Here is a 114,593-nt window from a genome sequence, read left to right as displayed (position 1 = left end):
GGTCCCTTTGACCACGAGCTGATCATCAGTTGTGGCGCGGCGCTGTTCAATCTCCGCGTTGCGCTGAGCCGCTTCGGTCTTGCTTACGCGATTACGCTGTTTCCCGCGCCTGCCGACGTGGACGTGCTGGCGCATTTGCGGATCTTGCGCGATGGCCGTTGCGACGCCAGCCTTGCAACGCAATTCGACGCAATGCCGCGGCGCGGCACGACCCGCGAAACCTTCCCTGACGAGCTCATCCCGGTCGAACTCCAGTTGCGGCTCGAGGAAGCAGGCGCCGCCGAGGGTGCGGACATCGTCTGCGCCGGAAACGCGGGCATCCGCGAACGCCTGGCCACGCTGATCGCTGAAGCCGATCAGGCGCAATTCAAGGATCCGCGCTTCAGGCGCGAACTCGCGAGCTGGATCCATCGGAAACGCAGTCAGGATGGCATGCCTGCGTTGTCGCCGGGCATGCGTGTCCTGCTCGATCTAGCGGTGCCCCTGGTAGGTTCGGTGATTCGCACGTTCGACCTGGGTGGCGGCATGGCGGCCGCCCATCACACGCTCGCCGCTACTGCTGTGTATCGCCACCGGAGCGGACGATGCCGCAGCGTGGCCGGCGGCAGGTCAAGCGCTTGAACGGGTGCTGCTTACCGCCGCGGACGAGGGCATCACGGCGTCCTATCTGAATCCGCCGATCGAAGTGGCTTCACTGCGCGACACATTGCGTGCCGCCCTGAATCTGGACGGTGTGCCGCAATTGCTGCTGCGTATCGGCCGCGGTCGGCAGGCCCACATTCGCCGCGGCGTCTGCTTGCTGAAGTCGTGTCGTAGGGACGAAGCGGCCGGCTGACGGCCGCTTCAGTCGCAAAGCGGAAGTAGCCGCGGTGCAGCATGACCGGCTTGGCGCCCACTTCGTCCAGCAAACGCCGCGCCGGCCTGTTCGATCGGATAACGATGAATATCGAACGCGGCGATCAGGTCGTCTTCACGTAACGACGCTGCGCCAAAGTGATCTTCGAGCGTCTCCGCGGTAATCACGCACTGAACCCGCACGCCGCCGATCTCTGCCGGAAAGGCGATGACCAGATCGCGAGCGCAATATTCCGGACGTTCATGGGGAAAATGAATATTCATGACCGCAGCCTGAAGATAGGCGTGGCTCTTAAGGCGCCGTCATGCGAGCGACAGCAATGCCCGCGCGGCAAAGCGAAGATAGTGCCGCCACGCGTGGCACCCGTCTGTGAACAGAATAGGCCTCGTTTGCCGGTCACCCAATTTTCGCCGGCGATCAGGCTTGACTCAGGTCAAGTGACCTCTCGGGCCCGGCGCCGGAAAGCGGACGTCCGCGCGTATGAGAAAGGCGATTGATTTGAGTCAACCGCGAGAGCGGCACCGACCCTACACTGAACTCAGAACCTGTCCTGGAGCGTGTCTCGTGAATGCCCCTCACCCGCACTATCTCACTGCAAGCACACTTGCGCTGTTGCTGGCAGCAAGCGGCGCAGCGCTTGCGCAGTCCGAGCCGACGGCACTCGTCGATCAACAGCATTGCATGTTCTGCCATACCCGGGACGCGCCTTTTCTCGCACCTTCGTTTCAGCAGATTGCGGACCGTTATCGCAACGTGCCAAACGCCAGCGTGATGCTTGAGCACAAGTTGCGACTCGGCGGCAAGCCCCACTGGGGCGACATGGCAATGCCGCTGCCAGCGGATCGCGGCGGCCCGTTGACGCCCGAAGATGCTCACACGTTGATTCAGTGGGTTTTGAGTCAATAGCCATCCAGTTCGTTTGCACCTATTCGTGAATTGTACGGAGAATCTCATGCGCCTCACCATCCACCTCGACACGTTCGACCGTGTCAATCCGATGGCATTCGCCATCCTGTGGCTCGACAATGAAACACGTCAATGGTCACGCGAGGGTCATATGGGGCTCGAACTGCCCGAATGGGGCGCCTTGCACGTCGATTGCGGCAACACGCTCATCTGCGGACCGCACGATTCGACACCCTGCTGCGTACTCGAAGGGCTCGATCTGAATACCACGGCTGGACCATTCGAGGGCGAAACCGGACGCGCACAATGGTGCTCGGATGCGGGCAGATCGCTGATGACGGGCCATTGGCACGTGCAATGTGTCGACAACGAGAACACGGAGCCGGAAGACGGCATCTTCGCCGCCGACGACAACCCGTGAGCGTTGTCGACACTGCCACCAGCAGGAGGTGCTACTGTGGGAATGATCGCCAATCTTGACGGCGCGGGTCATGCGTACGGACTCTGCTTCGTGCGCGCGCCCTGGGCCTATTTCACGCGTTTGACGCTCGACCAGCAATGGGGCGACGGCTGGGAACGCGTGCCTTATGAAAAGCATGCCGGCCCACCTTATACAGACAATCCCAAGCAGATCCTGACCGTCGCCTTCGATGGTCCGCTGTATACGCCCGATCTCGGCTACGACGGCAAGGAGCGCAGCGCCAACGAAATCAATCGCGGCGAGATGCCTTGGCTGCGTACGCAAAGTTTTGTCGGCAATGCACCGATTCATATCATGGCGGGCGTCACGCTCGAGTCATTTGTGGAGCAGGTCGAACTCGCGGGCGGTCACGTGTTTGCGCCGCTCGGCTGGGGCGCATTGCGGCTCGAACCGAGTGAACGCGCGGCGTCATGAGATACGCCGGCTCCGGCATGCGGCGCGGTCAAAGCCTGAAGCGATCAACGTGTACTAACCGCATTACCGCATCACCCCGGCTCATTGCGCGCTATCCCAGCCTCCTCCCAACGCCACATACAGCGCCACCGTATCCTGCAGCCGTTGCGCCACGCCCTGCAACCACGCGATCCGCGCCTGTTGAAGCGGGCTTGCGCTCAAGGCGGCGAAAGCTCGGACACCGACGTAGGCACGCGCTTCACGCGCGAGGGGCTACGTGTGGTCTTCGGTCGTTGGCATCAGCAGGACGACGAAACTGGCGACGCCGGCAACCATTGCCAGCGCGCCACAGTGGATAAAGGCTGGACTGTCGAACAGCAAGCCGCGGATGGTTGCACCCAAACCCGCCAATACCGTAAAAACGGCCACCGCTGCCAGGATGATTCTGGGTTCTGCCTAGACCATGATGTCCCCCTATGCTCAAAGCACGCGATTCCGTACCGGCGTGACATTCGCGAACAGTCAATGACGAACTCATCATCGCCCCGTCGGACGTATTGCGATTGATTTGCATCAAGCACCGGCCGCTCTCTCCTCAGTCCTTCCCTTGATCTGTATCAACCGCACGATCGGCCGTGCCGTCATAGTTGACCTACACTCACGCACCTGCACCACGGCCATCAAGAGCCTTCCTTTAGGCGACTCGCCGTTTCAGGCGTCGCCTTATCTTTGATTTTCATGTGAGACACTGGATGTCTACCATCGAGCTTAATCAACTCAACACTACGGCGCCGCAAATCCCCGCGCTCAAGCACGCAACCATCGACGGCATGGAGGCTTACCATGCTCTCGTGGCAGAGGCCGAACGCGATCACGAAGCGTTCTGGGCACGCCTTGCCAGAGAGCATCTCGAGTGGCGCCGACCATTCACAAAGGATCTGTCAAGTTGACGGGCGTAGCGAACCTGCGTGGCTTACGAGTAGTTATCCTTATTAGATAATTTTGTCGCCGGCGGCAGTGACAGTCCAACCATGCCACGTGGCGAAACGTTTCGGGAGCACGGCACGATGACATGCCGCGTTCATCTGATGTCTGGGCAACGCGAAGTTCTGCCGGATCGGGCCGAAACATGAGAGAAACGCCTGCGCGCGACGCGCATCGCGAAAGCCGCACATCTGGCGTTCGCGCCTGCGGGTCGGCTTGTGGCTGTTCTCTGCACGGCTGTTCACGCGTGCAGTCGCTTTGACGAAGACGTGCTTCACATGAGCGAGCTCCGGAATGTCAGCCTTCGCCGCCGGATAGCTGCGCAACTGGTCGGTAACGATCTTGCGCGGCACCGGGTTTGAACGCAACACCCTCCGGAAGAAGCGGTTTGCCGCGGCCTTGTCGCGCCGCTTCTGTACCAGCACGTCGAGTTCAGCACCATGCTCATCGACCGCTCGCCACAACAGATACGGCTCACCGCGCAGAGTCACGAACATTTCGTCCAGATGCTATGCGCTGCCCGGCTTGCGCCGCGCCGCTTTCGCGCACTGAGCGAATTTGGTGCCGAACTTGTCTACATGAACGGCCCCCTTTGCGCCAGGCTTTCGTGTGTTTTGATCGACAGGATGGGTTGCAGCTCTACATTCGGCCTTTTTGCAGTCTGCTTCACTGCGGGCCCCTTCTATGAAATCCGCTGACTCACGCCTCATTCACACCACGAGATCATTAGTCTCTGACAAGTTCTCAGGCTTGGTGAGTCCCGGTCCGACCTGTTTCGTCATCACACTCGAATGCCAATGCAACCTTGACGTTCCATTCCATGTTACGAAGCTGTCTAACGCAAAACACTAATTTTACTGTGTCACAAGATATTTGATGAAGAGCAGAACGGACATCGTCGAAGGCGTTGGGCGATGTAGGCTGCGAGCCGCCAGCGCAAGCTGGCAATCGAATCAGCCACATGTCGTTGGGCGCGCTGGGGAGCCCCGTGGCACATAATCGTCGGGTAAGGTAAAGAGGCTGCCGATGGCGAAGTTTTTTTTACCAGCGCCCTGAATCAGGCGCTGTGCAACCAGAAAACCGTAGGCCGCGATGCAAAGCGACGCATGATGGTGAAACCCACGCCAACTGCGGCCTTCGAAATGGCCCAGACCGAACTCCTGCTTCAGATCCTGGTAGTCGCGCTCGATACGCCAGCGCATCTTCGCGACACTGACCAGACGTTCGAGGGACGTCACTTCCGGAAGTGTTGCGAGCCAATATTTAGCCGGTTCAGGGTCGCCCTGAGGCCATTCAATCAGGAGCCATTGCTCATCGCGCTGTGTAGCGCGCCAATAGTCACGGTGCGATGTCCGTACACGTACAGCGGCAAATCTGGAACTCAGGATGGTGCGGGTTCCTTCGCGCCAGTTGATCATGCGGTAGGAAGAAGCATCAAGACCACGCGCAAGCGCTTTGACTGATACTGGCTCGTGACCGGGCGCACGGCGCAGCAGTTTGCGCGGCCGTCCAGGCTGCCCGATGGGCGGCTCAACACTCAGAGGTGCCGTGCCGGGAGCCCAGACGCGGGCGCTGGACTGAATGCCCACTGCGTAAGTTAATCCCAGTTCGCTGATGGCGTCACGGAAGACACTGTCGTTCCCGTAACCGGCGTCTGCCAGCACAATACCGTCAGGCGCGCCGCTTTCGCGCGCTTCACGCAGTTGTGTTGCCGCCATTTGCGGCTTGGTCGAAAACGCGATTTCATCAGGCACGCCAGCGCGCTGACATCGTGCCGGATCTTCGCTCCATTCATGGGGCAAATAGAGTTGGTATGCGACGGGCAAACTGGCGTCCTCCGTGGCGACCGACAAGCTCACTGCGACCTGACAGTTGTCCTGCTTTCCTAACTGCCCGCAGTATTGCCGTGCGACGCCTACCGAATGTTTGCCCTGTTTCGGAAAGCCGGTGTCGTCAATGATCCAGAACAGTCCGTTGGCCGGATTCATGTGTGGCAATACCCAACGCCTGACCTGCTCAAGCAAAGCAGCGTCTGACCATTCCGACTTCGAAACAAAGTGATGTAAGGACTGGTGGCGCGCGCTGACACGTTCGGGTTCAAGGTGAGCGGCCAGCGGCTCAACACTCTTACGCCGCAGCGGCAACATCAAGCCTTGGCAGTACCCCACCAGCCCTGCATTGCGATCGCTGTGTCCGAGCGCTTCACAGAGATGTTCCAGGTACTCATCGAACGACGATTTCGCGTCCATTGTTTCCTCATGCCAAATCTGAAGAAGGTTCTATAATGGCATAAATTTATGACACAGTAAAACTAAGAAGCTGTTGCGAAATTAGTTAAACATTGGCTTGAGTCGCGTCCAGCAAATCAAGGCACAAGCCAGAGACAGGAAGGCTTCATGGACATGGGCATAGCGTTCGTAGCGAATCTTCAGGCGTCGGAACGAGTGAAGCCAGGCAATCGAGCGCTCGACTGGCCAACGCGTTTTACCCAGGCCACTGCCATGGGGCGAGCCAATCTTTGCGAGTACCGGCGTGATGCCGCGTTCTCTCAAACGCTGCCGGTGCGGTTCCGAGCTGTAGCCCCGGTCGCCCTGAACGATTTGCGGTTTATGCAGTGGACGTCCCCGCTTGCCGCGAATGTGTGGAATGGCATCGACGAGTGCATCAAGCTGGGTGACGTCGTGACGGTTCGCCCCGGTCAGGATGACCGCGAGCGGGAGGCCTTTCGCGTCGACGATGAGGTGGTGTTTGCTGCCGAGCTTGCGCCGGTCCGTTGGATTCGGGCCGGTTTTTTTCCCGCCAGCATCGCACGAATCGACGAGCTGTCCACAAGCACTCGTGACAGGTCGATTTCGCCACGACGACGCAGTTCGGCCAGCAACGCTTCGTGGATGCGTTGCCAGACTCCTGCTTCTTGCCATGCCACGAGCCGTCGCCAGCAGGCGGTGCCCGAACCGCATCCCATCTCTTGCGGTAGCAGGTTCCACGCAATGCCCGAGCGCAACACGAATACGATGCCGGTTAGAACGGCTCGGTCCGGTGTCGGTTTTCGACCGGCATATTGGCGATTGCGCGGTGCTCGCGCAGGCAGCAGCGGTTCGATGAGTGACCACAATTCGTCGTCTATCAGTTCTTTCGGCATCGCTTCCTGTCAGGCAAAACAAGACAGAAAGTTAACACCAAGTCGGAAAAGTTAACAGCCCCAAAACTTAATTTCGCAACAGCTTCTAATACTACAGCCGTAGATAAAACAAAGCAGGAGGTACGCAGCCGCGGCGCCGGTAGTGACACTGCTGGGCGCGGTACTGGTGCCTGCGCCGCCATGCCGACCAGGCCAGGACGTACTCGATGGAGTGAGCTCCGCGCCATAGGAGGCGGCACAGTAGCCGGCGGATCTCCTGCACACTGAGCGGCACCGAATCTTCAGGTGTTTTTTTTGGCGCGCACCCGCAGGGTGACGAGCGCGGCATGGGCCAGCAGCGCCAGCGTGATGTGACGGTACCAGCCCTGCCATTGGCGTACCTCGTATTGATCGAGCCCGCATTCGCCTTTGGTTGCCTCGAAGCCGGTTTCGATTTCCCACCTGCGGCCCGCGACGTTGACCAGGGTTTGCCGTGTGGCTTTGCTGCGCGGGGCGTATACGACGTAATACGCATGCTCGCGTTGCTCGTCCAGGCTGCGCCGCACCAGCAGGTAATGCCCGAAGCGGCGCTCTTCTGTGGTGATCTGCAGACGCCACAGCGGAGTCAACGCCCAGTCATACAGGCGCTCGCCTTTGGCGCCGGCACCTGCTGACAGGCGTCGCCATGCCCGTGCCGGCAAGGCTTCGGCGATCCGGTCGGACCGTACGTAGTCGGGACCCTGCCACCACAGGGGTTCGTTCTTCGCGACGGCCAGTACGAAAGACTGGCCGCGCGACTCGAGCCACAGCCGCAGGTGACGGTCGCCGCCGTAGACTTCATCACCCGTGACCCAGCCGCACGGCACACCTGCGTCCAGCGCCCGCTCAAGCATGCTGCGCGCGAGCTGCGGCTTCGTTGCAAACTCCACCGCCTTGGGAATGCCCGCTGCCTCGCAGCGCACACGGTCATCGGTCCACGCCTTGGGCACATACAGTTCGCGGTCGATAAACGCGCTGCCGCCGCGACCGGCATAGCAGAGGAACACGCCGATCTGGCTGTTCTCGATACGGCCTGCGGTGCCACTGTACTGGCGTTGCACACCGGCCGAGTGCTGCCCCTTCTTGACGAAGCCGGTCTCGTCCACAATCAGCACCGCGTCGCGCTCGCCCAGTTGTTCAACGACGTACTCCCGGAGCACATCGCGCGCGCCATCCGCATCCCATTGCGCCCGCTCGAGCAGGTGCTGCACGCCATCAGGCGTTGCTTCGCCGATCCATTCGGCGAGTTGCCAGCCGTTCTTGCGCTCGACTGTGCCCAGCAGGCCCTTCAGGTAAGCGAGAGACCGATGTCGGGGCTCGGGTCGCCTGAACAGTTCTCCGAGCCGCTGATGTAGCGCCTCCAGTTCACGCTCCCACGCTATTGCCGTCGAATGCATCGCTTTCTCATGTAGTAGCACTAAATCTTGTTAGTATAGTAAAAAATCTACGGCTGTAGTACTAACATTACAGCCGTAGTTATTTTTTCCTATACTAAGTTAGTACTACTACTTTGTATAGACCCTATGAATGAAATCGCTAAAGCGTGGGAACATGAACTGGATGTATTGCATGAGGGACTCGCCGGCCTGTTCAGACGCGCAGAACCGAGGCAGCGTTCGCTGGCATATCTGAAAGGTCTGCTAGGCACAGCCGAACGCAAGAACGGCTGGCAACTCGCGGAATGGATGGGCGAAGCCACGCCCGATGGTGTTCAGCACCTTCTCGAGCGAGCGCAATGGGATGCCGACGCGGCCCGCGACATTCTGCGCGAATACGTCGTCGAGCAACTCGGCGAGCGTGACGCGGTCCTCATCGTGGATGAAACGGGCTTCCTCAAAAAGGGCGAGCACTCTGCTGGTGTGCAGCGCCAGTACAGCGGCACGGCAGGCCGCATCGAGAACAGCCAGATCGGGGTGTTCCTCTGCTACGCAGGTAACGAGGGCAGCGCATTTATCGACCGGGAACTCTACATGCCGCAGGGCTGGATCGGTGATCGCAGTCGCTGTCAGGCGGCGGGGGTGCCCGACACGGTGGAATTCGCAACCAAGCCTCAACTCGCGCGGCAGATGCTTGAGCGGGCGCTGGCTTCGGGTGTTCCCTGCGGCTGGGTCACCGGCGATGAGGTGTACGGCGGCGACCGTCCCTTGCGGCTGTGGCTCGAGTCGCGCACACAACCATTCGTGCTGGCGGTCAGGAAGAACGAATCGCTGTGGTGGCAAGGCCCTACCTCGGTGCGCGCCGACAGGATTGCGCAAGCCTTGTCACCCCAGGCATGGCGCCGCCTCTCGGCTGGTATCGGTGCCGAAGGGCGAGCGCCTGTATGACTGGGCACTCACCCCGCTATGGCGCTTGCAAGTCAGCGCCGGCGAGCGTCGTTATGGACATTACCTGCTGGTACGGCGCAGCCTCGATGAGAAGCGCGAGCACGCGTATTACGTCGTCTATGCACCCCGCAGGATGGTTACCCGCCAGACTCTGGTCAACGTCGCTGGCAGACGCTGGGAGATCGAGGTCGGATTTGAGGCGGCCAAGGGCGAATGCGGCCTCGATCAGTATGAGGTACGTCGCTGGCAGGGCTGGTATCGTCACATCACGCTGGCGTTGCTGGCGCACGCGGTGCTTGCTGCTCTGAGGGCGCAGGCCAAAAAAAACTGCTGAAGGTTTACTCCCGCTCAGCGTTCAGGAGATCCGCCGGTTACTGTGTCGCCTGATATGGCGAACACTCCACTCCATCGAGCATGTGATGTCGTGGTCAATGTGGCGGCGCCGACACCAGTATCGCGCACAGCAGTGTCATTACCGACGACGCGGCGGGATGCCTTCAACACATCTACGGCTGTAGTACTAAGTGTCTGGATCGGCCTCACGCTCACGTAGCCTTTTTCATACGGCTTTTGATGTGCCAGTATCGCCCAGATCGTTCGGGCCATCTTGTTGGCCAGCGCCACGACCACCACGTTCAGCGGTCGGCGCTTTTGCAACTGCTCGATCCATGCGCCGGATTCTTTCGCGTGAAATATCACGCTACGGGCGCCGTGAATGAGCAGCGTCCTCAAATACGTATCGCCGCGTTTGCTGATTCCCAATAGCTCAATCTTGCCGCCAGAACCGGTTTGCCCGGGTACAAGACCAAGCCAGGCAGAGAACTCGCGGCCGGACCTGAACGACTTCGCATGCCCCATCGTCGCGACCGCTGCTGTTGCGGTTAAAAGGCCCACGCCGGGTATCGCTGCGATCGCCCTGGCTGCCTCGTCTTCTTTCATCCACACCTGCAAACGGTGCTCGATCTGGGCAATCTGCTGGTCCAGTGTATTCAGTCCGTTCCACTGTTCGCGAAGTGTATCGATAAGTATTGTCGGCAGGCGTTCGGAAAGCCTCTCCAGCACACCTGCGATAGCCCTGTCCAGCGCGGGACGACCTGTTCCCATCACCTCGCCGTATTCGGTCAACAGGCCCCGCAGGCTGTTGATCTGCATCGTGCGAAACTTCACCAGTTGTTGCCGCATCCGGTGCAGCGCCAGAATGGCCTGCTGCGCTTCGGTCTTCACGGCAACTTCCTTGCTGGGCATCTGCGTGGCCATCCAGATTGCCCGCGCGTCGGCCGAATCGTTCTTGTTACCGGTGACAAACGCCTTGACGAATCTCGCTGGCATCAGCTTCACTTGATGACCCATTTCGATCAACCGCCGGGCCCAATGTTGGGAGCCGCCACAGGACTCCATGCCGACCAGACAGGGACGGCGATTGGCAAAGTACTCGAGAAATGCCGCTCTTTTAACGGGTTTATTTACGATCTCGCCGCTGTCCGGGTCAACCCAATGAACCTGCATCACGTTCTTCGCGATATCCACACCCACGATCGTACGTTTCATGATCGCTACTCCGGTTTGCCTGGGAAGATCCTTATGATCCTCCTGCTGTGGCACTTCTATACCGTCGGCCTGTGAGTGAGGAGGCACCTCCTGGATATCCTCACCAATTGGTGGGGGCCGTTCATTCCATTCGCACCAGCAACGGATCGTTTCGTACGTGACACGACACCACGCTCAAGCAACAACTCCTCAATGTCGCGTAAGCTCAGGCTGAACCGGAAATACCAGAGAAGCGCGCAGCTGATGACGACGGCGGGGAAGCGGTGGCCGTGATAAAGGGATATTTTCTTCTTCATCACCTCATTCTACCGCCGCCTCCCCATCAACCTGACAGAGCCACCGGATGTCGTACCACGCGCGCATCACCTAGCCATTTCGGACAGTCTCTAGAGAGATGTCGTCCCTTGTGGCACGAATTACACAAGATCTGAGGTTCTCCGGATGGAGTGGCAGCCGGTCCGGCTACGGCGGTCATTCCATCGACGGCGGTTCCATCGGTCCAGCAAACAGTGCGCGGTCAAAGAACGAATCGTCCAGTTCCATGATCTCATCGTCGCCCAGTAGGATCACGACTAACTGCCGTGAACCGTTCCCGGGCACGTCTGCGACCTCCCAGATGGTTTGCTTCGGCGTTCGGTCGTCCGTAAATCGCACCCAATAGTAGCCCGGCACTACGGGTCGCGCGTCCATCCATTCCATAACTTTTACCCCCTTTAGTCTGGCGTAATCGATCGCTACAGCATTGCCAATTTTATCGCCGCGGCCTGGACGGCGGTTGCACGGAAGCATGAGTCTGGACCGCTGCGTCGACCGAACCGCAGAGTCCGGCCGCGCTGCCAGTCCGTACAGACGATCGTGCCACTCGTCGATCAAATCGTGTTATCGCGTCGGCGTCGCCGAACGGTTGACTCACAGAAACTGTCCTTTCCGAATTAGCACGGGTTTGTGCGGTAGCGCTTGCCAATTTTTTCCCCACCGCGACGCGCTGTTGCGTCGTGGCTCAAGTAGCACTATCGGCCCGGAACGCCAAAGGCAGGACAGGTTGATCTACTGGACGTCGGTGCGAGCCGGTCGGATGCTGTCGGCGAGCGATGCGGCCCATGTCGCCTGTCGGCGTGCGACGGCGTAGGAGAGGCCGCCGACGACCGAGGCTGTGTGAAAACACGTGTTGAATGCGGTCTTCTAGAAAATCGACCCATCAGATCGCGCTGTATTGGCTTGGTGGCAACTCGGGAAGGGTAAAGCGACACCCGAAAACCGAGTACTTTTGCGTTTTCACACAACCTCGACCCGTTATAGGCGTACGCTTCCAACCGGCCACCGGCCGATGATTGCCCTGAAGGCGACGTTGGTCAAGCTCACAGCAACGATCGAGCGTGAATAGGACGGCATGGCCCGATTTGGTTGGCGCATGGCTCACCAGCATCTCGCAACCCCCTGTAACGTTTCATGCAATTGCCCTGACCGCCAGATGACACAAGGCAAAACACAACCTTGAATTTAACTAACTCATCAATTAGATTGAATCAATGTACGCGAACCGCTCGCCCGCGAAGCCACTCGGCCGCCGCCCGGCGGTCGACGATTTCGACGTGCGAGAACATCTGCTCGATACCGCAACGCGGCTCTTTGCCGAACGCGGCATTGCCGCCACCACCGTCGCACAGATCGCGGCTGACGCAAATGTCACGTCGGCGCTAGTCCACTACTACTTCACGAATCGAGAAAAGTTGCTCGATGCGGTGGTCGACGAGCGGCTTGCTCTCGCAGCGGAGTTCGTCTGGCGGCCTGCTGCGGAAGACACCGCGAGCGATCCGTTCGCGCTCGCCCACGAATTCGTCGCACGCCTGTTCGACGTCACAGAGCGCATGCCGTGGTTGTCGCCGCTATGGCTGCGGGAGATCGTCAACGAGGGCGGGCTGCTGCGCGAACGGATGCTACGGCGCATCCCGTTCGACAACATCAAGCGCTTTGGCGCTCGCGTCGCGCAGGCGCAGCAGGATGGCACCGTCAATAGCGAACTCGAAGCGCTGATGCTCTTCAATTCGATACTCGCGCTGGTGATGTTGCCGCTTGCCACTGCGAAGATCTGGCAGAGCGCGCGCGGTCTGCCAGCCATCGAGCGCGACGCGTTGCGCCGCCATGTGAGTGCGCTGCTAATCGGCGGCATGCAGCCGCAACCGCGTGCGGTGCAGCCGAAGCGCCGCGTAGCTTCACGGAGCAAGTCATGACCCGGCTTTTGCGCGCCTGTGTTTGTATGCTGTTTGTCGTACTGACGCTCGCCGGCTGCTCGCGTCACGACGACAACACGTATCAGAGGTACGTGGAGGGCGAGTTCGTGTATCTCGGCTCGTCGCAGTCCGACACCGTCACGCGCGGGCAAACCGTCAATGCCAGCGCGCCCGTCTTCGCGCTCGAATCCGTCGACGAAGCCGCCGGGCTGCAGCAGGCGGAACAGCAACTCGCCGCCGCACGCGCGCAACTGGCCGACATCCAGACCGGCAAGCGTCGTCCTGAGATAAACGTGACGCGGGCGCAACTCGCGCAGGCCGTCGCCAACGCGCATAAGGCCGCGCTGCAACTCACGCGCGACGATGCGCAATATCGCGCCGGCGGCATCGCCCACGCACAGCTCGACGATCCACGTGCAGAGGCCGATGCCACTGCCGCGCAGGTCCGCGAACTGACCAACCAGGTCGACGTCGCTCTGCTTCCTGGCAGGACCCAGCAACGCTCGGCGCAGAACGCGCAGGTCGAAGCCGCGCGGGCCGCCGTCGCCCAGGCGCAATGGAAGCTCAGCCAGAAGCGAGTCAGCGCCCCGGTTGAAGGGCTCGTGTACGACACGCTGTATCGCGTCGGCGAGTGGGTCCAGGCCGGCAATCCGGTCGTGCAGATGCTACCGCCGCAGAATGTGAAGGTGCGCTTTTTCGTGCCGGAAACCGTGGTCGGCAAGCTCGCGCTCGGCCGTGCGTTGACGATCCACTGCGATGGCTGCGCGGCGGATGTTGCGGCGAGGATCACCTACCTGTCCAGCGAGGCCGAATACACGCCGCCGGTGATCTATAGCAATCAAAATCGCGCGAAACTGGTGTTTATGGTTGAGGCCCACACGTCCGTCGCCGACGCAGTCAAACTGCATCCTGGCCAACCCGTCGCGGTCACACTGCAATGAACCAGCCCGCGCCGCGATACGCGATCGAGGTACAGAAGCTCAACAAGCGCTTCGGCGACAAGCATGTCGTCATCGATGTGACGTTGCAGGTCGCGCGCGGCGAAATCTTCGGCTTTCTCGGGCCGAACGGCAGCGGCAAGACCACCTCGATCCGCCTGATGTGCGGCCTGCTGACGCCGGACTCGGGCACCGGCACGTGTCTGGGCTACGACATCGTGCGCGAGAGCTCGCAGATCAAGCGCAACGTCGGCTACATGACACAGCGCTTTTCCTATTGGGACGACCTGACGATCCGCGAGAACCTCGACTTCGTTGCGCGCATCTACGAGATGCCGAACCGGCGCGAGGCGGTCGACCGCTCGCTCGAATCGCTTGGACTGCAAAGCCGCGCGAACCAGTTGACGGGCGCGCTATCCGGCGGCTGGAAGCAGCGCCTCGCGCTCGCCGCCTGCATGCTGCATGAGCCGCAACTGCTGTTGCTCGACGAACCGACCGCGGGCGTCGATCCCGCCGCGCGCCGCGACTTTTGGGAAGAACTGCATCGGCTTGCCGCGCGCGGCATTTCGGTTCTCGTCAGCACGCATTACATGGATGAAGCCGAGCGTTGCCACAAGCTGGCGTACATCGCCTACGGCAAACTGCTCGCGCAAGGCACGGCGAAACAGATCATCGAATCGCAAAACCTCGCCACGTGGACCATTTACGGCGAGCACCTGAGCGAACTGACGGAGCAATTGCGTAAGACCCCCGGCGTCGATCAGACCGTCGTGTTCGGTTCAGCGCTGCATGTAGGCGGCAGCGACCGCGCTGCGCTCGAGGCCGCGGTCAAACAGGCCACAGAAGGTACGGCGTTACGCGTCGAGCGCATCGAAACCGGGCTCGAAGACGTCTTCATCTCCCTGATGGCCCACTCGACCGACAACTACGGAGCGCCATCGTGACCACGCGCGCACTGTTCTCGCTGACGCGCTGGTGGGCCGTCGTGCTGAAAGAGTTCCGGCAGTTGCGGCGCGACCGCGTCACGTTTGCGATGATCGTCGGCGTGCCGATCATACAGCTCACGCTATTCGGCTTCGCGATCAACACCAACCCGAAGCATCTGCCGACCGCCGTCATCGTGGGTGACGAGAGCCCCTTCTCGCGCAGCTTCATCGCGGCGATGAAGAACTCCGACTATTTCGACATCGTCGAAACCTTGCCCAACGAGGAAGCCGGCCGCCGCGCGCTGGCCCAGGGCCGTGTGCAGTTCGTGCTGAGCGTGCCGGAGGACTTTTCGCGGCGGCTGCTACGAGGCGAGCACCCCTCGCTGCTGGTCGAAGCCGACGCAACCGATCCCACCGCGACGGGCACCGCCGTCGCGGCCCTCCCCGGCCTCGTGCAAGCCATTGCGGACAAAGACATCACCGGGCCGCTCGCGCACTTGAATGGGAGGCCCGCCGCCTTCAACGTGCAGGTCCACCAGATGTACAACCCTGAAGCCATCACGCAATACGATGTAGTGCCGGGATTGATGGGCGTGATCCTGACGATGACGATGGTGATGATGACCGGCCTCGCCATCACGCGAGAACGTGAGCGCGGCACGATGGAGAACCTGCTCGCGACCCCTGTGCTGCCGATCGAGGTCATGACCGGCAAGATCGTGCCTTACGTGATGATCGGGCTGATTCAGGCGACGATCATTCTCACTGCGGCGCGCTTTGTCTTTTATGTTCCGTTCATCGGCAGCGTGATCGCGATCTATCTGGCCGCGCTGCTGTTTATCGCTGCGAATCTGACGGTGGGTATTACGCTGTCGTCTCTGGCGCAGAATCAGTTGCAGGCAATGCAGTTAACCATCTTCTATTTTCTGCCGAGCCTGCTGCTGTCAGGCTTTATGTTTCCGTTCGCTGGGATGCCGGCGTGGGCGCGCTTCATTGGCAATCTGTTGCCGCTCACGTATTTCAACTGGCTGGTCCGCGGCATCCTGCTAAAGGGGAACGGCTGGGTGGATCTGTGGCCATCGGTATGGCCGGTGGCGCTGTTCACGGTCGTCGTTTTGGGCATAGCGCTGCGCTTCTATCGGCGCACGCTCGACTAGGCGACCGGGTCGATGAAACCGCTCGCTCTTGTTTCCGTCGTCGCGCTATTCGGTTGCGCGGTTGGACCGGATTTTTTTCAAGCACCTGCGGCGCCAGATACGCAGGCCTATACGCCAGAGGCACGGCCCGTCGCGACGGTAGCCGCAAACGGCGCCGCAGGGGCGTCCAGGCGTTCACCGCTGCCCAGCACGCCACCCCGATGTGGTGGAAGCAGTTTCAATCAGAGGCGCTCAATCGTCTGGTCGAGCAGGCCATGCAGCAAAGTCCGTCGCTCGCGGAGGCCCGCGCGAAACTCGTCGAGGCGCGCGAAAACTACAACGCACAGTTTGGCGCCAGCCAAATCCCCAGCATCGACGCAAACGTATCCGGCGTGCGGCAGCAAATCGAAATCGCGCAGTTCGGAATCCCGAATGTGGAGAATCCGGGGCCGTTCGCACTGTACAACGCGTCGGTCAGCGTGTCGTATGCACTCGATATCTTCGGCGGCAATCGGCGGGCGCTGGAAGCGCTGATCGCGCAAAACGACTATCAGTCGTTCGAATTCGAAGCGGCGCGGCTCTCGCTTGCGGGGAATGTCGTCGCGACGGCGGTTCGGCGCGCCTCGCTGCAACAACAGATCGCAGTGACGCAACGTCTTGCGGACACCCAGGCGCGACAGCTAGCGATCACCGAAGGACGCTTTGCGGCAGGCGGAGTCTCGCAACTCGATATGCGCAGCCAGCGCACGCTGCTCGCGCAAACCCGTGCGTCGCTGCCGCCGCTCGCGGCGCAACTTGCACAGGTCGATCATCAACTCGCTATCCTGCTAGGCGTCGCGCCTTCGGTAGCGAATTTTGGCGACATCATGCTCGATTCGCTGCATCTTCCGGATACGCTGCCGTCGACGCTCGCACGTGAGCGGCCCGATATCCGCGCGTCAGAAGCGCAGTTGCATCAGGCCAGCGCGAATGTCGGCGTGGCGACGGCAAATCTGTATCCGCAGTTTGCGCTGTCGGCTGGGATTGGCTCAGAGCGCACCAATATTCAGGACATGGTGAGCGGGTTGAACATCTGGAATTTCGGCCTGAGTCTCACCCAACCGATTTTCCGCGGCGGCGAACTGCGCGCGAAGAAGCATTCGGCACAAGCGGCATACGATGCGGCGCTCGCCGATTATCAGACGACGGTGCTGCAGGCGCTGCAGCAGGTGGCGGATACGTTGACGGCGCTCCAGAACGACGCCCGTGAACTTCAAGCTCGTGATGATGCCGCGCAGCAGGCGCAGGCGAGCCTCGACATCGCGCACGCGCAGTATTCGGCGGGCGGGGTCAGCGAGTTTGGTCTGCTCGATACCCAGCGGCAGGCGTTGCAAACCGCGCTCGACCGCACCCGTGCGCAGGCCAGTCGGTTCGCCGATACGGCGGCGCTGTTTCAAGCGCTGGGTGGGGGCCTGGCAGGTCCCTGCAGCGCAGTAGGGGTGCCATACTCAAGCCATCGGCGGAGCATGAACAATGCCCTACCGTTGATACGCCGCACCGGCGCCGACGATCGTAGTGGCTGAACTGACGCCCGCACCGATCTTGACACTCAGGCTTTGCGTCACGCGAGCCGACAGACCCACCGCTACCGCCTGATAGCGCTTGTAGCCGGCCGTACCCACGCCGATTGCGAGGTTCTTGTTCCCCCCGTGACTACGTGCTCTCGATCCGGCGAACCACTGCAGCGGCGAACTCGCGCGTTGACGCGGTGCCTTTCAGATCGCGCGTACGGATATGGTCGGTGTTGAGTGTTTCAGCGATTGCAGTTCGTAATCGTAGGGCGAGATCACCCTGACCAACATGCTCAAGCATCAAGCCCGATGCAAGTAACAAGGAGATGGGGTTGGCCACGTCTTTACCAGCGATGTCCGGCGCCGATCCATGCACGGCTTCAAAAATTGCCGTGTCATTACCGTAGTTGGCGCCAGGCGCCATGCCCAGTCCGCCAACAAGCCCCGCCAACTGATCCGACAGAATGTCTCCAAACAGATTGGTGCACACAAGCATATCGAACTGCCACGGGTTCAGCACAAGCTGCATCGCGCAGGCGTCGACAATGATGTCATTCATTTCCACCCGACCTTCGAAATCCCGGGCAACGTCTCGAGCGGCTTCCAGGAACAATCCTGTGAGTGCCTTCAGGATGTTGGCCTTATGCACAACGGTGATCTTCTTTCGTCCGTGCTTCAAGGCATATTCGAAGGCAAATCTTGCGATTCGCGCGCACGCATCGCGTGTGTTTACCCCGGTCGCGACTGCAACCGCTTTCGGGTCATCGCCGACGGGAATGTAGTATTCGTGTGCGACATAAAACCCACCGAGGTTTTCGCGTACGAGCACGAGGTCGATCTCGTCGTAGCGACCAGGGATGATGGTATGCACGGGCCGAACGTTGCCAAAAAGCTGAAACTCTTCGCGAAGCCGAACGTTGGAGGAGCGGAACCCCTCGCCGACCGGGGTCGTCAATGGCCCTTTGAGGGCAAGCTTGTTCTTACGAACGCTCTCGAGTGTCACATCTGGTAGCGGGTCTCCACAGTGGGTGACCCCGGCGATTCCCGCATGCTGTACGTCCCAGATGAATGGGGATCCTAAAGCGTCAAGAACCTGAACCGTTGCAGCAACCACTTCTGGCCCGATTCCATCGCCGGGAATCAGCGTTGCGGGGATTTTGTGTCTCGGCGTGCTTTCCATATCAGTCTTCCAGATTAGACAGGGACAACCGTCCGTGGTTGATCGGCTATTGCTGACGCCGCTGGGTGCGATGAGTTGGTCTCAAGCTTGGACCAGAGCAAAACTTCGTTTCCGCCGCACGGCGCTCTCAGGCGGATGTGTCGCCATGTCATGTCTCCCAGCTGCGGCGACAACTGATCTGGCCTCGCATGCGAGGTACGGCGCCAGCAGCGATACAAGGAACAGGCCACATAGCGGATATACCGGCCGACCTGTCGTCACGGGAGGTTCGACGGCAACTCTCCGATCTGACGAAAAATACCTAGCCAGTCTTCCAGGTGCCATGTTTTGGCAATTTGTCCCTCGCGGAATTCGTGAAACGAGTGAATCGCAAAATTGACAGGTTTCGACGTGGCTGTGATCCCCATGAGTGGGGCCGACTGCGTCCCTGTCACGATCGCACGCACGGCCACCTTGTCTCCGCGAACCAGGACATCCAGAATCCGGATGTCCATGTCAGGTAGTGAATACGACAGATCCGCGAACACCGGGATCATTGAGTCGGGACCCGACACCGGTCCGGGAGAAGGCGGGATGTACTGCCAGTCCGGCGTTACAACAGTCCGAAACAGGGATATATCTTTACTCGACATGGCACGGTAAAAAACAGCTAAAGTCGCGCGCGCGACATCGTCCGTCACCTCATCCGCTCTGGTCATAATAACGTCTCCAGTGTCGAGGCCGGCGCATACGAGAGCCTGAGCGACACGAAGTCGTTGGCGTCGGCACCGAGACCGAGACCGAGACCGTGCATCAGGATCACGGCGAACCTACGGCTCGGTGCACTTTCAATTTCAATGATGGACGGTTGCTCGCTCATGTATTGCGACTACTCGGTTTCAGGAAAGGTTCAGAGGATCGGGATGAGTACAAGCAGGATACCGCCAAGCGAGACATGCCACACCAGTCATCTCGATTGTCATCGTGTCCAGTCGTCAAAGTCGGGCGCGAGGATGGCTTGTTGAGTCGTGAATCGTCATGCGGCGTCATCATGACATCAAAGGTGCGTCACGAGTTCAGCATTCCGGCTCCCAAACACAGTCCTTACAGTCCGACCGCGCCTCGCTCTACGTCGCAGCGTCCTCAAGTCTCAGCCAGGCCTTCGGCCTGTGGCCGCTGTCACTGATGAGCAACCCATTCCCAATGTTAGGGCTCGCCCCCTCTTTAGCCGTCTTGCGCTGCGTGAGCCGCAGCTCCAGCTCGCCTGCGGATACAGTGCGCGGAATGGGGACGAAGGTCGGTACGGTGCCGTACCGGGCCCGGCGAGCACTGGCGACCGGTTCGCCACGTTTCGGGCGGCGCGGCTATAGCGGGTTTAGCTATGCCGACGTCGCCGACGCAATCAACATTCGTAAGGCGAGCATTCATCACCACTTCCCGTCTAAAACTGATCTCGTGATCGCAGTGGTGAACGAGTGGCGGGCGGCGTTTGACGCCGACATGGCCTCACTTCAGGCGAGCGGTGCCGACGCTCTTGCGCAATTGCGTGCCTACATCGGCCATTGGGAACGCTGCATTGCGGACGATGCGCTCCGTTCTGTGTAGCCGGCATGCTCGGCGCCGAACTCCCCTCGCTGCCCGAGGAAGCAGCGAAAGAGGTGAAAGCGTTTTTCGATAACCTCACGGCGTGGCTTGAGCAGGTGCTCGAGTCAGGGGCGAAAAACGACCTCGTCAGACTGGATTCGTCGGTTCAAACCGAGGCCGCAACGCTCGTGTCGCTGATCTACGGTGCCATGCTGGCTGCGCGGGCTTATGGCACCGTCGCGCTATTCAAGGACGTCACTGACGGTGCAATTGAAAGACTCGTGAAACCGCGCAAACGAACCCGATCCGCCTGAAGTACACGGGTGCCACGCACATACTGGCGTGTGTTCCACATCGCCTGGTTGGGAGCGCTTGACGACATCAACGAAGGTCGATGAACCGACGTTCGTTCTGGTCAGTCGAACGGCTGTTTAGTGGGTGGGTGGGGCCGACGTCGGAACGTCTGCAAATCGCGACCAGCGAATGTCGCCTCCTGAGCCGCGAGGCGCCGCACGTCCCCGCTCTTACTCCAACCGAACGGCTGGCCACGCAGCGACACGTGTCGCACGGGCGGGAAGATGGTAACGGGGCAGGGCCGTCAGCGTACTCTAAACGGCGTTAAACCTGGCTAACCGAGCCGTGTGAAAAGGGGTATCGTGAAGAAATTATCGAACGCTAGGCTCATCCGCGCCGCGCCTGAGCGTGTAACGTCTCCCTAGTCAGGCGGTCTTGCCATGATCCTGTATCACACCGAGCCCGATTCCCCTGTCATCGAAATTTCCGTCGAAGGCAAAATCACCGACCACGATCTGCGCGAAACCATTGAGCGCATGCGTGGTGATCTCAAACTGAACGGCAAGACCCGCGTGCTCGAACGCATCGAGCATTTCACCGGCATCGAGCCGAAGGCGCTGTGGACCGATATAACGCTCGGCGTTTCCGTGGCACGCAAGGTCACGCGCGCCGCCGTGGTGGCCGATGCGGGCTGGATCCGTGCCTCGATGCATCTGGCGCGGTTCTTTACGAAGGCCGAAGTCAAGACGTTCCACGTCAACGAGCTGGAGCAGGCGCGCGTCTGGATCAACACCTGAGCGCCGCCTGGCGAATTTCGTAGCAGTCCGGCTGCACGTCGGAGCGCGATTGACCTGCGCAATCAAGATGCCATTGGCATTCGCGCTCTTGCTTGCACTGGCGGCAAAGGGGGCGTTAGCGCCTGTTCGATTTTTCCGAGACCGGTCATTCAAAATGGCCAAATACTGAAAGGCTCGACTGACCGGACTGGCCGACAAGCAACGCTCCAACATTGCGAATTGAATGTCTGGTTCCCGAGTGGAGCCGACGCCTGAATGTCTGAGCGAAGTTACCCGCGAATGACGCTTCATGGCCGGCCTCTGCCTGACGGCGATCGGCCGCACGCGGCCGATGCTGTTTGCAAGGACTTCCCCCGAAAGTCAAGATCGGGGTGAGATTGGTTGGCGCCGGCAAATGCGCAGCGCCAATGTTGCTGGTGGTCCAGTTGGTTGGGCGGTCATATCACTTCTCCGTTGTCAGCTAAGGCTCGCGCTTCGAAGCAATACCAGGAACAGACTGCGTCTTTGCAAACGGCCTTGATGCCCGAAACGTATCGGGCGGGCCACGATATGAGCCGCACAGGAGAACCCTATTTGAAAACCGGCGAGCAGGCGCGCGGTGATACGCCGCGTGCGATGATGATTCGCCAACAGCATCGTCGGCTTCTTCTCCCGTTCGGTCCGACCTCGTCTTGCTATCGCGTCGAACAGTAGTTGAGTTTTGGGCTAACCGGGTCATGCTGTAGCGGATGGTAACGGCGGATGCATGGGATGGCGTTGCCACGCGTTGGCGTCGTAATGTTCGTCCTTCGCGAGCATCGCCCACAGCATCCTCAGGGCATGCTTGTTTGCAATCGCAATCAGCGTCTTGTGATAGCCCTTGCGTTCGTGGAGCTGCCTGATCCACCGTTGTAGCCGGCTTGCGTGCGTGGGGTCGGCACGCAGCGCCGACTGCAACGTACTTCGGGCGCCCTGAACGAGCAGCATGCGCAGATAGACGTTGCCGCGCAGACTGATATGTCCAATCCGCGTCCTGCCGCCTGAGCTGTGCTGTCGCGGCGTCAGGCCCAGCCAGGCGCCGAACTGTCTGCCGTTCCTGAAGACCTTCGCATCGGGCACCGTGGCGGCCAGCGCACTCGATGTTACCGGACCGACGCCGAGCAGTTCGCCGGCGCGTTTGGCGACGTCGCTGTTTCTGGCGTGAGTGGCGATCTGCTGGTCGCAGCGAGCAAGCCTCAGGTTCAGCGCGACCAGTTGTTCGCGCACCTCGAGCAACATGGCACGCACCGGGTCAGGCAGTCTGGCGTCTTCGATCAGTATGGGCAACGCGCCAAGCAAGCGGTCTGCCGAACGCGCAATCACCACCCCAAATTCGGCCAGCAGTCCGCGCGTGCGGTTCAGCAGCGCAGTCCGTTCCTCCTCTGCCAGCCCTGACGGACGCTGTGCCAGGCGAGAATGGCCTGCTGGTCGACAGACTTGATCGCTACAAAGCGCATGGTTGGCTGCCGTGCGGCAACAGCGATTGCTTCAGCATCAGCTGCATCGTTCTTGCCGCCGGGCTGAACGGCTTGACGAACTCGGCGGGAATAAGCCGGGCGATGTGACCGCGGGCGGCAAACCAGCGACCCCAGTGGTGAGAGGAACCGCAGGCTTCCATTGCAACGCGACAGGGAGACAACTGTTCGGCCCATCGCATGAACGCCTCGCGTCGCAGCACGCGCCGCTGCAACACGGCACCGGTTGCATCAAGCACGCAGACCGCGAAGATGTCCTTTGCCAGGTCGATGCCGACGGTAGTAAGCTGATCCATGACTTTCCCCTCCTGTTCCGATTGATGGATGGCACCTCAATCATGGCACTTGATGCCTGCGACTTCAGCGTCGCACCGGGACGGGGAAGTCCCTCACATTTGAAAAAGTCGGCGGAGGTCAATGTCGTGAGGTTTTCAAGGGTCGTTCAACCCTTAACCGAGTCCTGCGAGCGGCTTGTAGGCCGATCTGAGAGGTCGATCTTCTTACCGGCGGTGGGAAGACTGCGTGTCGTGACTTTTTCAACAGCATCGGCCCTCAGCCGCCATTCGCCGCTTGAACCAATCTCTGGCCGAAGCAAGGCTTTGAGCGGACGCTCGTCGTTATATAACGCTGACCGTTCGTTACTTCCTAGCACTCGTCGAGTCTTCTACCGACCGCAGCGCTGCGTTGGCCGTGACCAGCAACCCCGCATCGTGATCGCGCAGCGCTGCATCGATTAAGTCGAAAGCCTTCTTCAGTTCCTTCTGACCTGTCTTCGTCGCACTGCCGCTTTCCGAGATCGCTTCGGCTTCCTTTTTCAGTCGCTTGACGAGCTTCGCGGCACACCGGCTATCGAGCGTCCCTTCGTGGACGAACTCTCTGATCTGTATGGTCAGTGCTGCTAGGGTCGCTTCGGATGTTTCATTCGAGTCGCCGGTATCGTCAGAAGTGGATTTCTTGCCCATCAGATTTCTCCCAATTGAGCCCCTGGCACAGGCTAGGCTTGAGGTGGTCGCTGCTATAAGTACGGACAGAATACGAGCCTGACACGGTACGCGGATAGGCGTCACGACATTACCGGCTGCCCGCGAATGCGTGCCTCACGAAAGCGTCCAAGGAATAACTGGTACGCACAGGGTGCAATACTAGGCTCGCACGCGCGATACCGAGGTGTCTGTACGGTAGCGGTCCGGCGCGCAGTGGAGAGCTATGCCGGATCGAGTCTGTACCTGAATGTCCGGTACTTGGGGCGAAGCTGACGTTGGAACGTCCCTGTGAAAGCGTTGGCCAACGTCCGTAGATGGCCGCGTGCTGCCTCATGCATAAGGCATCGTCTCCCGTGGCGCGCATTGCGGCGACCGGCAGCACGCGACCGATGTTGTTGAAAAAGTCGCCGTTGGTCTCTCTTGCGAAGTTTTCAGGGGTCTTCATACCCTTGACCGATGGTCGCGAGCGGCTTGCAGGGCGATCTGAGAGGTCGATTTTTGCGCGAGCGAACGGAAAAAATCACGAAGCGACTTTTTCAACAACATCGACCCAATGCTGCCGATCAGCGCATCGGCGCGAGCGTGCGAGCTTCGGCCATTTACGGCCGCTCGTGGCAGAAGCCAGCGTCGGCGGGCGTTCGCTATCGCGGGTGGTCGGCGTCGGACCGGAGTCGGCGGCGCCGCATGACGGTATAGCGGTAATGTCGCGAATGATGCGGGGAGGAACGCATGTCGTGGCGTTCATGGCTGTCGCCATAGGGTTGCGCCGAAAGGGTCAAGCTCCCTCTTCAGGGATTTCTCCGACCAAACAGGTGGCCAGCTGGTGGGTAGCCTAGTAGTGGTCGCGATCATGTTCGTGCTCCTCATGGTAGCCGCCACTACCATGGTGGTAGTCGTCGCCACCGCCGCCAACGGGAACAAGGATGCACGCGCTCAGGCCGGTAATCAGCGACTGGGCGATCAGCATCCATATCAGTGCTCGCTTCTTCATGTCTACTCCTTCAATTCCTTCTGCCAGGCAGCGCAAGAGCCAATGCGTCGGCTCAGCTCCTTCACGAGGCGCAACCGAAGGTCTGCGATGCCAGTCAATGCATGACTGCAGGCGGGTAGTGCGTCAGTGCTCGCTGCAGAAGATGGCCGTGAGCAGGAGGGGGACGACTTGCCGAACGACAGCGTCGCTGCCAGCCTCGCGTGCGCGGGCTTCTACTGTCTCGGCGGGGCCAAGGACTACGGCGCCATATGCTGACGGCGTAATGGGCTGGCCACTTCCCTGTTTGAATATCGTGTCGTCGCGCTCATACCCGAGAACGGCGTAGACACGGAACCCGAAAGCCGTCAGGTTGCTGTCGTGCGTTGGTCGAAATGCGTTGACCGAGTTCACTTCGACACGCATCGGATTCGGATCGATATATTGAGCGTTCAATAGCGGGGTGATGAACGCGTGCGCGTTCGATTTGCAGTCGAGTTGCGCATCGAGCGCGTAGGCGCAGCACATCACTGGAATGAGCACCGCGCCTATGGCAGTGAACACGGTTAGCGTGTTGAGAGCGACCTTGGTCATGATGGGGGGCATCCGGTTCTATCCTGCGCCAGCGTCTCATGTTCGCCGGGGGATGTCTGTACGGTGGCGGCCGATGACCTGCAGTCCAGCCCCTGCCGCAACCACTGAGGCGCTGCCGCGAGTCAATCATGTGGCCTGTTGCCGGAAACAGGCCGGTGAGCGGGTCGCCGGAAAATAGGTGTCGGAAACGGGGGCAGCTTCGGTGATCCATCGCTGCAGGCAGTCGGGACGCCGATGCGGGCCTGTCCATCCCCGTGATTGGCTCGATGCGGTTGTTTTTACTGATCTGAACGTCACCGTACAGACTTACCATATTGTTCGTGGGACCGTGCTATTTCAACCTGCACGTACCAGTGATCTTCGGGTCGCTCTCGCGTGGCAGGCATTGGCGCACCGCCGGGTATTGGCGCATCGCGACCCGAAGGGCGCGATATGGGGATCAACATGTCAGTTCATCCAGAGTCTTTCCGGTGGTCCGTTGGCACGCCCGACACGGAGCACGCAGATGTGGCAGATGACATGATGGAACGCCCGCCCCGGCAGGCCGCCATCGCTTTTTCCAGCAATTCTTCATCGGCCGGCCATCGTTTCGACGCACTACGACGCAAGGACGAAATTCTTGCCATGGTGGCGCACGAGCTTCGTGGACCGTTGACGCCGATGCAACTCGCCATCCATCTCATTCGCAGGGCGTCGGCGGATCGCCCGGAGGTGTTACGGTCGCTCGACATGCTCGACCGGCAGATCACACAGATTATCCGGCTTGCCGAGGACTTGATGGATGCAACGCGGATCGACCGTGGCGCACTCCGTGTGAGCAAGGTCCCCTTCGACGTCGTCGAGGTTCTGGCCGCCCCCTCACCGCAGCCGCACTGGCAGCAGCCGAACGCGGCCAGACTCTCACCGTGCAGATTGCCGACAGGGCACTACGCATTGAAGGCGATCCAGCCCGTCTCGCACAGGCCGTCGACAACCTCCTGCATAACGCAGTGAAATACACGCCGGAGAAGGGTTGCATCGCCGTGAACGTGCTCGCAGACGGGAAGGACCTTGTGGTGTCCGTCAAGGACAATGGCCTGGGCATATCGGGCGCGCTCCTGCCACATATCTTTGAGCTCTTCGCTCAATCCAGCAGAACGATTGCGGCGAGTGCCGGCGGTTTGGGGGTGGGTCTTGCCGTCGTGAAAGCGGTCGCCGAATCGCATGGCGGAAGGGTGTCGGCGACCAGTGCCGGCCCCGGTACGGGCAGCGAATTCACGCTACGGCTGCCGGTCGTGCTGGAACGGCGCATGGCTGGTGAGCCGGCGTGACGGCAGGCAATTCAGCCACACATTTCACTCCGCTTCTGAGCCAGTCAGCCACCGAACGATACATTCCTGGCAGTTGACAGACCTGTCAGCGCCGCCCCGTTGAACCATGGCCGATGGCCGTCGCAGCGCGCGGCAACGTGCCACCGTGCGCACGCGAACTATAATGTAATCGGGCTTTAATGAAGATCGGTGTCCTCGCCGATTCTTCTTGCGCTTTCATGCAACTGCCGTCGATCCCCGATAGTGTTAAGAACAATTCTGCGAAAACAGTGCAGTTTCTGGACAGGATGGCGCGGCTTTGTCACGTTATTGCGGCGGTCGCGTAGAATTCTTGAGATGAAAAATTCCAGATCGCTCTATCACGGGCATCGCTTTCCTGCGGTGGTCATCAGCTGGGCCGTTCGGTGGTACTTTCGGTTTCAGCTGAGTTTGCGTGATATTGAAGAGTTGCTGTTCGAGCGCGGCATCGAGGTGAGTTATGAAACCGTGCGCCGCTGGTGCGATAAATTCGGTTCCGGGTTTGCACATCGGGTAAAGGCTGTCCGGCGAAAACCGGGCAGTACATGGCATCTCGATGAGTTGTTCGTGACGTTGCGCGGTGAACCTTATGTGCTGTAGCGAGCGGTCGACGAGCACGGCGCCGAACTCGATATCCTGCTGCAGAAGCGGCGCGACACGGCCGCAGCCGAACGATTCTTCAAACGCGTACTTCGTTCGTGCCCGGTGCCGCGCAAAATCGTCACCGATCAGCTGCGCAGCTATCCGGCCGCGAAGTCCAGGATCCCCGCGCTGGCAAATGTCAAACACGTGTTCGTCAAGGCTGCCGCCCGCGTGAACAATCGGGCCGAGAATAGCCATCAACCTACGCGCGAACGCGAGCGGCGCTTGCGCGGGTTTCGCTACCCAAAGCGTACCCAGGCGTTTCTCTCGAGCTTCGGACCGATCCGGCAGCACTTCGCGCTCAAGCGGCATTTGCTGCGCGCTTCTCTTTACCGCAAACAGCTCACTCAGCGCTTCGACTCGTGGCATCGTTTGACCGAGCTCACCCAAAATCCGTCAACCGTCTGAGCAAACACGCATCCCCCATCTGTTTGCGTCATCGCCCAGTCAACGTGACAAAGCCGTGCATAGGACCCGCGTACCGCTGGCATTGCCATGTCATCCTGATCGACCTCTCGATGCCGCAATGCAACGGCTTCCTGGCGGCCCGCGCGCTGCGGCGTCCTTTATCAAATATACACGAGGCGATCCCGGCGGTTGCGCGGTTGGGCCTGCCGGGGACGGACTGGCGAGCGAGCAGGGGCAGGCTGAGCCAGGTCACAGGACCAGCTTCAGCCGGCCGCCCTTCCTGCGATCGCACGTAATATGCAACGCTGTACCTGACCCGGAGCGAAACATGGCAGATGTGGAACAGTTCAAGGACGACCTGGAAAACAGCGCGGATGGCCTCGTGGGGGAAGCCGGGCTGACTTCATGGAAGCCCTGGCGGAGGCCGTGTACGCGCGCGTCGCAGGTGACCAACTGGACAGCATCATTTCAGCGTACCTGACGTTGCAGGAGGTGCTGGATGAGAACGTGGACAACCTACACGACGAGGCCGACGAGGCGATTTAAGACGCGACCAGCGAGTTCCATGAGACGGTCGGCAAGATCCTGGGGTTGTAGTCGATGAGACGTCGTGTCTCACGCAGTCCGATGGCCGGCCGCTTATGACAAAAGTCGGCCGTAACCGCGCCGAGCGGTTTGCGCTCTTGGCGGTCCGATACCTGCCGGCGCTTACCAGCGCCAAGGGTCGCCGCATTCGTCGTCGCCATCGTCGACTGCTTTCGCCTCCCGTAAGCGCTCACCGTCAGGGTGTTCGAAAGTGGCGGCGAGATCCGGCCGGCCGACATGCCGTGTGACGCTCGTCAGCCGTCAACGAACTGTGCCGAGGACGCCGCGCGCCGACTGCCCTGGCCCGATGCGCTCCGGCAGGTAGCGCTCAACGGCTCTGCGAACCGGCATGCCGACGTACCAGGTGCGCAGCAAGCGCGCCATGGCGGCTTCATCCCATCAGTATGAGCTTGCCAAGGCGCTCTATGACCCGGACAGCCCCATTGCAGGCGGTGGTGCCGAAGTTCAAGGCGCAACGCAAGCAGTACTTCGAAGGCATGATGGCGAAGGGGTTGGAAAAAGATGAAATCAAGCGGCGACGTGCCACCGCCCTCGAAACTCAACTTCAGCCAAATGCGCAAACTCCTTGAAATATCGGGCTATCCTAATTGTTTTGCATGAGGATCTGCCAAGAGGATAGTGCCCTCGCGACCGGGTCACCTCGACTGAGCGAGGGCGGCGGCGACCGCGTCGTCGACGCTGTAAAGGACGTGCGACGGCGTGAGACCGGGCATGCCGGCCACGATGAGCAGCGCCAGCACGGGCTCCTTCAGACGGGCGAAGAGCAACCTCTTGCCGCGCGCCACTGCAAAGCGCTGGAATTCCAGCAACGCCTCCACACTGGTGCTGTCCAGATCGGGGGACTCTTCAAGGCTGAGAACAATCGATTGCGTGCTATCGCTCGCGTTGACGACACACGCTCTCACATGCTGCAGCATGACTTCGACGTTGCCAAAAAAGAGCGGCGCTTCCGGGCGCAGGACAATCACGCCCGGAACTGGTCGCGCATCCGGATGCGCCGTGAGGACAAGGAAATCGTGTCCATCGCCGAGGCGTCCGAGCGTGCTCACGTTCGGCACAGAGAGCCCGCGCAACAGCATCAGCAGGCTGAGCCCGATCGCCGCGAGCAACCCGTAGAGCACGCCTAGCACCAGCACCGCAAGCAGGGCGGCGGCGACGATGAACCGGTCGCGATGCAACCGAACATACGGCCTGAACACTGACGGGTTCAACGCATGGCTAAGCGCATGGCAAACGACGGCCGCAAGCACCGCCGTGGGCGTGAGGGCCACCCATGACAGTAAGGTGAGCACGATCACGACCACCACCACGGCGGCGACCCAACCTGCGCAGCGCGAATGTGCACCAGCCGCTTCGTTCGTGGCACTTGCGGAATAGCCGGCGCCTACCGGCAGGCCATGAAATAGCCCTGACAGCAGATTCGCAGCCCCGAGTGCGAGCAACTCGCGGTTGGGCTCGGTCAAGTCTCCGTGCTTGAGCGCAAACGTGCGGACCGAGCTATACGATTCGGCGTACAGGATCAGCGCCAGCGCGAAGGCGAATTCGCCAAGCTGGGTCCATTGGCGGTGATCAAGGCTCGGCAGGGAAGGCGTTTCGCCCGACAGGTCGATTGCGCCGACCACCGACACCCCGTGCGCGTGAAGGCCGAGCCAGCGACTGGCGACGATGCCTAGCGCGATCACGACGAACGCGCCCGGCACTTGGCGTGAGCGACCGAACGCGAATAGAAGGACCAGCGCGACGAGCCCGGTCACTAACTGCCAGACGTTCCAGTGCGGGTAGCTATGGGCAAGCTCGATCAAGAGGCCGGCAAAATCGCTGTGCTTGAGACTCACGCCGAGGACACTGGGTATCTGTCTTACTATGATGATAATTGCGAGTCCGAACGCATAACCGCGCAGCACCGGTTTGGCGATGAACTCCGAAGCGCCGCCCAAGCGCGCGACCGAGGCGCCGACGAAGATCAACCCGGTAATCAATACCAGCCCGGCGGCTAGCAGCATGCGCATGGGCAGGTTGCCGCCGGCCATTCCCACCACCACGGCTGCAAGGACGGCCGCCGACGAGGACGTGGCCGACACGATCGCAAAGCGGCTGTCGCCCAGCAGGCCGTAGGCGACGAGACCCGCGAGTAGCGCGACAACGCCCGTCTGCGGCGGTAGGTTCGCGATGGTTGAATACGCCATCGACTCAGGAATGAGCAGGCCAGCGACAGACAGCCCGGCGCGTAGGTCAGGCAAGTAATGGGCAGGGCGAACGCGCACGGACGCCTTGCGCGGACGCTTTTTCATGCCTTTCTGGTCGCCTTGCGTTGACTATGCCGAATAACGGCATCACGCGGGTTCGAAGGAACACGTGAGGTACCATTGCCTTTCCCTAGCGTACCCTTGATTACTAGGATGAGTCGGAACAGCGTTGCGCTGCAATTGGAAGTTTCCCCGACGCTTTGTGCGCGCGACAGGGTCCCCCGCATGCGGCATGCCGTTGTCCCTCGCGACCCCATATTCAACAAGTTGACAAGCCAAACGTTGTGGATGGCCCCGTCACGTTGTTGGTGTTGCGTAAGATGCTGCGTTGAAGAAAACGAAACGCTCCGGAAAGGAACCTCCGTCGCAGGATGGCTTTCCATTGATCTTGCGGTCTGCGTTTAGCGCAGACGCTCGCCTTTCAACGGGCTCACCATGTCATTACTCGACGGTAAGTACGGCCTGCGCGCCCTATTCCTACTCCCTGTCTGGCTCAGGCATTCATCGTCGCCGGCTGCAGCGCCGTCGAGCGCCAGTAGCGATATGCTCGCCGAATTCGCTCGCGTCTCGCCCGAAGAAGTGCTACAGCGGCTGCGTAGCGTGGCGGCGGGCCTCGCGGCCGACGAAGTGGCGCAACGGCTGCGCACAGCGGGCCGCAATCAGGTCGCGCATGAAGTGCGTCACACAATCGCTGGTGAACTCGCCAGCCGGTCGCTCAATCCCCTGAACCTTCTGCTGTTGTCGCTGGCAGTAGCATCATCTCTGCTCGGCGATCCACGCGCGGCGATCATGATTTCGCTGATGGTGCTCCTTAGCGTCTCGCTTGGTTTTCTTCAGGAGCATCGTTCGAACAAGGCAGCCGACGCGCTGCGCCGAATGGTGCATACAACGGCAACCGTGCGCCGACCTGACACGGGCGATGGACCCGATCACGTGGACGTCCCGATCGATCAGCTCGCGCCGGGCGATGTCGTCCTGCTTTCGGCCGGCGACATCCCCCGGCGTCAGACTAGTTGTCGTGTCTTCTCTTTCTTATAGACTTGGTCCGGGGGCGGTAAAATCAGGGTGAATGAAAGCCTACTCAGCAGAAAGAAAGGAAGCGCTGGTGCGTCGCATGATGCCGCCGGAAAACGCGGCGGTCTCGGCGCTTGCCAGAGAAACGGGGATTACGGAACAGACGTTGTACACGTGGCGCCGAAAGGCCAAAGGACAAGGAATCGCAGTGCCGGGCGATGGGAAGAATCCCGAAGGATGGTCTTCGGAAGACAAGTTTGCAGTAGTGCTGGAAACCGCCCCGCTCAACGCAGCGGAGCTGGCCGAGTATTGCCGGCGCAAAGGTCTTTATCCCGAACAGATCGCGGCGTGGCGGGCTGCTTGCCAGGCGGCCAACGCGAATGCCACCGAGCAGGCACGCGAGCAGCGCCATCAGTCGAAAGACGACAAGCAGCGCATCCGGCAGCTCGAGAAGGAACTGCAGCGCAAGGAGAAGGCGCTGGCAGAAGCGGCTGCACTGCTGATTCTGAGAAAAAAAGTCCAGGCGATCTGGGGAGACAAAGAGGACGATTAATCAACGTCCTGGATCGCCTGCTATGTATATCGTTGATTCGCGAGGCAGCGCAGTCGGGCTGCCGGTTGGAGAAGGCTTGCGAGGAGCTGGGCGTGAGTGTGCGCACATTCCAGCGCTGGGTGCGTGAGGGCGACGCGGTGCGCGCTGATGGCCGCACGACGACCGAGCGAGCGCCGCCGTCCAATCGACTGAGTGAGGCCGAACGGCAGCAGATTCTGCAGGTCGCCAATAGTGCGGAGTTTGCCAGCCTGCCGCCCAGTCAGATCGTGCCGAGCCTCGCCGACCGCGGCGTATATCTCGCGTCGGAGTCGAGCTTTTACCGCGTGCTGCGCAGCGCTTCGCAGCAGCATCACCGCGGCCGTGCGCGCAAGCCCTCGGCCCGCGTGGTGACCAGCCATTGTGCCACTGGTTCGAACCAGGTCTGGTCGTGGGACATCACGTGGATGCCGGCGGCGGTCAAGGGCCAGTATTACTACTGGTACATGATGCTGGACGTGTTCAGCCGCAAGATAGTCGGTCACGAAGTGCATGAGGCGGAATCGGCGGAACTGGCCGCGTTGCTGATGCGGCGTGCCAGTCTGGCGGAGGGCCTGGCAGGGCGCCCCCTGGTGCTGCACTCGGATAACGGCAGCGCAATGAAGGGCGCGACGATGCTCGCCACCCTGGAAAACCTGGGGGTCGTCGCCTCTTTCAGTCGGCCGCGTGTGAGTAACGATAACCCGTTCGCGGAGTCGCTGTTCCGCACCTGCAAGTACCGGCCAGACTATCCGCGCAGACCGTTCGGCAGCATTGATGAAGCGCGGGCCTGGACGCAGCAGTTCGTGCGTTGGTACAACCATGAGCACAAACACAGCGGCCTGAAATTCGTCACGCCGGCGCAGCGCCACAACGGCGTAGCCGCCGCAGTGCTCGCGCAACGTGAAGCCGTTTATGCAGAAGCCAGGGAGCGCAACCCACGGCGTTGGTCCCGATCGACGCGTGATTGGAAATTGAATGATGAAGTCTGGCTCAATCCGGAGCGCACGCAGCAGGTAGAACTAAAGCAGTTTGCATGAAGTGACACGACAACTACGTTGACAACTGCCGACATGATCCCGGCGGATCTACGCCTGCTCTCCGCTAAAGACCTGTTCATCAATCAGTCGACACTGACCGGCGAGGCCATGCCGCTCGAAAAGGTGGCACAAACTCAGACGGATGCAGCTGAAACACCCTTCGATCTCCAGAATATCTGTTTCATGGGCAGCGCCGTCGTCAGCGGTATTGGCTGTGGCGTCGTCGTGCTGACAGGCAGGCGGACGGCCTTCGGCCACGTCGCCGGCATGATCGCCGCGCAACGTGTGCAGACAAGCTTCGACAAAGGCATCACGCGGTTCACCTGGCTGATGATAGGTTTCATTGTGGTGATGGTGCCCCTCGTCTTCGTGATCAATGCTCTGTCGAAGGGAAACTGGTTCGAGGCGCTCCTTTTCGCGGTCGCGGTTGCGGTGGGGCTCACGCCTGAAATGCTGCCGATGATCGTCACGGTGAATCTCGCCAAAGGCGCTATGGCGATGTCGCGCAAAAAGGTCATCGTGAAGCGCCTCAACGCGATCCAGAATTTCGGCGCGATGGACGTTCTGTGCACCGATAAGACGGGCACGCTAACCCAGGATCGCGTCATCCTCAAGCGCCATCTGGATCTGCAAGGGAATGACTCGGACAAGGTCCTCGAATATGCCTACCTGAACAGCGCGCATCAGTCCGGCCTGAAGAACCTGCTCGACGTTGCGGTGCTGAAGCACGTCGAACTGGTTGAGCAGCTCAAGGCACACGAGCATTACGTCAAGATCGACGAGATGCCGTTCGATTTCGAGCGTCGCCGCATGTCCGTCGTTCTCGCACGGGCAGATGGCACTCACGTCCTGATCTGCAAAGGGGCTGTCGAAGAGATGTTCGCGGTGTGCAGCCGCTATGCGAATGAAAACGATACGGGCGCCCTCGACGACAGCCATTTCGCTGCCGCGAAGCAGACCACTGCCGCGCTCAACGCAGATGGATTTCGGGTCGTCGCGGTCGCATATAAGGAAATGCCGCTGCTGCAGGCGACCTACTCGGTCGCCGATGAGGCCGATCTGACGCTGCTTGGCTACATTGCCTTTCTCGACCCACCGAAGGAGACAGCCCCAGCCGCGATCGCGACCCTGAAGGCAAGCGGCGTGGAGGTAAAAATCCTCACGGGCGACAACGACATCGTGACCCGCAAGATCTGTCACGAGGTCGGCCTCGCCGTGGATCGCGTGGTGCTCGGAAAGGAGCTCGAGCAGTTGACGCTCGGACAGCTGGCGGATCTCGCCGAGACGGCGTCCGTTTTTGCCAAGGTGTCACCGGCGCAGAAGGCGTCGATCATCGACGCGTTGCATCGAAAGGGACATGTCGTCGGCTTTCTGGGTGACGGCATCAACGACGGTCCCGCGCTCAAGGCGGCGGATGTCGGTGTGTCCGTAGACAGCGCGGTCGATATCGCGAAGGAGTCGGCCGACATCATCCTGCTCGAAAAAAGCCTTGCGGTGCTGGGCGACGGTGTACTCGAGGGGAGAAAGGTGTTTGGCAACATTACCAAGTACATCAAGATGGGGGCAAGCTCGAATTTTGGAAACATGTTCAGCGTGCTCGGCGCCAGCGTCATCTTGCCATTTCTGCCCATGGCGCCGATTCAGGTGCTCACCAACAATCTGCTGTACGACTTTTCGCAAACCACCATCCCGACCGACAATGTGGATGCAGAATATCTGAGGGTGCCGCGGCGATGGGATATCGGCAACATCGTGAAGTTCATGCTAGTGATCGGGCCGATCAGCTCGATATTTGATTACGTCACTTACTTCATGATGCTTCATTTCTTCAACGCATGGGACCGACCGTCGCTGTTCCAGACGGGCTGGTTTGTTGAATCGCTGCTATCGCAGACGTTGATCATTCACATTATCCGCACCGCCAAGGTCCCCTTCCTCGAAAGTCGAGCGAGCGCTGCGTTGACTGCGACGAGTCTCATCATCGCCGCGACCGCTGTCGCCATACCGTTCACCCGGGTGGGAACCTTCCTCGGATTTACCCCGTTGCCTCCGACCTACTGGATCGGTGTCTTTCTGATTCTTGCGAGCTATGCCGTGCTGACGCATCTTGCAAAGATGTGGTTCGTTCGCAGGTTCGGACTGGATTGAATCATGTACGGCCCCGTACCGACTCCTGGCATGATTGCGCACACCCTCAATATGGCTGCCGCGCGTTTCATTTTTCAGGCACGCGTGCTGCTCGCGACTGCAGAAGCCGGCAGTTGCAGCACATCACCGACTCCGCTCACGGCTGCGGCGCAGAGCAGCCGCGCCCGCGCATCAGGCTGGACAGTATCCTCGAGGTCGACATGTATAAGCGCATTCTGATCGCAATCGACGGCGGCGAGACGTCGAGGCATGCCTTTGAAGGTGCATTGCAACTCGCTCGCGAAAGCGATGCGCAAGTGCAGCCTCTCTACGTCGTCGACAATCCGCTGCTGGCATGCGATGCGACCGGTTACGACCCTTCGATCCTGCGCGAAGCAGGTTTGGCAGAAGGCCACCTGCTTGCGGCCGCAGCACTGATTGCGGTGAAGCGCGACGCCGTCGCGGGCACGCCGCTGACCGTCCTGGTCGAACTCCCGGGTCAGGACATTGCGGAACGTGTGCGGCTCGCCGCAAGCGACTTCAAGGCCGATCTCGGGGTGCCCGGCACGCACAGCCGGCGCGAGTTTCGGCGGTCTGTTCCAGGGAGTGTCGCCGAGCGTTTAGTGCGTAGGACGTGTTCTCCCGTGCTACTGGTGCCGAATCGACAGGATCGGCCAACGTCCACGCCAGCTACCGTCCAGCAATTTGCGGCCGGCTGGTAGATGTGACGTGCAAATCCCCGAGCGTAGTCTTTTCGCCTCAAATCAATGCGCACTCCGCAAATTCGCTCCGTTCCTCCGCGCCTCACGCAATCCGACGACGCGCTTTCCGTGCAGCCTGGGCTCCCGCCGCCGACCGGCACAGGATTCGTGCGCGTTGCACCGGGTCTGCTCGGCAAGGGATCTCGGCTGCGCCCGCTCGGGCTCTGGGCAATGGGCTTGGCCGGCTTTGTTGCGGTCGTTCTTGTCGCGTTGCATTTCGGTTCGCTTCAGAAGATGCTCGAATTGGCGCGATCGGCGCGTCCGGGCTGGCTGCTCGTCGCCTTCGTTGCTCAGGGAGCAACCTATCTCAGCGCGGCCTTCGTATGGCGTCAGGCATTGCAATGCGCCGGCCATCCGTTGCCGCTACGCGCGCTCGTTCCGCTCGGCATAGCCAAGGTCTTCACCGATCAGGTTCTCCCGAGCGGCGGCATCAGCGGCACGATGCTGGTCGTGCGCGGGCTGATCAGGCGGCGCGTGCCCGCCGGGATTGCAATGGCGGCAATGCTCGCCGGCCTCGTGTCTTACGATGGTGCGTATCTCATCGTTGTGCTCGCCAGCGCCAGCGCGCTGTGGATTCGGCATCGGATGAATCTCCCGTTGGTCATCGGCGTCGCGATTTTCGTGGTGGTCACCATCGCCGTCCCGGCTGCCGTCCTGGGACTGAAACGATGGGGCCAGCGCAAGCCGATTGCCTGGGTCAGCAAGTGCCTGGGCGGAACCGACCTGCTCCAGGAACTCACCGATGCGCCCACCGAGTTGCTGCGCAGCCCGTGGCTGCTCATGCAGACCGTGGCTCTGCAGCTGGCCATCTTCCTGCTCGATGCCATGACGCTTTGGCTCGCGTTCAAAGCGCTCGGCGAAGTGCCGGCGCTCTGGGTCGTCTTCGTCAGCTTCGCCATTGCGTCGATGGTGGCGACGATTGGTCCGATCCCGGTTGGACTGGGGACCTTCGAAGCCACGAGCGTCGGCATGCTGAGTCTGCTGGGCGTGTCGATTGAAGCAGCGTTAGCGGGGACGCTCCTGCTACGCGGCCTGACCTTCTGGCTGCCGATGTTGCCTGGCCTCTGGCTGGCACGGCGCGAACTCAGCCGCGCATCGGGTGCACCCGCCGTCGTTTCTGCGCCTCGCTAACGCGAGCTAACCGCCACGGCGGCCAGGCCGCGTGGATAGCCCGCCGTGGGCAACGAGCGCACGTGCATTTGCGGCCAGCCGGGCAAACCGAGCAGCACCAACCCCCGGCACGATCGTGCCTACGACGAACGTCAAGTTTGCAATCCCGACGAAACCCTCACGCCGTTTAGCACGGTCCATGTAGCTATGCAGTAGAAGCCGGACGAAAAAAGCCCCGCGCAGATGCCGTTGACGCAAGTGCCGGCCGACCGATGGTTGAGGTGATCGCGGCCGCGCAGAGCGCTAGCACGACCGATACCACAGTACGCTTTATACCCCCCGAGCCAGATGGCGAGCAATCGCCAGCACGTGCGATCGGAAGACCAGCCCATTGCAGCCGTCTATTTCTTTAACGAGGCCGTCAAGGTTTGTTCCAGGTCGGCGATTCTTGCGTCCGTGAGTTCAGCATGCAACTTGATGGCCCGGATCAAAAACTGAACGTTGACGTCGTCGGCCTTCGACGCGAGATCGTCGAAACTCGCGAGTAACTTATTGACACTGTCGGTGGTCATGACTGCTCCTTTCATCAGGTTAAAAGATGGCAAGACTGCGCGTGTTCATAACAGCGCCGTCTTGCCGGATAATTCGTCATTTCTTCCGGCGCGTGCCGGGAAGTGCGCAGCGAGCAAAGCTGTGACCTGCTCGAGGCCGCGGATCGCCCCGGCCGGCTTTGTCACGTTGACTGGGCGATGACGCAAACAGATGGGGGATGCGTGTTTGCTCAGACGGTTGACGGATTTTGGGTGAGCTCGGTCAAACGATGCCACGAGTCGAAGCGCTGAGTGAGCTGTTTGCGGTAAAGAGAAGCGCGCAGCAAATGCCGCTTGAGCGCGAAGTGCTGCCGGATCGGTCCGAAGCTCGAGAGAAACGCCTGGGTACGCTTTGGGTAGCGAAACCCGCGCAAGCGCCGCTCGCGTTCGCGCGTAGGTTGATGGCTATTCTCGGCCCGATTGTTCACGCGGGCGGCAGCCTTGACGAACACGTGTTTGACATTTGCCAGCGCGGGGATCCTGGACTTCGCGGCCGGATAGCTGCGCAGCTGATCGGTGACGATTTTGCGCGGCACCGGGCACGAACGAAGTACGCGTTTGAAGAATCGTTCGGCTGCGGCCGTGTCGCGCCGCTTCTGCAGCAGGATATCGAGTTCGGCGCCGTGCTCGTCGACCGCTCGCTACAGCACATAAGGTTCACCGCGCAACGTCACGAACAACTCATCGAGATGCCATGTACTGCCCGGTTTTCGCCGGACAGCCTTTACCCGATGTGCAAACCCGGAACCGAATTTATCGCACCAGCGGCGCACGGTTTCATAACTCACCTCGATGCCGCGCTCGAACAGCAACTCTTCAATATCACGCAAACTCAGCTGAAACCGAAAGTACCACCGAACGGCCCAGCTGATGACCACCGCAGGAAAGCGATGCCCGTGATAGAGCGATCTGGAATTTTTCATCTCAAGAATTCTACGCGACCGCCGCAATAACGTGACAAAGCCCCTGAAACCTGTGAACCTGGACGGCAGTCCCATAGGACAAGCCGCTAATGTGCTAAGGACAGAATGCGCGGATCTCATCAAGGCTGCGGGCGTGCTTCGGCAAGTCGCCCAACGGCAAGCCGAATACATGCATGCAGACCGTTTCGACATGAGGAAAAAGAAGCTTGCAAAAGGCGTCGGGTCCATACATGCCAGGTTCCTGCGATTCCCACAACCGTATTTGCGGCTCAAAGCCTCAGACCGCAAGGCTTTGAAGATTGTTCAGGTCCGACCACTTAAGAAGAATTCGATCGAGTCCGGACGCCGGCCTTGTGCAAAGCTTTACATAAGGCCGAAGAATTCTTCTCGGCGGACGGGGATCGACCGCTGTCTTAACCGAGCCGTTTCAAATTCGAAGCTACGCAACCATCAGAGATCTCTTTAAAGTCTAGATGCGACGTATTCGCAGACGGCATCCAGGTGCTGCGGCGCCCATTGCTTCCACTTGTTGAACTGAGGTAAAGCAAGCGATGGAATTATGATTAGCTCGGTCCCAACGCCATCGAGAAGCACCTCTAGTTTTCGAATTCTGAGCTTGCCCCCGAAAAACGAATCCCTTGCTGAGCGGGTAAACTCAAGCAAGGAGAAGAACGATGACAAGCAAGGCAAAGCGAGCGCAGTACACGCTCGAGTTCAAGCTGGAAGCGGTGCGACTGGTCAAGGCCGGGCAAAGCATGGCAGCGGTCGCGGCGACACTCGGTGTGGTCGAACAGACGCTGTACAACTGGGTAAAGGCTGACCGGGAAGGCAAACTGGCGGGAGCAGGCGCGAAGCCTGTGAGCCCGGAACAGATGGAACTGGCGCGGCTGCGTGCCGAAGTGGCTCGCCTGAAGATGGAGCGAGATATTTTAAAAAAAGCGGCCGCGTACTTCGCCAGGGAGTCGATGTGAAGTACGCGTTCATCGAGCGCAATCGACGCCACTGGCCGGTCTCGGTGCTATGCGAAGTGCTGGAGGTCAGTCCCAGCGGATATCATCAGCGTCGGCAACGCACCGCGCAGGCCAGGCCGCACCGAGGCCGCGTGAGTGACGACGCACTGCTTGTGCACATCAAGGCGATTCACACGCAGGTCAAGGGCGAATACGGCTGGCCTCGCATGTGGAAGGAACTGCTCACGCATGGCGTGCGCGTGGGCAAAGAGCGGGTTCGCAAGCTGATGGCGCGGCATGGTATTCGAGCCCGCCACAAGCGCAAGTACATCGCGACGACGAACTCGAACCACGATTTGCCAGTGGCGCCGAATCTGTTGGAGCGCAACTTCACCGCTAACGCGCCGAACCAGGTCTGGACGACCGACATCACGTATCTGGCGACAGCCGAAGGCTGGGTGTACCTCACGGTCATCATCGACCTGTTCAGCAGGCAGGTGGTAGGCTGGTCGATGCAGCCGCACATGAAGGCTGAACTGGTCGCGGACGCATTGCGCATGGCGTGGTTCCGGCGCCGCCCTGAAGCCGGTGTAATTGTGCATAGCGACCGGGGCAGCCAGTATTGCAGCGGTCTGTTTCAGGACACGCTGAAGGCCTACGGCATGCGCTCATCGATGAGCAGACGCGGCGATTGTTGGGATAACGCGCCTACCGAAAGTCTGTGGGCTTCGCTGAAGGTAGCACGCATGCATGGACGACACTTCGCCACGCGGCGTGCCGCAATGGATGAGGTCATTGACTGGCTGGGCTTCTACAATGCACGCCGATTACACTCGACGCTCAACTACGTAAGTCCCATGACATTCGAGAAGAACTGGTTCGCGGCTCAGCAAGTCGAGGCCGCATATTTCCCCCAGCTAAGGGATTCGTCAAACGGGGGCAAGGTCATTCCGTCCTGCTCCGAGGCCGGTGGGCGCGCAATCTTTAGTTGGAACTCTTTCTCAAATCTTTCGCAGGTTCCCGAGCCGTGAAGCACGACGATTCGGGGGCGTATCGTCGTCACGAGCGATCGAAATATACGGCTTCCGTGCGTCGCGCCAGGTTGATGCTCCATTCTTCGAAGGCACTCGGACATGCCGGTCGAGTAGCACACGACGTTCGTTTCGAGGATGTTCGTGACACCGGCGGCACCAAGACGAATGACGAAATCGTCAATATTAGGGCGAGTCAGCGACGGCTTCGGATGAAGCTCATCGTACACCCCGCGACAGCTCTCTCCGTTGCGGTTAATTAGTGCATCCATATGTCGAACATGACTAACTGCAGACACAGGGAAGTGCTTCGCCTGGTTCGCACCCACGATGAATACGTTCGCCGATTCCGGGTTCCGTGATCCGGTCATCCATGGACGTGGATATTGACCGGCGAGCGGTTGAGTGAGGTCTGAAATTAATGCTTCAAAAGTCATGGATGAAGAGTCGTGCGATTTTGTGGAGGAGATAACACATGTTGGGGGTGTTGATCCTACGGCGTCAACTAACGATAAGAAGCGCGTATTCGGCTGGTTGCTCCTTGATTTCCCAAATCAGATGGACGACCGTATCGGGCAGTTTTCGGAGTGGACCAGCCGTTCGGCTGTCGGCCCAGCGCGATGTGCGAGCGGCAGCAAATGGCCGACATCTATCCTCTGGGGAGTATGTTCATGACGCCGTCTCGGCTGCATACGATCGCGAAAGGACGGGTGCCTGCTTGTCTGTCGCATTGCACGCGCTACTTAGCGAACCGGTCTGTCGCTGCAATCAATGCCTTCAGAAGCCCCGGCTCGTCGTACGCATGGCCCGCATCCGGCACAATCTCAAACGTCGCGTTTGGCCAGGCCTTTGACAGATCCCATGCGGTACGCGCCGGCGTCGCGACGTCGTAGCGGCCCTGGATGATCACGCCGGGAATGTTCGCGAGCCGATGCGCGTCGCGCAGCAGCTGGCCCTCCTCGACGAATCCGCCATTGACGAAATAGTGGTTTTCGATTCGCGCGAATGCGAGCGCGAAGTGGCCGCAGCTGAAATGATCCGCCAGTGTCTGATTGGGCAGCAGCGTGATTGTGCGGCCTTCCCACCTGCTCCACGCACGCGCGGCTTCAAGCTTCGTGGCTTCGTCGTCGCCGGTCAGCCGGCGACGGTAAGCGGCGATTATGTCGCCGCGCTCGTTGACGGGGATCGGTGCGAGAAACTCCTCCCACAGATCCGGGAACAGCCATGAAGCGCCTTCCTGGTAGTACCACAGCAACTCTGCGCGGCGCATCGTGAAGATGCCGCGAAGTATCAGTGCGCTCACGCGTTCGGGGTGCGTCTGCGCATAGGCGAGTGCGAGCGTGCTGCCCCACGAGCCGCCGAACACGAGCCATTGTTCGGCGCCGACCATCTCGCGCAGCAACTCGATGTCCGCAACGAGATGCCAGGTCGTGTTGTTCTCGAGGCTCGCGTACGGCTTCGAGCGGCCGCAGCCGCGCTGGTCGAACAGCAGGATGTCGTAGCACTCGGGGTCGAACAGGCAGCGATGCTCGGGGCTGCAGCCACCGCCCGGGCCGCCGTGCAGGAACACCGCTGGCTTGCCGGCGGGATTGCCACAGCGCTCCCAATACACCTGATGGCCGTCGCCGGTGTCGAGATGGCCGTGCGCGTGAGGTTCGATTGGTGAGTACATGGTGTTTCGACTCCGGTGCAATTAGGCAAACCGCACATCCGATAACGGGATTCTCAGATGTAGCGAATCGTTTTCCGGGAAAAGGGCGGCTTTTCTTCAGGACCTGCCCGGTGGAGTTGGGTACGCCGCGTTTTGATGCCACGGAGTTTACCTCGTCGACCTTCTTTCTTACCATGGTAAGAAGGTCTATCAGAATAGCGGTGGCTTTTACACGCACGGTCGGACGCGTAGCTGTTCACCCTCACGGTTGTCCGCCGACGAGCGGCTGGTTCCGAGTAGCTCGAGAGGCACTTGACGGCCCCTGAGCCGCCCTTCGGCCCAGTGCAACCGCGGTGGCAGGTTACAAAGTCCAACGGCCATCTACGACTCAGCACGGCGGGCGATTGACCGGGGATCGACGTGGGTGCGCGGTGCACACCGGGCCCACCGATAACGACGGACTCAGCACAGATCGGGACGATGCCCCCGAGCCGTCGCAGACGGCACGGGGGCGGGTTGGCCGCCGTGGTCAGAATTTCGGGACGGGGCGGGCGCCGAGAGAGTAATCATGCGCATACCACCAGACGTTATTGATGTATTCGGCTAGGCGTTGGTCGATCATGCCGCCCGTGATGGCAGACATGGCGACGCGATCCAGGACTTCGACATCAGGTAGGTCATTAATCGTAAGGGTCGTCATGGCAGTTCTCCTAAAAGATAAGTCAGTGAATAAAAAGTTTGGCGACATACCGCTCGCGGTGCCGCTAACTGATTTAAAGCACATGGCGCGCCAGTCTCGGCAGAGCGCCGAGAGACGGCTCGTAACAGTTTGAATATAGCGATATATCGATCGCGGTCGGGTGCGTGTGAGGGGGCGCGCGTAGCACCAGATGGTGGGCTAGTATCCAACACACCACAACGTACTGTTGGATCGCGGACCCTCGAAGGGCCGCTCCGCGCTGGCGAGCCGCCACCTGACCGGCCAGTCGGGTCGGCCCGCGAACGGCGGCTTGTGGCCCAGACCGTGTCAAAACGGAAAATCGCAAGGTTTTGAAGGGTCGCTTTACCATTGCCGACATGCACCGAAGCCGTTGTAGGCCTTTCTCGTAAGCCGGTTTCGACTGCGCTCAAACGAAGCGCACGTTTTGACACGGCCTCGGCCGTCACCTGCCCCGCCTCGGTCTCCCGAAATTGGGCTAACCAGTTACATAATGAAAAAGTGATCACCTTAATTATGTCAACTTCTAGCGTATAGAACTGCGCTGCCGACGGGTTTGATAACCTGTAGAATGTGGATAGATATGCGCATATCCATCCACATGGAGGTTCACATGGCACATCCAACTGCCGCCGTCTCACGTAAGGCAACCAATGTCACGCTGCCTGTCGACGTTTATGAGCGAGCGAAGGAACTGGGCATCAACTTCTCACGTGCGTGCGAGCAAGCTTTACGCGACGCAATCAAGGCCGAGGAAGGTCGTGGCTGGGCGCAGGAGAACGCAGAGTTCATTAAAAACACCAACGACTGGGTCGAAAAGAATGGCGTTCCGCTCGCTGAATACCGGATGTTTTGATGGCGCGATTTGAAGTTCATGCCAACCCCGGCAAAAGCAAGGCAAATACGCCGTACCTTGTCGACGTGCAGAGCGACTTTCTCGATGGCCTAACTATTCGGGTCGTTGTCCCGCTAATTCGTGCTGATTCTTTCCCTCCCGGCAAACTGCCGGCAGATTTCACGCCGTCCTTCGACATCGCTGGCGTCAAATTCCTGATGCACCCGGCATTCATTGCATCTGTTCCGTTAAACGAGCTTGGTCCCTCGATCTGTTCATTGCAGGAGCATCGGGACAAGATCACGGCAGCGCTTGACCGTCTTTTGGGTGGCTTCTGATCGATCAACCACTGCTGCGGGGAGACCGCACCAAAGCGGGGGCTCTATGCCGCGATATCGTGAGCGTGCTCGTTGACCGCGAGTGCGGGATACCATCGCTCGAAGCACGATCGCAACTGCTCATTTAGGACGGCCGTCCTCACCTGCAGAAGGCCTTGCATGAATCGGTCGCCATGCCATCCGCTGCCGCTTCACAAAACGCTTGCTGACCACGCGGTTCACGGCCGACTCGACGAAGCTCGACGTGATCGGCTCACCATGGCGGTAGCGGTCGCCGTATTTCACGATTAAGGGCTGGTTGTTCTTAAGGTAACCGATGAACTCCTCGAGTCTGGCCTCCTCGAGACTGCCGTCCGTGGCGAGTTCCCAGCCCAGGCGTTCGAGCCGCTGCAGCGCCGGATAGGGCCAGCCGTGCCAGAGGCGCCACTTTGCACGGCGCAGCCCATCGATCAGCACGTCAGCACGTGGCCGTTCGTCGCGGTCCGGCAGCCCCTTGATCATCTGTTCGAGATTCTGTACTCGCATGGCGACGTGAAACCAGTCGAGTACCCTATCGTTAAAGTCGAGTTGTGCACGGCGAACCGTGTCGCCGCCGTCAGACAGGAAAGTTACCGGCTGGTCCGCGCCGACGCCTTCCTGCGCAAGAAACGCCAGCATCCGATCGGCAGCCTCGTGCTCGAGTGTGTGAACGTAAGGGAAGCTGTGTCCGCAACCGTCGTCGCGCAATGATTTTCGGACGAAAACTTAGAACCAGCCGTCTTGCCGGCTGCTGTGTCTGGCCAAGCGATATATCCGCCGTCGATTCCCACGGCGCGCACTGAACTACGCCGCGGAATGGCGCATCCCCTAGCAGGCAGATCGACGTATTGCCGTTGCTCGACGGCGGGCGCTGCGCTCAAGCCTTCCAAGGCGATGGCCCAGCGTGGTGACGCGCCTCCGGATCATCGTGGCCGCCAGCGCATCCTCAAGCTGCCTTTTTATGACGGGTATTTAGACGAGTTTGTTGTCTGCCAAATCAACTGAACACAACTCGTCGGCTCGGGCCTGCCGCGGAACATTGAAGTTTTTTTCTTATAAAAAGGATGGGAGGTCCGAAAAGATCAGGCTGGAAAGGCTAGCCTCGAAAGCCAAGTCGAAGTCGGTTACGTTCAAACCGCCGACAAAGACCAAGGTCCGCTCTCATATGGACTATCGCGTTGATCTGCGGCCTGATCGTCGGATTTGGAACCTATCTCCAGAACCCACACCCCCAAGAGTGGGGCACGCTGATCTTTCGAGTGATCTTCGGCTACGCAATCGGGGCGCTTGGCGCATATCTCATCACGAACAAGTGGGTCTGGGGTGGCGCAATCGTCTTAGGTATCGGTTATTACGTCAAGATGCATGGCAGCTAAGTCCCCTGTGTGTCGCTGTACCGAAACAGTGCTTTGCACCCAGCAGCAGCCAACATGATTAGTTTTCCTATGTATTGGACATTAAAGAAATTATCAACTGAACTGGTATGTTTGGAACTGTTGCGTTTTCAGGGCATCCGGCGACAGCAGCTCAAGGCTTCCAGCCGGATTCTGCGCAACAGAAAGCATAAGTTTTGACGCGCAACGATGAGTCGTCAATCTTCTCTTCAAAGACAACTCGAAGCCCTGACAAATGCTGTCGTCCGAGCTTGCTTGCCAAGGTTACGCAACCCCGTCCCATAGGCACCGCTACGTCGCTGCTCTATCGCGAGGTGCCTGCCATCCTTGCCAGGTTCAGGCGTGAGATGCCGGGAGTAGAAGTTGCGTTACACGAGATTCCCTCGAGCGAGCATCTTCAGACACTACTACGAGGGCAGATTCACGCAGCGTTCATTACGGGATCTCGCACCGCGCCCAACCTGGAAGCAATTGCTCTTGCGGGATCCGGTGCAAATAGCCGGTCGGAATGATCTTATGTCCATAGATAGAATATCTTATTGAGAAGAGAGGACAGCATTCCAGACAGCGGGAACAGCCGTATCTTTGAGTCGCAAGCTGGCAAGACCAAATTGTCCTTTGCGTATGCGATGCATCAACTCGATCCCTGAAATCGTGCTCGCAGCGTTCCCGAAACGTTTGAAGCCGAGCATGACGTTCGTTCTGGACTTGACGTTACGATGATCCTGTTCGATCAGGTTATTCAAATACTTCGAGGATCGTATCGCGGTATCCTCCGGCAGCAGGCCGTCGTCTTTCATTTCACGCACCGCGCGGTGCGAGGCTGCATAACCATCGAGCGTGATGGTCTTGGGCGGTTGGCCCTGATGTTTGATGGCCTTGCTGAAAAAGGCTTTGGCCGCCTTCACGTCGCGCTTCGCGCGCAGCATGAAGTCCACCGTCTGACCAGCCCGATCAACCGCCCTGTAGAGATACGCCCACTTGCCGCGAATCTTCAGGTAGGTCTCGTCGACACGCCACGACTGTCCCGTGGGCGTGCCAAAACGATTCCAGCGCTTGACGAACTCCGGCGCATAGCGCTGCACCCAGCGCAGGATCGTCGTGTGAGCGAGCGACAATCCACGTTCAGCCATCATCTCGACAAGATCCCGCAGACTGAGTTTGTAGCGTAGGTACCAGCGGACACACAGAATGATGATCTCGCGATCAGAGTGTCGCCCATCGAACAACTCGTCAAGACTCTTCAACTTACTCATCGGCGACCATCAATTCGTTCGGTGCCACACCTTAACCGATTTCACATCGCCATTTGCACCAGAGCCCTCCCGGGCGAGTTTCGAAACAGAGACGCCCGGTTCACATGCGGCCGCAGCCAGGCGGCGTCGAAACTCCGGGCTATGGTTCGGACTGCCTTTACGCGTCCCCGACGCCGGTTTCTCTTCTGATCCCAAAATGGCTCCCGCTACTCAAAATGGTGGGAACCACTTTGGCGTCTCCCGCTGCACAGATCAAGACGGCCGTGCCGTGCCGTGCCGCGACGCTTACGCGGCGTCGGCGGGCCAGTTCAACGCTCCAGCAGAGTGCGCTTGTGTTTTACGTCCTTGAACTGATCCGCTTCCGCGAGCGGCGCCTTCGTCTTCGTGATGCTCGGCCAATTATGGGCGAGCTCTGCATTCAGTCTGACGAAATACTGCTGATCGGCAGGGACATCATCGGCTGCGTAGATCGCAATCACTGGGCACTCTCCCACGCAGACGGCGCAGTCGATGCATTCGTCGGGATCAATCGCCAGAAAATTCGGACCTTCCCGAAAACAGTCCACCGGGCACACGTCCACGCAATCTGCAATCTGTATAGCGACACTTGATGCAGCTTTCCGTAACAACGTGAGTGATTGAACACCTGCGATACGGGTTTTGTGGGCCGTACTGGATTCGAACCAGTGACCAACGGATTAAAAGTCCGCTGCTCTACCTGCTGAGCTAACGACCCTGGCCATTTCCGTTCACTCGCTTCACAAGCGCCACGTCGGCACCCCCGCTACCCGATATCAATCGTACGGCTCGCCGATCGCGTCGGCTCCTGTTTTGGCACCGTCAGCGTAAGCACGCCCCTGTCAAACCTGGCGAGCGCGTGCTCGGGTTCGGCGCTTTCCGGCATCGGGATCGTGCGCGTAAAGGCCCGTATGCGCGCTCCAGGCGGTAGCAGCCGTCTTCCTCGCTGTGCACATCCTGCTTTTTCTCGCCGCGCAACACCAGCGCTCCGTCCTCAACGCTGACGGTCAGGTCCTCCCGCTCCATGCCCGGCAACTCGACAGTCACGCGCAGTATCTTCCCCTCGTCGACCACATCGATGCGCGGCTGGAAACGCGATGAGCTGAAGTCGCCGAACCATCGTTCGAGTGCGCCGCGCGCCGCAAACGGATCGTGAAAGAAATCCACCATTGCGCGCCACGGATCGCGGGAGAAAAGTCGCGGAATATCAGGCCGCGGAACGCGCGACGGTTCGCTGTCCGGCGGACTTTGCGGACTGTCCGCATCGGGCTTGCGCCCTGAACCGCGGAGAAATTTGAAAGGGTTCCACTTTTTCAGATCGGTGTTCATCGTATGCTCCTCTTTGGTCGGCCAGGAGAGCCGGATGTCCGGCATTGCGCTCTCGCTGCAACGTTTCTGCTGACGTCCCTGGACTGCGCCCCCGGGCGGCCGCCGTTGCCTGGCGTCAGCGCTCGCGATACACCGTTTGCAACCAGCCTGACGGCGTGCGGCGGGCCATTCGCGCCCGGCCTCAGCGGCCAACTAACGCGCGGCGAGACGCGGCAGATGCCACTCGACCGGCAGCCGGGCATCGGGCCTGATCCTGCTCAGCGCGACCGATCCACCAAAGACGGGCAAGCCGCTTGCGAACAGGCGCACCGGCAGGCCCCAGGTGCTGGTTGTGTATTCGCGCCACCGTTCCTCCATGACGTTCTGCATCCGCGCCTCCTCGAACCGGGCGGTGGCGACTGCGGCCGCCACCGGTTTTTCTCCTGTCGTCGTTACGTGTCTCCCCGGCTCAGTTCGTCTGCACCTCGATCCGGCGCGGGCGTGCTTCGTCGCGACGCGGAATCGTGAGCTTCAGCACGCCATCCTGCAAATTTGCGTCGATCTTCGATGTGTCAAAGTCCGGGCTCAGCGAGAACGCCCGCGCGAACCGCGGTTCACGGATCTCGACGTGCTGCAGCCGCAGACCGGCGGGGGTTGGAACGACCGCTTCGGCCTCGATATAGAGATTGCCGTCGTGCACCTTCACGTCGAGTTTGTCCTTTGTGACGCCTGGCAGGTCCGCCCGCAGAGTGATGCCCTGACTGTCCTCGAAGATATCGACGGCCGGTGTGAGTGTCATCCGGCGTGCCGGCTGGTCGCCCTCACGTCTTACTACCGCTTTCTGGTCGCGTTCAGCAACCTGGGTCCTGTGGTTCATGGCTCGCTCCTTGAATGACTGGCGTTACTCGACGGTGATGGCCCGCGGCTTCGACGCTTCGCGCTTGCCGACGCTAATCGACAGACAGCCGTTGGTGTAGCGCGCCTGCACCTTGTCGGGGTCGGCGTTCTGTGGCAGTTCGATCACGCGGCGGAACGCGCCGGCAAAGCGCTCCTGTGCGTATGTGCGGGTGTCGTCACGGGCTTGGTCATTGCGGGGGTCACCACTGACATCGGGCCGCGCCGGCTTGCGCTCGCCGCTGATCGTCAGCAGCCCCTTGTCGACCGACAGATCAAGCTCGGCGGCGTTAACGCCCGGTGCGAACGCGACGATCTCGATCGAGTCGTCAGTCGTACCAATGTTGACCTGCGGGAAGGCACCGAGGCGGCCTGCGCGGATGCTGGACGGGAAGCCGCCGAACAGGCTCGTCATCTCGCGCTGCAGACGGTCGAATTCGCTGAACAGGTCGGTTCCGGAATAGAGATTACTCATGGTCGTATCCTCCTTGAATGCAGCATGGAGGCGAACGGGCCTACGCGCTCCAGTCCGCCTGCCAGGCCGCTGGCAAACAAATCGAAACACGCAGCGCGCCTGATACCACCAGCGCGACTGCCTGAGCGAAATCCAAGATAGGCCCTACAGTGAAAATTTCAAGGGGTGGTGGTGAAATTCCGCCTTGAAAATCGCCTGCCAAATCCTATTATCGCGGTGCATGGCAACGGCAAGCGGAGGACACCATGGAATTCGATTCGGACTGGGTCACATTAGGTAGACATCGCGTCCGGCTGCGCTCGACCCGAGGCTTTCCAACTGAAACGATGCGTAGCGTGGCGGAGGTCGTGAGGCTCGCGATCGACAACAACATGAGTGCCCGCGCGCGACTGGTCGAGATCGTCTTCCAGCAGGAACAGACCTACGATATCGCCGTCGGCACGACCCTGCTGGAAGACAGCGTTTGTGCGCCGCAACTGGAAGCGGCGATCGCGCTGGTGCTCGGCCTGCTGCCCGAGCAGGTGAACATCATCGTGACGACGGTCAGCCAGGAGGAAGTCGACCTGCACTTCGGCGTGTATGAGCACATGCTCGCCGAGAAACTGGGCGTCGTGCCGCCCATCCAGTGATTGCGCTGCGCCGCGACGGCAGCCGCCCGCAGCACTTCCCAAGCCGCGCCCGGGATCCATACCGTCAAGCCAGATGGGAGCAGCAACATGAAAAAACGCGCGCCTGCACTGCTGGCGTCAGCCGTCTTCGTCGTGGGCTCACTGCCCGCCACTGCGGGCGCCGCAGAGTCACCCCTGAAAACATTGCCGCTGCAGCAGGACATCTGGATCAGCGGCACGATCCAGCAAGGCAACGGGCAATACGCGCCGGGTGACTACACCACCCTTCTGCTGGACCGGCCGGTGACCTCACCCTGCAACGACCGGGTCGTGACCGACATCCTGCTGGGGAAGACCGGCGGAGCAGACCCGCTGCTCCTGCAACCTTATCTGGGACAGCGGGTCGCCGTCCGGGGACGCGTGATCTGTCCGGATTCCGGAATCCGGTTTACACCGACGCCGGACTTCGTGTTTCCGGTCTACTGACGGGCGGCAGGCGCGGGACGGCCGGATCGATCACCCGGTGCGGGAAGTGAGAGGTGTTCCCAGGCCCGGTCAGCCTGCGACGACCTGACGTAATTGGGGGGCTTGCTGTCCAGGCAAGCGAGGTATAGATGTCCATGTAGTGCTGCGCCACGGTCATCGAGGTGAAGCGGCGCATGAAGGCCGCACGGATGTCCGTCTGCGACAGAGCGTCGAGCCGTGTCACGGCGTCGACTGCCCCTGAGACGTCCTCGACAATATAGCCTGTCAGGCCGTCGCGGATCACCTCCGGCACGGAGCCCCGGTTGAACGCAATGACCGGCGTGCCAGAGGCCATCGCCTCGATCATCACCAGGCCAAACGGCTCGGACCAGTCGATCGGGAACAGGAGCGCCCGCGGGCCCGAAAGAAATCCGGCCTTCCGCGCGTCATTGATCTCGCCGATGAATTCAACATGCGGGCGCGCCAGCAGCGGCTGGATCACGTTCCGGAAGTACCCTTCGTCGGCCCTGTCCACCTTCGCGGCAATCTTCAAGGGCAGACCGGCGCGTGCGTCGATCTCGATGGCGAGGTCGACGCGCTTTTCTGCGCAGATCCGGCCGGGGAAAGCCAGATAGGCAGGTTGCGTTGGCACTTGCGGCGTCAGCAGATTTTCTGGCAGGCCGTGATAGATCGTGTCGAGCCAGTTCGCGTCCGGCAACGGCATCCGCTGCGAATTGGAAATCGAAACGACGGGCGCCTGCGGAAACATGTCGAACACTGGCTGCAGTTCTGGCAGATCGAGTCGACCGTGCAGCGTGGTCACGAACGGCACGCCGAATTTTGACGTCCTCCCCGCCCTCAGTCGTGACCGACTGCCGCTTGCGCGGAAAGGGCGGGGATTCCTCCTGCGAGGCGGTCACGTCCGACCGCGAGAATGTTGCGGGCAGCATTGCGATCACGATCATGTGTCGTTTCACAATGGATGCATTTCCACTCTCTTATTCCAGGACCTGCGACACCTTTCGGCCCCGTGCGGCTCGCGCAGCACGAACAGGTCTGGGTAGAAAACGCTTCATCGACCTCATCGAACCATACGCCTGCGTCATCGCACTTGTACCGAAGCATGGTCCGGAACGTCGACCAGCCCGCGTCGAGCACAGACTTGCTGTGCTGTCCTTTCGCGAGGGCCGAAGCATTCACGTTGCCGACAAAGATTGCACCGTACTCGCGAGCGAGCCGGCTGCTGAGTTGATGCAGAAAGTCCTTCCTGCGGTTCGCGATCCGGGCGTGGATCGCCTTCACCCGGTTCTTCCTGCGTGCTCGCTGGGCAGTGGCGAGCGCGGGTTCGAGGTCGCGGTAGAAGCGCTGCGCGTCGACATTGGGAAGACGTTCGTCCGAGAAGCCGGCAAAGGTCTTGAGCCCGAGGTCGATTCCCAGATCCAGGTTGGCTTCATTGGGCCGGGCAGACTTCACCTTGACCGTCACGTTCAGATACCAGCGGCCGCGGCTGTCCTCGGAGATGCAACCGGCGCCGAACTCATAGCAGGCCAGGCCATAGCTGTCCCAGACGCCAGGATGCAGGCCCTGAAAGTGGGCCTGACCATGGCGCCATACGACCGAGCGGGCTTTGAATGGAATCCATCCCAGCGAGCGTCGCGCGCCGGCCGGGCGACGCCACCGAAGCTTGACCTTGCGGTGCTGTTTGCGGCGCGTCGCGTACTCTTCGGCGATCTGCTGAAACACGGCCGAGCCGACCGCCAGGCCTTCTTTCGAGGCCCCGTTCAGATAACGCTGGATCTCAATGCCAGAGGCAAAGCGCCGCTCGCGGCGAAAGATCTGGAGCGACAGGTCATTGCAATAGTTCCAGACGAAGTTCACAGCCCGCGCCATCCCGGCAAGCGACGAAGCATGCCTGTCCTTGATTCTTATGCGCAGAACTCGAACTGGATCCTTGCAACGTGTCACGGGTTGACTCATTCCGGTTTGACTGTACGGAAATACAGTACCAGATCAATACGAAAAGGCAAGTCCCGCGCTCTACCTCACCGCCCTGAAGGACGGTGCTTCACGCGCACATTGGTGAAAACGTCGGAAACGGCAGACCGCTCAGATGAAAGTGCAGACCGTCAAACGTATGGACCACGCGCCGGACCTTGTCGAGCAACACCTGAGGCGGGGCAAACGTGTCGCCAATGCCCGGATCGAGCCGCAGCGAGTGCGGCCATGCCGGCTCGAGGCGCTCGCCTGTCTGCGAATCCCCGCTTGCGAACAGCGTCACATCGTCTCCTAGGCCGACGAGCGCCTCGCTGAGATAAGACACCACGCGTTCCGTACCGCCATACAGCTTTGGCGGAACCGCTTCGCGCAACGGGGCGATCTGCGCGATACGCATCAGGCGTCTCCATTCAGATGCTTCGCGCAGACCGCCTTCTAGCGGGAGCGCGACGCAACCCCGCTTCTAGACGGGCTTTCTGGCGTGTCTTTGACGGCTTCCCTGACGTCGCCTGCCTTCTTCCGTGTTTCGCCAGCCGCCTGCTGGACATCGCCCTTGACCTCCTGTTCCCGGTCGCCCGTTGCGCGGCCGATGGTCTCATTCACCTTGCCTTTGACCTTCTCCGCCACACCCTTTACCTGCTCCTTGTTCATGGCCGGCCTCCAACGCAAAACGGATTCGTAGATGGATTTTGCCGCCCGTTGCCGGGCAGGCTCAGAATTTGCGCAAACAGCGTGCCTGACCGCCCTGGTGCCGAAGCGCCCCCTGTCGACGGCGCAATGAGCAAACACCGGTCGCCTGGTCGCTGCAGTGAGGCGCTAACATGGAATGATAGGAGCGCGGATACCAGAGCAGATCGCTTTTGCCACGCCTGAAACGATCACAAGTGCAGCCCTGTCGATTCAGTGCGTTGCGTGTCCGATACATAGCGAGGTTGATATGAAGTACGCAATCATCATCTGCGCCGTTCTGCTCGTCAGCGCGTTTGCCACGGACATCCCGCGGGCCCAGGGGACGGCGCAGTCGATCACCGCGAGCCGGGTCGACGTCGTCCAGGTGGCGTCCGGTTATCGGGCCTCCAAAGTCATCGGCGCGACCGTCTACAACGAAAGCCGGGACGCGATCGGAACGGTTGACGATCTGATTGTGAGTCCGAAGGATAACGTGACGTACGCGATCCTGTCGGTCGGCGGCTTTCTCGGCCTCGGTACTCATCTGATCGCCGTGCCCTTTGCCAGGCTGCAGGTCGCCGACAAACAGATGCAATTGCCGGGCGCGACCCGGGATTCCCTGAAGCCGTTACCTGAATTCAGGTACGCCTCGCCCTGATCGCGCTCACCCTGCTGCGCGTCGTTGACCCCCGCGTACGGCGGGAACCCGAGGTCCGGACGCGAAACGCGCTCCCGCCCGGGGCACCCCGGATGGCGCTCAGATTTTCAGTCGCGTGACCTTGGTTACCGGGGGAGGCGGCATCGGAGGTGCGAGGAGTTCGGGCGGTGGCACCGGAGGTTCTGGAGGCGGAGGCTCCGGTACCGGCAGCAGTTCCGGGAACCCCGCCGCATTGACCGACGTACTGACCTACCACAATGACCTGGCGCGCACGGTCAATACCTTGTCGAAACTTTCGCCGGCCAACGTCAACGCGTCAGGCTTCGGCAAGATCGCGTTTATGCCCGCAGACGGCAAGGTCGATGCGCAGCCGCTTTACGTCAGTAACCTCAGCATCGGCGGGGTGGCCCACAACGTCGTCTATGTCGTCAGCGAACACGGCAGCGTCTACGCGTTCGACGCAGACACCAGCGCGCAGCTATGCAACGCTCGCTGCTCGGCGCGGGCGAAACCACGCGCGACGACCGGCACTGCGGGCAGATCACACCGGAGATCGGCATTACCGCCACGCCCGTCATCGATCGGGCCCGCGGCGCGAGCGGCGCGCTCTACGCGGTCGCAATGAGCAAGGGTGCGGGCCGTGGCATCCACCAGCGGCTGCACGCGGTCGACCTGGCGACGGGTGCCGAGATGCTGGGCGGACCGACGGAGATCGCGGCGACCTGTCCCGGCACCGGCGCGAACAGCACCAACGGCGTCACTGTCTTCGACCCACAGCAGTACGCGGAGCGGCAGGCACTGGCGCTCGTCAATGGCAACGTTTATCTCGGCTGGACTTCACACTGTGATCAGGGGACTTATGGCGGCTGGGTGATGGCCTACGACGCCCAGTCGCTCATGCAGACGGGCGCACTGAACCTGACGCCGAACGGCAGTGAGGGCTCGTCTGGATGAGCGGCGCCGGGATGGCGTCGGACGGCACCTCGCTCTATCTGCTCGACGCAAACGGCACCTTCGACCCGACATTGAACGCGCAGGGTTTCCTGGCGAACGGCGACTACGGCAACGCGTTCCTCAGGCTGTCGACGTCGCCGCGGCTCGCGGTGGCCGACTACTTCGCGACCTTCGACACGATTGGCCAGTCCCCGCAGGATGCGGATCTTGGTTCCGGCGGCGCACTGGTGCTGCCGGACCTGGCCGATGCGAGCGGCGCGATCCGCCATCTGGCGCTCGGTGCGGGCAAGGACTCGATAATCTATGTGGTCAATCGCGATGCGATGGGCAGGTTCAACGCCAGTGCGAACCTGATCTGGCAGGAAGTCGATGGCCAGTTGCCTGGGGGCGTGTTCGGCATGCCGGCGTACTACGACAACCTCGTGTACTGCGGCGCGGTCGGCGACAATGTCAAGGCCTTTCCCCTGAGCGCCGCACGACTCGCGACGCCGCCGCCGTCGCACAGCCCTGGCGCCTTCCCCTATCCGGGCGCAACGCCGAGCATCTCGGCCAGCGGCGCGACGAACGGCATGGTCTGGGCGGCGGAGAACGGGGCCACGGGCGGCCTGCATGCCTTCGACGCGGGCGATCTCGGTCGGGAGTTATACGACAGTACCCGGTCCGGTGCGCGCGACGCGTTCGGCGCGGGCAACAAATTCATCGCGCCGATGATCGCGCATAGTCACGTGTATGTCGGCGGGACGAATGGCGTCGCGGTATTTGGGCTGTTGCGCCGAATCCGGAGGATTGTCGTGACAGCAAGCTGTTGCCGGATCACGGCGTCCGTTGGCCGTTCAGGTACACGCGTCCTGACGGCGGACCCGTGGCGAGGTGTTGTGAACCAGCGACCGCCGGTCCGCGACTGTGTGAGGTGCGCGAAAGTGCGCACCGGCACCCCCGTCCTGTCCATTATCTTTCTCAGGGACGCCCGTGATACCGGTCTTGCCGACCGTCCCCGGGACCGCTCCCAGCTGAATACACAACGGGAACTGATCATGACGCGATGCGCTACCGGGCGGACGTAAACGACTGCTGCACCGGGAGCCGGCAGGCCGGTTAGTCGACGGCTCGTGCCTTACATCACGATGGTAGTCGCGTCTCTGAACGTAGCGGCAGTCGCGATGTGGGTGCCGGTCGCCTTAAGCCCCGATGTTTAGGTTCTCGTGGACGCAGGATCGCTGCAGCAGGACTCACATGGGCTGATCAGTGTCTGGACGAAAACGTTCTATGCGTCGCCACAGGGAGCGGCCGGGATATCGTATGCGGCGGACATGACACTCTTCGTACTGGACTGCGCAAGCGACCAGTACGGCATCGCAGGCGGCAGATACCTTGACGCCCCAGGAAACGTGCTCCGGCGGCTCCACGAACCCGTTGGCGAACTCCAAGCCGATTCCCGTCGCGAGCAAGGTCGACGCAGCAGCTAAAGCGGTCTACCGCGGATCCGGCAAGTTTTGTGGCCCGATTCATGCTGCCCTTACAGCGAACCGGCAGGAGGCCACCATGAAAACTCGGATTTTCACCTACGTCGAATGCCCATGCGGACATCGCGGAGCCCTAATCGAAAGCCTGGAAATCGGCGATCTTTCCGACCGCCGGTATCGGACGTGCCTGCGAAGCCTGACCCATGCGGGGACGTACGACGGAAGTGACGGACTGTTCGCAAGGATGACGCCCGGCTGCCCGGTGTGCGGTCGAAGTCTCGGTCCGGACGATATCGTGGGACGCAGTGAGTTGCAGGGGTCGGGCGAAGTGCTGCGGCCAAAAGAGGATCCAGGATCAGCGGAGACAACCCTCAGCGTCGGTGCCTGACAGGCGCGCATCACGCGTCCGGTCGCTGGCTCCGGCGGTGTTGCGTAACATGCAACTGCTCCCAGCTCAAAGGTTCATGGGACAGACCGGCCCGGCTCGAACCATGTTCGACGCACTCTCCCACAGGCGCAGTAATGGAGATCGACATCAACCCATCCGACAAGCTGGATCCCGAGGTTCAGTCGTGGCTGGAAAAACTCGGCCCGGGCCTCATTACCGGCGCCGCGGACAACGACCCCAGCGGTATCGCGACCTATTCGCAGGCAGGCGCGCAGTTCGGTTTCAACATGCTGTGGACCATCATCACCACCTATTCGCTGATGGTCGCTATCCAGATATTCATCGCGCGACATCATCGCGCTGTCGGCGCTAGTCGGTCTTGTAATCGGCTTTACAAAGATCGATCCGATAAAGGCCCTTTACTGGAGCTCCGTGATCAATGGAGTGGTTCCGTCCCGATCATGGCGCTGATCATGTCCATGGCTGCGAATCCACAGATGGGCAGCTTCATCATTCCAGTGCGCCTTCGCATCACCGGCTGGGCCGCGACGATTGCAATGGGCGCTGCCACGCTCGCCATGTCCGGGTTCACGCTCGCTCCCCGAGTGCGTGAACAGTTCCGGCGCGCGAGCCAACACAGGATTTAAATTGCATACCTGATTCGCCCATCCAATGTGCGGCCTTTATCAAATACGTCGGGAAGCGCCGGGCCCGCAATCTCTACCGAGGAAGAGGAAGCTCGACGCCTGCCCGCGTCAGGAACAGTCCGCCTGGGGAGAAGAGGCAATGAAGTGCGAACGATGGGGAAATCAATCTCCGTTCGCGGATCATCAGGGTGACTGGGACAACTACCGCAACGCCCTGGCTGTGTCCGCAGGTTATAAAGGGTTCAGCTCCGTTTCCCTCGCCTCGAGTCGGTTTTGCAGAAGTCTGTGATGCTGCGCTTCCTGTCCGGCAGTGTTCGGCCTCACCCTGGCGCGGTTAGAAGGACGCAGCCTATGGTCTAGTCGACGGGGTGCCCTTCCAACCGGCAACCTTGCGCGCATGGTTTGCGGCGTCCACTGGCCCGTTTTTCATCTCCTCCTGGACTGCGTGCTGCGCGTCAATCGCTTCGCGATCGGGGCGCCGAGGCGTACCTGTACACGCTGGCGAGTCAATCGGGCTTCTTCAGTCCGCTCGGATTCTCAGGTCCGCCGCGCGTCACCCCTTGACCAGTCGGCATGCTCGCACCTCGGTTATCAGGCGCCGGCTCGCGTTGTCCGGAGGCTGCCGACGCAGAATGGGGCGCGCGAACCGCGCCAGGCGTGCGGGGGCGATCGCCACCCTGAGGCGCCTCCGCGACGCTAGCGCCAGGCATCCCCGCCCCGGGGCGGGCAGCCCCGGGACCGCTACCTCCAGCCTCGCGGGTCGCACCTGAATTCTGTGCAGACCCGGTCGCCGCGAAGGTCGATAGCAGCGCTGCAGCTACGAAGCGTTTGAAGAGGACTTCCATTTTCGTCTCCATCGTCGGGTGCATGCATCCATCGGCGCGCATGGGCGTTAACTCGACAAATCGCTGCTGACACGCCGAAGGTTTGTTCCATGAAGGCGGACGGGCGCTGCCGAATCCTCATTGATGTGGCAGGCAATTGCCGCGGCCGGATAAAGCCAGGCATCTTGACCAGAGCGAACGCCCGCCCATGTTCTGACCCCTCACTGGCTCGAATAAATTTGGAGTGCGGCACGCGGGCGTGGGTCGAAACAAGACCGCTCACTTGAGCATGTCTTCACCCGGAACGTCGCCTCCATCTGAAAATTGCACCCCGATGCGACTGCGCGAGGCAGCCCGCGCTACGCGCTTTGCAGTGGCGGTGCTTCCATGTTAGGTCCGCTGAACAACGGGACCAGCATTTTTGTTGCTCCCGCCAGAATCGCGATGGAAAGTCACTTCAGAGAGCGCCGCCCCTGCAAGTGCGTGCGTCAACGAATTAGCGGTTGGGCCCAACTTTTGCGCAACTTCTGGCACGCCGTCTCGCTGCCGAGCCAGCACTTTGCACAGAGGCGTGGTTCTCGACTTGCATGCCGGCGCATTTTTCCCGTGCGGCCTGATCGCACTCACTTGAGGAGCAGACAATGGAAACGACGAAAGCAGAAGGAACGCTACGGGAGGCTGCTGGCGACGTTAAGCAAGCCGCCGGGGACCTGCTGGACAGTGCCGGCGCGCAAGTGAGCGGAACAGCGAAAGAGTTGAGTGGCAAAGCGCAGCAACTTTATGCCGATTTTGCGGACGTCGTGCGCGAGTCTACGCTGGAGCGGCCGTTCGCGGCGCTGGCAATTGCTGCTGGTCTGGGCTTCATCCTTGGGGCGTTGCGCACAGCAAATCGCTCAAGGTCCGATAACGGCCGAAGCGACTGGAGAGATCGGGAGTAAGGCTACTCGCGTCCTGCCTTCGACGAGACCTGAAAGGTGTACGGCAAACACCTGGCGGGCCGGCACGGCGTTTCCGCAACAAGCCAGCCCCAGGGAGTCCCACAATGTCCATGCGTTCGAAAGTCACGACGTGGCGAAACGTCGGCAGATTCTGCGTCGAGCGAGCCACCGATTATGGTGAGCTCCTCGGCGTCGAACTTGAGGAGACCAAAAAATGTCTGGTCCGCGAGTTGAGTGCACTTGTTGCCCTGGCCGTCGCTGCCCTGTTCACGCTTTCGTTTGCGTGCATTGCGATCATCGCCACGGCGTGGCGGACGCCTTACTTCCTTCCTGTGGTCTGGGGCGTAGCTGCGTTGTGGCTGGTGGTTTCCGTTGTCTCCCTGCTCTTCGTCCGTGCCCAGAAACCGGGACGTTCGCTTCATCTTCTGCAGGGGGAACTCCGGAGCGATCTGGACACGTTGAAGGAGGCGCTAAAATGACCCGCGCAGCCACCAATAGGGAAGCCGAGACCGCCATCCTGCTGCGCATGGCAGAATCACGCACAGCGTTGCTAGCGGCGAATAGCGCTCCACCATCGGTCCCGGCCGTACGCGGACAGAGGCGGTCTCCTGCGGTCGGCCTGATCGCTTCGCTGGCCGACACACCACGCGTCACGCTGCTGCTGGCGTTGTGCGTCGGCGCGATCGTCCTCGGACCTCGCCGGACTATCGTTATTGCCAGCCGTTCGGGGATCACCGCGTGGCTAGGTGGTACCGTTCGGAAGGTCATTCTCAAGTCTGTGTGAGGCGCATGCAAGGGACGGGGCAGCCAGCACTGTTCAGTGGGGCTACAATTTTACCCGTGAGGCGCGCTCTGGCGGTCATGACACCACTGCTGCGGCACGTCCTTGAACACGCGGTGTGCTCTTGCCCATGCAGCGCGCGCAACTCGTTTATCGCCCGTAAGCCAGGGTGCAGGCCCTCACCCATTTCTCAGTGGCCGCCGACGCTCCGCGGCGCCGGTTGCCAGGACGACGCGCCGACCGGCCCCGGAAGATACGACTGCCCATCGTCGTCAAGTCTCCCGAAAATCCGACTCATACCGGCGCAGCAGAATGCTCCGACGATTTCCGCAATGAGTGCTTGGTACGCTCATTGCGCGCCTGATGCGGCCGCGTCTGATACCCCCTTGGCGTGTGGATCATTCTGCGGTATGCGGCTGGGCGATTTACTGTGCCCTAGCCCTTCGAGGTGGGGGTCGTGCCGGTCGTCCCGCCGGTATTAGATGTATTGGTCATGCTCATGCCGGTGCCGCCTTGTCTGGCCCGTGCCGCCGCCCCCTCCACTCGTTCCACCTCCTCCAGAACCGCCCGCGCCCTGTGCGAACGCGGCACCGGCGAACGCGAACAGGTTTGCCGAACAAACTGCCGCTTTCCTTGCTGCTCTCATGATTGTCTCTCTCATTGCTTTAACCCAGGGCAGCATTAAAGTGCCGATCTGGCAGCGCTCCAGGCCCAGTTCTAGATATCGCTCTGTCGTGCTCGGCGACATCGCGCGTAGCTGACCGATACGGATCGCGGTTGTAATACTGATGGACCGTGTCGTACCCCAGGCAGTATCTGCCATTGACGGCCAGTGGTCCTTGTCAAAGCCCGGATCTTCCTTGACTCGCTGGGCAGCAATGCTCACCGTGGAAGCATTTCTCATGCGTATCGAGCGTCAGGGCGCTCCAGGGTTAAGCGTGCACGTTCGTGCCGATCCCAAGAAGACCGCATTGAGACAGCACGGCGTACGCGACTCTGCCACCGCGTACGTCGAGCATGATGTTTGAAATCTTGCCGACGTCCTCGCCGTCCGCCGAGATCACTTTTGTGCCCTTGAGCGTCGCAGCGATGACGCCCGGGCCGGGCCCGTCACCCACGCCGCCGCCGACAATCTGCCCGCCGCTGCCGGACGCGCCGCCCTGCGGATTCAAGCGCGCGACGCTTCCTGGCCAAAGCGGCACAAAAAATGCTAACTACGCAGACGGTTTATCCGCACGGCATCGCGGTGATGCCGAACGGGTCGGCATCGACAATGGCGGATCAACAAGGTCATGGAGGCTGTCAATGAACACCACAAGAGATCCAGCGGACTATACGCTAGCCGCGAAAGATCCTGCGCTGTTAGTCCGTCAACACGAGGCCGCGGTCTCATGGGGAGCCGTGTTCGCCGGCGGCGTCGGTGCGGCCGCGTTCGCACTCATCCTGCTGACATTGGGCACCGGCCTTGGCCTGACGTCGATCTCCCCGTGGTCCTCGGGCCCCTCGAATGCAAAAGCGTTCGGCTTCGCCGCCGTGGTGTGGGTCTGCGTCACCTCGATTCTCACCTCTGGGTTAGGCGGCTATCTGGCGGGACGGCTACGCAGCCGCTGGCTGGCAGTCGGCCTCGATGAAATCCATTTCCGGGACACGGCACATGGATTCCTGAGCTGGGCCGTGGCGACGCTCTTCACGGCCGCCGTACTGACATCAGCCGTGTCAGGCATTGTGCGGGCCGGCGCGCAGACGGGCGCGACAACAGTTGCGGCAGGCGGCTCGGTTACGGTGGGGACGATGCAACGTGGCAATGCAGAGGCCGCGACGAACACGTGGCCGCTCGGCTACTTCGTCGATTCGCTGTTCCGGATGCCCGCCGGTTCGTCACTCGGCGCCGCCACCACAGAAGGCCGCATCGAGGCGGCGCGCGCGGAAACGGCGCGGATATTCCTTAACAGCGCGGCAACGGGCGATCAAATGTCGCCGGAAGATACTGCCTATGTAACCCTGCTTGTTGCGCAGCGTACCGGCCTTACGCCGGAAGCAGCACACGCTCGTGTGGTGACCACCTACACGCGCCTGCTGCAGAAAATGACTGCCCTCGATGCTGCCGCGAAAGATGCCGCCAACAAGGCGCGCAAAGTCACGATCGGCGCATCGCTGTGGTTATTCGTGTCGCTTTTGATGGGCGCGTTCTCTGCGAGTCTGATGGCAACTCATGGCGGCCGCGTACGCCAGCGCTGACTGAAACTTCAATCCATTTACCGAAGGAGGTGTCTATGCGCTCAATTCTTCTCTATATGCTCGGGGTACCCATTCCCATCATTATTCTCATCGCGCTGTTCTGGCATTAGGCGGCCCGCTCGCGGTCGATCGTCGGGGCACCCCGACGTTTGACCGCGCCGATCTTCGAGAAGGTCGCAGCAGGCGCGCCGCAATTGAGAACGTCGCGTCCGTTTTGACTCTGCGCTAATGTCGATCAACCATGTCCGGGCCCGGATCGGTCGGCCCAAGTTCTGCGGTGGAGGGCACAATCTGAACGCCATCCACTGCTTCATGGCCAAGCAGCTTGAACATCATATTTTCGAGCCGGAATAGCTCAGCCGGCTTGCGGCAGACGGCGTCGAAACCGACCTCCTTTATTTCCCGGATGTATTCGGCATTATCGAACGCGGTAAACGCCAGAAGGGGAATCTTTTCGCTCGCCTCAATTCTCCGGAGCGCCGCTGCAATGCCGATGCCGGATAGGCCAGGCATGGCGACATCCACAACGATGCGATCGGGTATTCGGGCCTCCGCTTCCCTCAGCGCGTCCGAGCCGTGTAGACGGTTCGCACGCTCATCCCGCCGGCTTGCAGGTAGGCGCCAAGAGCGCCTGCTGACGGCCGCGAATCATCCACGACAATCACGCGGACAGGCGCCCGTCTTGAAGGCGCCCGCGCTGCCCAAGGTCGCATCATCCGGGCATTCCCGGCTCTCGAAATCTGGGTTCATTGGTTTGCTCCGCTATTGGCGCGCTGAGATTGGAGCGCTTCCAACCGTGAGCGCAACGATAGGCCAGGTGGTGCTGCGACGGCAGCTGCAAAAGCTCCAGGCAAAAAAGCTTCAAGGAAGAAGAGAGGACAGCGAGTACCGCGCAGGTGAGGCGGAAACAGGTGACCAGCAATCGAGTGCCCTGAATATTTCGAAGGTCACAATTTAGTGCCGTAGAGGATCTGTCAACGCTTGTCGTGAAGCAGGGGAAAGAGCCTAGTTCCATTTCGATGATTGCGTAGCGAGCGTCAGAGACGATTAACGCGTTGGGGGATGCAAACCGGAAAAGACGACGAAACAGCGACCTGGCGATGCGTTTGTCCATTGCCAGATTTGACACTTGGGACAGGGGGCTGCCAGCGCCAGGCACAGCGAATGCGCCTAACTTGCAGGTGGCTACAAGGGTGCCCTCACAAGGCGCGAATCGACGCATTCGGAGAACGAACTGGCACAGTCAACGACCAGCAGCGCGACACCGGAAGTGCCCTCATCCTCTACGGACCGGAAAGACAATAAGTCATCCGAGGAATGTATGTCAGGCGAGGACGTCCAACGGGCGCTGGACGGCGGCGACAACAGAAAAATTGACGAGGCGTTGGACCAGCTCGACGTCTCTACAACCGCCTCCGGCAAGGATCAGACAGCGGAACCTGACACGGAGGGGTCTAATTCATCAAGCAAAGACCTTGACCACCAGGACGATTAGCGCTCACCCCAGCCCGCAGTCGCCCAAAACAATGGAGTTGGCAGGACCAGCCGCACGTCGGCGTCATTTGACTATGCGGCAGCTCGCGATTGCGTCCCGGCCCGCGAGTTTCACGTAAGCGGGTTCGCGCGCCAGGGGTCCATAATTCCGCATGCTCAGTCAGGCGGACAGCACGTGCGAGGGAGCCGAACCGTAAATACGGTCTCGGTGTCGTCGGAGTGTGCCTGTATTTCGCCGCCGTGAGCGCGCGCGATCTCCCGCGCGATGTAGAGTCCCAGACCGAGGCCGTCCTTCGAGCCGGTCCGATTTTGCGCGTCCGGACCGCGTTCAAGCGGTTCGAAGATGCGATAAAGGGCGGACGGCGGTATTGCGGGTCCCCGATTCCTCACCTCGATGGATATCTCCCGGTCCCCTCCGCTGACAGCCACCTGCACGGCGGCCGTTGGCTCCCCATACCTGATCGCATTTCCCACCAGGTTGCCGAGCATCTGCTGGACGCGCCGGCCGTCCCAAAGTGCCGCGGTTTCGCCTGTCACTTCAAGTTCCACGGTCTGCGTTCCGTGCGCCGCCCGTAGCTGGTCCAGTTCGTCGTCGACCAGGGCTGCAACATCGACCGGAGTCGGCGCCACCCGGATACCGAGCCCGAGCTTTGTGCGGCTGAAGTCCACCATGTCATCGAGCAGTGCCTGCATCCGGTTGCCGCTCCTGATCAGGCGGGCCGCGGCGGCGGAAACGTCCTCGCCATTGTTAAGTTTCCCGAGATGATGTGCAGTCATCTGGATGGTCTGCAGGGGGCTGCGCATGTCATGCCCGAGCATGCCCAGGAGAAGATTGCGCGACCGCTCAACCTGACTGCTGAAGAAGTTTACCGACTCGGTAAGCGCCTGATCGATCGCTTCGTTAAACCGGATGACGTCGTCCAGTTCAAGCGGTTGCACCCTGCCGTTTTCCAGCCACAGCCGCAGCACGGTAGCGCGCAACGCGCGGTACTCCGCGCACAGCTGGTTGATATCGAAGCCGCGCCGGGCGCGCAGCACGGCATGAGTCTGTGCAGCCGTTTCCCGCGGCCCGGCTGCGGGCGCAAGACCCCTCGATTTGTCGACCTGCGCCTGTCTCGTCTGTGGCGTTGACAGGTCCCTGGCGACCGCCTCGAGGATCTGGCGGGCATGGTCGCGCAGTTCCAGAGACGACATATCGTTCGCCACGGGCAGCAACGTGGCGGCGAAGCTTTCCCATTCCGCGACGATCGCTTCCATTTCGTTTGAGATGAATTGCGCGAGGCGCATGACTACTCCGAAGATAAGGTACCGATTGGAGGCAGGCGGCCCGGACCGGATTATCGTACCCGATCCGGCGCAAGTCCGATCGCCATGTCTGCGCCGCCGCCGGACCCGTTCGGGCCCGGCAATTGCTGCGACCTGTGACTCGTTTCAATCCCGGCGCGTCGACCAGACTGGCGCTAACAAACCTTGATCAGATGAACCACGCTAACCCTGACCCCGGCGAGTTCAGTGCTGTCTGGCTCCGGCTATGGGCCGAATCGACCCAGGATTACTCAATCTGCGCCCTCTCGCCGCAAGGCGTCGTGCTGACGTGGAACCCGGGCGGTGAACGCATCCAGGGCTACCGGTCCGGGGAGATTGTAGGCCAGCCGTTCTCTGTCTTCTATCCGGAAGCGGAGCGCGCCTCCGGCGCGCCCGAGGTGGCGCTCCGGGCCGCAGCCGATTCGGGGCGTTACGTCGTGGAGGGCTGGCGCGTGCGCAAGGACGGGACAACGTTCTGGGCAAATGTCGTAATGACGGCCCTGCGCGACAGCCAGGGCCAGCTTATCGGCTTCGGGAAGGTGGTTCAGGACGTCAGCGACAGGAGGGCCGCTCACGACGCGGTGCTCAGGAGCGAACGAAGCTTCCGCCTCCTGGTTCAGGGCGTGACCGACTATGCCATCTTCATGCTGACGCCCGATGGGCACATTACAAGCTGGAACTCCGGGGCGCGCCGGATCAAGGGGTACACCGAAAGCGAGATTATCGGCTCGCATTTTTCCCGGTTTTACACGCCGGAGGATGTGGCGGCCGGCGTCCCCTTCCGGGGCCTGGAGACAGCGAGGCGCGAGGGACGCTTTGAAGCGGAGGGGTGGCGCGTGAGGCGCGATGGAAGCCCTTTCTGGGCGCACGTTGTCATCGACGCCATCCACGAAGACGGCAAGCTGGTCGGATTTGCAAAAGTCACACGCGATATCACCGAGCGCCGGCGCGCAGGCGAGTTGCTTGAGCAAACCCAAAGGGCGCTGTTCCAGTCGCAGAAAATGGAAGCATTGGGAAAACTCACGGGCGGGGTGGCGAATGATTTCAACAACGTGCTGCAGGTGCTACGGGGCAATCTGGAACTGCTTGAAAGCAGGCATGGCCGCGACGGCTGGAGCGCCGAGCGCCTGGGTAACGCTATCGACGCCGTCGACCGGGGTGCGAAGCTCGCCTCTCAGCTGCTTGCTTTCGGACGCCAGCAACCGCTGGCACCCGTCGTCATCAAACCTTCGCGTCTGCTTCAGGCTCTCGACGACCTGCTGCGACGGGCGTTGGGTGAGACGATCGAGATTGAGTCCGTGGTTGCGGGCGGCCTGTGGAACACCGCTGTGGATCCGCATCAGCTGGAAAATGTGATCCTGAATCTGGCGATCAATGCGCGCGACGCAATGCCGGATGGCGGCAAGCTCACTCTTGAACTCGCCAATGCGACGCTTGATGACGACTACGTATCGTCACTCGATGACGTCTCCGCCGGACAGTACGTGATGCTGGCCGTGACGGACACCGGAACCGGTATGACCCAGGAGGTGATGGAGCGCGCTTTCGATCCGTTCTTCAGCACCAAGGCGGACGGTCACGGCACCGGCCTCGGGCTGAGCATGGCCTACGGTTTCGTCAAGCAGAGTGGCGGCCACATCCGGCTCTACAGCGAAGTCGGCGAGGGGACGACCGTCAGGATCTATCTGCCCCGCTCAACCGGCACGGCGGTGGAAACAGAGGCGCGCACACAGGGCACCCTGAAACACGGCAACGAAACTATCCTGGTCGTCGAGGACGATTTGAAGGTTCAATCGACTGTCGTCGAACTTCTTACCGGTCTCGGCTATGCGGTGCTCAAGGCCAACGATGCGGAGCAGGCGTTGACCGTCATTGCGAGTGGCGTACATATCGATCTGCTGTTTACGGACGTGGTGATGCCGGGAGCGCTGCGCAGCCCGGAGATGGCTCGAAGAGCGGTCGAGATTCTGCCGGGGCTGAAAGTGCTTTTCACGTCGGGCTATACACAGAACGCGATCGTGCATGGTGGCCGGCTGGATCCCGGCGTGGAACTGCTGAGCAAGCCATACAGTCGTCAGCAGCTCGCCTTCAAGGTGCGGCACGTGCTGGGAAACAGCGACACCGACGCGATCGAGGCCGGTGCGGCTGGTACGCACCCAGATGATGGCGCCGGGTCTGTCTGGCACCCGGAGAGCTTGCGCATGCTTGTCGTTGAAGACGACGCCGCGTCGCTAAACGCAGTGTGTGAGCTTCTCATGCTGATCGGGATAAGCCCGCAGCGCGCTGAAAACGCAGCGGCGGCTTTAAACGCGATCGAAGCCCACGACTTCGACATACTGTTCACAGACGTCGTCATGCCCGACATGTCAGGCATAGAACTCGCACAGCGCGCATTTGCCATTCGTCCAGAGCTCCAGATTATCTTCGCTTCTGGAAACGCAATCCCCGACCACGAGCAATTCCCCTTCAACTGGTCGGCGCTGCGCAAGCCCTATACGCTTGACCAGTTGCGTGTTGCACTGCAGTCGGGTAGCACCCCGCGCACGGACAAGGGTTGACGGGATTGATCGCCATTGCGCGCAACGCCGGAGTTGCATGCACGGCGGTCATGTGCTGCGAGAACTGCAGTGGTGCTTCGCCTGGGCCTGACGTCCAACCGCATTGCGTCTGCTTCCCTATCCGGGGAAGCGGGTTGCCGTCAGGAGCGCGTCGTCTGTCCGGATTCCGGTATCCGGTTTCAGCCGCATCCGGGGGAAACGCCGCGATCAGACCGGAAGCGCGTGGCTCCGCGAGGATGCTAGTCAAGCAAAGGCCGGCAGACCGGCCCTTGAGATACGTTACGGCGGCGAAATGTTCGCGGCCCGCAAACCCTTCGGGCCGCGCTTTGTCTCGTAGCTCGCCTTCTGGTTCTCTGCGAGCGTCTTAAAGCCGTCGCCCCAAACTTCCGAGAAATGAGCGAAGAGATCGTTGCGCCAGCGCCAGGAGCAGCGGGAAGCCAAGGCCGTTTGCTATCGTTGAACGCCCTCGACATTCCCGGGCCGCCAGGAATCAATCCGCCTGGAAATCGACAAGCCGACGCCAGTATTCACCCTGTCGCCCTTCGGGACTTCCTTCCTGCTGCCACAGAACGTAGGCCCGCTCCCGAAGATGCTGGTCGAGAGCCCGATGCCAGTACTCCTCCGCGCGCCCATCGGGGCGTCCATCTTTCTCCCAGAGCAGGTAAGCGCGTTCGCGGACAGCCTGGTCCAACCCCGGCTTCGTTTCCGAATTTTTCTCAAGGTCGTCGCCGTAGGGCGCCATTTGACCGCCCCGAGCCGTGCGCATCCTGGCTGTCAGGGTGCCGAGTTCAGCGTCCGGCACAAGCCGGCCGTGCGCTGCCGCTTCCAGGGCCTTGGCCTGATAGGCGGAATCGTCGGAGGCATTGCCCGATCCGCTCAGCGTAATCGGATACGTGTGCAGCACTGCGCCGCTACGATCTATTAATGTCAACCAATCGCTCAGTCATGACTGTCTTCCTGGTGTTGTGCGTTTGATGTAGGGGTGGTGGCTCGACTCTATAGTTGAACACCGGCCTGCCCGGCCTGGCAGAGGCAAAACCGCCCGGCGCGATCCGCCTGTCACGCGAATGCTCTGGCGCCGCTCGGGCTGATACGCACACCGCACCAAGGGCCTTTGCAGTACGCCGTGACGAAGTCCTTCCAGCTTTTCGCCGCAGGCGTTATTGCGCAATTTCCATGCTTGATCGATGCAATTAAGAAACGCCGTGCCCGTTCGCGAATCCGAACGCGTGCAGTGATGCATCTCGGAAGACAGCTATCCCAAAAATCTGGCTTGACTGGAGAAAAACTGCCTGGTGGCGGAATCACGCGGTCATTAACAGGAATCAAGCGAACGCAATCTGAGCACTGATTAGTCGCGCGTTGCTGTAAATTCGACATGAAGCAACCGTACGGCTACCAGCGGCGCGGAATGCGTTGCAGATGCGCCGCAAGACCGCTGCTGGCTGCCCGAGGACGCAGCGTGACCCCGAAGGCACCGAGCGTCCTGGAAGTTGTAGATACGCGCTTTCGAGGGGACGCTGTGGTTCGCGTCTGGTTGGTTCCGGATGCATATCGAACCGATCCCCGGACGTTCAGTGGCGCGAATCCAGGGAGGCACTGTGCCGGAAGGAGAAGCGGATCTCAAAGGTCGTGCCGAGCCCTTCGCGTGTATCAAAGCGGATCTTGCCTTCAAGGACCCGACAAAGTTCCTTGACGATCGCCAGACCAAGGCCGACGCCCGGTATATCGTCGGCCGCAGCCCGTTCAAATTCATCGAACACGCGGTCTCTGTCCGACGGCGCAATGCCCACCCCGGTGTCGGCAACGCGCAGATACCAGGCTCCTTCGCCGTGGCGGCCCATCGCCAGTTCGATTTCACCGGCTTTCGTGTACTTTGTCGCGTTCGACAGCAGGTTTAGCGCCACCTGCTTCACCTTGATGCGGTTCGACAGCACCGTTGGCATGTCCGCGTCGAAGCAGGTAGACAGACGTAAGCCTTTGGCCACGATAGCGGGCCGGCAGGCCCCGACCAGCTCGTCAAAGAGTTCGCGCAGGTCGAATGGCTCGACCGCAAGCGGGGTGCTGTCGCCCAGCACCACCGAGTACTCGACCATGTCGTCCACCAGCTGCTTCATGTCCGCGGCTTGCCGGGTGGCCATCGCCAGTCCGGCTTCCGCTTTCGATGGCGCGCGTGAAATCAGCTGCAGCGCGATGGAGAATGCGTTCAGGAAGTTACGCAGGTCGTGTGCCACACTGCGGGTAATCTGCATGCGCGATTCGTAAAGGTCGCTCACCAACCGCTGCTTCAATGTCAGTTCGAGGTTTGCCCGCTCCAGACTGCCGGTGTATCCATCAATTTTCCGGTCGCGCTCCGTGACCACTTCCCGGATCGACGTGACGGTGACGAAGCCGAGCGCTTCATCGATCAGCCGCCCGGCACGCCGTTCGTGGCGCCTCGTGAACGCGTCATCCGATTCGGCGAACGTCTCGGCCGCATCCGCCAGCACGTGCCGGAACAGATCCAGCTCGTGAACGAGTTCATCGATGCGATAGCCCTGTTGCCAGCGAACCATTCCATGCGTGCGGGCGTCGCGTTCGATCGCCGGCTCTGCCTGTTCAAGATCCTGCGCGTCGAGCGCACTACAGATCCCGTCCAGGATTTCCGGCAAATGATCAGCGAGTTGATCGTACGTCAGCTTGTCGGCCTCGACCAGGCCCGCGTCGCCGGACACGGCATTCATCCATTTTTCGGTCAGCGTGGTCCGTTCCCGACGCAGAAACCCGGCAAAACTGCGAAGCGGCGCTGTTTGTGTGTCAGTCATAATTTCGTGTCCGCAGGTAAGTGTTTCAACATAGCGGGCGCGTGGTGATACAGCACCCGCCGGGGCTCTCCCAAACCGCGCAATAGGAGGACGGCCCCGAATTTGACGCGGCAAAGGAGAAACCCGCGAATCCGTGCCGTCGCAGTGGCGACCTGATGTACTGGCCTGTACCGCCGCACATGTGATTATCATTCAATCGCGTCGATGGAACACGCCTTGCTTATCGGTCGCGGGGCACCGAGCGCGTAAGCTGGGGCAAGATTTTCATGTGTTCAATCCTGCTTGTCGACGACGAGCCCGACCTGCTTGCGGCGTGGCATCTGATACTGCACGCAGAGGGGTATGAAGTGCGTTGCGCCGCCAACGGTGCGGAGGCACTGGAATTGATGCGACAACGCGTACCTGACCTGGTCATCACGGACTGGATGATGCCCGTGATGGGCGGCGCCGAACTCTGTCGCCGTCTGCGCACGCAGCCGAACCTGGCACAGGTGCCCATTCTCGTCCATACGTCGGCTCCCCCCCCGGGAAATGAGGCTACCGCAGGGGGCACCGCCTGGAATGCCTGCCTTCAGAAGCCGGTGCCCATGCAGGTTTTTCTCACTACGGTAGAAGGTTATGTGCGGGGCGTTGATAGTACATCACACGCCCAACGTCGATTTCGCGACGGCCCGAACGGCCGTCTCGCGGTCCGCGAAGCTGTCGGCTCGAATCACGTAACTCACGTTGTAACACCGGAGAATTCACGCCCCTGCACGCCGGCTTTGCCGGGCACGATATCGGTCACGATCTTGCCGATACAGGGCGAGGTTGACGGACGCTCCAGCCGGAGCAACGTATAGTCGCCCCGGCGTGTTCGGTCCGGCCCCCGCTGGATCGTGCACGTGATCCCGATGTCCTGTCGCGACGGCAGAGTTTTCAGGGGGGCTCAGCGGCCGCCGCAGCCGCCGAGCCCGCGGCCAGAACAGCCGACGCCAGCAGTGCGTGTGAGCGTTTTTGCATGATGCTGCTCCTGTCTGACGCGATGGAGTTGATCCGTGGCTTATTCGACGCACTGACTGATCCGGGGCCGCCGTTGCGGTGCAGCGCAATAGCCCGACAACCACTGGATGGGCGGCACAACGCCCAGCTTCTCGGCGAGCATGCGCTCATAGACGCCGAAGTGCAGGTCGACTTCCTCCTGGTTGACCGTCGTCACGGTGACGTTCACCTGTTCCGTCGGCAGGCCAAGCACCACCGACATCGCCGCTTCGAGTTGCGGCGCACAGACGCTGTCTTCCACCACGGTCGTGCCGACGGCGATATCGTAGGTCTGGTTCTGCTGGAAGACGATCTCGACCAGCCGCGCGCGCGCACTCATGTTGTTATCGATTGCGAGCCTCACGACCTCCGCGACGCTGCGCATTGTTTCAGTCGGAAAGCCTTCGGTCGAGCGCAGCCGCACACGGTGCCTTCCCAGCGTGAGCCAGTCAGAATTAAATTCCATGATGTCCTCCAGTTGGTCGTTGCCATGCCTCGCGACAATGGGGAGCCGGCATGCGGTTTTCAAGACCCAAATTTCCCCCTTGAAATTTCCTCCGGGATGCCTATCTTGGATTTCGCTCAGGCAGACGCGCTTGTGGCATCAGGCGCGCTGCGTGTTTCGATTTGTTTGCCAGCAGCTGGCAGGCGGACTGGAGCGCGTAAGCCCGTTCGCCTCCATGCCCCTTTCGAGGAGGATACGACCATGAGTGACTTTTATTCGAGAACCAGCCCGCTCAGTGAATTTGACCGTCTGCAACGCGAAATGGCGACCCTATTCAGCGGCTTCCCGTCCAGCATCCGCTCCGGCCGCTCCGGCGCTAACTTCCCGTACGTCAACATCGGAGCGACCGACGACTCGATCGAGATTGTCGCGTTCGCGCCGGGCCTGAGCGCCGCTGGACTCGACGTTTCGATTGACAAGGGGTTGTTAACGATTGCGGGCGAGCGCAAGCCGGCGCGCCCGGACGCCAGTGGTGAAATCCGCGACGACGTTCGCACCTACGCGCAGGAGCGCTTCAGCGGTGCGTTTCGCCGCGTGATCGAACTGCCGCAGAATGCCGATCCCGACAAGGTACAGGCGCGCTACACCAACGGCTGCCTGTCGATTACCGTCGGCAAGCGCGAAGCGTCGAAGCCGCGGGCCATCACCGTCCAGTAACGCCACTTATTCGAGGAGCAAGCCATGAACGACAGGACACAGGTTGCTGAACGCGACCAGCAACCGGCAGCACGACGCGAGGGGGACCAGCCAGCGCGGCGGATGACGCTCACACCCGCAGTCGACGTATTCGAGGACAGCCACGGCATCACGCTGTGGGCGGACCTGCCGGGCGTCACGAAAGACAAGCTCGAGGTGAAAGTGCACGACGGCAATTTGTATATCGAGGCCGAAGCGGTCGTGCCGACACCCGCCAGTCTGCGGCTGCAGCACGCCGAGATCCGTGAACCGCGATTCGCGCGTGCGTTTGCGCTGAGCCCGGACTTCGACACGTCGAAGATCGACGCGAACCTGCAGGACGGCGTGCTGAAACTGACCGTTCCGCGCCGCGACGAAGCAAGGCCGCGACGCATCGAGGTGCAGACAGGCTGAGCCCGGACGATCAGCAACGACGACAGGAGAAAAAAGCGGTGGCGGCCGCGAGGTCGCCATCACCTGCGTTATAGAGGCGCGGATGCAGAACGTAATGGAAAAATGGTGGCCCCTCGCGAGTCGCGGTCCAGCCACGTAAGCAGAAGCTTTGCACTGTGACGCAGAGGGAGATCCAGTTTCCTGTCAGACCTTCGAGGTGGATACGATGAACAACGACCTGAGAAAGTGGAACCCTTTCAAATTTCTTCGCCGCACAGTGGGCAATTCCGACACGAACAGCCCGGAGAGTCAGGCAGCTAGCGAGCAGGGGCATGCCACGTGGCCCGACATCCAGCGACTTTTCTCGCGTGATTCCCTGCGTGCGATGGAGGATTTTTTTCTCGATCCGTTCGCAGTGCGCGGCACGCTCGAACGATGGTTCGGCGACTTCAGCTCATCGCGTTTCCAGCCGCGCATCGACGTGGTGGACGAGGGGACGATACTCCGCGTAACCGTCGAGCTGCCAGGCATGGAGAGGGAGGATCTGACCATCGGCGTCGAGGACGGAGCACTGGTGCTGCGCGGCGAGAAAAGGCAGGACGTGCACAGTGAGGAGGACGGCTGCTATCGTCTGGAACGCGCATACGGGGCCTTCACGCGCACGATCCCGATGCCTGAAAACGCCGACCCCGACCATGCTCTCGCAAAGTTTGACAAGGGCGTGCTTACATTGACCGTACCCAAATATGAGCCCTCGCGATCTGCCAGCCGCACGATCGATATTGGCTAGCGTCGGACGGCCCTCTTGCGATTGCAAAGTGAACGGAGGGAAATAGCTCACGCTTCTGAAGATGGATAGTGATCGCCGCGGGTCAGGTCAAGGGACTCGCGGCGATCATTGCGCCTCAAAGTTGCGTCCGGTGCCAGTATTCGTCGGCCCGCGCTTCAGGACGCCCATCCTGCCCAGGGCACGTGAGCCCACTCCCGCAGATGCTGCTCCAGCGCGCGAAGCCAGTATTCCTCCGCGCGTCCGACAGGGCGCCCGTCTGTCATTCTGGGAACCACGGGCTGAATCTCTCCCGGCTGCCTTGGCAGGGCGAAGCGCGAAAAGCGTTGACATTATTGCTCGGTCGCTATACCGTGACCTTCGGAATATTCAAGAAGCCCGATTGCTGATCACCACTTGCCGCCTGTTCTGTGCGGTACTCGTTATCCTCTCCTCTTCCTTGAAGTTTTTGTCGCTCCGCAACGGGGCTATTATTTTATCTCAAGGAATTCTCATGGATACCGGTACTGTCAAGTGGTTCAACGATAGCAAAGACTTTGGCTTCATTACTCCTGACGCTGGCGGCGACGATCTTTTCGCTCACTTCTCGGAAGTGCGTGGCGATGGGTTCAAGACGCTCACAGAAAACCAGAAGGTGAGCTACGAGACAAAGCGCGGCCCGAAGGGTATGCAGGCCGCGAATATCTCGCCGCTGTAACGTATCCCTGGGGTCGGTTTACCGGCCCTTTGCATGTTTGCCTGACTAGTATCCTCGCGGAGCCATGCGCTCCCGATCTGATCGCCGAGTTCAACGTGCGCATCATTTGTCTTTTCGACACGATCTGTCTCGCCCCATTTTCTATTTATTACGCTTGTACGGCATGAATGTCGTGCGGGTGGCGCCCGGTTATCGCTTATGCAAAATAATAAACATCTTCACCATTACAACGGTTATTCAGTCTCCCCCTCTGCGCATCGGTTACCGGACGGCTGGTTTGCCGCCAACCTTATGCTGGTAAGGGGTGACGCCCTTGACGCAGATCCGGTCTCCTACAAGTTCCACGCGCTCGACTATTTCGATAACGAAACGCAGGCCCTGGGACGCGCTACGACCTGGGCACGTGACTGGGTCGACAGTCGCGGTTAGTCGACACTCATCCTTCGTGGTAGCGGCAGGATGGACGGCGTCGGGAATCGACTGGCCGTTGGTGCAGTACCGGTCTGATCGCAACGATACACAGCCATAGCACCTCCGTCCGGATGGACAGGTGTCATTCAGGCGACACCGCTTTGACGACTCCTGGTGTCGTCACAGATTGGCGCGCAGAATGTCCGCCGTATGATGCGCCTCACGACACACGATGCCTGCCACACCCGCACCAATCGTATTGTTTCGCACAGCGTCGCAACGAGCGCCTCAAGGGTGCCAGAGCTCGCGCCCACCAGAACGTCACTCAACCGGATCACGGGATCTGGTCGCCTGATCGGCACAACGCTATTCCCGTCAATCGCAACACAAGGAGCAAAGATGGCGTTACTGGTCATGCAGGTCGCGGTAAGCGGCGAACTGGTCGAGGTTTTCGAAATGCCGGTTGATGATGTCGACGGCCACCGGTTGCTCGCTGCCGCCAATGAGGACGAACGGGTGATTCATCCGTCGGGAAAGGCGATCGAAGACGGTGAGGTCTGGATTGATCTGATCGACGGAGATGGCGAGACGCTGTTCGATCAGGTGGCGTGTTTTCACCGGGCGGATGCTGCCGACGCGCTGCAGATTCATTTTGGCATGAATGTCGAGGTTGTTAAGGATTGCCTTTCAAAGTCGAATATCGCCTCGCTCCATGCAAGGCACCGTCTGGCGACCCAGGCCTACTTCCGCAAGGTTGACCGTCTTGTCGATTGCTCACTGGTCGGCTCCAGGCAGAGCAATCGCCGGCGTGTCGGTGATGCCAGTGTCATGGATCTCGTGATAGAACTTCGCAGGCGGCTGGACAGTGCTGTCACCCAACTTGCACTAAGCGAGCTGCCAACGCCCGTGCAGGCCGCAGCGCAGCAGCTGAGGGATGCGACAGGGACCTACGTGGGTGCGGTTCAGCGCCTTTGACGCGGAGTCCCGAGGCACATTGTGGAATGTGAAGGAACAGTATGCAAAGAACGGTGAAGTATCGCGGGCTCGAGATTTATATTGAGCTGGTGCCCACGTCCGAAGACATGTTTGACGCGTGGTTCCGCATAGAGGGGCCGACTCATGCGCCGGGAGTGGCGGCGGCAGGTCAGCGGATAAAAGTTCACGGCGGCCCGTTTTCGAGTCGTTGGGCTTACTTCGTCGCGGAGATCGCTGGCCAGGCGTCCATCGACGTCATCCTCGGCCCTGGCGAATAGTTTGACACCGGCAACGCGGCGAGCGGACCTGCCTGTCGCACGCGAATCAGAGAACCGATTTACAAGGAAACAGGTTTCATGGATGAACGCAAGCGGGACAGTATGATTGCCTATCTCCGTCACCGCATGGAGGACTTCGGCATCAGCCCGGATGATCTGGCCTCCGCACTCGCGGCCGCGCCTGAAGCTGGCCGTTACCGTAGCGCGAATGGCGATAGCTGGAGCGGCGAAGGGCCGATGCCTCAATGGCTGAAGCAGGCAATCAGTGCGGGACAGTCCATCGGGCACTTTGAATTGTCGTTAGGTTCCGTTTCCAAACCATCTTTGCGAGCAGGTGCGGACTGGACGAACGACCCATTCGCAGGCAGTCCACTCGCGCGGTCGGCCCCCCGTTAGAGCACCCTTAGCATTTTTCGGATTCTGTGTCTGATCGTCGCCGATCGAATGACCGCGATCGCTCGCATTGATCAACAGTCCGAAAAACACCACGACATATCTGCTCTCGCCCAGATTAACGGCGAGGGAATGACAATGTGTCTGCCGGCAGGTAGTGCCTGGTTAGCGTCGAGCAGGACATCCGGCTTACCGGCAAACATCCTGGCCGGTCGGCGAGCAGCTCGGCCGCCGTTGAAACAATCCGTGCCATCAGGACGCAGTGCCCCTAACGGTTGCAGTACGTCACCAATCGCCAGCAGATCGGCAACGTATCGGTCGATCTGATCGATTACGTCCGCGATCTGATCAACGAATGGCTTATCGTGCGCGCTGACCATCAGCCCGGCGCCGTTGACGAGCCGTGTGGGCAATCCTGAGCAGGCGCAGCAGATCGACGCGCAGGCCTTCCGGATCGTGAAGACCGGTACGTAGCTCATCGAGCGGATCCACGGCGTCCAGCATCCGCGTCGTGTCATGGCCCGATTCCAGTGTTTCGAGCGGGGGCGTCCAACTCGACATAGGGCGTCGCAGTCACCGCGGCTCCTGCGCTCATGCAGTCGTTATTCTTCCCGCTCACCTTGACCGGCAATATGATCGCCGGTATCGCGCTGGTGGCGATGACTAACCACGGCTACATCGCAGCGGAAATAACGGACCCGGAGCCGCGGCGCTGACGCGCCTCAGCCCGCGCAATTCGCAGGCGCTCTAACGTGCGTTGTGTGGAAGGCTCTTATGAATCGCCGTCGCGGCAATGGCCGCTTCGCCTGAGGCGACGCTGATCTGATTGAGGGTATTGACGATGTCGCCGGCCGCGTAGAGATGTTGAATGCTGGTACGCTGATGCTTGTCAGTTCTCACCATTCCGTCCTCGTCGCGCTCCACTTCAAGTCCCAATACGTCGGTCCGAGGATGGCAACCCATGACGGGATAGACCGAGTCGAAACGGTGAATCACTCCGCCCAGGCCGATGATCTGCACTGCCCGGTCAGCGCCCTGAGGTGCTTCGAGTCTCGATAGCGCGATCAAACTGACGCCACTGGCGGCAGCCGAATCCACTTCTGCGTCCGATAGGGCGTGGAGGTCGGAGGCCACCACAGACACGTCGCGCGAAAATGTCCGCATGAAAACGGCGTGCGATAGCGCACACTTCGCCGGTCCCAACATCGCGACGCGCTTGCCTTCATTCTCATAACCGTCGCATATCGGACAGAGGCGGAACAGGCCGGAGCGTGTCAGCTCATCCGCGTTGGGCACCGACGGCAGTCCGTCACGTATGCCCGCGGCGAGCAAAACACGCCTGGCATACACCGGACGCGCTGGTTGTGCGTCACCGCCTCGTATTGGACGGTAGTCGATCCGGAAACCATTGCTGACAGCCTTGATGGCCTCCACCTTGGCATGTTCGGGCGCCACGTGGTACGGCGTGAGCTGCTCGCGCAGGTTCGCCAGCCAGGCCTCACCGCTAATGCCCGTCGGAAAGCCTGGCACGTTACGCGCAACGGGGATAAGCCGCGCGCGACTTTCGCCGGTGTCAAAGACTCGCATCGTTCGGCGATAGCGAGCAAGATAAAGTGCCCCGGTCAAGCCGGCCGGCCCTCCGCCTACGATTACACAGTCGATCGAACCATTCATCGGAAAGCATCCATCCTGAGCACAATGAGTATCACGGCACGCTTCAGCCAACCGCTCGCTACAGGCCGCGAGCGACTGCCAGTCAGGTCGTCACTGGTGCATCCTCCAACATTTCAGTTGCAGATGACCTGTCGCCGATGGTGGCATCGCCAGCTCTGGACTGCTCATGCAGCCCGGCGGTCATCCCATTGATTGCCTCCACGATTTCACCGGCTACCGTGTAATGCACCATATGCCCGGCCTCGGGAGCAACAATTATTGTGCTGAGAGGCACCGCGCCGTGCAGCCGGACTGAATTCGATTCAGGGTCGACGACCTTGTCCTTCGCGCCGGCAAAAATACTGACTGGTATCTTCAGGTCGGAATAATGAGCACGCAACTGCGCTGCGGCCGGGATCATGAACGCGGCATCCTCGGCCTCGGCCCTGATTTGCACGGGACGCAGCAGCATCTCACGAGGAATGACATCGAAGAAGTCGGCTGGCATGGGCGCCGGAGCGAACATCACTTCCACGCTGCGCTTCAGCAACAGGCGAGCGGTCAGCGGTGATACGGTATGGCGCAAGACATCCCCGAGCACGGGAAGTGCCGCCGGCGCGGCGAGCGCGACATCGGCGCGCGCGCTCGGGTAGTAGTAACCGGACACCAGCACGAGTCCGCGCACGCCAGCGGCGCCGCCGACCGCCATGCCAAGCGCGACCAGCGTGCCCCACGAATGTCCGAGCACGACGGGTTGCTCTACGCCCAGCAACGTGAGCGCCTGTTGAATGAGGGCGGCCTGCGCCTGCGCGGTCCAGAGACGGTCGCGTGGTCGCCCGCTGTAACCGAAGCCCGGCCGATCAAACGCGATCACCCTGTGCCGCTCGGCTAACCGATCGATCAGGCCGCTACCAACGAAGTCCTGAAGTAGCACCGCATTGCCATGCAAGAGCACGACGGCAGGTCCTTCGCCCTTGTCGACATAATGAAGCAGTATTCCGTCGACCTCGACAAAGCTCCCGATTGGTGGATTATCGCGTTCGGCTCTACGCGCACGATATTGAACCCACAGCGCACTGACGGCTGCGGCAGTTGCGAGCGCTCCGACCGTTTTCGGGGAAACAGCGACCTTGCTGAATGCGCGACTCATGATTTCTCCTGTAATGGCCACGGACGGAGGACGATCTGCTCGTGGAGAAGACCGGCCGCCCTGCCGTAGCCCGTAGATACTCGATGATTCGGTCGCGCTGATTCGCGCGGCCAACATAGACTCCCAACTTTCTTCAGGCGCGCAACGTTCATGCCGCGACCGCGCCCTGGCAGCGGTGCCGTCCGTAACGAGCGATCGCTTGCGTACCGTCGACTACAGCACGCGGCATACAACGGATACGCGTCAAATTTTCAAACTGATGCGAACGTCCACGCAAGATCGGCAAAGGGCTGCATTCAAACAGATCTGCACGTGAGCATCGACCGTATATTTCCGATGGCGCGGGCAGGATTAAAGTCTTTCGGACAGACGACGACGCAATTCATGATGGTGCGGCAGCGAAACAGCCGGTACGGATCCTCCAGATTGTCGAGGCGTTGAGCGGTGGCTTCGTCGCGTGAGTCGACAATGAGGCGGTAAGCCTGTAGCAGACCCGCGGGGCCGACGAACCTGTCAGGATTCACCCATACAACGGACACGCAGTCGAGCAGCATGCTGTTCTGCACGCGGTCAGCCGGGCCGAGTTCGATCGAATACTGCTGCAGACGCGGATGACTATCGACATCCGGGTCGTACCTGTCAATGTCGAAACTTCGACGACCACTCGTGACAAATCTCCAGGCCGGAGGCGCCGATCGCGACGAGCCCGACAACTGGCGACCGTTTGGCCGTTGTCTATATTCGGACGACTAAAGATGCCGCTAATGCGCCGCGACGCGGGATTATTCTGGCTGCATCCCAGCTCCGAGCGGCGACGCGTCGAAGCAGGCCAGCAATGCCCCAGGTCCGGGGTACACGGCCACGCAGCCGCCAGCTCGAAGACTGCCCTCCGTAAAGCCGCCACACAGCAGGCCGATGGTTTGCATCCCGGCTTTCCCGGCCGCTTGCGCGTCGTACGGCGTATCGCCTATCGCCACAGCATCGGTCGCGGCGATCCCCAGTTTTTTGAGCGCCACTTCGAAGATGTCCGGTGCCGGCTTCGACTTCTCCGCGTCGGTCGACGATGTGGATTGGTCGACCAGCTGCGAAATTCCAGCGATATCCAGGTAGATTTCGAGTTCCTCCTTTCTAGCCGACGACGCCACCGCTACCTTGAGGCCGCCGTCGTGAACGCGACGTAGCAAATCCGGCACCGCCGAAAACGGGCGAATCATCGGCAGGTACTTTGTTGTGAATCGCTCGCCGCGCCATTTTTCCAACGCGTCGCCATAGTCCTCGCGCTGGGCGGAGGAAAGAAAAACCGGCAGAAGCTGGTCGCCACCCTTGCCGATCTGGCTGCGTGCCTGCTCGAACGTGACGTTATGCCCGAAGCGGGCGAACACCTCTTGCCAGGCGCTCGCATGCAGATCGACAGAATCGACCAGCGTTCCGTCGATATCGAAGACCGCAGCCTTGATCATGGCGAATTACTCCAGGTAAGAGCTCGGTGCGCTGTCGCAGCACTCGGCACGCAAGGCGCATACCCACTGGACCCTCACTCCTGGGCCGGTTTTTCTGCTTCGTCGACTGTGACTTTGATCCATCTTCGACCGCCCGCACCGGCTTACGTCTAGCGAAGCAACTCGTTTGCAACTCATCAAGTCCAATCAGGAGCATCGCAATGGCGCCGTCTACTTCACCTTCTCTGCTTGCAGACCTGTCCGCCGGCTGGTTACAGACCGTCACCCAGGCGGGCGAAATGCAATGCGACGCCTGCGACCGGCTCCGCGGGTGCCGCGAAGCTCGCTAGCACAACATCCGGTACGGCGCAGTGGCTGTGGGCTGTATTGGTGCGGGGCATGCAACTCATCCTTGATTTGTCTTGGTTCGCTTCCGTTTCTGCTCCCTCATCGCGCACAGGTTTCGCCGATGCGAGAACAGCGGCGCTCCATAGAACTGTCTCTGTGCGACCGCCGTCTGTCGACATATAGCCTGGTTGCGCCCGGACGGCTGCCCTCCGCGAACTCAGGATATCAATTCCGAAGATACCGGTTGCCACCGCGACATTGCGCGGTCGGAACACAACGGCCGAAGCGTTTCACGCAACGGTCGCGATAACAGCAGCAATTCCACCGTAGACTCAAATGCATCGAGGTTTACGGGTTTAAGCAAGAACGCGTTCCAGAGGGCCGGCTGCGGGTGAGGCTGCGCCGCCGCCGAGACCATAATTACCGGTATTGTCATAAGCGCTGGGTATAACTTGAGATGTCGGCACAACTCGACACCGTCCATCTCCGGCATGCTGCAGTCCGTAACAATGAGGTCCGGCAAATTCCTGCCAGCCTTTTCTAGCGCCGTACTGCCGTCTTCCGACAGAAGTACCCGGTATCCGCGCCATTCCAAAGCCATTCGCATAGCGGCCAGGATGTCGGGTTCGTTATCGACCAGGAGAATGGTTGGCATTGGAAACGTCCGGAGCGGTTAATCAACCGGCGCAACAACCATACCGTGGCGCGAAGACTGAGATGCCCGGAGGCGATGCCGTCGACACCGGACTCAGGCTCCCTGGTTTGAACTCGTTGCTGATGTTGTTCTGTCCAGTTCGCTGTGGACGTCGGGACTGCCCGCGCCTCCTCACAATCGACTACGCCGAAGTGGCGACCGCGGGGGCACGCTTCAGCGGCGAACGGCTTGGAAAGCATTCCCGAACCCGTTGCCGGCAGAATTCTTCAGATCCGAAGGCAACTTGAGAGAGACGCATCAACCTCTGAGCGTTGGTGCGCCGCACGACCGGGGTACTGCGTAGGCCGCGCGACGATACCGGGGCTTTCGATGCCCGCAACCGCATATTGAACGTCCCGCTCATTCAGCCGGTCCCACCGGCATCCTTAGAAAGTCATCGATAAGGCGCAGCAAGTCGGTCTCGTCAGGGCGGTTGCCCCATCGGCTGTATCCCGCGACAGATGCAATAGCGAACCAGGAATGGGGTGGAAACCATTCTGCCCGAACTATCGCTCCACCGAGAATTCGCAATCGTCCCGTGTCACTCAGAAATTCAGCGTGGATGTTTTCGCCGCCAACGATTTTGCTGGCAATTACTGGCGTGGTCCGAAACATGAAGCCCTCCTGCAATTTGTGGCTACTTGATGGTGGATGCTCGTGTATTTGCTCTCCCGAGGAAAACGAACATGGTCTAGGGATTTGCGTTGACCGTCGAATCGGCTGCGCGGATGAAGGCGGCCCGTAGTGTTAGGGCAATGCTGATTAAGTCCACCGCTTGTGAACCTCAGGCGTTATAGAGGTCTGAGTCAACGAAGAAAGCAGAACAGGATGAAGCAGCAGACACTGGCGATGGCAGCCGATCAAGGTGCGGGTTTCGAGACTCACCGCAAACGCACGCGGCGCGACGAGTTTCTCGACACGATGAACACGATCATGCCGTGGGCCGAACTGTGCGCGGTCATCGAGCCGCATTATCCGAAACGCGGCAATGGCCGTCCGCCGATTGGTCTGGAACGCATGCTGCGGATTCACTTCGTGCAGCACCGGTTCAATCTGGCCGACTTTGCCTGCGAAGAGGCACTCTACGACAGCACCAGCCTGCGTCGCTTTGTGGGTATTGACCTGGGTTGCGAGTCCGTACCGGACGCGACGACGCTGCTCAAATTCCGTCGCATGCTTGAGGCGAACAAACTGGGTGAGCAGCTCTTCGCCAAAGTGGGCCGAGTCCTGCAAGCCAGCGGCATGAAGCTCAACAGCGGCACCATCGTGGATGCCCCCCTCATCGCCGCGCCGAGCTCGACAAAGAACGAGCAGAAAGCGCGCGACCCCGAGATGCATCAGACGCGTAAGGGCAAGCAATGGTATTTCGGCGCGAAGCTGCATATCGGTGTGGACAGCCAAAGCGGTCTGGCGCACAGCGCGGTACTCACCCCGGCTAACGTGCATGACAAGCACCCGCTCCCGCAATTGCTGCACGGCCAGGAGCGGCGGGTCTACGGTGACAGCGCCTATGCGAGCCAGAAGGCGCTGATACACAGCAAAGCGCCGAAGGCGCGCGACTTCACGAATCAGCGCACGCGCCGCGCGGGCGGTGAAGTCGACGAGGTGCAACGCGGCAAGAACCGCAACAAGTCGAAGATCCGGGCTCGGGTCGAACATGTGTTCGCGGTCGTCAAGCGTCTATGGGGATTCACGAAGGTGCGCTATCGCGGTCTGGCAAAGAATGCAAACCGGGCGTTCGTGGCACTGGCGCTGGCCAATGTCTATCTGTCGCGCACGCGATTGATGGCACAGGTTCGCCCGTAATGGGCGAAAGGCGGGCAAAACGCCCGCCTGCAACGCCCGCAAGGGCCAAAAGCCGAGGGGTGAAGCTCGGCTTCACGGCCTGAACACCTCCAAATCGCGGACACGTTGCAAATTCAGCGGCTTGTTCAGCGAAGCCTTAGATATCAAGAGGCAAGTTGCATGCCGCACTGGGCAAACGCCCCGATTCGGAGCGTTTGCCCGCAACGCGTCCTTTGTTGGCTCAGTTCGGGAACCTTTTAATCGGGCGCATGCACGAAGGAGGACGACCAGGCACCGGTTCTGTGTTGCGCAGTACTGCCCGGTTAGTGGCGTAGTTGTTGTCAGCGCAAGTCGAAATGCACACTGGAAACAAGCGACTTCTCGAATTGCCATAGCATGGGCGCTTCCCGCATCTGCGAGGATTGAGTGCAATCTCGGAGGGGCGCCCCGGAGCGACACCGCCGGCAAGCTAGGGTTATCTATTTTTCCTGTGACAGCGTGGAGGTAGCGGATCGCGCGCGCTTCCCGTCGCCGCGGATTGGGCATGCGAAGTCTCGGCGTCCATCAAAAGCGAGCGGCTTCGCGCAAACCGCACAGTCGTCCGCGCCCTCTCGGCCCGAACGCTCCCGCGCTGGTTGAGACCGGGTCAAGGTTCCGTTAATGCAAACAAACGTATTGCGTGTCCTACGAGCGAGGCACTAGCAGCGGTCACGCCCATAAAAACGAGATTCAATCGGGGGAGTTGATCCTGTTGAGGACCGCCTGCAGACGGTCGAAGTCGACGGGCTTCGTGAAATGATAATCGAAGCCAGCCGACGTGGCCTCCGCTTTGTCTTTTTCCTGTCCCCAACCCGAGACGGCAATCAGAAGAACGTCGCCGCAGCGCGCGTCCCGGCGTATGCGGCGTGCGATCTCATAACCGCTAAGGTGCGGTAATCCGATATCCAGCATCACCACATCGGGGACGACCTCCAACGCCAGATCGAGGCCAGCGCGTCCATCATTCGCAGTCCGAACATCGTGCCCATTGAATTCGAGAAGCATGGCCAGACTATCCGCCGCGTCCTTGTTGTCATCTACAACGACGATCCGCAGAGGGGGGCCACCGGCGGGAGACTCCGGCACGCCGTCCGCTGCGGCAGGGACCGACGGCCCAGTTTCTGAGACCGGCAGGCGGACGACAAATTCGCTTCCCAGACCCAGCCCTGCGCTCTGAGCAGTAATCGTTCCGCCATGAAGTTCTACGAGGCCGCGCACCAGCGCCAGCCCGATCCCAAGGCCGCCCTGCGCGTGCTCTCTGGCCGGCGCGAGCTGAGAGAACAGGTCGAAAACACTGACGAGACTTTCGGCCGGAATGCCGATGCCCGAGTCCTTCACCGCAATCAGCGCATGACCGCATTCCTGCCGGGCACTGAGCAGGATTTTTCCGCCGGGAGGTGTATATTTCGCCGCATTGTTCAGCAGATTTAGAACGACCTGGCTAAGCCTGACCGGATCGGCGTCCAGCATGATCGGCTCCGCAGGCAGTGTGATCGTAAGTTCGTGCGATGCGGCCTGGATGAGCGGCCGCACGGACTCGACCGCGTCGTGCAGCGCATTAGCGACATCCAGTCGCTGTGTTCGGAGCTCGAGCTTGCTTTGAGTGATCCGCGACACTTCGAGAAGGTCGTCGACCAGATGAGTCATATGACTGACCTGCCGTTGAAAGATGTTGTGCAGCTGGTTGAGTTGCTCGTCCTGAAAATTTTTAAGTCGGAGAAGTTCCAGCGCGTTGAGCATCGGCGCAAGCGGATTTCGAAGCTCGTGGGCCAGCGTGGCGAGGAATTCATCCTTTCGTCGGTCCGCCTCCGCCAGCTGGTCTCGACTTTTTTCGAGTGCCGTCTGTGTCGCCTTCTGTAAGGCAAGCGACGCTTGCGCATTATTCCGGGCAAGCAGCAGTTCCTGTTCGTACTTGTGCCTGTCGTTGACCACCATAACAGCGAGTTCATGCCACACGATCCCGTTGCGATGTCTCCGGATCGCATTGAACAACATCGGCACCGTATGTCCTGCGCGGTGGACCACGTCCAGCTTCACCTCTGCCGCAGAGCCCTGTATCTGGAGCAGCGGCGCCCAGTGGGTCTGGTGGAATACCCGGCCACCCATCGTTAGCAATTCGCTCACACGGCGCACTCCAACGAGTTCCTGCTCGTTATAGCCAGTCCAGTTGCAGAAAGTCGCATTCACACGTCGGATTGTGCCGTCCACGCCGGTCACCAGCAGCCCGCAAGGCGCGTGCTGGAAAAGATCGCTCACTTCTGGCCAGGCGCCCTCTCCCTGCACGTCAACCATCCAGTCGCAGAAGAAAGTCCTCGATCGCCGCGGCACTTGCTCCCGGGGCGCTAAGGTGAGGACAGTGCCCTACGTTTTCGATGATGCGCAGCGAACTGTTGGGCAGATTGCGATGCAGGTAGTCGCCGACCGAGAGCGGCGCGATCAGGTCGTCACTGCATTGCAGGATAAGCGCGGGCGCATCTGCTCTGGCGACGTCGGCGCGATGGTCGGAAAGAAAGGTGACGCGGGCGAAGTGTTTCGCGATCTCCGGGTCCGTCCGGCAGAAACTGTTGGTCAGTTCTACGCCGAGCTCCGGCTGTTCCGGTGCACCCATGATGGCGGGAGCCATCGTGCTGGACCATCCGAGATAATTACTTTCCAGAGTTTCTAGCAAGCCGTCAATATCCGCGCGCGTGAACCCACCCAGGTAATCGCCGTCGTTGATGTAACACGGCGACGGGCCAACCATGATCTGCGCACGAACGCGCCCGGGCGCTTGACTGCAGACAAGCATGCCGATCGTCGCGCTGACCGAGTGTCCGACGAAAATTGTCGGGCCCTCGGCGAATTCGTCCATGATCTCCAGCACATCACTGGCATAACCGTGAAGAGAATCGTATTTCTTCATGTCATACGCTGAAAGATCCGACTTGCCGCTACCGACAAGATCGAAGAGTATGACTTCGTAACGGTCCTGGAATCCGGGAGCAAGATAACGCCACATACTCTGGTCGCAGCCAAAGCCGTGCGCGAACATCAGCGTCCTGGGACCATGGCCGAAAGTCTGAACGTTGTTTCGCTTTGCGATACTCATAACTGCTCATTCCTCACACACTTTTTGATTACATCGCCAAAGGCATGGACGCCAGCCCGCTGTGGCGAGATTGACACGCCCCCTGCGCTCCGCTCGCCGATCAGCGCCCGCGTCGGACCGCGACCACGGCCACGGCCGCCGCGCCCGGTTCGTCCCGAGTCACGCGGAACTTCGTTTCACCGGTTCAAAGCCGGTTCGCCGCCGCACTTGCAGCGACGAACGCCCGTCGACGAAACTTAGGTCGGCCACGCATCACCGAACGCGACGCATCATATTCCATCGCGCCATAAAGCTAGCCGATACTCATGCCGGGCTGGAAATTCCGAGCTCAATACAGGACCATACTGTAGCGTGGGACAGATTCGCTTTCCATAGCTGCGGGTCGAAAGTCTCCCAGCCGTTGCCTAAATACGCCTCGAACCATGCGCAGAAATCCATTGGCGCGTAGGGAGGTAAAAGACCCACATCGCTGATATAACCCGTGCAGTAGCGCGCCGGAATGTTCATCGCGCGGCACATCGCGACTGCAAGGTGCGCGTAGTCGCGGCAGACACCCCCACCGTCCTGCCACGTCTGCCACGCCGTTTTCGTCGGACGTGCGCAGTTGTAGTCGAAGCGGACATGGTTGTGCACGAAGTCGCAAATCGCCTGCACGCGACTACGCCCGAGCGGTGTATGGCCGAAGAGTTGCCACGCGGTCTCGGAGAGCAGATCGGTTTCACAGTAGCGGCTGCCGAGCAGGAACATGATGCATTCGTCGGGGAGTTCTTCGATCGCATGTTGATAGCCGTTGGAGCCGGGCAGTTCGTGATTCGGCGGCACCTCGAATACGCCGCGCGCCGACAGCGTTAGCACGCCTGGCGGCGCCGTCAGACGCGTGCAAAGATTGCCGAATGCGTCCTGACATTGCCGCAGCGGCACCCATGGCCCGGTGTTGATGTGATCCGGAACGAGCATATCCTGTGCACGGGAATAGTGCGTGTTCAGCATCAAGAGCATTGGCGTCGGTTGCAGACACTCGTACACCAATTCGTAACCCACGCGAAGTCTCATTCCATCACCTTTGTCGGCGGCACAACGGCGCCTGTCCGACGCCTCGGAGAAAGGCCGCGCAACGACCGTACCCGCGGCGGCAGTCCGCAACGCCGCACGCGCTGGCTCTGGTGACCAACAGAACTGCGCAGGCATTGATCGTGCGAATGGAGAGCCAGGTCCGCCGGCTTTCCGATGCCGGACGACACATGACATTCCGAGGACTCCGAACATGCCCGCTAGCGATACTGGTTCCAACTCTCCTCATCTCGATGACGGCGAACAGCAACAGGCGGCGCAGCACGCCTCTCCCCGCGCGTTGGTCATTCATGAGGTAGTCAGAGAAGAAGGTGAAGCTGCCATGGACCGAACGGCCGGCGCGCTGATTATGTCCGCGCTCGCCGCTGGGCTGTCGATGGGGTTCTCCTTCCTGACGCAAGCTGTCATCGAAAGTTCTTTGCGCGACACCTCGTGGCGCTTTCTCATCGCTTCTTTTGGCTACACGGTCGGGTTCGTCATCGTCATTCTCGGCAAGCAGCAACTCTTTACGGAAAGCACCTTGAGCGCCGTGCTTCCGGTGCTGACGCGGCGCGACCTGAAGACCGTCGCGAAGACAACCCGGCTTTGGGGACTCGTGCTGTCCGCCAATATCGTCGGAACGCTTATATTCGCGGCAATACTCCAGATTCCAGGCGTGTTTTCCGACGACGTCGTCAAGGCGCTGGGCGCGCTGGCCACGCAGCCGTTTTCCGGCAGCTTCATGGTGACGGTGGTTCGTGCGATGTTTGCCGGTTGGCTCATCGCGCTGATGGTCTGGCTGCTCCCCAGCGCGCGCTCGGCCCGGCTCGTAACGATTCTATTAATCACCTACGTCGTGGCGATCAGCAAGCTGTCACACATCATCGCCGGATCCGTCGAGGCGAGCTACGGCGTGATGACCGGTGCGGCCAGCGTCCGAGACTACCTGCTCGGATTCTTCGCGCCAACCTTGCTCGGCAATATGATCGGCGGTATATCGCTGGTGGCGATAATCAACCACGGGTCTATCGCGGCGGAAATAACGGACTCGGAGCCGCAGCGCTGACACGTCTCAGCAAGCGCAGATTGCGAGCGCATTAACTTGCGTTATGTGGAAGGCTTCTTTGGATCACCGTCGCGGCAATGGCTGCTTCGCCTGAGGCGACGCTGATCTGATTGGGCGTATTGCCGATGTCGCCAGCCGCGTAGAGATGTCGAATGCTAGTACGCTGATGCTTGTCCGTTCTTATCATTCCGTCGTCGTCCCGCTCCACTTAAAGTCCCAACAGGTTGGTCCGGGGATGGCAACCCATAACGGGATATACCGAGTCGAAAACGTGAACAGACCCGCCCGGTTAGCGCACGGAGGCGCTTCGAGTCTCGATAGCGAAATCAGACTGACGCCACAGGCGGCAGCCGAATCCACTTCTGCGCCCGATAGCGCGTCGAGGTCGGAGGCGACCACGCACACGTCGCGTGAAAATTTGCGCATAAAAATGGCATGCGACAACGCACATTTTGCCGGTCCTAACATCGCAATGCGCTTGCCTTCGGTCTCGTAGCCGTCGCATATCGGACAGAGGCGGAACAGGCCGGAACGTGTCGGCTCATCCGCGTCGGGCACGAGCGGCAGTTGGTCGCGTATGCCCGCGGCAAGCAAAACGCACCTGGCGCGCACCGAGCGCACTGCTTCTTCTTCGCCGCCCCGCGTTGGACGGTAGTCGATCCGGAAACCGTCGCGGACAGTCTCGATGGCCTCTACCGTGGCTTGTTCTGGCGCCGGTCCGTACGGCGTGAGTTGCTCGCGCAGGCTCGCCAGCCAGGCCTCCCCGCTGATGCCCGATGGAAAACCCGGCACGTTGCACGCAACGGGGATCAGCCGCGCGCGACTTTCGCCCGAGTCAAAGACACTCGTCGTTCGGCGATAGCGCGCAAGATAGAGTGCCGCGGTCAACCCGGCTGGCCCCCCGCCTACGAACAGCCCGCTAAAGACCGCGGGCGTCGACTGCGTGTCACGTCGTCGCTGGCGCGTCCTCCAACGTTTCAGTGTCAGAAGAAGTGTCGTGGATGGGGGTGTCGCCAGCCCTGGACTGCCGATTCTGGCCGGTAGTCATCAGAACAATCGCTTCGATGATTTCCGGCCATCGCGTAATGCACCATATGCCCCGCCCCGGGCGTAACGACGAGTGTGCTCGGAGGCACTGCGCCGTGCAGCCGGACCGAGTTCGCTTCAGGGTCGACGATCTTGTCATCCGCGCCGGCAAAGATGCTGACCGGCATCTTCAGGTCGGAATAGCGAGAACATAACTTTGCAGCTGCCGGGATCATAAACGTAGCGTCCTCGGCCACGGCCCTGATTTGCACTGGACGGAGCAGCATTTCACGAGGGATAACATCGAAAAAGTTAGCTGGCATGGGTGCCGGGGCAAACATCGTTTTCACGCTGCGTTTCAGCAACAGGCGGCCGCTCATGGGTGACACGGTGTAACGCAAGACGGGAATTGCCACCGGCGCACTGAACGCGACGTCCGCGCGCGCGGTCGGATAGTAATAACCGGAAACCAGCACAAGGCCGCGTACATCAGCGGCGGCGCCGACCGCCATGCCAAGTGCGACCAGCCGACCTGAAAAAGTGGAACCCGTTCAAATTTCTCCGGCGTGCAGGGCGCAAGCCCGAGGCGCGCGGTCCGCAAAGTCCGCAGGCCAGCGAACCGTGGCGTATTCCGTGGCCTGACATCTCGCGGCTCTTTTCTCCCGATTCGTGGCGTGCGATGGAGGATTTTCTACACGATCCATTTGCAGCCCGCGGGACGCTCGAACGATGGTTTGGCGACTTCAGCTCATCGCGTTTCCAGCCGCGCATTGATGGTCGATGAGGGGAAGGTACTGCGCGTGACTGTGGAGTTGCCGGGCATGGAGAGGGAGGATCTGAACATCATAGTCGAGGACGGGGCTCTGGTGTTGCGCGGCGAGAAAAAGCAGGATGTGCACAGAGAGGAAGATGGCTGTTATCGGCTTGAGCGCGCATACGGTGATCATCTTCTGTTCCTTGATAAGTCTGGCAGGAGAACCAGACCGCGACGATGTGCATTCGCCTTCCCACTAACCGGACGGTGGCGACCTCGCAGCCGCCACCGGTGTTTCTCCTGACCTACGCGCTCCAGTTCGCCTGCCAGGCTGCTGGCAAACAAATCGAAACACGCAGCGCACCGGATGTGACCGGCGCATCTGCCTGAGCGAAATCAAAGATAGAACCTACGGTGAAAATTTCAAGGGAGCGTTGGTGAAATTCGGGACTTGAAAATCGCCTGCCAAATCCTATTATTGCGGTGCATTGGAATGGACAACGGAGGACACCATGGAATTCGATTCGGACTGGCTCACGCTTGGCAAACACCGCGTCCGGCTGCGCTCAACCAGAGGCTTTCCGACGGAGTTAATGCATGGCGTGGCGGAGGTCGTGCGCCTCGCGATTGACAATAACATGAGCGCCCGCGCGCGGCTGGTCGAGATCGTCTTGGAGCGGAAACAGACCTACGATATCGCCGTCGGCACGACCTTGGCGGAGGACAGCGTCTGTGCGCCGTCACTGGAAGCGGCGATCGCGCTGGTGCTCGGCCTGTTGCCTGAGCAGGTGAACATCATCGTGACGACAGTCAGTCAGGAGGAAGTCGACCCTCACTTCGGCGTGTATGAGCGCATGCTGGCCGAGAAACCGGGCGTGGCGCCGGCAATCCAGTGATCGTCGGGCGATTGCGCCGCGTCGCAGGTGCGCAGCGACAGGCGCCCTCCACCGTTCGGCCGGTGCCGACCTGACGTACTGCCGGCGGACTTGCCTTCTTGGAGGGCGAGTTCGGTATAGATGCTCATGTAGTGCTGCGCGGTGCCCCTTGGGGTGGGGTGGCGCAGGAAAAAAACCCGCGCGGACGCGGCGTCATACCGCGACAGGACGCGAGGCGTCGTGTGCCGCCCGAACGCTGAAATGTTTTCATTGCAGAGCAAGTGGTTGTTCGCATTCCGCCCGGTGCGAGCACGATCTTGCCTATGCTGACCGGGAAATGCCCCGTCGACCGCGCGCCAGAATTTTGGCGCTTGCGCCAGCCGCTTTACGCGCGGCTCCGAAGGCAGATCAGTAGGCGCGCTTCAGAACGCGGACCCTCACTTCCCAGCCTCTGTCACCGCCTCCGCTATCAGCTCAGCAGTCGACAGTCGGCGGCTAACTTCGCGCAATGCGGCGCCGAAACCCTCGGGTGCTCGCGAATCCAGCCGCGCACTGGTGATCACACGGGGAGCGGCACTCCAGGCAACCGTCGCACCGGCGGCAATCAACGCCTCCACCAGCGCGACGTCCTCATTCGAAGCGAGGGGCTGGAAGCCTTTCACGAGCGCGTACGCTTTCGCGGAGACGCCCAGGTTTGCACCGTGGATATGCCGGTGTCCGTCAACATCCCGGTAGGTCGCCACGAAGTTCTCGCGGACGGCATCGTTATGATCGCTCCAGTCGTCCACACTGATCACGCCACAGACTGCGTCTGCGCGGCATCCTAGCTGCTGAACCAGCCAGTCACGAGCGACCGACGTGTCAGCGTCCGTGAATGCAAGCCAACGCGCGCCTTCAGCCAACGCGGCGCCGGCCCCCGTCGCGCGTGCAACACCGACATTGCGGGTCTCTACTAGCAGAACGTGGGCATCAAGTGCAGAAGCGACATCGCCGGTTCCGTCTGTACAGCTATCGAGCACCACAAAGATTTTGACCTCTTCGCCCGCGAGGCCTGGATGCTCCGCGGCCCGGATGACCGACCGCACACAGGAGCCTATGTAGGCGGCCTCATTATGGGCCGGGATAACGACGCCGAGCATGATCTTCTCCTTTTCTTATTCGGTCAGATCGATCTGTATCTGGCGCGTGTCCAGGCGCGGACGCGGATTGACGCTGTCCGCGCCGATATTGAGCCCGCAGTCCGCAGCCCCCGCGCTCCGCCTACTCCACCTGGCCCGAACCGAGATCAGCGCCCGTCCTGGGATCGGGCGACGTGTCTGATGCAGTGCGCGCAGCCATCGCCTGCAGCACCTTGACGTCCCGTTGCGACACATTGACGGTGGCAAGACCGTCGCCGCCATCTACGGCTGGTTGTGGGGAGTCCACGAATTCCCATTCCGGTCCCTCGTTCCATGGACCACGCGGCGTGTCATCGCCCTGCGACATGTTGTAATACACGCTTGTGTATTCCGGCACGCCGGGCAGCTTGCCTTGCGGGAAGTTTGGCTGGATCGAATGCAGCGCTTTCTCGAACGACTTCTGATGGGCGATTTCGCGTGTCATCAGAAAGCCGAGCGTTTCCTTGATGCCCGGATCGTCGGTGACGTTAATCAAGCGCTCATAGACGATCTTTGCACGCGCTTCAGCCGCAATATTCGACCGCAGGTCCGCAGTCGGATCGCCAATCGTATCGACGTACGCGGCAGACCACGGCACGCCCGCCGAATTGGTCAATGCAGGACCACCGCCATAGAGCAGCGCTGTCGTATGTGAGTCGTTCCCTCCGCCGGTCATTGACCGATAGAGCTCAGCCTCCGCTTCCACTGCCTCAGCCAGTTGACCTTTGGCGCTCTTGTTGAGCATCGCGACAATCGAACCGACAATCTCAAGGTGGCTCAACTCCTCCGTCGCGATATCGAAGAGTAGATCCTTACGACCTGGATCATCTTCGCCGACTGCCTGCGTGAAGTACCGGCAGGCGGCGCCCAGTTCGCCCTGGGGGCCACCAAACTGCTCGAGCAGCAGATTGGCAAGGCCGGGATTGGGCGCGGCTACCCGAACGGTGTACTGCAGACGTTTATTGTGAATGAACATTGTGGTCCTCCGGTGACCGGTGCGACACGTTCTGCCATGACCGGCGCGGGAGCCGCAATTCGCCGGCAGAATCGTTTGCAACCGTGGGTCAAAACCGGACAGCGACGCAATCAGGAGATTGCGTCACACCCATACGTGGGCGCCCGGCTCTCAGAGCGCAAGCTCTGGCATATGCAAGGCGATATTGCCGCGCATGGCAGACACTGCCAACCGATATCCAGCATGACTTGTGCCTGTTGCCGCCAGAACAGATACACGACGGCTCCGGTACCGGCCGTAAGACCTAATAGCTGGCAGCCGCAAGAACGCATGGCGAGAACTTGCGCAAACCAACCGACGAACGGTCTGGTGGCCCGGTTCATGCGGCACTCGTGCCAACCAGCAGGGGCATCATGAAAACTCGCACCTTCTCTTATGTCGAATGCCTGTTGCTGGGTCGCAGTCAGGATAACCGGGAGCAGTTGGTCCCCGCCCTTACCGATGTGGCTTCGCGCCTGTTCGATCGTAACCTCGCGCCCGAACCTAGTGAATGCCTCCTGCCATGCGCTTGCATGCAAATCGCCGGAATCGACGAGCGTCCCGTCAACATCGAAAACAGCGGCCTTCGTCATAGCGATGTACTCCTGATTGATGCGAAGGTCGGTAAATTCGGCAAGCCACTCCGCAAGTCGCATGTCCGCTGACTGTTAGCCGTCCTACAGCATTTGCGTGCGCACGCACCCTGACTTTGGTGCACGGCATCGCGTGCGCCGATTGCCCAAAGGCGGCGGCATGATTACCGTCTGCACGCTGTCTTTGGTCCTCACCCTCGCCACTTTCGCTGGTCAGGCCAACCGACAGGTTCAGGGAACACCGCGCACCCAGGCTGTGTCAGGCTCCGCTCCTCTGGCGTGACGCCTTGTATTCGCGCCGGGTAGGCGCTCAACTCGGCATGGCCGTTGCTGCGCATTCAGTGCCACTGAGGCAGCTATGGCGACTATCCTTCTCGTCGAGGACGAACCTGATCTGCTCTTCGTATTTCAGATCGTGCTGGAGGAGCGTGGCCATCGGGTGCGTACCGCAAGAAATGGCAAAGAGGGGCTCGATATTGCGTCGCGTTATCTTCCAGACCTGATCGTGACCGACTGGAATATGCCCGAAATGGACGGCGAAGAGCTCTGCGAGCGGGTGCGCCTCAGTCCCGCCCTCGCTTCCGTTCCGGTCGCCGTGCTCTCCGCGCGTTATCCCCCTGCCGAAAAAAATTTTCTCTGGAACGCTTTTTTGCTCAAACCGGTAGATGTAGAAACACTGCAGCTTACCGTGGCGCGATTGCTGGTCGGCCGGTTGTCTGGAACGTCGGTCAAACCAGCTTTATGCGACCCCGCGCCGTCCAGATGGCAGCCGATTTCGTGGCGATGCTGGCCTTGAAGTGCCAACGTGAGCGACAACGCCTTGTGTGACGTGAAGCGGAAACGCAAAATATGCTGGTCGTGCGCCTCGACGGAAAAACGAGCACGGCTCGTGCTGACCTTGCCGATCTCAGCGACTGCAAATCACTGGTCACTGTGTCATGCCATCGCGGGTAACTGCCACGCATTTGGATGAATGCGCCGACGGTCGACCGAAAAGATGTGCCGCTGGCTACGCAGGGCGATATCAAGCCGCGCTGTCATGAGGATGCGCGGGAATCCCGCGAGTGCCGGCCCCCCGTTACGTCGAGGGGAATCGAATAATGCGCCGGGGCACTCTCACTGCGCGCCTGCCACAGCGATGTCTCACGCGCCTGCAAACGAGTCGCTGTGGGACATCCGGCTCGGCCACCTGATGGGACTGGCTGGTGCGCGGCGGACCTATTGCTCCGACGGCACGCGCTATTTCGCCTTATTCCGTTCCGTCCGCGCGCGGGAGTAACACCGAAAATGAGGTTTCTGTCTCGTCGGACCGCGCTGCGATTGCACCGTGATGAGCTTTCGCGATTTCGCTTGCAATGTACAGACCCAATCCAAGGTTACCGGCGCTGTCGTATTTGCTCTGCTGGTCCGCGCCCCGCACCAAAGGATCGAAAACGCGCGCCAGCATTGCGTGCTCGATGGCAGGTCCGCTGTTGCTAACGTCGATGCGGACATGCGTTACGTCGCCAGTCACCATGACGCGCACTGGCGCGTCATGCGCCCCATACTTGATGGCGTTAAGTACAAGGTTTCCAAGCAACTGTTGCAGCCGCTGGCCGTCCCACAGCCCCCGTAAATTACCACTCACCTGCAGGTCAATCTGCCTGCCGGGATGCACTGCGCGCAACTCGTCCAGCTCGTCGGCGAGGACGTTCGCCAGATCGACGCTTCTGGGTACAACGTTGATGCCCAGGCCCAGTCGGGTCCGATTGTAATCACACAGGTCATCAAGCAACGCCTGCATCCGGGCCCCGCTACGTATCAGGCGGCCAGCGGCTTCCGACACTCGCTCCCCGGCATTCAGCGCGGCCAAATACGATGCAGTCAACTGGATCGCCTGGAGAGGGCTGCGCATATCGTGTCCTAGCATGCCAAGCAGCAGGTTACGACTCTGGTCAACCTGCACACTGAAAAAAGTGACCGACTCGGCCAGTGCCTGATCGACGGCTTCATTAAAGCGAATGACGTCATCCAGATCGGGCATTTCGGGTTGACAATCATCCATCCACAAGCGAAGCACGCTCGTACGCAGCGCGCGATATTCGGCGGTCAGCTGATTGATATTGAAGCCCGCACGCGCCCTCAGAAGAGCATGGGTTTGCGCGGCAGTTTCACTTGCATCGATCAACCGGGGGCCTCGTCCCTGTGATTTGTCCCGTTGGGCCTCCCTGCTTTGCGAGGTTTGCAGGTCTTTCGCCACCGCCTCCAGGATTTGCTGCGCGTGATCGCGTAAGCCCAATGATTCGATGTTTGCCGCCGCCGGCAGGAGGGTAGCCGCAAACGCCTCCCATTGCGCCAGGATCGCCTCCATGTCTCGCGAGATAAAGTCGGCAAGTCGCATGTCCTGTCTCCAAAGCGTCGAGGGCGTTAGGGTCTGATCAGCTTGCCTATGTTAACCCCATTTCACTATCGAACTCCGAACCAAAAAAGATACGCCTTCGACGAAGACCGTGGTGAGCCTGCTGCTCGGCCGAAACCCCGACCATGCCAGCTGCAAGCGGTATACGTGTTGGTGTTCAGAATTGCTGGGAGTGGACAAAAACTGGGGCACGACGTTTTCTTCTTAAGCTACCTTCGACACCCATTCAGCGAGGTGAAGAATGGACAGGCACTGGACGATTTACCTGCAGCGGGACGGCATCGACGAGAAAGTGCCATTAGCCAGCTTTCAGCGCCCGCTCGAAGGAGCGACTCCGACCCTGAGCTGCCTTTTCAACGCACTCTGGCTTCAATGGCGGCTTTCAAGTTGCAACAGCCGTCGCCACCACGGCGATCCGACGTCCTCCCAGACCGTCTCGTTAACTATCCCGCTGACGGATTCCTCCCCTTTAAAAATTCAGTTGAGCGCTCCAGGAAGTCGGCGCGTGGTGTTTGGAAATACCCGCGAATTGCAACACGTCTATGGCTAGCCTATCTTGAATCACTGAACGGTCTTTAGTACGCGGCGTATCTCCAAGGCCAATAGCCTGGCTTTCATCTGGCCGAACCCGAGCACAGGCAGCCAGTCCGCGCGAGCGTCCACGGGAAGCGTTGAAAAGAAGAGTGCTCGACAACCGTACTTGAAAGTGAAGGTCCGCCATACGGTTCCGGCCTGTCTTCTCTGCGATTTCAGTTTTCCAACAATAGCAGGAGTCGGATATGACGACACCTCTCCACGGACAGATGATGGACGTGCCACTGACGGTCTCTTCGCTGCTGGCACATGCGTCACGCCACTTCGGCACGACGGAGATCGTGTCGAAGCGTATCGAGGGCGACGTACATCGCTACACATACCGCGACTGCGAAAAGCGCGCGAAGCAGCTCGCGCAGGCGCTGATCGCGCTGGGTGTCGAGGCAGGCGACCGGATCGGCACGCTCGCCTGGAACGGCTACCGGCATCTGGAAACCTACTACGGCACGACGGGCTTCGGCGCCGTGTGCCATACCATCAACCCCCGGCTCTTCCCCGACCAGATCGCGTGGATCATCAACGATGCCGATGACAGGTACATCCTGTTTGATACGACGTTCGCGCAGCTGATCGATCGCCTCGCGCAGCGCTGTCCGAGGGTGCGCGGCTGGATTGTTCTCACTGACGACGAGCATCTGCCGGCAATGCGATCACCCACGCCACTGGTCAGCTACGAGACGTTGCTCGAACCGCACGACGGCACATTCGACTGGCCGCTCCTTGACGAGCGCCAGGCATCGTACCTTTGCTACACCTCCGGCACGACAGGCAATCCAAAGGGTGCGCTGTACTCGCATCGCTCGACGGTGCTGCACGCGTTCGGGGCGTCGTTGCCCGATGCGATGGGCCTGTCCTCGCGCGACTCGGTACTGCCCGTCGTTCCGATGTTTCATGTAAACGCCTGGGGCATCCCGCATGCCGCGCCGCTCACGGGCGCGAAGCTCGTCTTTCCAGGCAACCATCTTGACGGAGAATCCCTGTTCGAACTGATGGAGACGGAGCGCGTTACCTGTTCCAACGGCGTGCCGACCGTCTGGCTTGGCCTGCTCCACTACATGAAGGAAGCGGGCGTGCGGTTTTCGTCATTGCAACGCACCGGGATCGGCGGGTCCACTTGCCCGCCGGCGATGCTGCGCACGTTCCAGGATGAATACGGAGTCGAGGCCATTCACGGCTGGGGCATGACCGAGATGTCGCCGATCGGGACCCTTGCGACGCTCAACTGGGACCAGTCACAGCGGCCGCCGGAAGAGCAGCGCCGGCTGCGCGAAAAGCAGGGGCATGTAATCTACGGGGTCGACATGAAGATCGTTGGCGACGATGGGCGCGATTTGCCGTGGGACGGCGTCGCGTTCGGCGAACTGCACGTGCGCGGTCCGTGGGTGATCGAGCGGTATTTCCAGAAGGATGACTCGCCGCTCGTCAACGGCTGGTTCCCAACCGGCGACGTGGCCACGATCGACCGGGACGGATTCATGCGTATAACCGACCGCTGCAAGGATGTCATCAAGTCGGGGGGCGAGTGGATCAGTTCGATCGAGGTCGAGAACCTGGCGATGGCGAATCCGGCCGTCGCAGAGGCGGCCTGCATCGCCTGCGCGCATCCGAAGTGGTCCCAGCGGCCGCTGCTCGTCGTCGTCAAACACAAGGACGTGGAGGTCACGTGCGATGAACTGCTCGCGTTCTACGAGGGAAAGGTCGCCAAATGGTGGATCCCGGATGACATTGTCTTCGTCAACGAATTGCCGCACACCGCAACTGGCAAGCTGAACAAGCTAAAGCTGCGCGAGCTGTTCCGCGACCACGTATTGCCGTTGCAACGCGAAGTCCCGAACTGTCCACACAGCAAGCGGGGAGCGGCGGGCTCTGGATCAACGCCTGCGCCAGAATGATTGAAAGAGGTATCGACAGGACTATCGATGGGCAGGCACGGCGGGACTCGACCAATCATTTGCTAGCCCCATTCTTTGCACCGCGAAAGCAACGTTTTTTGGACCCGATCACCAGTAGAAGCGCCCGGAGTTTCTTCGTCCGCTTGCATATCAACGCCTGACCCTTCAACGGCTTCACGTTTTCCGGTCAGTCACATCGAGACTGTCGAGCAGTGCGATCGCTGCCGTAACGTCCTGGCAGTCCAGCCCTTCGGTGAAAGCGCTGACAACTGGCCTGAGCACGTCCTGCGCCTCCCGGCGTTTTCCGTTGGCTTTCCACAAGCTGGCCAGGGATGTGGCTGCACGGAGTTCGATAAGTCTCGATCCAACCGACCGCGAATCGGTCAGCGCGACGTTGAACCAGTGTTCTGCTATGGCGTCGTCAGATCCAGAATCGAGCAGTTCGGTCACACCGCGGGAGTAAGCTAACTCAATCAACGACAACAATTGTCCGGTGCTTGCGCATTCAAGGCGACCCGTTTCGATGTCGCGCCGCGCGTCATCGAAACGGCCCAGGTGCGCAAGCGCTTGCGCCCGCCAGGCGTACATATATCCCGAGTCCACGCGCCCCCCTCGGGCCGCAAGATCTTCGATCGCGTGCGCCAGGCGCGCCTCAGCCTGTTGGTGCTTTCCGCACCGCTCGAGCGCGACACCCTCTGAGGCCATCGCCCAGCCTTTCCAGAACGGAAGATTCTGCGTGTCGCAGAGTTCAATGCAGCGATCGCACAGATCGAATGCCGTCTCTTGGTCACCCGTTTCTGAGAACGTCCGCGCAGCGATGCTCAGCGCCATCGACAGTACAAACGGCTGCGCAATTGCCGTCGCATGATCGACAGCCATTTGCGCATGTTGCCTTGCCTGATCGAAGCGGCCAGTAGCCAGATGGCAGTAGCCTAGCCAGTTGCACGCGGCCACCCTCGGGTCATAGGTTGGGCCAAAGCCGCCTCGCCGGTCTGGTTTGTATAAGTCGAGGACAAACTCGAGCAATTTTGTACATTGCGCGAATCGACCCTGCTGGTGGAGAATCGGACCAACGCAGGCGTACGCGACGATCTTGCTATCGATATCCTCTGCGCTTTCGCCCAGCGCGACGAGTCGTTCCGCGATGGCAAGCGCATTTCGCGTATCCCCCCCCACATACGCACACGCAAGGATACCCGATAGCCCCATGATCAAAAGACGTGAATCCGTCACCTGGCCGATCAACTCTTCGACGCGCGCCCACAACGCCGCTGCCTGTTTGCACGCATAGCCTGTGAGCACCCAATGGCAGGCGGCGCCCTGAACAAGGAGTCGCACCTCGTACTCCGCACGGTGTTCGGTGGCCGTCTGATCGATCAGCGCCAGCCCTGCATCGACATAATCCAGAGCCTCGCGATGACGGTTCTTCGCCATTGCCGACCGCGCAGCAGTACGCCACTGTGGTAGTGCAAGGTCAACCAGATCCGCGCGTGTCAAATGCAATGCAAGCAATTCGGGCTGGGTCCTTGCTCTATCCTTTAGTTCATTGGCAAACGCGTGTGCAATTGCCGCGTGAATCTGCTTTCTCCGGCTAACCAAAAGCCCATCGTAGGCGACCTCGCGCACGAGCGCATGCTTGAATCTGTACACGGTTTCGCTACCGCTTCCATGCCTGAAGACCAGCCCGCTCCCGACGAGGTGATCGAGCGCTTCCTGCAAGCCGGCATCGCCAGTCGGCACGATTGCCGCTAGCAACTCGTGGTCAAACTCTCGGCCGATACATGCCCCGATCTGCGCTACCTCCTTTGTCTTCCCGAGATGGTCGAGGCGTGCCATCAGGGAGTCCTGGATCGTTGACGGAATCGCTAATGGCGGCAAGGGTCTCGTCAGCTCCCAATGGTCGCCCGCGTCACGCAGGAAACCTGACTCGAGCACCGCCTGTGTGAGCTCCTCTACGAACAACGGTACCCCGTCGGTACGTTCGAGAATCTGGGTTAGCAATTCCTCGGGCAATGGCTTGCTGCCGACGAGTTGATCAGCAATCGCTTCCCCTTCGCGCCTTGACAGGCGGTTCAAGTGCAGCAGCGTGACGTTGCCGTTCCCGGTCCAGGGTGGCACGAATTCGGGGCGACAGGTCACAAGAAGGAGTATGGCTGCCTGATGTATCTGCTTCACCATCAGCGCCAACGTCTCGAGGGTTGCCGGATCAGCCCACTGTGCGTCTTCGCAGATCATCAATACGGGCTGACGTTTCGCAAGATGCAGTATCTGCTCGACCACCGCAACTATGGTTTGCTCCCTGTGCTTTTGAGGAGAGAGCATCTGCACCGGATAACGATTGGCCGGCAGCGAAAGCAATGCGGCAAAAAACGGTGCTACGAACGGCAACTGGTCAGCGCCGAGGTCCAGTGACGCTTCGAGCTTGTCGAGCTTCTGCTCCGTAGTGTCTTCGCGTTCAAATCCACAAGCACGCTCCAATGGTTCGACAAGTGGGTAGAAGGCCGAGCCGTTGTGATAGGGAGAACACTGATAGAACTGTCGCAGATGAGGTGTATCGGCGAGATGTTTGCTCAGTACACGCGCGATGCGACTTTTCCCAATGCCAGGCTCCCCGCTCAGTAACACGACCTGACCATCGCCGTCGCGTGCGCTTTCCCACCGGGCAAGAAGTATGGCAACTTCGGATTCGCGACCGACAAAAGGTGTATAGCGGCTCTCTCGGGTGGCTTCGAAGCGGCTCTCGTTACGCATCAGGTCCCGGACGAGATATGCTTTTACCGGACCGCTGATGCCTTTAAGCATGTGTTCACCGAGATCTTCGGTCCTGAAGGTATTGCCGAGCAAGCGATGGGTGCGTGACGAAACCACGATCTGGTCAGGACCGGCCAGAGCGGTCAGACGCGCGCCAAGGTTGGGAGTCTCGCCCACCGCCGCATTCGATATGGAATCATCGCCCGCGCCACTGTCGCCGACGACGACCGAACCGGTTGCGATGCCGATATGCACTCGCAGCGGGATTTGGCCTGGAACCTTGCCGACGGCGGCGACGATATCGAGCGCAGCACGCACGGCGCGCTCCGCGTCATCCTCATGCGCCTGCGGAAAGCCGAAGTACACGACGATGCCGTCGCCGACGTATTGCGCCACATGACCGGCGTAGCGGGAGACGATATCGCTGCATGTGCGCTGGTAAGCGTGCACGAGATCCCTGAGCATCTCCGCGTCGAGTTGCTGCGTAAGCTGTGTCGAACCGACGAGATCGCAAAACAGGATCGTGAGTTGACGGCGACCGGCATCCTTGGCCGGTTGCGATGTCGGGGGCGGTACGCGCCCGTCCTTGTCAAGCGTGGAGATCGCTTTTAGCAGGAGCCTGCGGTGCCCGAGCAGCACGCCAAGTTCGACGAGATCCTTCTCCGAGAGGAGCGGCAGCGAATGCAGGTCGATCCCATGGGATTCGAACAATGGCGCGTAATGGTCAAGCCCGATGGGGCGCAGCCACAATGCGAGCGTATCCATGGCCAGACTCCAGTGACGACCGCAACTTGCTTGCCAGCCCGGGGCATCTGGCAACGAGCAAGAAATGGAACGGCGTCAGTTAGTTCATACCGTAGTAAGGGGATGGCTTGTGGGCAAGGCGCATTTTTGCAGGTATGCAAACCATGCGTCATGCACGTGGGGAAACTGTCTGGAGGTGCGTTGAAGGTCTGGAGAGTATTACGCGGTTGCTGGCAGCGAGACCTGACATTCGCGGCTGGCAACAGGTGGACTTCAGAAAAGCGATCTGTAGCCGCCTCACCGATATCGTTAGCTGAATGTCGGTTAAGGCCGAGATGCTTCTACAGGAACATCCGGCAGGTTTCAGAGTGACTCAGCCGTTCGAATGACGGTTTTGTGGGATGGACGAGCGGCAACAATTGGCCGGGGAACGAAACCGCTCGCGCGGTAGGGGGCTCCGGCTAAGCGTGGTGGTTTGTGAGGGGTCTGCTGCGGGGTTCCGTATGTTGGCGAATGAGGCAATCCGCCTCGTTCTCCAGCAGGAGCCGAATCATGACCTCTCAACCGAGCGTCAGCCCGCTGCGTCAGCGCATGATTGACGACATGCACATGCGCCAGCTCTCTCCCAAGACGCAAGCCACCTATCTGCGCATCGTGCGCGAGTTTGCCCGGTTTCTCGGGCGCTCGCCCGATACCGCCACCATTGAGGATCTGCGAAGCTACCAGTTGCATCTGGTCGATCACGGCATATCACCGGTCTCGCTGAACGCTGCGATCACCGGACTGAAGTTCTTCTTCGAAGTCACGCTCCACGAGCCCGAACGGATGGCCCGGATGCAGCCCGTGCGCGTGCCCCGCACACTGCCCGTCGTCCTCAGCCCCGATGAGGTACGACGGCTCATCGCCGCAACGGGCAACCTGAAGCACCAGGCCGCGCTGTCAGTCGCCTATGGGGCCGGACTGCGCGCCGGCGAAGTGGTAGCGCTCAAGGTCGGCGATGTCGATAGCCAGCGCATGACCCTGCGCATCGAACAGGGCAAGGGCCGCAAGGACCGCTACGCGCTGCTCTCGCCGGTGCTGCTTGAACGTCTGCGGGTCTGGTGGCGCGTGGCCCGTGCCCAGGGCAGGATGCTCGACGGCGGTTGGCTCTTCCCCGGGCTCGATCCCGTCGATCCGCTCACCACGCATCAACTGAACCGCGCCATTCATGCCGCCGCCGAGGCGGCCCAGATCGACAAGCGCGTGTCCATGCATACGTTGCGCCACTATGTACCCTTCCGGGTTATGTCTTGTAGCCGCGTGATAGCGCGTATTCCCGGGCAAATGCGCAACGCGGGATAGAGATAATCTGGGCTCCTTCCACCCGCTCCCCAGGTCGGGGAAGGAGTTCGTCGTGAAGTACGTCATTCATGATCAGGTCGTTCTCTCGCGAGAACCTGAAGGTCCACTCGCAGCCCATTTATCATCCTTTGCCAACTCCATCAGCGCGCAGGGTTACAACGTGTGGTCCCTGAAACGGAAGGTCCGGATCGCCGCATGTTTCAGTCGATGGCTTAAACAGAGAGGTGTCGAAGTACGGGATATCGGCCTCGATCACGCAACACGATATTTACGCTATCGTGCCCTGCATTTCCAGCCTCGCAACGATGATCGGGCAGCGCTCAGACAGCTTATTGATTTTCTTCGTGGCGAAGGCGTGGTTCCGCCTGAGCAGATGGCAACAATTCGGATTTCGCCAGCTGAGCGGTGTGTACAGGAGTACGAGGAGTACTTGCGCAATATTCAAGCTCTCGCCAGAGCCACAATCATTCATTACGTGCCGTTCGTCCGAGAGTTTCTCAAACATCGTTTCGGCGACGGGAAGGTCATGCTATCGAAACTACGTGCGGCCGATGTCGTGCACTTTGTGCAAGTTCAGGCGCCACGACTGCATTTAAAACAGGCGAAGATTATGACCACTGCCCTGCGATCCTTTCTGCGCTATTTGCGCTATCGCGGCGACATTACGCTGGACCTCGCTGCCGCCGTGCCCGTGGTCGCCAACTGGTCGATGCCGTCAATTCCCCGGGGAATCTCAGCAGACCAGACACGGAAGTTGCTGGATAGCATCGATCGACGGACTGCAGTCGGTCGTCGCGACTACGCGATCCTGCTGGTGCTCGCGCGATTGGGGTTGCGCTCCAGTGAGGTGGTCTTCCTCGAGCTCGATGATATTGACTGGGACGCAGGTCAACTGAGCGTGCGCACCAAGGGTGGACAACGCATCGAGCTACCCTTACCTGCGGACGTCGGCAAAGCCATCGCCGCCTACTTGCAACATGGGCGGCCGAAGAGCGCCAGTCGCCGCGTATTTTTACGTGCACGCGCGCACATCACCGGCTTTCGTGGGCCAAGTGGTCTCGGCTGCGTCGTTCGGCGTGCACTTAAGCGCGCTGGCATCGACGCGCCCACAACGGGTGCCCATCAGTTTCGCCACGGACTGGCTACCCAGATGCTGAACCATGGAGCTTCGCTCAGCGAGATTGGCGAGGTGTTGGGTCATCGTCACCCACAGAGCACGATGATCTACACTCGGGTCGACATCAAAGCATTGCGTGAACTCGCGTTGCCCTGGCCCGGAGGTGTACGATGAACGCGCTTCGGCAGGCTGTTCAGGATTACCTCGATCTGAGGCATAGCCTGGGATTCAAATTGAGGGAGGAGAGCACGGCGCTACCAGATTTCGTCGCGTTCATGGAACAGCATCGAGCTTCTTACATTACGCAGACGTTGGCCCTCGCCTGGGCTCGGCAACCCGCAAATGTCCAGCCCGACCGCTGGGCGCAACGAATGAGCTGGTTGCGTGGGTTCGCGCGATATCGTAGTGCTACCGATCCCCGCACGGAAATACCCGCACCGGGTTTATTGCCATTTCGACCGAAGCGGGCTCGGCCGTACCTATACTCGGCCGCCGAGATCCGTAGCCTGCTACAGGCGGCGCTGCAGATGCCATACCACTATGAACGGGGTGCACTGCTGCCCTGGACCTATCATTGCCTGTTCGGGCTGTTGAGCGTGACGGGCATGCGCCTGGGTGAAGTGCGCAATCTCGAACTTCAGGATGTGGATCTGACGGAGGCGATATTGACGATCCGAGGCGCGAAGCTCGGAAAGACCAGACTCATTCCTTTGCATGCCTCGACATGCAAGGTGCTCGCGGACTACATCACGCGGCGTGAGCATCACTGGGCGGGTCGACCGGTATCCCCCTATCTCTTTGTTTCCAGTTGGGGTAACAGGATGGATGTCGGTGAGATCCATCGCACTTTTTATTCATTGTCGCGACAGATTGGTTTGCGCGGGGCATCCGACAGTCGCGGGCCGCGTCTGCACGACATGAGACACGTTTTCGCGACGAACGCACTTGTGCGCTGGTACAAGTCTGGAGATGACCCGGAGCGCCGTCTGCCCATCCTGTCAGCCTACCTCGGCCATGCTCACGTCGCGGATACCCAGTGGTATCTGAACGGCTCGCCTGAACTGATGCGCGAGGCGATGCGCCGGCTCGAACAACTCTGGGAGGACCGGCCATGAATAAAGCTGCCACCTTTGCTCCGTTACTGGAGCGGTTCTTCACGCAGCGCCTGATGCAAGAGCGTCAGGCGAGTCCTCACACCATCGGTGCCTATCGCGATTCCTATCGTCAATTCCTTAAGTTCGTGCAGCAGCGCCTGCATAAGTCACCGTCGCAGCTAAACCTCGAAGACATCGATACTCCTCTGATCGTCGCGTTCCTGGACGAAATTGAGAAGAACCAGGGCGTTAGTGTTCGCACCAGAAATCTGCGCCTCGCGGCGATTCACTCTTTCTTTCGCTACGCCGCTTACGAAGCACCAGACCATGCCGCCCAGATCCAACGGGTGCTTGCCATCCCCAGCAAGCGCTTCACCCGTACGCTGATTCACTTTCTGACGCATCCAGAAGTCGACGCCTTGCTTGCCGCGCCTGATCAAGGCACGTGGTCTGGCCGGCGCGACCACGCCTTTCTATTGGTCGCGGTACAGACCGGTCTGCGCCTGTCCGAGATGACGGGACTCAATCGCGAGGATGTGGTGCTTGGCACCGGCGCACACGTGAGGGTAATCGGAAAGGGTCGGAAAGAGCGCTGTACCCCCATCGCGAAATCCACTCGCGCCGTACTGAAAGCGTGGCTGCGAGAACCACAACGCGGCGATGGCGCAGTACTTTTTCCCAGCGAGCGGGGTGAACGCCTCAGTGTCCATGGTGTGCAGTACTTGCTAAACAAGCACCGCAAAACCGCGTGTGAAGTTTGCCCGTCATTGAAGCAGAAGCGGGTCACTGTCCACTGTTTGAGACACACTATGGCCATGGACCTTCTGCAATCAGGCGTTCGTCGCTCGGTCATCGCGTTGTGGCTCGGGCATGAATCGGTGGAAACCACGGAGATCTATGTCGAAGCGACCCTTGCGATGAAGGAACAGGCCCTTGCGAAAGCAACTCCGCGACGCGGCACGCCAGGACGCTTCAAGCCGACAGACGAACTCCTCGGCTTCCTGAACAGTCTTTAACCTCACCAAATTATGTCGGGTGATCGCTTGAGCGATCTGCTTGACGACCCCGCAATCTTCGGTCGATCGTCGAGGTTCAATTGTGTCACCCGACATAACCCGGAAGGGTACATAGTGACGCTAGTACTAAACCGCTGACGCGGTAGTGGGAGGAGTGCGAGAGCTGATGGCTGACGTTCATTGTCGCGGTGAGCTGACGCAGGATCCCAACGAGGGGACGCAGATACCTCCAGGAGCAGTATGTGGATGCCCAACCGGGCTCCACCACTGCTTCCAGGAGGTTAGTCATGACGCCGCTGCGCCAACGCATGTTGCACGACATGGAGATCCGTAATCTCGCCGAGAACACACAGAAGTCCTATCTGATTCAGGTATCCAGTTACGCCCGTCACTTTCACCGTTCGCCCGAACTGCTGGGCCCCGACGAGATCCGGGCCTGGCTCATCTATCTCCGGGAAGAGCGCAAGCTGGCACCCGGCAGCCTCGGCCCAACGATCGGCGCACTCCGGTTTCTCTACCGTGTGACGCTTAAGCGCGACTGGAGCGACGAGGATTTTCCCTTGCCGAGGAAGCCGTTCCGACTGCCGGTCGTCCTCAGCCTGGAGGAGATCACCACCTTCTTCGAGTCGGTCGCCAGTCTCAAGCACCGCACCATCCTGATGACCGCGTACGCCGCCGGACTGCGGGTGTCGGAAGTCGTGCATCTGAAGGTCACCGATATCGACAGCAAGCGCATGGTTATCCGTGTGAACCAGGGGAAGAACCGTAAGGATCGCTATGTAATGCTCTCCCCGAGGCTACTCGACATCCTGAGGCTGTACTGGCAGGACGCCCATCCGAAGGAATGGCTCTTTCCAGGCAGCATTCCGGGGCGGCCCATCACCCGCCATGCCGTGGGCGACGCATGCGAGCTTGCGCGCAAGCGCAGCGGCATCGCCAAACCCGTGACACCCCATTCTTTGCGGCACGCGTTCGCCACGCATCTGCTGGAAGCCGGTACTGACGTGCGCCGGATCCAGCTGCTGATGGGCCATAGGTCCCTATCGACAACGTGCCGTTACCTGAAGGTGGCCACCAGCACCGTGTGCGCCACCACCAGTCCCTTCGATCTGCTACCGCACCCTGCACCCATTCCATCCCCGCCACCTGCGCCCGAGTACTTCTGAGCGCAGTCATGCGGCCGGCGCTCGAAGTGGCGGACATTTTCCGCCAGTGTGGGCCCAGTTTCCGGCTATCCCATGCCGAGGGGCTCAGTCGTGTGCAGCGACGCGTGATGAGTGCCATCGAGCTGTGTCGTACCGCAGCGCTTGGTGCCCATCTCGAGCAGTGCGATGCATGCGGCCATCAGCGCATCAGTTACGACTCGTGTCGTAACCGGCACTGTCCGAAATGCCAGTCACTCGCCCGCGCGCAATGGCTCGAACGCCGGCATGCGGAACTCCTCCCCTCGACCGAGTATTTCCATGTCGTCTTCACGCTTCCCGAAACCATCGCCGCTCTCGCGTTCCAGAACAGGAGGACGCTCTACGATCTGCTGTTCCGCGCCAGCGCCGAAACGTTGCGCACGATCGCCGCCGATCCGAAGCACCTGGGCGCCGAGATCGGCTTCCTCACGATCCTGCATACGTGGGGACAGAATCTGCAGCATCACCCTCATGTGCATTGCGTTGTGCCGGGCGGCGGCATCTCCCCGGACGGCGAGCGCTGGATCGCCTGCCGTCCCGGCTTCTTCCTTTCCGTGCGGGTCCTGTCACGGCTCTTTCGCCGCCTGTTTCTCCAACAGCTGCGCCGCGCTTACGACGCCGGCGGGCTGCGCCTGCACGGTCAGTTCGAATCCCTGAGCGATCCCGTCGAATTCGCAGCCTGGCTTGCACCCGCGGCACGGGCGGAGTGGGTGGTCTACGCCAAACCACCCTTTGGCGGTGCCGAACACGTGCTCGATTACCTGGGCCGCTACACCCACCGCGTCGCCATCTCCAACAACCGGCTGCTCGCCTTCGACGGGCACACCGTGCAGTTCTGCTGGAAGGACTACCGGCACGAGTCCAGACAAAGGACCATGACGCTCACGGCCGACGAGTTCATCCGTCGCTTCCTGCTGCATGTGCTGCCTGACGGCTTCAAGCGCATTCGCAGCTACGGGTGGCTCGCCAACTGCCACCGTGCCGACAAGCTCGCCACCTGCAGGCAGCTGCTCGGTGTCGAGGCTCCCGCTGCTGCCGCAGCCGAGCCCGGGGAAGACTACCGTGACCGCTACCAGCGACTCACCGGCAAGTCACTGCGCGACTGCCCCGTATGTGGCAAGGGACACATGCTCCGCATCGAAGACATGCCCGGCAGCCTTCCACGAGCCCCGCCAGGTCCCACCCATGCGCGCTAGTTGCCACCGCACCTGTTTCCGTACACGTTCGCCTTTCCTGACGAGGCCAACGCGGCTGCACTCGTGCCTTCGATCTGCTGGCGCACCAGCGTACTCCAGAATGGCGGGTGATTTGCCGCTTCACGCGCACATTCCCGCTTCCTTTACACGTGATGCTTCCCACTCTCGCCGGAAGTCCGTGTCTGATCACCCCTGCAAGACATCACAAATTACCGCGGCGGTCATTCAATGCCCATAGCGGCCACCGCCTGCGGAGCGGTTTAGCACAAACGTTTTTTTGATTACCGGTCGCGGATCAGGTCCGACGACATGGCGATGCGCTGGTTGCCGCGACCGCCAACCAAAAAAACCTCTGCCTAATGGAGCGCACTCCATTACCTGCCGCAACCGCCATTGCCCGAAGTGCCAGGCCAGTGCCGCGCGCCGCTGGCTCGAAGCACGCCAGGCCGACCTGCTACCGGTCGAGTACTACCACGTCGTCTTCACGCTGCCCGCGCCCATCGGTGCCATCGCCTGGTACAACAAGGCCGTCATCTACGCACTGCTGTTCGACATCGCTGCCGAAACGCTGCGCACCATCGCCGCTGATCCGAAGCATCTGGGTGCCAGCATCGGCGCCACGCTTGTGCTGCACACCTGGGGCTCGGCGCTCACGCATCATCCGCACGTGCACGGCATTGTCCCCGGAGGGGGCCTGTCGCCCGATGGCGAGCGCTGGATTGCCTGTCGGCCCGGCTTCTTCCTGCCGGTGCGGGTCCTCTCCCGCCTGTTCCGGCGCCGCTTCCTCGAAGCACTTGAGGCGACGCACCGGTGCGGCCAGTTGCAGTTCTTCGGCGAGTATGCGCGGCTCGCCGATCCCGCGGCCTTCGCCCGGTGGCTCGCGCCACTACGCGCCTGTGAGTGGTTTGTGTATGCCAAACGTCCCTTTGCAGGGCCCAAAGCCGTGCTCGCGTACCTCTCACGCTATACGCACCGCGTCGCGATATCCAATCAACGCCTGGTCGCTTTCGATGAGCACGGTGTGACCTTCCGCTGGAAGGACTATCGGGCAAAGGGGCGCACGCGCTACAAGACCATGACGCTTGAGGCCGGCGAGTTCATGCGCCGCTTTTTGCTGCACGTGCTGCCTGACGGGTTCCATCGCATCCGGCACTATGGGCTGCTGGCCAACCCGGTGCGCCGCGCCCGTCTCGCGAAAGTGCGTGAACTGCTGCACGTCGCGACCGCGGTCAACGCATCACCCCACGAATCCGTCATCGAAATCCGCCCCGTCTTCATCTGCCGGCACTGCGGCGCACCGATGGTCGTCATCGACATCCTGGAGCGCACCGCACCGATTCGCGCACCACCGACGCAAGGCCACCTATGAGCGTAGTACTTCATGGACGTGCACACCGACCGTCGGCTCTACGGCAACGCGGGCCGCGAGTGGACGTTTGTGTCTGCCGCTTCGCGCAACCCCTCGCACCTCCGCTTCACCATCCCGATTGCGCGATTGCATCGCATCACCACGGCGTCCGCGCTCAACCAGTATCCCGTTCGCCAGAGCATCCTCTCGCATAGTTGAGGATCCCGGACCATCAATCGCCATAGCCACCCAGGATTCCAGCCGCATCGGACCACTCCGCGGTTTCCTCCCTCGAGGCTTATTGGACGCCTGCCCACACGCGCCGCAGCACACTCGCAGCCATGTGATTGAGGGCAGGCGCCCAATAACCCTTAACGGGAGTGTGAGTTCGCCGATGCAGGAAACTGCCGTCCGGCTGCTCGATGCCGTCACCGTCAGCAATCCGCCGCATTGCTGACGTAGAGCCCAGCCCGCCCCAATGACGGCTCAGGCCGATGACTTGCCCTTGGTCGACGGTGCGCAGTGACCGCTGCACTCCGATACCCGCCGCAGCGCGCGCATCGGCAAGGTCGCTTTAGTTGGCTCTTTTGCCCCATGCTCTCCTCTCGTTCTTGCCATGGAGGTCGTCAAAAGCAAGGCAGTCAGCGTTCAGGGCACTAGCAGCTCCCTGGACGCCGGCGAGTCCGCTGCCAGTCCCCCCTTATAATTGCCGAATCGATAGTGATTTCACCGGCGGAGAGCCTCACTTTATGAGTCAGCCACATGGGCGATATTCGGGATCTCGAGACAAGGGTCCGCGTCAGTCGCGCCAACCTTCGAAAACGACATCACACCGGCAGAACAAGCCTTATGTAAAAACGCCGCCCGCGCGAGACCCGGCCCAGACGGCGTCCATTTTTAAAACGCGTTCATTCAAATGGCTGGTCGACGCGGTGGGCGCAGAGAATATCGCGCTGGGACTCGATTCCAACCTGACACGCGTAGCCGAGCTGATCAACGGCGAGAGATTCACACCCGAGACGGCCTTCCACATTGAAACGACTCTCGGGCTACCCGATGGGTTTTTCGATCAACCCAATCCTGCTCTCACGTCCGAGACCATCAGTCGTTTGAGGGCGCCGCTCGACTTTATAGCCGCGCATACAGAACCGGAATCATCGGACGCGCAAGCATTGGAACCGGCTCCTGTAATAGCCGCGATTCGCCACCCTACCCCCACTGACCGTTTGCCCAGGGAATCAGAAATGTCAAAGAGAACCGCTGGCGGCTCACCACAGGCCGCCGCGAAGAGCAAACCTACTGCGGCAAAGACTGCCACGGTTCCCTCGTCGAAACCGGCATCAGCGAAGCCCAGATCGTCGATGAAGTCGGGGGCTCAGCAATCCCTGCTGCCACTAAACGACATGGCGGCTCTGCAAAACATCCGTCGCGCGAACCTGCACGTACTCACCTCCCGTAAGGGCTCGAAGGTGCGACTCAGCGAGGTGATGAGTATCAGCGCCTCTAATCTGGACAATCGTCTGTATGGCCAGAAGCGCATGGACGAAGCCGAAGCCAACCGTTTCACTGAACGCCTTGGGCTGCCAACTGCCTGGCTGGACGTTCCGCGTTCAGTCACGGACATTCCTGAGCCAGTGACGGTCCTGCTCGATCCGCAGTCGGGTCGATCTGCACCTGATCAGGGGGATTTGCCCGCCGCGGTAGAGCCGGAAGCAGCGGTGGCAAGAAAGTCCACGGGTAGAAAAGCAAAACCCGCGAGCGATCGACACGCTCAACCGTCTGAGCCGGATCACACCGGCGCCGCCGCCGTGACGAAGGCAGTCTTGGAGGAACAGGATGCGGAACTCCCGCCTGCCTCAGATCTGGTAACCCGGCAACCTGTTGACAACGATGCCTCACCGTCCGCCTCTCACCAGCAGCCAGCGCCGACTCCCATCACAGAGGTCATCGAGGCACCGCGCCGTTCTGCGTCCGTCACCAGCCTGGACGATCTGACAGGGATCGAACCGATCGCAGAGGCGCTGATCAAGACGCTCGCAGGTAAAGCACGAACCGGTCGTCTGGACGAAATGAAAGCGCTGGAACTGTTGCGACAGATCGTGTCGCTCTGACCTGAACGAAAATTGACCGGAATTTTGCGGCGGCCGTGCCGCCAGGGAATCGGCCGCCTTTTTCAACACACGTCACGTTTCAGGTTGCTGAGAAGATGACTGTCTGTGAGCACTGGATGTGCGTCAGGCATCGCGCCTTCACCGCCCAACCCGCACAGCCGCTATAGCCGTTCATGGCGCCCTTCGGAGTAGATGAGGCCGTCTCGCACTCACGGCCACTGCTGGCGCGCGTGCTTCACGCGCAGGATCGTCACGACTTCATCGCTTGCGCGATAAAACACCGACATAGTTGCGGTGAACGATCATCTCGCGCGTACCGCGCAACCGTCCGGCACGGTACAGCGTTGGACGCCCGCGCGGGCCTTCAACCTTGGTGCGGATCTTCTGCACCAGCTCAACGGCCGCATCGGCATTGTCGTGGCCGATGTAGTCGAGTATGTCAAACAGGTCGTTTTCCGCCTGGACCTTCCATTCAAGCCTTCGCACGCTTGCCCTTCCGCATCGCCTCGATGCGCGCACCGGCCTTCTCCATCACGTCGTCGTGCGCGACCGTTGGGCGCGGATCGTCGATCGCCTCCTGCACCTGCTGACGGACCCATTCGTCATAGGCGGCGGCGCTGGCATGCGTGGCCTTCATCGCCTCGGCGCGGTCCGGCCGGCTCTGCCGCCTGGATCCGACCTCGTCCGGCCGCCACGCCTCGAGCGAAAACCGCCCCGTCTGCAGGCCGAGCTCGCGGATCACCTCGAGCGCCTTGACCGGGTTGCGGAACGCCCGCGGGCGGCGGTTGTTTGACGTGACCAGCACGGCGGTACCGGCGGTACGGGTCTCCAGCTCGACATAGAACGCACCACCTTCGGCCTTCAGGATGGCGGAGAGAACGCCGCCGGCCTGGGCAGCGGCGGTCGCTTGCGACACGTCGAGTGTTTTCATGGCACGACCTATAAATGATGCTGACACGGTTAACAATACACCGTGGCAGCGTCATCTGTCGATCCTGCGACCGGCTTGACGTAACACCTCCTCAACTTTCTAAGGCTTTTTCATCCACTTCGCGAGCCAGCTTTCGTTCTCGACCGAAATAGCGTCCTCGCATGATTTGACGAAGATGGACCACGATGGAGGTTTGTTCATCGGAGGAGCGTGCCACTGATCGATCAGTTCTTCGAGTCTGCGCGCGGTACCGTTGTAACTCATGACCAGGAAGTCGTAACGATCGGCGGCAACATGGGCCGACAATGCCGCGCTGATCGTCGTGACAACTGCGACCCACGCAGCGAGACCGGATGGCGTAGCCGTGCGTGCAGATTCGTTCTGACTCAGAAATGCCACAGTTGCGCTCAACACGGTTCCAATAAGTCCGATGGCAAGCTCGGCCCTGCGAAACGTGGTCAGCCGCTTCGCGTAGAGCCTCGGCTTGGACAGGTAGAAGTCATTGATCTGTTGCTTGACTCGTTTCTCGATATATTCGTCCTCGTTCATCATCGTTGGCGGGTTCGAGATGGTCACAGTGACGTTCGATAAATGCTGCTCCAGATCTTCAGCCGGCTTTTGAACCGCATGGGTCCGCTCGTTCAGCACGGTGACCGGATCGTTGCCGTCATAGGGCCGCGCTCTTGCGC

General features: G+C 60.6%; 99 protein-coding genes, 1 tRNA gene and 28 pseudogenes (2 of these 128 running past the window's edge). 66 read left to right on the top strand and 62 right to left on the bottom strand.

Annotated features, from left to right (window positions below; translation table 11 throughout):
* A pseudogene (locus HF916_RS02920) lies at positions 1-816 on the top strand (Acg family FMN-binding oxidoreductase) (it extends 203 nt beyond the left edge of the window).
* Between the two features lie 26 nt (positions 817-842).
* Here HF916_RS02920 and HF916_RS02915 read toward each other — a convergent pair.
* Positions 843-1,119: pseudogene (locus HF916_RS02915) on the bottom strand (DUF1488 domain-containing protein); the annotation flags it as partial.
* Between the two features lie 349 nt (positions 1,120-1,468).
* Here HF916_RS02915 and HF916_RS02910 point away from each other — a divergent pair.
* Genes HF916_RS02910 through HF916_RS02900 form a run of 3 tightly spaced genes read left to right on the top strand, consistent with a single transcriptional unit; the run spans position 1,469 to position 2,657 of the window.
* Positions 1,469-1,762, top strand: coding sequence for a c-type cytochrome (locus HF916_RS02910; RefSeq protein WP_431311388.1), 294 nt, complete (start codon positions 1,469-1,471; stop codon positions 1,760-1,762).
* 46 nt (positions 1,763-1,808) lie between these two features.
* Positions 1,809-2,183, top strand: a complete 375-nt coding sequence (locus HF916_RS02905) for a DUF3564 domain-containing protein (RefSeq protein ID WP_168787743.1) — start codon at positions 1,809-1,811, stop codon at positions 2,181-2,183.
* 42 nt (positions 2,184-2,225) lie between these two features.
* Positions 2,226-2,657, top strand: a complete 432-nt coding sequence (locus HF916_RS02900) for a hypothetical protein (RefSeq protein WP_168787742.1) — start codon at positions 2,226-2,228, stop codon at positions 2,655-2,657.
* Between the two features lie 252 nt (positions 2,658-2,909).
* On the opposite strand, the gene HF916_RS02895 is transcribed toward HF916_RS02900, so the two are convergent.
* Positions 2,910-3,080, bottom strand: a complete 171-nt coding sequence (locus HF916_RS02895; protein WP_240975399.1) for a DUF2964 family protein — start codon at positions 3,078-3,080, stop codon at positions 2,910-2,912.
* Positions 3,081-3,388: 308 nt separating this feature from the next.
* Between HF916_RS02895 and HF916_RS02890 the strand changes: the two genes are divergently transcribed.
* Positions 3,389-3,586: an acetyl-coenzyme A synthetase N-terminal domain-containing protein gene (locus HF916_RS02890; RefSeq protein ID WP_168787741.1), complete on the top strand. Its 198-nt coding sequence runs from the start codon at positions 3,389-3,391 to the stop codon at positions 3,584-3,586.
* Positions 3,587-3,628: 42 nt separating this feature from the next.
* Here the strand turns inward: HF916_RS02890 and HF916_RS02885 are convergent.
* From HF916_RS02885 to HF916_RS02870, 4 genes and pseudogenes are all read right to left on the bottom strand, one after another.
* Positions 3,629-4,195 (bottom strand): annotated as a pseudogene (locus tag HF916_RS02885) (IS6 family transposase); the annotation flags it as partial.
* Positions 4,196-4,573: 378 nt separating this feature from the next.
* Positions 4,574-5,869, bottom strand: coding sequence for an IS701 family transposase (locus HF916_RS02880; protein WP_168787740.1), 1,296 nt, complete (start codon positions 5,867-5,869; stop codon positions 4,574-4,576).
* An 81-nt stretch (positions 5,870-5,950) separates the two neighbouring features.
* Positions 5,951-6,762, bottom strand: a protein-coding gene (locus tag HF916_RS02875; RefSeq protein WP_168787739.1) for an IS5 family transposase whose coding sequence is annotated in 2 segments (ribosomal slippage) — positions 5,951-6,423 and positions 6,423-6,762 — 813 coding nt in all. Because the reading frame shifts where the segments join, the coding sequence is not laid out codon by codon here.
* Positions 6,763-7,043: 281 nt separating this feature from the next.
* The gene (locus HF916_RS02870; RefSeq protein WP_168787738.1) at positions 7,044-8,177 is read right to left on the bottom strand and encodes an IS701 family transposase; all 1,134 of its coding nucleotides are present in this window, start codon (positions 8,175-8,177) and stop codon (positions 7,044-7,046) included.
* Positions 8,178-8,303: 126 nt separating this feature from the next.
* On the opposite strand from HF916_RS02870, the pseudogene HF916_RS02865 reads away from it, so the two are divergent.
* Positions 8,304-9,438: pseudogene (locus HF916_RS02865) on the top strand (IS701 family transposase).
* A 209-nt stretch (positions 9,439-9,647) separates the two neighbouring features.
* Here HF916_RS02865 and HF916_RS02860 read toward each other — a convergent pair.
* From HF916_RS02860 to HF916_RS02855, 3 genes and pseudogenes are all read right to left on the bottom strand, one after another.
* Positions 9,648-10,652 (bottom strand): annotated as a pseudogene (locus HF916_RS02860) (IS110 family transposase); the annotation flags it as partial.
* A 135-nt stretch (positions 10,653-10,787) separates the two neighbouring features.
* A pseudogene (locus HF916_RS50245) lies at positions 10,788-10,948 on the bottom strand (IS6 family transposase); the annotation flags it as partial.
* A gap of 175 nt (positions 10,949-11,123) precedes the next feature.
* Positions 11,124-11,351 carry a hypothetical protein gene (locus tag HF916_RS02855; protein WP_168787737.1) on the bottom strand — a complete coding sequence of 76 codons (228 nt, stop codon included), beginning with the start codon at positions 11,349-11,351 and terminating at the stop codon, positions 11,124-11,126.
* Between the two features lie 830 nt (positions 11,352-12,181).
* On the opposite strand from HF916_RS02855, the gene HF916_RS02850 reads away from it, so the two are divergent.
* The 5 genes and pseudogenes from HF916_RS02850 to HF916_RS02830 all read left to right on the top strand — a co-directional run bounded on the left by HF916_RS02850 (position 12,182) and on the right by HF916_RS02830 (position 17,445).
* Positions 12,182-12,883 carry a TetR/AcrR family transcriptional regulator gene (locus HF916_RS02850; protein ID WP_168787736.1) on the top strand — a complete coding sequence of 234 codons (702 nt, stop codon included), beginning with the start codon at positions 12,182-12,184 and terminating at the stop codon, positions 12,881-12,883.
* On the top strand, positions 12,880-13,824 hold the full coding sequence (locus tag HF916_RS02845; RefSeq protein WP_168787735.1) for an HlyD family secretion protein: 945 nt from the start codon (positions 12,880-12,882) through the stop codon (positions 13,822-13,824). Before HF916_RS02850 ends, HF916_RS02845 begins: the two co-directional genes overlap by 4 nt.
* Positions 13,821-14,765 carry an ABC transporter ATP-binding protein gene (locus tag HF916_RS02840; protein ID WP_168787734.1) on the top strand — a complete coding sequence of 315 codons (945 nt, stop codon included), beginning with the start codon at positions 13,821-13,823 and terminating at the stop codon, positions 14,763-14,765. Before HF916_RS02845 ends, HF916_RS02840 begins: the two co-directional genes overlap by 4 nt.
* A complete protein-coding gene (locus tag HF916_RS02835; RefSeq protein WP_168787733.1) occupies positions 14,762-15,904 on the top strand; it encodes an ABC transporter permease in 1,143 nt (380 codons plus the stop codon). Before HF916_RS02840 ends, HF916_RS02835 begins: the two co-directional genes overlap by 4 nt.
* Positions 15,905-15,916: 12 nt before the next feature.
* Positions 15,917-17,445: pseudogene (locus HF916_RS02830) on the top strand (efflux transporter outer membrane subunit).
* Here HF916_RS02830 and HF916_RS02825 read toward each other — a convergent pair.
* The 4 genes and pseudogenes from HF916_RS02825 to HF916_RS02810 form a co-directional block, all read right to left on the bottom strand.
* Positions 17,401-17,562, bottom strand: a pseudogene (locus tag HF916_RS02825) (YadA C-terminal domain-containing protein); the annotation flags it as partial. The pseudogenes HF916_RS02830 and HF916_RS02825 sit on opposite strands and share 45 nt — an antisense overlap.
* Before the next feature lie 13 nt (positions 17,563-17,575).
* Positions 17,576-18,613, bottom strand: coding sequence for an isocitrate/isopropylmalate dehydrogenase family protein (locus HF916_RS02820; RefSeq protein ID WP_168787732.1), 1,038 nt, complete (start codon positions 18,611-18,613; stop codon positions 17,576-17,578).
* A 257-nt stretch (positions 18,614-18,870) separates the two neighbouring features.
* Entirely contained in the window at positions 18,871-19,311 is a 441-nt protein-coding gene (locus HF916_RS02815; protein WP_168787731.1) for an ester cyclase, read from the bottom strand.
* Positions 19,312-19,331: 20 nt separating this feature from the next.
* Positions 19,332-19,472 (bottom strand): annotated as a pseudogene (locus tag HF916_RS02810) (carboxylesterase); the annotation flags it as partial.
* Between the two features lie 404 nt (positions 19,473-19,876).
* On the opposite strand from HF916_RS02810, the gene HF916_RS50240 reads away from it, so the two are divergent.
* The 3 genes from HF916_RS50240 (at position 19,877) to HF916_RS02800 (ending at position 21,267) form a co-directional block, all read left to right on the top strand.
* Entirely contained in the window at positions 19,877-20,197 is a 321-nt protein-coding gene (locus HF916_RS50240; RefSeq protein ID WP_240975322.1) for a TetR/AcrR family transcriptional regulator, read from the top strand.
* A gap of 5 nt (positions 20,198-20,202) precedes the next feature.
* Entirely contained in the window at positions 20,203-20,490 is a 288-nt protein-coding gene (locus tag HF916_RS50235) for a hypothetical protein (RefSeq protein WP_240975321.1), read from the top strand.
* Between the two features lie 420 nt (positions 20,491-20,910).
* Positions 20,911-21,267, top strand: coding sequence for an STAS/SEC14 domain-containing protein (locus HF916_RS02800; protein ID WP_168787730.1), 357 nt, complete (start codon positions 20,911-20,913; stop codon positions 21,265-21,267).
* A 714-nt stretch (positions 21,268-21,981) separates the two neighbouring features.
* Here the strand turns inward: HF916_RS02800 and HF916_RS02795 are convergent.
* The 4 genes and pseudogenes from HF916_RS02795 to HF916_RS02780 form a co-directional block, all read right to left on the bottom strand.
* Positions 21,982-23,056 (bottom strand): annotated as a pseudogene (locus tag HF916_RS02795) (IS110 family transposase).
* 342 nt (positions 23,057-23,398) lie between these two features.
* The gene (locus HF916_RS02790; protein ID WP_168787729.1) at positions 23,399-23,722 is read right to left on the bottom strand and encodes a hypothetical protein; all 324 of its coding nucleotides are present in this window, start codon (positions 23,720-23,722) and stop codon (positions 23,399-23,401) included.
* Positions 23,723-24,575: 853 nt separating this feature from the next.
* A complete protein-coding gene (locus tag HF916_RS02785) occupies positions 24,576-24,734 on the bottom strand; it encodes a hypothetical protein (RefSeq protein WP_168787315.1) in 159 nt (52 codons plus the stop codon).
* Positions 24,735-24,857: 123 nt separating this feature from the next.
* The gene (locus HF916_RS02780; protein WP_168787728.1) at positions 24,858-25,304 is read right to left on the bottom strand and encodes a hypothetical protein; all 447 of its coding nucleotides are present in this window, start codon (positions 25,302-25,304) and stop codon (positions 24,858-24,860) included.
* A gap of 507 nt (positions 25,305-25,811) precedes the next feature.
* On the opposite strand from HF916_RS02780, the gene HF916_RS02775 reads away from it, so the two are divergent.
* The 5 genes and pseudogenes from HF916_RS02775 (at position 25,812) to HF916_RS02755 (ending at position 28,857) form a co-directional block, all read left to right on the top strand.
* Positions 25,812-26,297 (top strand): sensor histidine kinase, encoded by a 486-nt coding sequence (locus tag HF916_RS02775; protein WP_240975320.1) that lies wholly within the window; start codon positions 25,812-25,814, stop codon positions 26,295-26,297.
* The gene (locus HF916_RS02770; RefSeq protein WP_240975319.1) at positions 26,294-26,614 is read left to right on the top strand and encodes a sensor histidine kinase; all 321 of its coding nucleotides are present in this window, start codon (positions 26,294-26,296) and stop codon (positions 26,612-26,614) included. Before HF916_RS02775 ends, HF916_RS02770 begins: the two co-directional genes overlap by 4 nt.
* 336 nt (positions 26,615-26,950) lie before the next feature.
* Positions 26,951-27,682, top strand: a pseudogene (locus HF916_RS02765) (IS6 family transposase).
* A 405-nt stretch (positions 27,683-28,087) separates the two neighbouring features.
* Entirely contained in the window at positions 28,088-28,228 is a 141-nt protein-coding gene (locus tag HF916_RS50230; protein ID WP_168787725.1) for a hypothetical protein, read from the top strand.
* 464 nt (positions 28,229-28,692) lie between these two features.
* Positions 28,693-28,857: a hypothetical protein gene (locus HF916_RS02755; RefSeq protein WP_168787724.1), complete on the top strand. Its 165-nt coding sequence runs from the start codon at positions 28,693-28,695 to the stop codon at positions 28,855-28,857.
* A gap of 66 nt (positions 28,858-28,923) precedes the next feature.
* On the opposite strand, the gene HF916_RS02750 is transcribed toward HF916_RS02755, so the two are convergent.
* The gene (locus tag HF916_RS02750) at positions 28,924-30,579 is read right to left on the bottom strand and encodes a SulP family inorganic anion transporter (protein WP_168787723.1); all 1,656 of its coding nucleotides are present in this window, start codon (positions 30,577-30,579) and stop codon (positions 28,924-28,926) included.
* A gap of 390 nt (positions 30,580-30,969) precedes the next feature.
* Between HF916_RS02750 and HF916_RS02745 the strand changes: the two genes are divergently transcribed.
* From HF916_RS02745 to HF916_RS02725, 5 genes are all read left to right on the top strand, one after another.
* Positions 30,970-31,572: a cation-transporting P-type ATPase gene (locus HF916_RS02745; RefSeq protein WP_168787722.1), complete on the top strand. Its 603-nt coding sequence runs from the start codon at positions 30,970-30,972 to the stop codon at positions 31,570-31,572.
* Positions 31,573-31,603: 31 nt separating this feature from the next.
* Positions 31,604-33,156, top strand: a protein-coding gene (locus tag HF916_RS02740) for an IS3 family transposase (RefSeq protein WP_240975235.1) whose coding sequence is annotated in 2 segments (ribosomal slippage) — positions 31,604-32,066 and positions 32,066-33,156 — 1,554 coding nt in all. Because the reading frame shifts where the segments join, the coding sequence is not laid out codon by codon here.
* A 33-nt stretch (positions 33,157-33,189) separates the two neighbouring features.
* Positions 33,190-35,304, top strand: a complete 2,115-nt coding sequence (mgtA, locus tag HF916_RS02735) for a magnesium-translocating P-type ATPase (protein ID WP_240975398.1) — start codon at positions 33,190-33,192, stop codon at positions 35,302-35,304.
* Positions 35,305-35,417: 113 nt separating this feature from the next.
* Positions 35,418-36,005, top strand: a complete 588-nt coding sequence (locus HF916_RS02730) for a universal stress protein (protein WP_240975317.1) — start codon at positions 35,418-35,420, stop codon at positions 36,003-36,005.
* Between the two features lie 147 nt (positions 36,006-36,152).
* Positions 36,153-37,175 carry a lysylphosphatidylglycerol synthase transmembrane domain-containing protein gene (locus tag HF916_RS02725; RefSeq protein WP_240975316.1) on the top strand — a complete coding sequence of 341 codons (1,023 nt, stop codon included), beginning with the start codon at positions 36,153-36,155 and terminating at the stop codon, positions 37,173-37,175.
* A 380-nt stretch (positions 37,176-37,555) separates the two neighbouring features.
* On the opposite strand, the gene HF916_RS02720 is transcribed toward HF916_RS02725, so the two are convergent.
* Together HF916_RS02720 and HF916_RS02715 are read right to left on the bottom strand one after the other, a co-directional pair.
* The gene (locus tag HF916_RS02720; RefSeq protein ID WP_168787720.1) at positions 37,556-37,726 is read right to left on the bottom strand and encodes a hypothetical protein; all 171 of its coding nucleotides are present in this window, start codon (positions 37,724-37,726) and stop codon (positions 37,556-37,558) included.
* A 209-nt stretch (positions 37,727-37,935) separates the two neighbouring features.
* Positions 37,936-38,667 (bottom strand): annotated as a pseudogene (locus HF916_RS02715) (IS6 family transposase).
* Between the two features lie 674 nt (positions 38,668-39,341).
* Between HF916_RS02715 and HF916_RS02710 the strand changes: the two are divergent.
* Positions 39,342-40,522: pseudogene (locus HF916_RS02710) on the top strand (IS3 family transposase); the annotation flags it as partial.
* An 865-nt stretch (positions 40,523-41,387) separates the two neighbouring features.
* Here the strand turns inward: HF916_RS02710 and pip are convergent.
* Both pip and HF916_RS02700 read right to left on the bottom strand, forming a co-directional pair.
* Positions 41,388-42,320, bottom strand: a complete 933-nt coding sequence (pip, locus tag HF916_RS02705; protein WP_168787719.1) for a prolyl aminopeptidase — start codon at positions 42,318-42,320, stop codon at positions 41,388-41,390.
* A 508-nt stretch (positions 42,321-42,828) separates the two neighbouring features.
* Positions 42,829-42,999 carry a hypothetical protein gene (locus HF916_RS02700; protein ID WP_168787718.1) on the bottom strand — a complete coding sequence of 57 codons (171 nt, stop codon included), beginning with the start codon at positions 42,997-42,999 and terminating at the stop codon, positions 42,829-42,831.
* Positions 43,000-43,630: 631 nt separating this feature from the next.
* On the opposite strand from HF916_RS02700, the gene HF916_RS02695 reads away from it, so the two are divergent.
* Together HF916_RS02695 and HF916_RS02690 are read left to right on the top strand one after the other, a co-directional pair.
* Entirely contained in the window at positions 43,631-43,873 is a 243-nt protein-coding gene (locus HF916_RS02695) for a type II toxin-antitoxin system CcdA family antitoxin (protein WP_168787717.1), read from the top strand.
* The gene (locus HF916_RS02690; RefSeq protein WP_168787716.1) at positions 43,873-44,190 is read left to right on the top strand and encodes a CcdB family protein; all 318 of its coding nucleotides are present in this window, start codon (positions 43,873-43,875) and stop codon (positions 44,188-44,190) included. The genes HF916_RS02695 and HF916_RS02690 overlap by 1 nt, the downstream gene beginning before the upstream one ends.
* 44 nt (positions 44,191-44,234) lie before the next feature.
* On the opposite strand, the pseudogene HF916_RS50225 reads toward HF916_RS02690, so the two are convergent.
* Positions 44,235-45,159 (bottom strand): annotated as a pseudogene (locus tag HF916_RS50225) (ISKra4-like element ISBte1 family transposase); the annotation flags it as partial.
* 227 nt (positions 45,160-45,386) lie between these two features.
* On the opposite strand from HF916_RS50225, the gene HF916_RS49740 reads away from it, so the two are divergent.
* Together HF916_RS49740 and HF916_RS51880 are read left to right on the top strand one after the other, a co-directional pair.
* Complete coding sequence (locus HF916_RS49740) at positions 45,387-45,584, top strand: hypothetical protein (RefSeq protein WP_206001767.1); 198 nt, start codon at positions 45,387-45,389, stop codon at positions 45,582-45,584.
* A gap of 332 nt (positions 45,585-45,916) precedes the next feature.
* Positions 45,917-46,114: a LysR substrate-binding domain-containing protein gene (locus HF916_RS51880; protein ID WP_431311387.1), complete on the top strand. Its 198-nt coding sequence runs from the start codon at positions 45,917-45,919 to the stop codon at positions 46,112-46,114.
* 24 nt (positions 46,115-46,138) lie between these two features.
* Here the strand turns inward: HF916_RS51880 and HF916_RS02675 are convergent, their stop codons facing one another.
* From HF916_RS02675 to HF916_RS02645, 7 genes and pseudogenes are all read right to left on the bottom strand, one after another.
* A complete protein-coding gene (locus HF916_RS02675; RefSeq protein WP_431311377.1) occupies positions 46,139-46,849 on the bottom strand; it encodes an IS6 family transposase in 711 nt (236 codons plus the stop codon).
* A gap of 317 nt (positions 46,850-47,166) precedes the next feature.
* Positions 47,167-47,497, bottom strand: a pseudogene (fdxA, locus tag HF916_RS02670) (ferredoxin FdxA).
* A 24-nt stretch (positions 47,498-47,521) separates the two neighbouring features.
* A tRNA-Lys gene (locus HF916_RS02665) sits at positions 47,522-47,594 on the bottom strand.
* Positions 47,595-47,642: 48 nt separating this feature from the next.
* Positions 47,643-47,902: pseudogene (locus HF916_RS51875) on the bottom strand (Hsp20/alpha crystallin family protein).
* Positions 47,903-48,397: 495 nt separating this feature from the next.
* Positions 48,398-48,574 (bottom strand): hypothetical protein, encoded by a 177-nt coding sequence (locus HF916_RS02655; protein WP_206001766.1) that lies wholly within the window; start codon positions 48,572-48,574, stop codon positions 48,398-48,400.
* A 79-nt stretch (positions 48,575-48,653) separates the two neighbouring features.
* Positions 48,654-49,061 (bottom strand): Hsp20/alpha crystallin family protein, encoded by a 408-nt coding sequence (locus HF916_RS02650; RefSeq protein WP_168787711.1) that lies wholly within the window; start codon positions 49,059-49,061, stop codon positions 48,654-48,656.
* A gap of 24 nt (positions 49,062-49,085) precedes the next feature.
* Complete coding sequence (locus HF916_RS02645) at positions 49,086-49,553, bottom strand: Hsp20/alpha crystallin family protein (RefSeq protein WP_168787710.1); 468 nt, start codon at positions 49,551-49,553, stop codon at positions 49,086-49,088.
* Positions 49,554-49,798: 245 nt separating this feature from the next.
* Here HF916_RS02645 and HF916_RS02640 point away from each other — a divergent pair, with 245 nt between their 5' ends.
* The gene (locus tag HF916_RS02640; RefSeq protein ID WP_168787709.1) at positions 49,799-50,182 is read left to right on the top strand and encodes a hypothetical protein; all 384 of its coding nucleotides are present in this window, start codon (positions 49,799-49,801) and stop codon (positions 50,180-50,182) included.
* A gap of 87 nt (positions 50,183-50,269) precedes the next feature.
* Positions 50,270-50,647: a hypothetical protein gene (locus tag HF916_RS02635; RefSeq protein ID WP_168787708.1), complete on the top strand. Its 378-nt coding sequence runs from the start codon at positions 50,270-50,272 to the stop codon at positions 50,645-50,647.
* Positions 50,648-50,716: 69 nt separating this feature from the next.
* Here the strand turns inward: HF916_RS02635 and HF916_RS02630 are convergent.
* From HF916_RS02630 to HF916_RS02615, 4 genes and pseudogenes are all read right to left on the bottom strand, one after another.
* Positions 50,717-51,470: pseudogene (locus tag HF916_RS02630) on the bottom strand (glycosyltransferase); the annotation flags it as partial.
* 14 nt (positions 51,471-51,484) lie between these two features.
* Positions 51,485-52,504, bottom strand: coding sequence for an RNA-guided endonuclease InsQ/TnpB family protein (locus HF916_RS02625; protein WP_240975315.1), 1,020 nt, complete (start codon positions 52,502-52,504; stop codon positions 51,485-51,487).
* Positions 52,505-52,694: 190 nt separating this feature from the next.
* Positions 52,695-53,018: pseudogene (locus HF916_RS02620) on the bottom strand (glycosyltransferase); the annotation flags it as partial.
* A 38-nt stretch (positions 53,019-53,056) separates the two neighbouring features.
* On the bottom strand, positions 53,057-53,272 hold the full coding sequence (locus HF916_RS02615) for a CsbD family protein (RefSeq protein ID WP_168787706.1): 216 nt from the start codon (positions 53,270-53,272) through the stop codon (positions 53,057-53,059).
* A 286-nt stretch (positions 53,273-53,558) separates the two neighbouring features.
* Here HF916_RS02615 and HF916_RS02610 point away from each other — a divergent pair, with 286 nt between their 5' ends.
* From HF916_RS02610 to HF916_RS02580, 7 genes and pseudogenes are all read left to right on the top strand, one after another.
* The gene (locus tag HF916_RS02610; RefSeq protein WP_168787705.1) at positions 53,559-53,948 is read left to right on the top strand and encodes a PRC-barrel domain-containing protein; all 390 of its coding nucleotides are present in this window, start codon (positions 53,559-53,561) and stop codon (positions 53,946-53,948) included.
* Between the two features lie 121 nt (positions 53,949-54,069).
* A pseudogene (locus tag HF916_RS02605) lies at positions 54,070-55,675 on the top strand (pyrrolo-quinoline quinone); the annotation flags it as partial.
* A gap of 769 nt (positions 55,676-56,444) precedes the next feature.
* Positions 56,445-56,753: a hypothetical protein gene (locus HF916_RS02600; protein WP_168787704.1), complete on the top strand. Its 309-nt coding sequence runs from the start codon at positions 56,445-56,447 to the stop codon at positions 56,751-56,753.
* Between the two features lie 134 nt (positions 56,754-56,887).
* A pseudogene (locus HF916_RS02595) lies at positions 56,888-57,139 on the top strand (divalent metal cation transporter); the annotation flags it as partial.
* A gap of 1,726 nt (positions 57,140-58,865) precedes the next feature.
* A complete protein-coding gene (locus HF916_RS02590) occupies positions 58,866-59,162 on the top strand; it encodes a CsbD family protein (RefSeq protein ID WP_168787703.1) in 297 nt (98 codons plus the stop codon).
* Positions 59,163-59,266: 104 nt separating this feature from the next.
* Positions 59,267-59,641: a phage holin family protein gene (locus HF916_RS02585; RefSeq protein WP_168787702.1), complete on the top strand. Its 375-nt coding sequence runs from the start codon at positions 59,267-59,269 to the stop codon at positions 59,639-59,641.
* Entirely contained in the window at positions 59,638-59,946 is a 309-nt protein-coding gene (locus HF916_RS02580) for a hypothetical protein (protein ID WP_240975314.1), read from the top strand. The genes HF916_RS02585 and HF916_RS02580 overlap by 4 nt, the downstream gene beginning before the upstream one ends.
* A gap of 662 nt (positions 59,947-60,608) precedes the next feature.
* Here HF916_RS02580 and HF916_RS02575 read toward each other — a convergent pair.
* Positions 60,609-61,115 (bottom strand): annotated as a pseudogene (locus HF916_RS02575) (PRC-barrel domain-containing protein).
* Positions 61,116-61,248: 133 nt separating this feature from the next.
* On the opposite strand from HF916_RS02575, the gene HF916_RS02570 reads away from it, so the two are divergent.
* A complete protein-coding gene (locus HF916_RS02570) occupies positions 61,249-62,181 on the top strand; it encodes a hypothetical protein (protein WP_240975313.1) in 933 nt (310 codons plus the stop codon).
* Positions 62,182-62,406: 225 nt separating this feature from the next.
* On the opposite strand, the pseudogene HF916_RS50220 reads toward HF916_RS02570, so the two are convergent.
* Together HF916_RS50220 and HF916_RS02560 are read right to left on the bottom strand one after the other, a co-directional pair.
* A pseudogene (locus tag HF916_RS50220) lies at positions 62,407-62,748 on the bottom strand (response regulator); the annotation flags it as partial.
* Positions 62,749-63,831: 1,083 nt separating this feature from the next.
* Complete coding sequence (locus HF916_RS02560) at positions 63,832-64,962, bottom strand: sensor histidine kinase (RefSeq protein ID WP_168787701.1); 1,131 nt, start codon at positions 64,960-64,962, stop codon at positions 63,832-63,834.
* A gap of 191 nt (positions 64,963-65,153) precedes the next feature.
* Here HF916_RS02560 and HF916_RS02555 point away from each other — a divergent pair, with 191 nt between their 5' ends.
* Entirely contained in the window at positions 65,154-67,538 is a 2,385-nt protein-coding gene (locus tag HF916_RS02555; protein ID WP_168788963.1) for a hybrid sensor histidine kinase/response regulator, read from the top strand.
* Between the two features lie 279 nt (positions 67,539-67,817).
* Here the strand turns inward: HF916_RS02555 and HF916_RS02550 are convergent.
* The 3 genes and pseudogenes from HF916_RS02550 to HF916_RS02540 all read right to left on the bottom strand — a co-directional run bounded on the left by HF916_RS02550 (position 67,818) and on the right by HF916_RS02540 (position 70,342).
* Positions 67,818-68,011 (bottom strand): annotated as a pseudogene (locus HF916_RS02550) (cold-shock protein).
* A gap of 17 nt (positions 68,012-68,028) precedes the next feature.
* Positions 68,029-68,442, bottom strand: coding sequence for a DUF2934 domain-containing protein (locus HF916_RS02545; protein ID WP_240975311.1), 414 nt, complete (start codon positions 68,440-68,442; stop codon positions 68,029-68,031).
* Positions 68,443-69,112: 670 nt separating this feature from the next.
* Positions 69,113-70,342, bottom strand: a complete 1,230-nt coding sequence (locus tag HF916_RS02540) for a sensor histidine kinase (RefSeq protein WP_168788962.1) — start codon at positions 70,340-70,342, stop codon at positions 69,113-69,115.
* 266 nt (positions 70,343-70,608) lie between these two features.
* Between HF916_RS02540 and HF916_RS02535 the strand changes: the two genes are divergently transcribed.
* Positions 70,609-71,184 (top strand): response regulator, encoded by a 576-nt coding sequence (locus tag HF916_RS02535; protein ID WP_168787699.1) that lies wholly within the window; start codon positions 70,609-70,611, stop codon positions 71,182-71,184.
* A 263-nt stretch (positions 71,185-71,447) separates the two neighbouring features.
* Here the strand turns inward: HF916_RS02535 and HF916_RS02530 are convergent.
* Positions 71,448-71,828, bottom strand: a pseudogene (locus HF916_RS02530) (hypothetical protein); the annotation flags it as partial.
* 240 nt (positions 71,829-72,068) lie between these two features.
* On the opposite strand from HF916_RS02530, the gene HF916_RS02525 reads away from it, so the two are divergent.
* The 8 genes from HF916_RS02525 (at position 72,069) to HF916_RS02495 (ending at position 76,479) form a co-directional block, all read left to right on the top strand.
* A complete protein-coding gene (locus HF916_RS02525) occupies positions 72,069-72,524 on the top strand; it encodes an Hsp20/alpha crystallin family protein (RefSeq protein ID WP_168787698.1) in 456 nt (151 codons plus the stop codon).
* 24 nt (positions 72,525-72,548) lie between these two features.
* Positions 72,549-72,956 carry an Hsp20/alpha crystallin family protein gene (locus HF916_RS02520; protein ID WP_168787697.1) on the top strand — a complete coding sequence of 136 codons (408 nt, stop codon included), beginning with the start codon at positions 72,549-72,551 and terminating at the stop codon, positions 72,954-72,956.
* Between the two features lie 205 nt (positions 72,957-73,161).
* Positions 73,162-73,725, top strand: a complete 564-nt coding sequence (locus HF916_RS02515) for an Hsp20/alpha crystallin family protein (protein WP_168787696.1) — start codon at positions 73,162-73,164, stop codon at positions 73,723-73,725.
* A 490-nt stretch (positions 73,726-74,215) separates the two neighbouring features.
* Positions 74,216-74,419 carry a cold-shock protein gene (locus HF916_RS02510; protein WP_168788961.1) on the top strand — a complete coding sequence of 68 codons (204 nt, stop codon included), beginning with the start codon at positions 74,216-74,218 and terminating at the stop codon, positions 74,417-74,419.
* Positions 74,420-74,617: 198 nt separating this feature from the next.
* The gene (locus HF916_RS50210; protein WP_240975309.1) at positions 74,618-74,848 is read left to right on the top strand and encodes a hypothetical protein; all 231 of its coding nucleotides are present in this window, start codon (positions 74,618-74,620) and stop codon (positions 74,846-74,848) included.
* 381 nt (positions 74,849-75,229) lie between these two features.
* A complete protein-coding gene (locus tag HF916_RS02505) occupies positions 75,230-75,805 on the top strand; it encodes a hypothetical protein (RefSeq protein WP_168787695.1) in 576 nt (191 codons plus the stop codon).
* 41 nt (positions 75,806-75,846) lie between these two features.
* Positions 75,847-76,083, top strand: a complete 237-nt coding sequence (locus HF916_RS02500) for a hypothetical protein (protein ID WP_168787694.1) — start codon at positions 75,847-75,849, stop codon at positions 76,081-76,083.
* Between the two features lie 78 nt (positions 76,084-76,161).
* Positions 76,162-76,479, top strand: coding sequence for an H-NS histone family protein (locus HF916_RS02495; RefSeq protein ID WP_168787693.1), 318 nt, complete (start codon positions 76,162-76,164; stop codon positions 76,477-76,479).
* A 71-nt stretch (positions 76,480-76,550) separates the two neighbouring features.
* Here the strand turns inward: HF916_RS02495 and HF916_RS50205 are convergent, their stop codons facing one another.
* Positions 76,551-76,955: a hypothetical protein gene (locus tag HF916_RS50205; RefSeq protein WP_240975308.1), complete on the bottom strand. Its 405-nt coding sequence runs from the start codon at positions 76,953-76,955 to the stop codon at positions 76,551-76,553.
* Positions 76,956-77,069: 114 nt separating this feature from the next.
* On the opposite strand from HF916_RS50205, the gene HF916_RS51380 reads away from it, so the two are divergent.
* On the top strand, positions 77,070-77,192 hold the full coding sequence (locus tag HF916_RS51380) for a hypothetical protein (RefSeq protein WP_277352266.1): 123 nt from the start codon (positions 77,070-77,072) through the stop codon (positions 77,190-77,192).
* A 31-nt stretch (positions 77,193-77,223) separates the two neighbouring features.
* Here HF916_RS51380 and HF916_RS02485 read toward each other — a convergent pair whose 3' ends face one another.
* The 6 genes and pseudogenes from HF916_RS02485 to HF916_RS02460 form a co-directional block, all read right to left on the bottom strand.
* On the bottom strand, positions 77,224-78,150 hold the full coding sequence (locus HF916_RS02485) for an NAD(P)/FAD-dependent oxidoreductase (RefSeq protein WP_168787692.1): 927 nt from the start codon (positions 78,148-78,150) through the stop codon (positions 77,224-77,226).
* Positions 78,151-78,232: 82 nt separating this feature from the next.
* A complete protein-coding gene (locus HF916_RS02480; RefSeq protein ID WP_168787691.1) occupies positions 78,233-79,279 on the bottom strand; it encodes an alpha/beta fold hydrolase in 1,047 nt (348 codons plus the stop codon).
* Between the two features lie 296 nt (positions 79,280-79,575).
* Positions 79,576-79,835, bottom strand: a pseudogene (locus HF916_RS02475) (4Fe-4S dicluster domain-containing protein); the annotation flags it as partial.
* A gap of 226 nt (positions 79,836-80,061) precedes the next feature.
* Positions 80,062-80,739, bottom strand: coding sequence for an HAD family hydrolase (locus HF916_RS02470; RefSeq protein WP_168787690.1), 678 nt, complete (start codon positions 80,737-80,739; stop codon positions 80,062-80,064).
* Between the two features lie 544 nt (positions 80,740-81,283).
* On the bottom strand, positions 81,284-81,721 hold the full coding sequence (locus HF916_RS02465) for a response regulator (RefSeq protein ID WP_168787689.1): 438 nt from the start codon (positions 81,719-81,721) through the stop codon (positions 81,284-81,286).
* A 399-nt stretch (positions 81,722-82,120) separates the two neighbouring features.
* The gene (locus tag HF916_RS02460) at positions 82,121-82,375 is read right to left on the bottom strand and encodes a hypothetical protein (RefSeq protein ID WP_168787688.1); all 255 of its coding nucleotides are present in this window, start codon (positions 82,373-82,375) and stop codon (positions 82,121-82,123) included.
* A 213-nt stretch (positions 82,376-82,588) separates the two neighbouring features.
* On the opposite strand from HF916_RS02460, the gene HF916_RS02455 reads away from it, so the two are divergent.
* Positions 82,589-83,566, top strand: coding sequence for an IS5 family transposase (locus HF916_RS02455; protein ID WP_168787687.1), 978 nt, complete (start codon positions 82,589-82,591; stop codon positions 83,564-83,566).
* A gap of 708 nt (positions 83,567-84,274) precedes the next feature.
* Here HF916_RS02455 and HF916_RS02450 read toward each other — a convergent pair.
* The 3 genes from HF916_RS02450 to HF916_RS02440 form a co-directional block, all read right to left on the bottom strand.
* Entirely contained in the window at positions 84,275-85,876 is a 1,602-nt protein-coding gene (locus HF916_RS02450) for a hybrid sensor histidine kinase/response regulator (RefSeq protein ID WP_168787686.1), read from the bottom strand.
* A complete protein-coding gene (locus tag HF916_RS02445; RefSeq protein WP_168787685.1) occupies positions 85,869-86,672 on the bottom strand; it encodes an alpha/beta fold hydrolase in 804 nt (267 codons plus the stop codon). The genes HF916_RS02450 and HF916_RS02445 overlap by 8 nt, the downstream gene beginning before the upstream one ends.
* Before the next feature lie 303 nt (positions 86,673-86,975).
* Positions 86,976-87,725: a transglutaminase-like domain-containing protein gene (locus tag HF916_RS02440; protein ID WP_168787684.1), complete on the bottom strand. Its 750-nt coding sequence runs from the start codon at positions 87,723-87,725 to the stop codon at positions 86,976-86,978.
* A gap of 211 nt (positions 87,726-87,936) precedes the next feature.
* Between HF916_RS02440 and HF916_RS02435 the strand changes: the two genes are divergently transcribed.
* On the top strand, positions 87,937-88,788 hold the full coding sequence (locus tag HF916_RS02435) for a formate/nitrite transporter family protein (protein WP_168787683.1): 852 nt from the start codon (positions 87,937-87,939) through the stop codon (positions 88,786-88,788).
* Between the two features lie 31 nt (positions 88,789-88,819).
* Here the strand turns inward: HF916_RS02435 and HF916_RS51870 are convergent, their stop codons facing one another.
* The 3 genes from HF916_RS51870 to HF916_RS02425 all read right to left on the bottom strand — a co-directional run bounded on the left by HF916_RS51870 (position 88,820) and on the right by HF916_RS02425 (position 90,326).
* On the bottom strand, positions 88,820-88,975 hold the full coding sequence (locus tag HF916_RS51870; protein ID WP_431311386.1) for a hypothetical protein: 156 nt from the start codon (positions 88,973-88,975) through the stop codon (positions 88,820-88,822).
* A complete protein-coding gene (locus tag HF916_RS51865; RefSeq protein ID WP_431311385.1) occupies positions 88,972-89,703 on the bottom strand; it encodes an NAD(P)/FAD-dependent oxidoreductase in 732 nt (243 codons plus the stop codon). The genes HF916_RS51870 and HF916_RS51865 overlap by 4 nt, the downstream gene beginning before the upstream one ends.
* A 68-nt stretch (positions 89,704-89,771) precedes the next feature.
* Entirely contained in the window at positions 89,772-90,326 is a 555-nt protein-coding gene (locus HF916_RS02425; RefSeq protein WP_168787681.1) for an alpha/beta fold hydrolase, read from the bottom strand.
* Positions 90,327-90,331: 5 nt separating this feature from the next.
* On the opposite strand from HF916_RS02425, the pseudogene HF916_RS02420 reads away from it, so the two are divergent.
* Together HF916_RS02420 and HF916_RS02415 are read left to right on the top strand one after the other, a co-directional pair.
* Positions 90,332-90,755: pseudogene (locus HF916_RS02420) on the top strand (Hsp20/alpha crystallin family protein); the annotation flags it as partial.
* A gap of 325 nt (positions 90,756-91,080) precedes the next feature.
* Positions 91,081-91,464, top strand: a complete 384-nt coding sequence (locus HF916_RS02415; protein WP_168787680.1) for a hypothetical protein — start codon at positions 91,081-91,083, stop codon at positions 91,462-91,464.
* Positions 91,465-91,880: 416 nt separating this feature from the next.
* Here the strand turns inward: HF916_RS02415 and HF916_RS02410 are convergent, their stop codons facing one another.
* From HF916_RS02410 to HF916_RS02400, 3 genes are all read right to left on the bottom strand, one after another.
* Entirely contained in the window at positions 91,881-92,582 is a 702-nt protein-coding gene (locus tag HF916_RS02410; RefSeq protein ID WP_168787679.1) for a glycosyltransferase, read from the bottom strand.
* A 121-nt stretch (positions 92,583-92,703) separates the two neighbouring features.
* Entirely contained in the window at positions 92,704-93,576 is an 873-nt protein-coding gene (locus tag HF916_RS02405; protein WP_168787678.1) for a manganese catalase family protein, read from the bottom strand.
* Between the two features lie 110 nt (positions 93,577-93,686).
* Positions 93,687-94,187, bottom strand: a complete 501-nt coding sequence (locus tag HF916_RS02400; protein ID WP_168788960.1) for an HAD hydrolase-like protein — start codon at positions 94,185-94,187, stop codon at positions 93,687-93,689.
* 358 nt (positions 94,188-94,545) lie between these two features.
* Here HF916_RS02400 and HF916_RS02395 point away from each other — a divergent pair, with 358 nt between their 5' ends.
* A complete protein-coding gene (locus tag HF916_RS02395) occupies positions 94,546-94,983 on the top strand; it encodes a response regulator (protein ID WP_168787677.1) in 438 nt (145 codons plus the stop codon).
* Between the two features lie 453 nt (positions 94,984-95,436).
* Here the strand turns inward: HF916_RS02395 and HF916_RS02390 are convergent, their stop codons facing one another.
* Positions 95,437-96,567, bottom strand: a complete 1,131-nt coding sequence (locus tag HF916_RS02390; RefSeq protein ID WP_168787676.1) for a sensor histidine kinase — start codon at positions 96,565-96,567, stop codon at positions 95,437-95,439.
* A gap of 259 nt (positions 96,568-96,826) precedes the next feature.
* Here HF916_RS02390 and HF916_RS02385 point away from each other — a divergent pair, with 259 nt between their 5' ends.
* A complete protein-coding gene (locus HF916_RS02385) occupies positions 96,827-97,135 on the top strand; it encodes a hypothetical protein (protein WP_168787675.1) in 309 nt (102 codons plus the stop codon).
* 229 nt (positions 97,136-97,364) lie between these two features.
* Entirely contained in the window at positions 97,365-99,071 is a 1,707-nt protein-coding gene (locus HF916_RS02380) for a 3-(methylthio)propionyl-CoA ligase (protein WP_168787674.1), read from the top strand.
* 174 nt (positions 99,072-99,245) lie between these two features.
* On the opposite strand, the gene HF916_RS02375 is transcribed toward HF916_RS02380, so the two are convergent.
* The gene (locus HF916_RS02375) at positions 99,246-102,587 is read right to left on the bottom strand and encodes an adenylate/guanylate cyclase domain-containing protein (protein ID WP_168787673.1); all 3,342 of its coding nucleotides are present in this window, start codon (positions 102,585-102,587) and stop codon (positions 99,246-99,248) included.
* A gap of 531 nt (positions 102,588-103,118) precedes the next feature.
* Here HF916_RS02375 and HF916_RS02370 point away from each other — a divergent pair.
* The 9 genes and pseudogenes from HF916_RS02370 (at position 103,119) to HF916_RS02330 (ending at position 112,973) form a co-directional block, all read left to right on the top strand.
* Positions 103,119-103,907: a tyrosine-type recombinase/integrase gene (locus tag HF916_RS02370; protein ID WP_168787672.1), complete on the top strand. Its 789-nt coding sequence runs from the start codon at positions 103,119-103,121 to the stop codon at positions 103,905-103,907.
* Between the two features lie 52 nt (positions 103,908-103,959).
* Positions 103,960-105,198 (top strand): site-specific integrase, encoded by a 1,239-nt coding sequence (locus HF916_RS02365; protein ID WP_168787671.1) that lies wholly within the window; start codon positions 103,960-103,962, stop codon positions 105,196-105,198.
* Positions 105,195-106,139, top strand: coding sequence for a tyrosine-type recombinase/integrase (locus HF916_RS02360; protein WP_168787615.1), 945 nt, complete (start codon positions 105,195-105,197; stop codon positions 106,137-106,139). The genes HF916_RS02365 and HF916_RS02360 overlap by 4 nt, the downstream gene beginning before the upstream one ends.
* Entirely contained in the window at positions 106,136-107,134 is a 999-nt protein-coding gene (locus HF916_RS02355) for a site-specific integrase (RefSeq protein ID WP_168787670.1), read from the top strand. Before HF916_RS02360 ends, HF916_RS02355 begins: the two co-directional genes overlap by 4 nt.
* A 287-nt stretch (positions 107,135-107,421) precedes the next feature.
* Entirely contained in the window at positions 107,422-108,300 is an 879-nt protein-coding gene (locus tag HF916_RS02350) for a tyrosine-type recombinase/integrase (protein WP_168787613.1), read from the top strand.
* Positions 108,301-108,308: 8 nt separating this feature from the next.
* Positions 108,309-109,514 carry an IS91 family transposase gene (locus HF916_RS02345; RefSeq protein WP_168787612.1) on the top strand — a complete coding sequence of 402 codons (1,206 nt, stop codon included), beginning with the start codon at positions 108,309-108,311 and terminating at the stop codon, positions 109,512-109,514.
* A 313-nt stretch (positions 109,515-109,827) separates the two neighbouring features.
* A pseudogene (locus tag HF916_RS02340) lies at positions 109,828-110,883 on the top strand (IS91 family transposase); the annotation flags it as partial.
* 12 nt (positions 110,884-110,895) lie between these two features.
* Positions 110,896-111,081 (top strand): hypothetical protein, encoded by a 186-nt coding sequence (locus HF916_RS02335; RefSeq protein WP_168787668.1) that lies wholly within the window; start codon positions 110,896-110,898, stop codon positions 111,079-111,081.
* 530 nt (positions 111,082-111,611) lie between these two features.
* Positions 111,612-112,973 carry a hypothetical protein gene (locus tag HF916_RS02330; RefSeq protein WP_168787667.1) on the top strand — a complete coding sequence of 454 codons (1,362 nt, stop codon included), beginning with the start codon at positions 111,612-111,614 and terminating at the stop codon, positions 112,971-112,973.
* A gap of 209 nt (positions 112,974-113,182) precedes the next feature.
* Here HF916_RS02330 and HF916_RS02325 read toward each other — a convergent pair.
* From HF916_RS02325 to HF916_RS02315, 3 genes and pseudogenes are all read right to left on the bottom strand, one after another.
* Positions 113,183-113,459 (bottom strand): annotated as a pseudogene (locus HF916_RS02325) (type II toxin-antitoxin system RelE/ParE family toxin).
* The gene (locus HF916_RS02320) at positions 113,446-113,904 is read right to left on the bottom strand and encodes a hypothetical protein (protein ID WP_168787666.1); all 459 of its coding nucleotides are present in this window, start codon (positions 113,902-113,904) and stop codon (positions 113,446-113,448) included. Before HF916_RS02320 ends, HF916_RS02325 begins: the two are co-directional and overlap by 14 nt.
* A gap of 99 nt (positions 113,905-114,003) precedes the next feature.
* Positions 114,004-114,593, bottom strand: the 3' portion of a protein-coding gene (locus HF916_RS02315) for a DUF4231 domain-containing protein (RefSeq protein WP_277352265.1). The gene runs 319 nt beyond the window's last position; only the last 590 of its 909 coding nucleotides appear in the window; its start codon lies off the right edge, out of view; its stop codon occupies positions 114,004-114,006.

Origin of the sequence: Paraburkholderia aromaticivorans (genome assembly GCF_012689525.1) — a bacterium.
GTDB lineage: Bacteria > Pseudomonadota > Gammaproteobacteria > Burkholderiales > Burkholderiaceae > Paraburkholderia > Paraburkholderia aromaticivorans_A.
Note: the sequence above shows the minus strand (reverse complement) of the source record. Positions and strands in the feature narration are given on the sequence as shown.

Coding starts and splice junctions, on each gene's coding strand:
- HF916_RS02905 (WP_168787743.1), top strand. CDS start 1,809: ATGCGCCTCACCATCCACCTCGACACGTTCGACCGTGTCAATCCGATG.
- HF916_RS02900 (WP_168787742.1), top strand. CDS start 2,226: ATGATCGCCAATCTTGACGGCGCGGGTCATGCGTACGGACTCTGCTTC.
- HF916_RS02890 (WP_168787741.1), top strand. CDS start 3,389: ATGTCTACCATCGAGCTTAATCAACTCAACACTACGGCGCCGCAAATC.
- HF916_RS02880 (WP_168787740.1), bottom strand. CDS start 5,869: ATGGACGCGAAATCGTCGTTCGATGAGTACCTGGAACATCTCTGTGAA.
- HF916_RS02870 (WP_168787738.1), bottom strand. CDS start 8,177: ATGCATTCGACGGCAATAGCGTGGGAGCGTGAACTGGAGGCGCTACAT.
- HF916_RS02855 (WP_168787737.1), bottom strand. CDS start 11,351: ATGGAATGGATGGACGCGCGACCCGTAGTGCCGGGCTACTATTGGGTG.
- HF916_RS02850 (WP_168787736.1), top strand. CDS start 12,182: ATGTACGCGAACCGCTCGCCCGCGAAGCCACTCGGCCGCCGCCCGGCG.
- HF916_RS02845 (WP_168787735.1), top strand. CDS start 12,880: ATGACCCGGCTTTTGCGCGCCTGTGTTTGTATGCTGTTTGTCGTACTG.
- HF916_RS02840 (WP_168787734.1), top strand. CDS start 13,821: ATGAACCAGCCCGCGCCGCGATACGCGATCGAGGTACAGAAGCTCAAC.
- HF916_RS02820 (WP_168787732.1), bottom strand. CDS start 18,613: ATGGAAAGCACGCCGAGACACAAAATCCCCGCAACGCTGATTCCCGGC.
- HF916_RS02815 (WP_168787731.1), bottom strand. CDS start 19,311: ATGACCAGAGCGGATGAGGTGACGGACGATGTCGCGCGCGCGACTTTA.
- HF916_RS50240 (WP_240975322.1), top strand. CDS start 19,877: ATGGGGACGAAGGTCGGTACGGTGCCGTACCGGGCCCGGCGAGCACTG.
- HF916_RS50235 (WP_240975321.1), top strand. CDS start 20,203: ATGCTCGGCGCCGAACTCCCCTCGCTGCCCGAGGAAGCAGCGAAAGAG.
- HF916_RS02800 (WP_168787730.1), top strand. CDS start 20,911: ATGATCCTGTATCACACCGAGCCCGATTCCCCTGTCATCGAAATTTCC.
- HF916_RS02790 (WP_168787729.1), bottom strand. CDS start 23,722: ATGGGCAAGAAATCCACTTCTGACGATACCGGCGACTCGAATGAAACA.
- HF916_RS02785 (WP_168787315.1), bottom strand. CDS start 24,734: ATGAAGAAGCGAGCACTGATATGGATGCTGATCGCCCAGTCGCTGATT.
- HF916_RS02780 (WP_168787728.1), bottom strand. CDS start 25,304: ATGACCAAGGTCGCTCTCAACACGCTAACCGTGTTCACTGCCATAGGC.
- HF916_RS50230 (WP_168787725.1), top strand. CDS start 28,088: ATGGAAGCCCTGGCGGAGGCCGTGTACGCGCGCGTCGCAGGTGACCAA.
- HF916_RS02755 (WP_168787724.1), top strand. CDS start 28,693: ATGACCCGGACAGCCCCATTGCAGGCGGTGGTGCCGAAGTTCAAGGCG.
- HF916_RS02750 (WP_168787723.1), bottom strand. CDS start 30,579: ATGAAAAAGCGTCCGCGCAAGGCGTCCGTGCGCGTTCGCCCTGCCCAT.
- HF916_RS02745 (WP_168787722.1), top strand. CDS start 30,970: ATGTCATTACTCGACGGTAAGTACGGCCTGCGCGCCCTATTCCTACTC.
- mgtA (WP_240975398.1), top strand. CDS start 33,190: ATGATCCCGGCGGATCTACGCCTGCTCTCCGCTAAAGACCTGTTCATC.
- HF916_RS02720 (WP_168787720.1), bottom strand. CDS start 37,726: ATGACCACCGACAGTGTCAATAAGTTACTCGCGAGTTTCGACGATCTC.
- pip (WP_168787719.1), bottom strand. CDS start 42,320: ATGTACTCACCAATCGAACCTCACGCGCACGGCCATCTCGACACCGGC.
- HF916_RS02700 (WP_168787718.1), bottom strand. CDS start 42,999: ATGACGACCCTTACGATTAATGACCTACCTGATGTCGAAGTCCTGGAT.
- HF916_RS02695 (WP_168787717.1), top strand. CDS start 43,631: ATGGCACATCCAACTGCCGCCGTCTCACGTAAGGCAACCAATGTCACG.
- HF916_RS02690 (WP_168787716.1), top strand. CDS start 43,873: ATGGCGCGATTTGAAGTTCATGCCAACCCCGGCAAAAGCAAGGCAAAT.
- HF916_RS02655 (WP_206001766.1), bottom strand. CDS start 48,574: ATGCAGAACGTCATGGAGGAACGGTGGCGCGAATACACAACCAGCACC.
- HF916_RS02650 (WP_168787711.1), bottom strand. CDS start 49,061: ATGAACCACAGGACCCAGGTTGCTGAACGCGACCAGAAAGCGGTAGTA.
- HF916_RS02645 (WP_168787710.1), bottom strand. CDS start 49,553: ATGAGTAATCTCTATTCCGGAACCGACCTGTTCAGCGAATTCGACCGT.
- HF916_RS02640 (WP_168787709.1), top strand. CDS start 49,799: ATGGAATTCGATTCGGACTGGGTCACATTAGGTAGACATCGCGTCCGG.
- HF916_RS02635 (WP_168787708.1), top strand. CDS start 50,270: ATGAAAAAACGCGCGCCTGCACTGCTGGCGTCAGCCGTCTTCGTCGTG.
- HF916_RS02615 (WP_168787706.1), bottom strand. CDS start 53,272: ATGAACAAGGAGCAGGTAAAGGGTGTGGCGGAGAAGGTCAAAGGCAAG.
- HF916_RS02610 (WP_168787705.1), top strand. CDS start 53,559: ATGAAGTACGCAATCATCATCTGCGCCGTTCTGCTCGTCAGCGCGTTT.
- HF916_RS02600 (WP_168787704.1), top strand. CDS start 56,445: ATGAAAACTCGGATTTTCACCTACGTCGAATGCCCATGCGGACATCGC.
- HF916_RS02590 (WP_168787703.1), top strand. CDS start 58,866: ATGGAAACGACGAAAGCAGAAGGAACGCTACGGGAGGCTGCTGGCGAC.
- HF916_RS02585 (WP_168787702.1), top strand. CDS start 59,267: ATGTCCATGCGTTCGAAAGTCACGACGTGGCGAAACGTCGGCAGATTC.
- HF916_RS02580 (WP_240975314.1), top strand. CDS start 59,638: ATGACCCGCGCAGCCACCAATAGGGAAGCCGAGACCGCCATCCTGCTG.
- HF916_RS02570 (WP_240975313.1), top strand. CDS start 61,249: ATGAACACCACAAGAGATCCAGCGGACTATACGCTAGCCGCGAAAGAT.
- HF916_RS02560 (WP_168787701.1), bottom strand. CDS start 64,962: ATGCGCCTCGCGCAATTCATCTCAAACGAAATGGAAGCGATCGTCGCG.
- HF916_RS02555 (WP_168788963.1), top strand. CDS start 65,154: ATGAACCACGCTAACCCTGACCCCGGCGAGTTCAGTGCTGTCTGGCTC.
- HF916_RS02540 (WP_168788962.1), bottom strand. CDS start 70,342: ATGACTGACACACAAACAGCGCCGCTTCGCAGTTTTGCCGGGTTTCTG.
- HF916_RS02535 (WP_168787699.1), top strand. CDS start 70,609: ATGTGTTCAATCCTGCTTGTCGACGACGAGCCCGACCTGCTTGCGGCG.
- HF916_RS02525 (WP_168787698.1), top strand. CDS start 72,069: ATGAGTGACTTTTATTCGAGAACCAGCCCGCTCAGTGAATTTGACCGT.
- HF916_RS02520 (WP_168787697.1), top strand. CDS start 72,549: ATGAACGACAGGACACAGGTTGCTGAACGCGACCAGCAACCGGCAGCA.
- HF916_RS02515 (WP_168787696.1), top strand. CDS start 73,162: ATGAACAACGACCTGAGAAAGTGGAACCCTTTCAAATTTCTTCGCCGC.
- HF916_RS02510 (WP_168788961.1), top strand. CDS start 74,216: ATGGATACCGGTACTGTCAAGTGGTTCAACGATAGCAAAGACTTTGGC.
- HF916_RS50210 (WP_240975309.1), top strand. CDS start 74,618: ATGCAAAATAATAAACATCTTCACCATTACAACGGTTATTCAGTCTCC.
- HF916_RS02505 (WP_168787695.1), top strand. CDS start 75,230: ATGGCGTTACTGGTCATGCAGGTCGCGGTAAGCGGCGAACTGGTCGAG.
- HF916_RS02500 (WP_168787694.1), top strand. CDS start 75,847: ATGCAAAGAACGGTGAAGTATCGCGGGCTCGAGATTTATATTGAGCTG.
- HF916_RS02495 (WP_168787693.1), top strand. CDS start 76,162: ATGGATGAACGCAAGCGGGACAGTATGATTGCCTATCTCCGTCACCGC.
- HF916_RS50205 (WP_240975308.1), bottom strand. CDS start 76,955: ATGAGCTACGTACCGGTCTTCACGATCCGGAAGGCCTGCGCGTCGATC.
- HF916_RS51380 (WP_277352266.1), top strand. CDS start 77,070: ATGCAGTCGTTATTCTTCCCGCTCACCTTGACCGGCAATATGATCGCC.
- HF916_RS02485 (WP_168787692.1), bottom strand. CDS start 78,150: ATGAATGGTTCGATCGACTGTGTAATCGTAGGCGGAGGGCCGGCCGGC.
- HF916_RS02480 (WP_168787691.1), bottom strand. CDS start 79,279: ATGAGTCGCGCATTCAGCAAGGTCGCTGTTTCCCCGAAAACGGTCGGA.
- HF916_RS02470 (WP_168787690.1), bottom strand. CDS start 80,739: ATGATCAAGGCTGCGGTCTTCGATATCGACGGAACGCTGGTCGATTCT.
- HF916_RS02465 (WP_168787689.1), bottom strand. CDS start 81,721: ATGCCAACCATTCTCCTGGTCGATAACGAACCCGACATCCTGGCCGCT.
- HF916_RS02460 (WP_168787688.1), bottom strand. CDS start 82,375: ATGTTTCGGACCACGCCAGTAATTGCCAGCAAAATCGTTGGCGGCGAA.
- HF916_RS02455 (WP_168787687.1), top strand. CDS start 82,589: ATGAAGCAGCAGACACTGGCGATGGCAGCCGATCAAGGTGCGGGTTTC.
- HF916_RS02450 (WP_168787686.1), bottom strand. CDS start 85,876: ATGGTTGACGTGCAGGGAGAGGGCGCCTGGCCAGAAGTGAGCGATCTT.
- HF916_RS02445 (WP_168787685.1), bottom strand. CDS start 86,672: ATGAGTATCGCAAAGCGAAACAACGTTCAGACTTTCGGCCATGGTCCC.
- HF916_RS02440 (WP_168787684.1), bottom strand. CDS start 87,725: ATGAGACTTCGCGTGGGTTACGAATTGGTGTACGAGTGTCTGCAACCG.
- HF916_RS02435 (WP_168787683.1), top strand. CDS start 87,937: ATGCCCGCTAGCGATACTGGTTCCAACTCTCCTCATCTCGATGACGGC.
- HF916_RS51870 (WP_431311386.1), bottom strand. CDS start 88,975: ATGATAAGAACGGACAAGCATCAGCGTACTAGCATTCGACATCTCTAC.
- HF916_RS02425 (WP_168787681.1), bottom strand. CDS start 90,326: ATGGCGGTCGGCGCCGCCGCTGATGTACGCGGCCTTGTGCTGGTTTCC.
- HF916_RS02415 (WP_168787680.1), top strand. CDS start 91,081: ATGGAATTCGATTCGGACTGGCTCACGCTTGGCAAACACCGCGTCCGG.
- HF916_RS02410 (WP_168787679.1), bottom strand. CDS start 92,582: ATGCTCGGCGTCGTTATCCCGGCCCATAATGAGGCCGCCTACATAGGC.
- HF916_RS02405 (WP_168787678.1), bottom strand. CDS start 93,576: ATGTTCATTCACAATAAACGTCTGCAGTACACCGTTCGGGTAGCCGCG.
- HF916_RS02400 (WP_168788960.1), bottom strand. CDS start 94,187: ATGACGAAGGCCGCTGTTTTCGATGTTGACGGGACGCTCGTCGATTCC.
- HF916_RS02395 (WP_168787677.1), top strand. CDS start 94,546: ATGGCGACTATCCTTCTCGTCGAGGACGAACCTGATCTGCTCTTCGTA.
- HF916_RS02390 (WP_168787676.1), bottom strand. CDS start 96,567: ATGCGACTTGCCGACTTTATCTCGCGAGACATGGAGGCGATCCTGGCG.
- HF916_RS02385 (WP_168787675.1), top strand. CDS start 96,827: ATGGACAGGCACTGGACGATTTACCTGCAGCGGGACGGCATCGACGAG.
- HF916_RS02380 (WP_168787674.1), top strand. CDS start 97,365: ATGACGACACCTCTCCACGGACAGATGATGGACGTGCCACTGACGGTC.
- HF916_RS02375 (WP_168787673.1), bottom strand. CDS start 102,587: ATGGATACGCTCGCATTGTGGCTGCGCCCCATCGGGCTTGACCATTAC.
- HF916_RS02370 (WP_168787672.1), top strand. CDS start 103,119: ATGACCTCTCAACCGAGCGTCAGCCCGCTGCGTCAGCGCATGATTGAC.
- HF916_RS02360 (WP_168787615.1), top strand. CDS start 105,195: ATGAACGCGCTTCGGCAGGCTGTTCAGGATTACCTCGATCTGAGGCAT.
- HF916_RS02355 (WP_168787670.1), top strand. CDS start 106,136: ATGAATAAAGCTGCCACCTTTGCTCCGTTACTGGAGCGGTTCTTCACG.
- HF916_RS02350 (WP_168787613.1), top strand. CDS start 107,422: ATGACGCCGCTGCGCCAACGCATGTTGCACGACATGGAGATCCGTAAT.
- HF916_RS02345 (WP_168787612.1), top strand. CDS start 108,309: ATGCGGCCGGCGCTCGAAGTGGCGGACATTTTCCGCCAGTGTGGGCCC.
- HF916_RS02335 (WP_168787668.1), top strand. CDS start 110,896: ATGGACGTGCACACCGACCGTCGGCTCTACGGCAACGCGGGCCGCGAG.
- HF916_RS02330 (WP_168787667.1), top strand. CDS start 111,612: ATGAGTCAGCCACATGGGCGATATTCGGGATCTCGAGACAAGGGTCCG.
- HF916_RS02320 (WP_168787666.1), bottom strand. CDS start 113,904: ATGAAAACACTCGACGTGTCGCAAGCGACCGCCGCTGCCCAGGCCGGC.